The organism is Burkholderia cenocepacia, from assembly GCF_014211915.1.
Lineage (GTDB): Bacteria > Pseudomonadota > Gammaproteobacteria > Burkholderiales > Burkholderiaceae > Burkholderia > Burkholderia orbicola.
Genome location: NZ_CP060041.1, coordinates 569,215 through 684,557, shown reverse-complemented (window position 1 = coordinate 684,557; position 115,343 = coordinate 569,215). Strand labels below are relative to the sequence as shown.

The 115,343-nt window shown below is 66.1% G+C and carries 92 protein-coding genes, 2 tRNA genes, 3 rRNA genes and 5 pseudogenes (2 of these 102 only partly in view); 40 read left to right on the top strand and 62 right to left on the bottom strand.

Going from position 1 to position 115,343, the window contains the following annotated elements; genetic code table 11:
* A protein-coding gene (locus tag SY91_RS32285) for a hypothetical protein (protein ID WP_185921447.1) crosses the window boundary here: on the bottom strand, window positions 1-514 show its start. The gene continues 785 nt to the left of window position 1, outside the view; the window shows 514 of its 1,299 coding nt (coding positions 1-514); its start codon is at window positions 512-514; its stop codon lies beyond the left edge, outside the window.
* A gap of 351 nt (window positions 515-865) precedes the next feature.
* Here SY91_RS32285 and SY91_RS35340 point away from each other — a divergent pair, with 351 nt between their 5' ends.
* A complete protein-coding gene (locus SY91_RS35340; protein ID WP_023476935.1) occupies window positions 866-988 on the top strand; it encodes a hypothetical protein in 123 nt (40 codons plus the stop codon).
* Between the two features lie 96 nt (window positions 989-1,084).
* Here SY91_RS35340 and SY91_RS32280 read toward each other — a convergent pair whose 3' ends face one another.
* Window positions 1,085-2,413, bottom strand: coding sequence for an MFS transporter (locus SY91_RS32280; protein ID WP_023476934.1), 1,329 nt, complete (start codon window positions 2,411-2,413; stop codon window positions 1,085-1,087).
* Between the two features lie 241 nt (window positions 2,414-2,654).
* Window positions 2,655-2,978 (bottom strand): hypothetical protein, encoded by a 324-nt coding sequence (locus tag SY91_RS32275; protein WP_185921446.1) that lies wholly within the window; start codon window positions 2,976-2,978, stop codon window positions 2,655-2,657.
* 10 nt (window positions 2,979-2,988) lie between these two features.
* Between SY91_RS32275 and SY91_RS32270 the strand changes: the two genes are divergently transcribed.
* Window positions 2,989-3,933 (top strand): helix-turn-helix domain-containing protein, encoded by a 945-nt coding sequence (locus SY91_RS32270; RefSeq protein ID WP_043887960.1) that lies wholly within the window; start codon window positions 2,989-2,991, stop codon window positions 3,931-3,933.
* Between the two features lie 125 nt (window positions 3,934-4,058).
* Here SY91_RS32270 and SY91_RS35645 read toward each other — a convergent pair.
* Window positions 4,059-4,259, bottom strand: a pseudogene (locus SY91_RS35645) (RNA-guided endonuclease TnpB family protein); the annotation flags it as partial.
* Between the two features lie 92 nt (window positions 4,260-4,351).
* Between SY91_RS35645 and SY91_RS35335 the strand changes: the two are divergent.
* From SY91_RS35335 to SY91_RS32240, 5 genes are all read left to right on the top strand, one after another.
* On the top strand, window positions 4,352-5,236 hold the full coding sequence (locus tag SY91_RS35335; protein WP_260632499.1) for an APC family permease: 885 nt from the start codon (window positions 4,352-4,354) through the stop codon (window positions 5,234-5,236).
* A gap of 817 nt (window positions 5,237-6,053) precedes the next feature.
* Entirely contained in the window at window positions 6,054-7,499 is a 1,446-nt protein-coding gene (locus SY91_RS32255; protein ID WP_034175638.1) for an aldehyde dehydrogenase family protein, read from the top strand.
* A gap of 62 nt (window positions 7,500-7,561) precedes the next feature.
* Window positions 7,562-8,926 (top strand): aspartate aminotransferase family protein, encoded by a 1,365-nt coding sequence (locus tag SY91_RS32250; protein WP_023476928.1) that lies wholly within the window; start codon window positions 7,562-7,564, stop codon window positions 8,924-8,926.
* Between the two features lie 151 nt (window positions 8,927-9,077).
* Window positions 9,078-9,641 (top strand): cytochrome b, encoded by a 564-nt coding sequence (locus SY91_RS32245; protein ID WP_034175565.1) that lies wholly within the window; start codon window positions 9,078-9,080, stop codon window positions 9,639-9,641.
* A 191-nt stretch (window positions 9,642-9,832) separates the two neighbouring features.
* Window positions 9,833-10,981 (top strand): porin, encoded by a 1,149-nt coding sequence (locus tag SY91_RS32240; RefSeq protein ID WP_023476927.1) that lies wholly within the window; start codon window positions 9,833-9,835, stop codon window positions 10,979-10,981.
* Between the two features lie 31 nt (window positions 10,982-11,012).
* On the opposite strand, the gene SY91_RS32235 is transcribed toward SY91_RS32240, so the two are convergent.
* Window positions 11,013-12,068: a porin gene (locus SY91_RS32235; protein WP_034175567.1), complete on the bottom strand. Its 1,056-nt coding sequence runs from the start codon at window positions 12,066-12,068 to the stop codon at window positions 11,013-11,015.
* A gap of 311 nt (window positions 12,069-12,379) precedes the next feature.
* Here SY91_RS32235 and SY91_RS32230 point away from each other — a divergent pair, with 311 nt between their 5' ends.
* Window positions 12,380-13,108, top strand: coding sequence for an IclR family transcriptional regulator (locus SY91_RS32230; RefSeq protein WP_023476926.1), 729 nt, complete (start codon window positions 12,380-12,382; stop codon window positions 13,106-13,108).
* 54 nt (window positions 13,109-13,162) lie between these two features.
* Here SY91_RS32230 and SY91_RS32225 read toward each other — a convergent pair whose 3' ends face one another.
* The 9 genes and pseudogenes from SY91_RS32225 to SY91_RS32185 all read right to left on the bottom strand — a co-directional run bounded on the left by SY91_RS32225 (window position 13,163) and on the right by SY91_RS32185 (window position 22,238).
* The gene (locus SY91_RS32225; RefSeq protein ID WP_023476925.1) at window positions 13,163-14,614 is read right to left on the bottom strand and encodes an NAD-dependent succinate-semialdehyde dehydrogenase; all 1,452 of its coding nucleotides are present in this window, start codon (window positions 14,612-14,614) and stop codon (window positions 13,163-13,165) included.
* A gap of 85 nt (window positions 14,615-14,699) precedes the next feature.
* Window positions 14,700-15,032 (bottom strand): NIPSNAP family protein, encoded by a 333-nt coding sequence (locus tag SY91_RS32220; protein ID WP_023476924.1) that lies wholly within the window; start codon window positions 15,030-15,032, stop codon window positions 14,700-14,702.
* Window positions 15,022-16,649 (bottom strand): annotated as a pseudogene (locus SY91_RS32215) (bifunctional 3-(3-hydroxy-phenyl)propionate/3-hydroxycinnamic acid hydroxylase). Before SY91_RS32215 ends, SY91_RS32220 begins: the two are co-directional and overlap by 11 nt.
* The gene (locus SY91_RS32210) at window positions 16,646-17,533 is read right to left on the bottom strand and encodes an alpha/beta fold hydrolase (RefSeq protein WP_185921445.1); all 888 of its coding nucleotides are present in this window, start codon (window positions 17,531-17,533) and stop codon (window positions 16,646-16,648) included. The pseudogene SY91_RS32215 and the gene SY91_RS32210 overlap by 4 nt, the downstream one beginning before the upstream one ends.
* A gap of 27 nt (window positions 17,534-17,560) precedes the next feature.
* Window positions 17,561-18,166: an amino acid synthesis family protein gene (locus SY91_RS32205; RefSeq protein ID WP_023476921.1), complete on the bottom strand. Its 606-nt coding sequence runs from the start codon at window positions 18,164-18,166 to the stop codon at window positions 17,561-17,563.
* A 48-nt stretch (window positions 18,167-18,214) separates the two neighbouring features.
* Window positions 18,215-18,730, bottom strand: coding sequence for a VOC family protein (locus SY91_RS32200; RefSeq protein ID WP_023476920.1), 516 nt, complete (start codon window positions 18,728-18,730; stop codon window positions 18,215-18,217).
* A gap of 12 nt (window positions 18,731-18,742) precedes the next feature.
* Window positions 18,743-19,780 (bottom strand): WD40/YVTN/BNR-like repeat-containing protein, encoded by a 1,038-nt coding sequence (locus SY91_RS32195; RefSeq protein WP_023476919.1) that lies wholly within the window; start codon window positions 19,778-19,780, stop codon window positions 18,743-18,745.
* 15 nt (window positions 19,781-19,795) lie between these two features.
* Entirely contained in the window at window positions 19,796-20,608 is an 813-nt protein-coding gene (locus SY91_RS32190; protein WP_023476918.1) for an SDR family NAD(P)-dependent oxidoreductase, read from the bottom strand.
* 49 nt (window positions 20,609-20,657) lie between these two features.
* Window positions 20,658-22,238 carry an acetolactate synthase large subunit gene (locus tag SY91_RS32185; protein WP_043887954.1) on the bottom strand — a complete coding sequence of 527 codons (1,581 nt, stop codon included), beginning with the start codon at window positions 22,236-22,238 and terminating at the stop codon, window positions 20,658-20,660.
* Between the two features lie 969 nt (window positions 22,239-23,207).
* On the opposite strand from SY91_RS32185, the gene msrB reads away from it, so the two are divergent.
* From msrB to SY91_RS32165, 4 genes are all read left to right on the top strand, one after another.
* On the top strand, window positions 23,208-23,738 hold the full coding sequence (msrB, locus tag SY91_RS32180) for a peptide-methionine (R)-S-oxide reductase MsrB (RefSeq protein WP_023476915.1): 531 nt from the start codon (window positions 23,208-23,210) through the stop codon (window positions 23,736-23,738).
* A gap of 35 nt (window positions 23,739-23,773) precedes the next feature.
* Entirely contained in the window at window positions 23,774-25,633 is a 1,860-nt protein-coding gene (locus SY91_RS32175; protein WP_185921444.1) for a cytochrome c biogenesis protein DipZ, read from the top strand.
* 60 nt (window positions 25,634-25,693) lie between these two features.
* Window positions 25,694-26,437, top strand: coding sequence for a peptide-methionine (S)-S-oxide reductase MsrA (gene msrA / locus SY91_RS32170; protein ID WP_006481493.1), 744 nt, complete (start codon window positions 25,694-25,696; stop codon window positions 26,435-26,437).
* 235 nt (window positions 26,438-26,672) lie between these two features.
* Window positions 26,673-27,788, top strand: coding sequence for an aromatic ring-hydroxylating oxygenase subunit alpha (locus SY91_RS32165; RefSeq protein WP_023476501.1), 1,116 nt, complete (start codon window positions 26,673-26,675; stop codon window positions 27,786-27,788).
* 21 nt (window positions 27,789-27,809) lie between these two features.
* On the opposite strand, the gene SY91_RS32160 is transcribed toward SY91_RS32165, so the two are convergent.
* From SY91_RS32160 to SY91_RS32125, 8 genes are all read right to left on the bottom strand, one after another.
* Entirely contained in the window at window positions 27,810-28,199 is a 390-nt protein-coding gene (locus SY91_RS32160) for a cytidine deaminase (protein WP_006481495.1), read from the bottom strand.
* A 25-nt stretch (window positions 28,200-28,224) separates the two neighbouring features.
* Window positions 28,225-29,541, bottom strand: a complete 1,317-nt coding sequence (deoA, locus tag SY91_RS32155) for a thymidine phosphorylase (protein ID WP_006481496.1) — start codon at window positions 29,539-29,541, stop codon at window positions 28,225-28,227.
* Between the two features lie 35 nt (window positions 29,542-29,576).
* On the bottom strand, window positions 29,577-30,851 hold the full coding sequence (locus tag SY91_RS32150; protein WP_023476502.1) for a NupC/NupG family nucleoside CNT transporter: 1,275 nt from the start codon (window positions 30,849-30,851) through the stop codon (window positions 29,577-29,579).
* A gap of 246 nt (window positions 30,852-31,097) precedes the next feature.
* Entirely contained in the window at window positions 31,098-32,555 is a 1,458-nt protein-coding gene (gene hydA / locus SY91_RS32145) for a dihydropyrimidinase (protein ID WP_023476503.1), read from the bottom strand.
* A 68-nt stretch (window positions 32,556-32,623) separates the two neighbouring features.
* On the bottom strand, window positions 32,624-34,132 hold the full coding sequence (locus tag SY91_RS32140; RefSeq protein WP_023476504.1) for an NCS1 family nucleobase:cation symporter-1: 1,509 nt from the start codon (window positions 34,130-34,132) through the stop codon (window positions 32,624-32,626).
* Between the two features lie 100 nt (window positions 34,133-34,232).
* Window positions 34,233-35,546: an NAD-dependent dihydropyrimidine dehydrogenase subunit PreA gene (gene preA / locus SY91_RS32135; protein WP_023476505.1), complete on the bottom strand. Its 1,314-nt coding sequence runs from the start codon at window positions 35,544-35,546 to the stop codon at window positions 34,233-34,235.
* A gap of 55 nt (window positions 35,547-35,601) precedes the next feature.
* Window positions 35,602-36,939, bottom strand: a complete 1,338-nt coding sequence (locus SY91_RS32130) for an NAD(P)-dependent oxidoreductase (RefSeq protein WP_023476506.1) — start codon at window positions 36,937-36,939, stop codon at window positions 35,602-35,604.
* A 127-nt stretch (window positions 36,940-37,066) separates the two neighbouring features.
* Window positions 37,067-38,347: a Zn-dependent hydrolase gene (locus SY91_RS32125; RefSeq protein WP_034175573.1), complete on the bottom strand. Its 1,281-nt coding sequence runs from the start codon at window positions 38,345-38,347 to the stop codon at window positions 37,067-37,069.
* 319 nt (window positions 38,348-38,666) lie between these two features.
* On the opposite strand from SY91_RS32125, the pseudogene SY91_RS32120 reads away from it, so the two are divergent.
* A pseudogene (locus SY91_RS32120) lies at window positions 38,667-39,359 on the top strand (TetR family transcriptional regulator C-terminal domain-containing protein).
* 131 nt (window positions 39,360-39,490) lie between these two features.
* Here SY91_RS32120 and SY91_RS32115 read toward each other — a convergent pair.
* The 3 genes from SY91_RS32115 to SY91_RS32105 are packed head-to-tail and all read right to left on the bottom strand — an operon-like array spanning window position 39,491 to window position 43,148.
* A complete protein-coding gene (locus SY91_RS32115) occupies window positions 39,491-40,681 on the bottom strand; it encodes an acetyl-CoA C-acyltransferase (protein WP_006481503.1) in 1,191 nt (396 codons plus the stop codon).
* Window positions 40,682-40,699: 18 nt separating this feature from the next.
* The gene (locus SY91_RS32110) at window positions 40,700-41,467 is read right to left on the bottom strand and encodes a 3-hydroxyacyl-CoA dehydrogenase (protein ID WP_006481504.1); all 768 of its coding nucleotides are present in this window, start codon (window positions 41,465-41,467) and stop codon (window positions 40,700-40,702) included.
* Window positions 41,468-41,480: 13 nt separating this feature from the next.
* The gene (locus SY91_RS32105) at window positions 41,481-43,148 is read right to left on the bottom strand and encodes an acyl-CoA synthetase (RefSeq protein ID WP_185921443.1); all 1,668 of its coding nucleotides are present in this window, start codon (window positions 43,146-43,148) and stop codon (window positions 41,481-41,483) included.
* Between the two features lie 143 nt (window positions 43,149-43,291).
* Here SY91_RS32105 and SY91_RS32100 point away from each other — a divergent pair, with 143 nt between their 5' ends.
* The 7 genes from SY91_RS32100 (at window position 43,292) to tnpC (ending at window position 48,806) form a co-directional block, all read left to right on the top strand.
* Entirely contained in the window at window positions 43,292-44,296 is a 1,005-nt protein-coding gene (locus tag SY91_RS32100; RefSeq protein ID WP_124478061.1) for an AraC family transcriptional regulator, read from the top strand.
* A 176-nt stretch (window positions 44,297-44,472) separates the two neighbouring features.
* Window positions 44,473-45,072: a hypothetical protein gene (locus SY91_RS32095; RefSeq protein ID WP_034175574.1), complete on the top strand. Its 600-nt coding sequence runs from the start codon at window positions 44,473-44,475 to the stop codon at window positions 45,070-45,072.
* 53 nt (window positions 45,073-45,125) lie between these two features.
* Window positions 45,126-45,497, top strand: coding sequence for a nuclear transport factor 2 family protein (locus SY91_RS32090; protein ID WP_124478062.1), 372 nt, complete (start codon window positions 45,126-45,128; stop codon window positions 45,495-45,497).
* A 131-nt stretch (window positions 45,498-45,628) separates the two neighbouring features.
* Window positions 45,629-46,108, top strand: a complete 480-nt coding sequence (locus tag SY91_RS32085) for a GNAT family N-acetyltransferase (protein ID WP_124478066.1) — start codon at window positions 45,629-45,631, stop codon at window positions 46,106-46,108.
* 297 nt (window positions 46,109-46,405) lie between these two features.
* Window positions 46,406-46,885, top strand: a complete 480-nt coding sequence (gene tnpA, locus SY91_RS32080) for an IS66-like element accessory protein TnpA (protein WP_011695105.1) — start codon at window positions 46,406-46,408, stop codon at window positions 46,883-46,885.
* Window positions 46,866-47,216, top strand: coding sequence for an IS66 family insertion sequence element accessory protein TnpB (gene tnpB, locus SY91_RS32075; RefSeq protein WP_011695106.1), 351 nt, complete (start codon window positions 46,866-46,868; stop codon window positions 47,214-47,216). Before tnpA ends, tnpB begins: the two co-directional genes overlap by 20 nt.
* A 33-nt stretch (window positions 47,217-47,249) precedes the next feature.
* Complete coding sequence (gene tnpC / locus SY91_RS32070) at window positions 47,250-48,806, top strand: IS66 family transposase (protein ID WP_011695107.1); 1,557 nt, start codon at window positions 47,250-47,252, stop codon at window positions 48,804-48,806.
* Window positions 48,807-48,909: 103 nt separating this feature from the next.
* Here the strand turns inward: tnpC and rrf are convergent.
* From rrf to SY91_RS32045, 5 genes are all read right to left on the bottom strand, one after another.
* A 5S ribosomal RNA gene (gene rrf / locus SY91_RS32065) occupies window positions 48,910-49,022 on the bottom strand.
* Between the two features lie 155 nt (window positions 49,023-49,177).
* A 23S ribosomal RNA gene (locus SY91_RS32060) occupies window positions 49,178-52,058 on the bottom strand.
* A 289-nt stretch (window positions 52,059-52,347) separates the two neighbouring features.
* Window positions 52,348-52,423 (bottom strand) — tRNA-Ala (locus SY91_RS32055).
* A 41-nt stretch (window positions 52,424-52,464) separates the two neighbouring features.
* Window positions 52,465-52,541, bottom strand: a tRNA-Ile gene (locus SY91_RS32050).
* 62 nt (window positions 52,542-52,603) lie between these two features.
* Window positions 52,604-54,136 (bottom strand): 16S ribosomal RNA (locus tag SY91_RS32045).
* Together the 16S, 23S and 5S rRNA genes with 2 tRNA genes alongside form the textbook arrangement of a ribosomal RNA operon.
* 614 nt (window positions 54,137-54,750) lie before the next feature.
* On the opposite strand from SY91_RS32045, the gene SY91_RS32040 reads away from it, so the two are divergent.
* Complete coding sequence (locus SY91_RS32040; RefSeq protein ID WP_011549388.1) at window positions 54,751-55,221, top strand: hypothetical protein; 471 nt, start codon at window positions 54,751-54,753, stop codon at window positions 55,219-55,221.
* Between the two features lie 153 nt (window positions 55,222-55,374).
* Here the strand turns inward: SY91_RS32040 and SY91_RS32035 are convergent, their stop codons facing one another.
* The 7 genes from SY91_RS32035 to SY91_RS32005 all read right to left on the bottom strand — a co-directional run bounded on the left by SY91_RS32035 (window position 55,375) and on the right by SY91_RS32005 (window position 66,199).
* Window positions 55,375-56,052: a DUF429 domain-containing protein gene (locus tag SY91_RS32035; RefSeq protein ID WP_043888527.1), complete on the bottom strand. Its 678-nt coding sequence runs from the start codon at window positions 56,050-56,052 to the stop codon at window positions 55,375-55,377.
* A gap of 9 nt (window positions 56,053-56,061) precedes the next feature.
* Window positions 56,062-56,586 (bottom strand): HD domain-containing protein, encoded by a 525-nt coding sequence (locus SY91_RS32030; protein WP_006489846.1) that lies wholly within the window; start codon window positions 56,584-56,586, stop codon window positions 56,062-56,064.
* 120 nt (window positions 56,587-56,706) lie between these two features.
* Window positions 56,707-60,177, bottom strand: a complete 3,471-nt coding sequence (locus SY91_RS32025) for an ATP-binding protein (protein ID WP_185921442.1) — start codon at window positions 60,175-60,177, stop codon at window positions 56,707-56,709.
* Window positions 60,153-61,430: an exonuclease SbcCD subunit D gene (locus SY91_RS32020; RefSeq protein ID WP_185921441.1), complete on the bottom strand. Its 1,278-nt coding sequence runs from the start codon at window positions 61,428-61,430 to the stop codon at window positions 60,153-60,155. The genes SY91_RS32025 and SY91_RS32020 overlap by 25 nt, the downstream gene beginning before the upstream one ends.
* Before the next feature lie 637 nt (window positions 61,431-62,067).
* Window positions 62,068-62,610: a hypothetical protein gene (locus tag SY91_RS32015; protein WP_011549383.1), complete on the bottom strand. Its 543-nt coding sequence runs from the start codon at window positions 62,608-62,610 to the stop codon at window positions 62,068-62,070.
* A 414-nt stretch (window positions 62,611-63,024) separates the two neighbouring features.
* Window positions 63,025-65,010 (bottom strand): gamma-glutamyltransferase family protein, encoded by a 1,986-nt coding sequence (locus SY91_RS32010; RefSeq protein ID WP_034175408.1) that lies wholly within the window; start codon window positions 65,008-65,010, stop codon window positions 63,025-63,027.
* 223 nt (window positions 65,011-65,233) lie between these two features.
* The gene (locus tag SY91_RS32005) at window positions 65,234-66,199 is read right to left on the bottom strand and encodes a LysR family transcriptional regulator (protein ID WP_023477657.1); all 966 of its coding nucleotides are present in this window, start codon (window positions 66,197-66,199) and stop codon (window positions 65,234-65,236) included.
* A gap of 102 nt (window positions 66,200-66,301) precedes the next feature.
* Between SY91_RS32005 and SY91_RS32000 the strand changes: the two genes are divergently transcribed.
* The 4 genes from SY91_RS32000 (at window position 66,302) to SY91_RS31985 (ending at window position 70,647) form a co-directional block, all read left to right on the top strand.
* Window positions 66,302-67,426, top strand: coding sequence for an aryl-sulfate sulfotransferase (locus tag SY91_RS32000; protein ID WP_043888526.1), 1,125 nt, complete (start codon window positions 66,302-66,304; stop codon window positions 67,424-67,426).
* A 58-nt stretch (window positions 67,427-67,484) separates the two neighbouring features.
* Window positions 67,485-68,840, top strand: a complete 1,356-nt coding sequence (locus tag SY91_RS31995; RefSeq protein WP_023477655.1) for a uracil-xanthine permease family protein — start codon at window positions 67,485-67,487, stop codon at window positions 68,838-68,840.
* A gap of 279 nt (window positions 68,841-69,119) precedes the next feature.
* Entirely contained in the window at window positions 69,120-69,632 is a 513-nt protein-coding gene (locus SY91_RS31990; RefSeq protein WP_043888528.1) for a DUF2165 family protein, read from the top strand.
* 79 nt (window positions 69,633-69,711) lie between these two features.
* Window positions 69,712-70,647, top strand: a complete 936-nt coding sequence (locus SY91_RS31985) for a tyrosine-type recombinase/integrase (protein ID WP_043888525.1) — start codon at window positions 69,712-69,714, stop codon at window positions 70,645-70,647.
* A gap of 47 nt (window positions 70,648-70,694) precedes the next feature.
* Here SY91_RS31985 and SY91_RS31980 read toward each other — a convergent pair whose 3' ends face one another.
* The 4 genes from SY91_RS31980 to SY91_RS31965 all read right to left on the bottom strand — a co-directional run bounded on the left by SY91_RS31980 (window position 70,695) and on the right by SY91_RS31965 (window position 73,032).
* Window positions 70,695-71,174 (bottom strand): RES family NAD+ phosphorylase, encoded by a 480-nt coding sequence (locus SY91_RS31980; RefSeq protein WP_023477652.1) that lies wholly within the window; start codon window positions 71,172-71,174, stop codon window positions 70,695-70,697.
* Entirely contained in the window at window positions 71,171-71,626 is a 456-nt protein-coding gene (locus tag SY91_RS31975) for an antitoxin Xre/MbcA/ParS toxin-binding domain-containing protein (protein ID WP_023477651.1), read from the bottom strand. Before SY91_RS31975 ends, SY91_RS31980 begins: the two co-directional genes overlap by 4 nt.
* 411 nt (window positions 71,627-72,037) lie before the next feature.
* Window positions 72,038-72,220 (bottom strand): hypothetical protein, encoded by a 183-nt coding sequence (locus SY91_RS31970; RefSeq protein ID WP_023477650.1) that lies wholly within the window; start codon window positions 72,218-72,220, stop codon window positions 72,038-72,040.
* Between the two features lie 170 nt (window positions 72,221-72,390).
* Window positions 72,391-73,032, bottom strand: coding sequence for an HD domain-containing protein (locus SY91_RS31965; RefSeq protein WP_006480982.1), 642 nt, complete (start codon window positions 73,030-73,032; stop codon window positions 72,391-72,393).
* 173 nt (window positions 73,033-73,205) lie between these two features.
* On the opposite strand from SY91_RS31965, the pseudogene SY91_RS31960 reads away from it, so the two are divergent.
* The 3 genes and pseudogenes from SY91_RS31960 to SY91_RS31950 all read left to right on the top strand — a co-directional run bounded on the left by SY91_RS31960 (window position 73,206) and on the right by SY91_RS31950 (window position 75,771).
* Window positions 73,206-74,170: pseudogene (locus SY91_RS31960) on the top strand (GlxA family transcriptional regulator).
* A 288-nt stretch (window positions 74,171-74,458) separates the two neighbouring features.
* A complete protein-coding gene (locus SY91_RS31955) occupies window positions 74,459-74,770 on the top strand; it encodes a DUF4148 domain-containing protein (RefSeq protein ID WP_011549372.1) in 312 nt (103 codons plus the stop codon).
* A gap of 287 nt (window positions 74,771-75,057) precedes the next feature.
* The gene (locus SY91_RS31950) at window positions 75,058-75,771 is read left to right on the top strand and encodes a dienelactone hydrolase family protein (RefSeq protein ID WP_023477648.1); all 714 of its coding nucleotides are present in this window, start codon (window positions 75,058-75,060) and stop codon (window positions 75,769-75,771) included.
* Window positions 75,772-75,877: 106 nt separating this feature from the next.
* Here SY91_RS31950 and SY91_RS31945 read toward each other — a convergent pair whose 3' ends face one another.
* The 4 genes from SY91_RS31945 to SY91_RS31930 all read right to left on the bottom strand — a co-directional run bounded on the left by SY91_RS31945 (window position 75,878) and on the right by SY91_RS31930 (window position 82,958).
* On the bottom strand, window positions 75,878-77,404 hold the full coding sequence (locus SY91_RS31945; protein ID WP_124591838.1) for an efflux transporter outer membrane subunit: 1,527 nt from the start codon (window positions 77,402-77,404) through the stop codon (window positions 75,878-75,880).
* Window positions 77,405-77,406: 2 nt separating this feature from the next.
* Window positions 77,407-80,598 (bottom strand): efflux RND transporter permease subunit, encoded by a 3,192-nt coding sequence (locus SY91_RS31940; RefSeq protein ID WP_124462982.1) that lies wholly within the window; start codon window positions 80,596-80,598, stop codon window positions 77,407-77,409.
* A gap of 15 nt (window positions 80,599-80,613) precedes the next feature.
* Window positions 80,614-81,852 carry an efflux RND transporter periplasmic adaptor subunit gene (locus SY91_RS31935; RefSeq protein WP_185921440.1) on the bottom strand — a complete coding sequence of 413 codons (1,239 nt, stop codon included), beginning with the start codon at window positions 81,850-81,852 and terminating at the stop codon, window positions 80,614-80,616.
* A gap of 224 nt (window positions 81,853-82,076) precedes the next feature.
* Complete coding sequence (locus tag SY91_RS31930; protein WP_012337166.1) at window positions 82,077-82,958, bottom strand: LysR family transcriptional regulator; 882 nt, start codon at window positions 82,956-82,958, stop codon at window positions 82,077-82,079.
* A gap of 597 nt (window positions 82,959-83,555) precedes the next feature.
* Here SY91_RS31930 and SY91_RS31925 point away from each other — a divergent pair.
* Window positions 83,556-84,536 carry an AraC family transcriptional regulator gene (locus SY91_RS31925; protein WP_185642907.1) on the top strand — a complete coding sequence of 327 codons (981 nt, stop codon included), beginning with the start codon at window positions 83,556-83,558 and terminating at the stop codon, window positions 84,534-84,536.
* 60 nt (window positions 84,537-84,596) lie between these two features.
* Here SY91_RS31925 and SY91_RS31920 read toward each other — a convergent pair whose 3' ends face one another.
* The 3 genes from SY91_RS31920 to SY91_RS31910 all read right to left on the bottom strand — a co-directional run bounded on the left by SY91_RS31920 (window position 84,597) and on the right by SY91_RS31910 (window position 88,389).
* Window positions 84,597-85,568, bottom strand: a complete 972-nt coding sequence (locus SY91_RS31920; RefSeq protein WP_124548336.1) for a sulfonate ABC transporter substrate-binding protein — start codon at window positions 85,566-85,568, stop codon at window positions 84,597-84,599.
* Between the two features lie 272 nt (window positions 85,569-85,840).
* On the bottom strand, window positions 85,841-86,791 hold the full coding sequence (locus tag SY91_RS31915) for a LysR family transcriptional regulator (protein ID WP_006480990.1): 951 nt from the start codon (window positions 86,789-86,791) through the stop codon (window positions 85,841-85,843).
* A 299-nt stretch (window positions 86,792-87,090) separates the two neighbouring features.
* On the bottom strand, window positions 87,091-88,389 hold the full coding sequence (locus SY91_RS31910; RefSeq protein WP_105798412.1) for an adenylosuccinate synthase: 1,299 nt from the start codon (window positions 88,387-88,389) through the stop codon (window positions 87,091-87,093).
* Between the two features lie 140 nt (window positions 88,390-88,529).
* On the opposite strand from SY91_RS31910, the gene gcvA reads away from it, so the two are divergent.
* Window positions 88,530-89,420, top strand: coding sequence for a transcriptional regulator GcvA (gene gcvA, locus SY91_RS31905; RefSeq protein ID WP_006480992.1), 891 nt, complete (start codon window positions 88,530-88,532; stop codon window positions 89,418-89,420).
* A 165-nt stretch (window positions 89,421-89,585) separates the two neighbouring features.
* Here gcvA and SY91_RS31900 read toward each other — a convergent pair whose 3' ends face one another.
* A complete protein-coding gene (locus SY91_RS31900) occupies window positions 89,586-89,894 on the bottom strand; it encodes a hypothetical protein (protein ID WP_041492299.1) in 309 nt (102 codons plus the stop codon).
* 2,458 nt (window positions 89,895-92,352) lie between these two features.
* Between SY91_RS31900 and SY91_RS31895 the strand changes: the two genes are divergently transcribed.
* On the top strand, window positions 92,353-93,669 hold the full coding sequence (locus SY91_RS31895; protein ID WP_006480994.1) for a replication initiation protein: 1,317 nt from the start codon (window positions 92,353-92,355) through the stop codon (window positions 93,667-93,669).
* Window positions 93,670-93,764: 95 nt separating this feature from the next.
* Here SY91_RS31895 and SY91_RS31890 read toward each other — a convergent pair whose 3' ends face one another.
* The 4 genes from SY91_RS31890 to SY91_RS31875 form a co-directional block, all read right to left on the bottom strand.
* Window positions 93,765-94,796: a ParB/RepB/Spo0J family partition protein gene (locus tag SY91_RS31890; RefSeq protein WP_185921439.1), complete on the bottom strand. Its 1,032-nt coding sequence runs from the start codon at window positions 94,794-94,796 to the stop codon at window positions 93,765-93,767.
* Entirely contained in the window at window positions 94,789-95,484 is a 696-nt protein-coding gene (locus SY91_RS31885; protein ID WP_006480996.1) for a ParA family protein, read from the bottom strand. Before SY91_RS31885 ends, SY91_RS31890 begins: the two co-directional genes overlap by 8 nt.
* A gap of 1,755 nt (window positions 95,485-97,239) precedes the next feature.
* On the bottom strand, window positions 97,240-98,256 hold the full coding sequence (locus SY91_RS31880; RefSeq protein WP_185921438.1) for an AraC family transcriptional regulator: 1,017 nt from the start codon (window positions 98,254-98,256) through the stop codon (window positions 97,240-97,242).
* A gap of 127 nt (window positions 98,257-98,383) precedes the next feature.
* Window positions 98,384-99,508 carry an MBL fold metallo-hydrolase gene (locus SY91_RS31875; protein WP_185921437.1) on the bottom strand — a complete coding sequence of 375 codons (1,125 nt, stop codon included), beginning with the start codon at window positions 99,506-99,508 and terminating at the stop codon, window positions 98,384-98,386.
* A gap of 83 nt (window positions 99,509-99,591) precedes the next feature.
* On the opposite strand from SY91_RS31875, the gene SY91_RS31870 reads away from it, so the two are divergent.
* Window positions 99,592-100,245, top strand: a complete 654-nt coding sequence (locus SY91_RS31870; protein WP_105798409.1) for a TetR/AcrR family transcriptional regulator — start codon at window positions 99,592-99,594, stop codon at window positions 100,243-100,245.
* A gap of 203 nt (window positions 100,246-100,448) precedes the next feature.
* Window positions 100,449-100,940: a flavodoxin family protein gene (locus SY91_RS31865; RefSeq protein WP_006481000.1), complete on the top strand. Its 492-nt coding sequence runs from the start codon at window positions 100,449-100,451 to the stop codon at window positions 100,938-100,940.
* Between the two features lie 117 nt (window positions 100,941-101,057).
* Here SY91_RS31865 and SY91_RS31860 read toward each other — a convergent pair whose 3' ends face one another.
* Window positions 101,058-101,642: a DUF2889 domain-containing protein gene (locus SY91_RS31860; RefSeq protein WP_034175413.1), complete on the bottom strand. Its 585-nt coding sequence runs from the start codon at window positions 101,640-101,642 to the stop codon at window positions 101,058-101,060.
* Between the two features lie 654 nt (window positions 101,643-102,296).
* Here SY91_RS31860 and SY91_RS31855 point away from each other — a divergent pair.
* The 3 genes from SY91_RS31855 (at window position 102,297) to SY91_RS31845 (ending at window position 104,778) form a co-directional block, all read left to right on the top strand.
* A complete protein-coding gene (locus tag SY91_RS31855) occupies window positions 102,297-102,971 on the top strand; it encodes a ProQ/FinO family protein (RefSeq protein ID WP_006481002.1) in 675 nt (224 codons plus the stop codon).
* 488 nt (window positions 102,972-103,459) lie between these two features.
* Window positions 103,460-104,524 (top strand): DMT family transporter, encoded by a 1,065-nt coding sequence (locus SY91_RS31850; protein ID WP_124591834.1) that lies wholly within the window; start codon window positions 103,460-103,462, stop codon window positions 104,522-104,524.
* A gap of 23 nt (window positions 104,525-104,547) precedes the next feature.
* Complete coding sequence (locus SY91_RS31845) at window positions 104,548-104,778, top strand: hypothetical protein (protein WP_185714682.1); 231 nt, start codon at window positions 104,548-104,550, stop codon at window positions 104,776-104,778.
* Window positions 104,779-104,872: 94 nt separating this feature from the next.
* On the opposite strand, the gene SY91_RS31840 is transcribed toward SY91_RS31845, so the two are convergent.
* The 8 genes and pseudogenes from SY91_RS31840 to SY91_RS31810 form a co-directional block, all read right to left on the bottom strand.
* Window positions 104,873-105,460: a nitrogen fixation protein NifQ gene (locus SY91_RS31840; protein ID WP_124591833.1), complete on the bottom strand. Its 588-nt coding sequence runs from the start codon at window positions 105,458-105,460 to the stop codon at window positions 104,873-104,875.
* Window positions 105,461-105,535: 75 nt separating this feature from the next.
* Window positions 105,536-105,961, bottom strand: a complete 426-nt coding sequence (locus SY91_RS31835) for a molybdopterin-binding protein (protein WP_124591832.1) — start codon at window positions 105,959-105,961, stop codon at window positions 105,536-105,538.
* Window positions 105,962-106,135: 174 nt separating this feature from the next.
* Window positions 106,136-107,632 carry an efflux transporter outer membrane subunit gene (locus SY91_RS31830; protein ID WP_185921436.1) on the bottom strand — a complete coding sequence of 499 codons (1,497 nt, stop codon included), beginning with the start codon at window positions 107,630-107,632 and terminating at the stop codon, window positions 106,136-106,138.
* Entirely contained in the window at window positions 107,629-108,282 is a 654-nt protein-coding gene (locus SY91_RS31825; RefSeq protein WP_409557538.1) for an HlyD family efflux transporter periplasmic adaptor subunit, read from the bottom strand. The genes SY91_RS31830 and SY91_RS31825 overlap by 4 nt, the downstream gene beginning before the upstream one ends.
* A 95-nt stretch (window positions 108,283-108,377) precedes the next feature.
* A pseudogene (locus SY91_RS35640) lies at window positions 108,378-108,506 on the bottom strand (biotin/lipoyl-binding protein); the annotation flags it as partial.
* Between the two features lie 97 nt (window positions 108,507-108,603).
* Window positions 108,604-108,816: a DUF1656 domain-containing protein gene (locus tag SY91_RS31820; protein ID WP_006481008.1), complete on the bottom strand. Its 213-nt coding sequence runs from the start codon at window positions 108,814-108,816 to the stop codon at window positions 108,604-108,606.
* A 34-nt stretch (window positions 108,817-108,850) separates the two neighbouring features.
* A complete protein-coding gene (locus SY91_RS31815) occupies window positions 108,851-110,974 on the bottom strand; it encodes an FUSC family protein (RefSeq protein ID WP_185921435.1) in 2,124 nt (707 codons plus the stop codon).
* The gene (locus SY91_RS31810; RefSeq protein WP_043888623.1) at window positions 110,971-111,450 is read right to left on the bottom strand and encodes a MarR family winged helix-turn-helix transcriptional regulator; all 480 of its coding nucleotides are present in this window, start codon (window positions 111,448-111,450) and stop codon (window positions 110,971-110,973) included. The genes SY91_RS31815 and SY91_RS31810 overlap by 4 nt, the downstream gene beginning before the upstream one ends.
* A gap of 322 nt (window positions 111,451-111,772) precedes the next feature.
* On the opposite strand from SY91_RS31810, the gene SY91_RS31805 reads away from it, so the two are divergent.
* The 4 genes in view from SY91_RS31805 to SY91_RS31790 are tightly spaced (at most 38 nt apart) and all read left to right on the top strand, a layout consistent with a single transcriptional unit that may run on beyond the window.
* Window positions 111,773-112,633 carry a MaoC family dehydratase N-terminal domain-containing protein gene (locus SY91_RS31805; RefSeq protein WP_023477941.1) on the top strand — a complete coding sequence of 287 codons (861 nt, stop codon included), beginning with the start codon at window positions 111,773-111,775 and terminating at the stop codon, window positions 112,631-112,633.
* 38 nt (window positions 112,634-112,671) lie between these two features.
* Complete coding sequence (locus tag SY91_RS31800) at window positions 112,672-113,835, top strand: acyl-CoA dehydrogenase family protein (protein ID WP_043888624.1); 1,164 nt, start codon at window positions 112,672-112,674, stop codon at window positions 113,833-113,835.
* A gap of 12 nt (window positions 113,836-113,847) precedes the next feature.
* On the top strand, window positions 113,848-115,026 hold the full coding sequence (locus SY91_RS31795) for a CaiB/BaiF CoA transferase family protein (protein ID WP_023477943.1): 1,179 nt from the start codon (window positions 113,848-113,850) through the stop codon (window positions 115,024-115,026).
* 19 nt (window positions 115,027-115,045) lie between these two features.
* A protein-coding gene (locus tag SY91_RS31790; protein ID WP_023477944.1) for an HpcH/HpaI aldolase/citrate lyase family protein crosses the window boundary here: on the top strand, window positions 115,046-115,343 show its beginning. The gene runs 527 nt beyond the window's last position; the window shows 298 of its 825 coding nt (coding positions 1-298); its start codon is at window positions 115,046-115,048; the stop codon falls past the right edge of the window.

The following is a 115,343-nucleotide window of genomic DNA, read 5'->3' as shown; positions in this document are numbered from 1 at the left end:
GAATATGGCTGCCCGCCAGCGCACGCCAGAGATTGGTATCGAGGCGAGCGTCTCCGGCGGATGTGCTTGCGAACCAGCTCCAGCAAATCAGATTGAGCCCGACGAGAAGCATGACGCCCCCTGCGAACCACATCCTGGCGCCGCGCAGCGGGCGGCGGGGCGACGCGGCACAATCGCCTGCCTCGCCCTCGGCAGGCGGAATGACGACGAGCCGATATTCCCCGCGCGGAAGGGCCAGGCGTTCGCCATGCTCGTCCGGAGGCAGTTCCTCGAGTTTCTTTCGTAGCCGATGGACGTGCACCCTTACGGTCGCATCAGCCGCGAGATCCACGTCGATGGATTTGCCGAAGACCGTTTGCGCAATCTCGATTTCCTTCGGTGCGGCGTCGGCCAACGAGCGTTCAAGCAGCAATTCAAAAAGACGATTGATCTGCGCCGACTTTCCGAGCACGCCACTTTTTTGAATGCGTTCCCCGTGAGCAACGAGCCGCCTTGTATCTTTGTCCTCTAGCATGCTGGGCCTCCCTGGCTTGTGCGAGGACATGCCCGGACACTTGCTTTCGTCAGCCAGGCGCCCATACCCGCCAGGGCGACACGCAAGCGGCCATGCTTGCAACCGGCGCCGATGATTGCGTCGGTCATTCGTTCCGACCGACTGCATTGCGATCGCGACGAGCTGCGATGATAGGAACTCGCGCCCGAAGGCCATAGCCCAAAACGGCACCTGTAGCGGACGCTAGGGAGCCGCCTGGCTGGCTGTTGAACTTCTCAACGGTGTAACCGGGCGTTGCGGGCGTTGCGAGCGGTGCGTTTGCGATATCGTTCATGACCTTGGGCAAATAAGAATGATGCACGGAATGGACGAATGCAGGAACCGCTGTGCGCGGCGGAGAAGCTGGAAGCCTTCGTGCCGGCCGATCAACCGTTGAGGCCGCTTCGGCTGCCGGTCAACCAAGCGGTGAAGCGGCTCGATGTCACGCCGTGCTGAGCCCAGGCGTCGCGCGCCTTGATCCAGCCGGTTCGCCCGAGCCGATGGCGGCGACGCGGCAGGAGGCCGTCGGCGTCGCGGCTGCGCGGCGGCGCGCTATTCGAGGCCCTGCAACGCCGCCTGTTCGCTCAGCGTGCGGCGCGGCGGCAGTGTGCGCGGCACGAGACTCGTCACCAGCACCGAACCGACCACCAGCAGCCCCGCGGCCACCGCGAGCCCGGCATACGGCGTGCCGGTCCGCGCAAACAGCGCGCCGACCAGCCACGAACTGAACGCGCCGCCCAGCGAACCCAGCATGCTGATCACCGCGATGCCCGCCGCCGCCGCGCGGCCGGTCAGTTGGGCCGCCGGAATCGTCCAGAACACGATCGGCACGGTGAACGCGCACAGCTGCGCGATCGCAAGCAAGGCCACGGTGTTCCACACATGACCGACCGAGAAGCGCAGGAGCAGCAGGCTGCACGCGGTGACGAGCATGCACACCACCGTATGCCACCGGCGCTCGCCGAATCGGTCGGAACTCCATGCGATCGCCACGTTGCCGATCATCGTGAACACGGAAATCAGTCCGGACAACCAACCGATTCCCGAGACGCTCGACACCCCGGCCGCCTTCAGCACCGTGGGCGACCAGAACGTCACCGTCCCCATGCCGACGTAGACGCAGAAATAGATCGCCGCAAGTCCCAGCACACGACCGTTACGAACGATGTCGAGAACGCCGAACCGGCCATGGCCGACCACGGCCGAGGTCCGTTCCGCATCCAGATCGCGCAAGAGAGCCTGCCGCTCAGCTGGCGACAGCCATGTCGCCTGTTCCGGCCGGTCGCTCAGCATCAGCGGCGCAACCATCCCGAGCGCGATGGCCGGCAAACCCTCGATCAGGAACAGCCACTGCCATCCGCGCAACCCCATCGTGTCCTGCATGTGCGCCATGATCCAGCCGGACAGCGGTCCGCCGATCATCCCGGCGACCGGAACGGCGAGCAGCAGTACGCTGTTGACACGGGCGCGCACCGTATCCGGAAACCAGTAAGACAGGTACAGGATCAGGCCCGGAAAGAAGCCGGCCTCGGCGGCGCCGAGCAGAAAGCGCACCACGTATAGCGACACGCTGCCGGTCACAAACATCTGCGCTACCGTGCAGAGGCCCCACAGCACCATGATTCGCATGAGCGTGCGGCTCGCGCCGATGCGCGCCAGCACCAGATTGCTCGGCACCTCGAATGCGGCGTAACTGATGAAGAAGATGGCCGTCGCGGAGCCGAATACGGCTTCGCTCAAGCCGAGGTCCTGCAGGAACTGCAGCTTGGCGAACCCGATGTTGACGCGATCGATGAAGTTGATCACGTAGCAGACGAACAGAAACGGAATCACGCGCAGCGCGATCCGACGATACAACAAGGCAGGGGGTGACTCGGACATGGACCGCTCCCGGTATGTGGACATGCGTCACGAACAAGCGAGGCGTTGCGAGGCAATTATACAAATCCCGTATTTCGGGATTTATTGGTAGTTAACATGAGAGAAGCCTTTGTGTGTCGCCTGCGCCATGCTGCCGGCCTTCATTCGTCAGTTTTGTAATCAACCCTCGATCTTGCTCGATCGACTTGACCATGAAGCCCGCGTTACCAGATCACGCGCGACGCCATGTGTAAACCCCACCTCAAAAATAAACCAAATCCCTTATAATGAGATTCATAAAAATACGATTGCCAACAACAGTCGTTTGTCGACATAGCTGCCCCGAATTTCTTTCGGTTCGGTTACGCTCCGTCGCCTTCCGCACGGTGCTCGCTCGACAAGCACCCGCGGGCTTTTCGATCGCGTCACGCAGTGTTTTTTTCTGGATATGATCGTCGGCAGGACTGACCGTGTCGCACGCGCCTTCGGAAAGCCATCCGGGCGGCGCGCGCATGGCGCGGTCGCGCTGCCCGCGCCGGCAGCATGAGCCGGCTTCGGCCGGCATCGAATTTGAAACGGAATGCATTCGCCACGCCATGAACCTGCGCGCTGAAACACTGTGCTTCTCGGATGTGTTCCTCCATTCCCAGGCGATCGTGAACTGGTCGCAGCACTACGACCAGATCAGTCCGGGCACCGCGACGACCACGCTGCGCCAGGTCGCCGCCCAGCGCTTTCACGTCTTTCGCGAACGCATCAACCAGCGCGTGATGCAGCACGGCCTCGCGCCGCGCGACCGGCTCTGCTTCGCGCTGCCGATCGCCAGTGCGGTCGCGCCGGTGGTGCAGGGGCGCACCGTCGAGCGCCCGAGCCTGCTGACGCTGCGCGGCGGCGAGGAGTTCGTCGCCCACTTGCCGTGCGACACCGAGGTGCTCGCGTTCACGATCGACCGCACGCTCACCGCCGATCGCGAGCTGGACGAACTCGCGAACCTGCCCGCCCGCATCCTGAAGCAGCCGGTGCTGCCGATCTCGCCCGCGCGCTACCGCAGCGCATTGGACGGCCTCGAACGCGTGCTGGGCCAGGCGCTCGACAGCGGTTCGCTCACCGCGCGCGATGCGTTCGACGAACGCGTGCTCGCGCACAGTGTCGTCGGCATCCTGCTCGATCTCGTGCAGTCCGACGATCCGGATGCGGGTGCACTGCCGTCGGCATCGACGCAAAGCTACATCGTGCGCCGCAGCCAGGAAATCGCACTGGAATCCGACGACGTGCCGACGGTGATCGATCTCTGTCACCACCTGCGGATCAGCCGCCGCACGCTGCAATACAGCTTCCAGAACGTGGTCGGCACCACGCCGACCGCCTACCTCCGCTCGATCCGGCTGAACGCCGTGCGCCGCTTCCTGATGACGACGCCCGACACGATGCGGATCGGCGACGCGGCGGCGCAATTCGGCTTTTGCCACTTCGGGCGCTTCTCCGCGTACTACCAGCAGCATTTCCACGAGCTGCCGTCGCACACGCCGCGCCTGAGCTGAGTGCGCGGCAAACGCATGGCGGCGTCGCATCCGGGTAATCCCCTGCCGCTCCCGCGCATGCGGATTGCCGATTACGGACAACGCCCGTTTTTTCGGCACCGTAAATTTTTGTCGTCGGCCCGGCGCGCATGCGCGCTGCACCGCATCGAGCGGCCGTCCAGGCGCACACCCGTGTTCAGATCGAATCCCGGCGGCTACTTCTTGCTCCACTTGCGCGCGTGCTTCTGCGTGTCATTGCAGCAGTTCCGGACGTAGTTCACCGCACGGCTCTGCTTGTTGAGCAGTCCGTTGAGCGATTTCACCCGGTAGCGGCAGACAAGGATCATGCCGGTGATCCCGACCCGTGGAAGACGCTGCCTGTCAACCGCACGCCTTTCCTTCCCGCCATCAATGGCGGAGTTTCCCGGAGCAAATTCTGATGAACGAATCGTCACCCCGGTCCGAAGCGGGGCTCAGCAAGAACGCCGTCGGACTCTCACACATCGTCTTCTTCGTCGTCGCCGCGGCCGCGCCGCTCACCGCGATGGTCGGCGCGACGCCCGCCGCGTTCTCGCTCGGCAACGGCCCCGGCGTGCCCGGCGTATTCGTGCTGGCGGGCGTCATGTACCTGATCTTCAGCATCGGCTATGCCGCGATGAGCCGACACATCTCCAATGCGGGCGCGTTCTATGCATACATCGCGAACGGGCTCGGACGCCCCGCCGGCGTGGGCGGCGCGTTCGTCGCGATCGTCGCGTACAACGCGGTGCAGATCGCGATCTACTGCATGTTCGGCTTCTTCCTGAACGACAGCATCCCGCGGCACTACGGCGTCGACGTGCCGTGGTGGGCGTTCGCGCTCGCGTGCGTCGTCGCGGTGCACTTCTGCGGCGCGCGGCGCATCGAGTTCAGCGGCCGGCTGCTCGGCATGCTGATGATCGGGGAAATCGCGATCGTGATGCTGCTCGATCTCGCGATCGTCGTGCACGGCGCGAGCACCGGCGGCTTCAGCGCGAAACCGTTCAGCCCCGCGATGGTGTTCGCGCCCGGACTCGGCACCGCGCTCGTATTCGTGCTCGGCTCGTACATGGGCTTCGAGGCGACGGCGATCTTCTCCGAGGAGGCGCGCGACCCGAAGCGCACGATTCCGCGCGCCACCTACCTGGCCGTGATCCTCATCATGGCGTTCTACGCGCTGTCGTCGTGGGCGATCGTCGAGGCGTGGGCGAGCACGCGATCGCCGCGCAGGCCGCGCGCGATCCGGCCAATCTCTGGTTTGCCGTCAGCGGCCGGCTGCTCGGCGGCATCGCGACGGACGCGATGAACGTGCTGCTCGTCACGAGCCTGTTCGCGGCCATCCTGTCGTTCCACAACACGATCACGCGCTATTTCTACGCGATGGGCCGCGAACGCGTACTGTGGCGCAAGCTCGGCCATACGTGCCCCGTGCACCGTTGCCCGGACGTCGCCGGCAAGGTGCAGACGCTGATCGCGCTCGCGGCCATCGCCGGATCGGCGGCCTTTCGCCTCGACCCGTTCGCGGTCGTGTTCTCGTGGATGAGCGCGCTGGCCACGATCGGCATCATCGCGGTGCAGATCCTGGTGGCGGCCTCGGTGATCGCGTTCTTCGCGCGCGACCATCGGGACGCCGGCGTCGTGCACCGCCTGATCGCGCCGCTCGTCAGCGTGATCGCGCTCGGCGCGTGTCTCGTGCTGGTCGTGCGCAACCTGTCCGTGCTGAGCGGATCGGATTCGACCTTCGTCGCGATGTTTCCGTATTTCCTCGTCGCCGTCGGCGCGTTCGGCATCCGCGCCGCGCTGCGGCTGAAGCGCAGCGACCCCGACCTGTACCGCGAACTCGGGCGCGCCGCCCAGTAGCCGCCGCTGCCCGGACGGTGCCGCGCCGCACCGTCGTCCCGTTACGCTCTCCCCGGCATTTCCCGCTGCCGACGCGACTCGCAATGCGTCGCGCCGGCACGGGTATTCCCCATCCCGATCGCGCGACAACGATTGCCGATAGCGGACAAGGTTCGCGATTTCATCGACATACAGTGAAAGCGACGTCGCCGCAGCACGGAGGCAGCCGCCCTCGCCGCCGCCCCGTTCAGCCCGACGATTCGCCCCTGTGAAACATGGACACCATGATGAAAATTCAGAATCTGATCGGCGGCAGGCATTGCGACGCAGCGGCCGGCCGCACTTTCGAAAAGCTGGCGCCGGCAACCGGCGACTACGTCGCCGCCGTGCCCGCGTCGGCCGCCGAAGACGTCGATCGCGCGGTGCGTGCCGCGCACGCCTCGCTGCACGACGACGCGTGGGCCCGTGCCGGTGGCTCGGCCCGCGCCCGCTGGCTCCTTCGGCTCGCGGATCTGGTCGAGCGCAACGGCAATGCGCTGACGGAATTGCTGGCCGTCGAACAGGGACGCCCGCTTGCCGAGATGCGCATGATGGACCTGCCGATGTGCATCGACACGCTGCGCTACTTCGCCGGCTGGGCCGACAAGCTCGAGGGCCGCACGATTCCGACCGACGGCTTCATGGGCCGCCCGACGCTCAGCTACACGCGGCGTGCGCCGGTGGGCGTCGCCGGTCTGATCATCCCGTGGAACGCGCCGTTGATGATCGCGGTGTGGAAGCTCGCGCCGGCGCTGGCGGCCGGCTGCCCGGTGGTCATCAAGCCCTCGGAAGACACGCCGCTGGCGATCACCCGGCTCGGTGAGCTCGTCTGCGAAGCCGGCCTTCCCGCCGGGGTCGTCAACATCGTCCACGGCGTGGGCGCGGAAGTCGGCGCCGCGCTGGTCGCGCACCCGCTCGTGAACAAGATCAGCTTCACCGGCAGCACCGAAGTCGGCCGCGCGATCGCGGGCGTGGCTGCCAAGACCTTCAAGCGCGTCACGCTCGAACTGGGCGGCAAGGCCGCGCAGATCGTCTTCGCGGATGCCGATCTCGACCGTGCGATTCCGTCGCTGATGGCCGGCATGTTCGCGAACCAGGGGCAGACGTGCGCGGCCGGCTCGCGCGTGCTCGCGCACCGCTCGATCGCCCAGGCACTCGAGGAACGGCTTGCCGACGCGGCCCGGGCGATGCGCATCGGTCCGCCATCGGAGCCCGGCGTGCAGATGGGCGCGCTGATCAACCCGCGTCACCTCGCGCGCGTGCGTGCGCTCGTCGACGGCGCGCTCGCCGAAGGGGCCGTCATGCTTGCCGGCGACGAACAGGTGCCGCCGCGCGGCTGCTTCATGCGCCCGACGATTCTGGGCGGCGTCCATCCGGGCATGCGGATCGCCCGCGACGAAGTGTTCGGCCCGGTCGGCATGGTCATGCCGTTCGAGACCGAGGACGACGCCGTTCGCATCGCCAACGACACGCCGTTCGGCCTGTCCGCTTCGGTGTGGACGCAGGACGTCGGCACCGCGCACCGCGTCGCCGAGCGGCTCGACGTCGGCGCGGTCGCGATCAATGCGTGGAGCCCGATCGACGCACGCCTGCCGTGGGGCGGCACCAAGCAAAGCGGGATCGGGCGCGACCTGTCGAAGGCCGCGCTCGATTCGTACCTCGAGGAAAAGATCGTCACCGCAGCCCTGTGATCCCGCGGCGCACACCGCGCCGCCACTTGTTCAAGCACTTCGTAAGAGAGACGAGAGACACCATGGACTATCAAAAGCGTCAAAAGCGATTCTGGCATCCGATGAGCTCGGCGGCGGCCGGCCATACGACCCCCACCGTCGTCATCGCGCGCGGCGACGGCAACTACGTGTACGACGTCGACGGCCACCGCATGCTCGACGGCGTCGGCGGACTGTGGAATGTCAACGTCGGCCATAACCGGCCGGAGGTGAAAAGCGCGATCGCGCGCCAGATGGACGAGCTGTCGTACTACCAGACTTTCGACGGCGTCGCCCATCCGCGCGTCTACGACCTGGCCGACCGCCTGTGCGCGATGTTCGCGCAAGAGGATATGCAGCGGGTGATGTTCGGCAGCGGCGGGTCCGACGCGATCGAGACCGCGCTCAAGATGGCGCGTCAATACTGGGTCGCCGCGGGCGAGCCGTCGCGCACGAAATTCCTGTCGCTGCGCAACGGCTATCACGGCGTGCACATGGGCGGCACGTCGATCGGCGGCAACGGCGTCTACCATTACAATCACGGCCCGCTGCTGCCCGGCTGCGTGCTGCTCGACACGCCGTGGCTCTATCGCAACCCGTGGAACTGCGAAGACCCGCAACAACTCGTCGAGCACTGCATCCGGCAGCTCGAGGAAACGATCGCGTTCCACGGCCCGCAGACCATTGCCGCGTTCGTCGCCGAGCCGGTGCAGGGCGCGGGCGGCCTGATCGTCCCGCCAGCCGATTACTGGCCGCGCGTGCGAGCCGTATGCGACCGCAACGGCATCCTGCTGATCGCCGACGAGGTGGTCACCGGCTTCGGCCGCACCGGCAGCCTGCTCGGCAGCCGCGGCTGGGGCGTCGCCGCCGACATCCTGTGCGTCGCCAAGGGCATTTCCGCCGGCTACGTGCCGCTCGGCGCAACGTTGTACAACGGACGCATCGCCGACGCGATCGAACATGGCGCGGGCTTCTCGCACGTGGTCATGCACGGCTATACGTACAGCGGGCATCCGCTCGCCTGCGCCGCGTCGCTCGCCGTGCTCGACATCGTCGAGGCCGAGGATCTGCCGGGCAATGCGGCGCGGGTCGGCCAGCGCCTGCTCGAGCAGTTGCTGCCGCTGAAGGCCGACTTCGAGACCGTCGGCGACGTCCGCGGCAAGGGGCTGATGCTGGCGCTCGATCTGGTGACCGACAAGGCCAGCCGCACGCCGCTCGATCCGGGCCTGGGGTTCGCCGCTCGCGTGGCCGATGCCGCGCGCCGGCGTGGCGTGCTGGTGCGGGCGATCGCCAACAAGGTGGTGATGTCGCCGCCGCTGACGTTGCAGCAAGGCGAAGCCGACTTCATGGCCGTGACGCTGCGCGAGGCATTGCAGGAGTGCTGCGCGGATTCGCGGGCGATCGCCTGACCGCAGGAAGCAGCCCGGCGCACGGACTTTTCGTCGAAGGTTCGTGCGCATCGCCATCCGGCCTCGGTTCGACGAAGATCGCCACGGGACGTCGAAGTCGACGATCGGCATCCCGCCTGTCGCAATGTCGTTTCAAAGGAAGACAAGTCAAATGGACAACCAGGCCATTGCATTCCCCGCGGAGAAATACCCGCTCGCGCTTCGGCTGCTGCACTGGGTCAGGGCGGTCCTGATCGGCGCGCAGCTCTGGACCGGCTGGACGATGGTCCGGCTCGACGACAACCTGCCGGCCAAGTTCGACTGGTATTACCCGACCCACAAGGAGTTCGGCGTGCTCACGCTGCTGGTGGTCGTCACGCAACTGGCGATTCGCTCGATGAAGCCGTTGCCGCCGCTGCCTTCCACGCTGCCGACGCTCGACCGCAAGCTTGCCAAGATCGGCCACTACCTGCTGTACGCGCTGGCGATTATCGTGCCGCTGATGGGTTACTCGATGTCCAGCACGTTTACGCAGAGCGACGGCGTGCCGTTCTTCTTTTTCCGCGTACCCGAGCTGCTGCCGAAGAACGACCACTGGTTCGAGGCGTTTCAGTGGTTGCATAAGACGCTCGCCTACACGTTGCTCGCGCTCATCGTGCTGCATGTACTCGGCGCGCTGAAACACCGGTTCTTCGATCGCAATCCGGAAAACGACGTGCTGCGGCGGATGCTGTAACGCCGCCGCCACGCGGAACCTCGCGCCCGGCGAGGTTCGTCATTCGGTCCGCCGCGATCGCGGCGGGCCGATCTTCTTCGCATTTTATATTTCGTTTTACTAACGACAAGCGGACTTGCCACACGTGTCCGGTGCCGCCGCATGCCGTCGGAAACCGCGCCGCGTGGGCCGTCCCCACCTGGAGATCGACGATGAAGAAGATGATGGCGGCCGTATCGGCCGCGAGCGCCATGGGATTCGGCCTGACGGCCCATGCGCAAAGCACCGTGACGCTATACGGCCTGATCGACGAAGGCGTCAATTTCACGAGCAACGCGGGCGGCAGCAAGGCTTACCAGATGGTCAGCGGCGATACCGTGGGCAGCAACTGGGGGCTGAAAGGCACCGAGGACCTCGGCGGCGGGCTGAGAGCGCTGTTCCAGCTCGAGAACGGCTTCAACGCGAGCACCGGCGCGCTCGGCGTGACGTCGCGGATGTTCGGCAGGCAGGCCTACGTCGGGCTTGATTCCGACCGGTTCGGCACGCTCACGTTCGGCCGCCAGTACGACCCCACGCTCGACATGTGGAGTCCTTTCACGGCCACCGGCAACTGGCTCGGCGACTTCGGCGCGCACCCGTACGACAACGACAACGCCGACTGGGACTACCGCATCCAGAACAGCGTCAAGTACGTGTCGCCCACATATGGCGGCTTCAAGGGCGAAGTGCTCTACGGGCTCGCGAATCAGGCGGGCGGCTTCGCGCGAAACCGCGTTTACAGCGCCGCCGTGCAGTACCAGGCCGGCGTATTTTCCGCCGCCGTCGCGTACCTGAAGGCCAACAACGGCGGCGCAACCGCGGGCGGCGCATTGTCGAGCGACGACACGGTCTTCAGCGGCCGCTCGCAGCAGAACATCGATGCCGGCGCATCGTACAAGTTCAGCGAAAAGCTGACGCTGTCCGCCGCGTATTCTCACGTCGACGTGACCAACCCCGAGTCGAATCTCTACTTCACGAACCAGCCGGCGGCAGGCTCGCAGAACGCGTGGAGATTCGACAACTTCGAGGTCAACGGCCAGTATTTCTTCCGGCCGGATCTCTGGCTCGGCGCCGCCTATACCTACACGCATGCGCATGTCGCGACGGCGGCGGGCGATGCGTCGCCGAGCTGGCACCAGCTGTCAATGATGCTCGACTACGATCTCAGCAAGCGGACCTCGACGTACATCCAGGGCGCGTACCAGCATGCGACCGGCAACACCGGCACCGACTTCGACTACGCGCACGTGCTGGGCACGGCCGGGCAGTCGTCGGGCCGCAACCAGCTGGCGTTGCGCGTCGGGATGATGCATCGTTTCTGAATCCGGTGGAAAAACACGGGCTCGCGCGTCGTCAGAACTGATGCCGCAGCCCGAGCCGAACGGCGGTCTGCGTCGAGCCGGACGCCGCCCCGCCGAGCGCCGCTTCGACCTGCGCGCCATACGCGCTGTCGTGCCCGCGTGCGAATACCGCGTAAAGGCCGGTACGTTTCGACAGCGAATAGTCGGCGCTCAACGTGACCTGGTTGGCCGAGCCGATATCGCCGCCGCGCTGCTGGTACTGGAAACCGCCGCCCAGCTGCAACGACGGCGTGACGGCATAGGTCAACCCGGCGTCATAGGTGGTGGCCCGCAACGGCGCGGCGGCGCTGATCCGGACGTCCGACACCATCCCGAAGACACGAAACGGCCCGACGTTGTAGCCGGCGCCGCCCGAAAAGTTGCGCAGATTGCCGCCGGCGGTCACGTCATGCTGGCCGAAATACGCGAGCGCGGCGCTGAACGCGCCTTGCGTGTAGGACAGCATCGCGCTTTGCACGCTGCTGCGTGCAACCGTGCCGGGCACGTTGCCGAATCCCCACATGCCGCCGAACGCGACCCCGCCGAATGTCGGGCTCACGTACTTCACCGCATTGTTCACCTGGACGCCCCACACGCGGTTGTCGAGCGCACCGCCCGCCGACGCGTTCGCCGGCAAGCCCCACGCGAGCAGGCCGGCTGGCGTGTTCGCGCCAATCGCGAAGGCCGGCAGCAGATCGCCGACGAAATCGAACTGGCGCCCGAGCGTCACGGTCCCCCAGTCACCGCCGAGCCCGACGTACGCTTGTGAACTGAACGCGGAGCCCGGTACGGTCAGCGCGCCGTCCGACGTCTGGAACTGGCTCTCCAGCCGGAACACCGCGAAGTTGGCGCCGCCGAGATCCTCCCTGCCCGTCAGGCCCCACACGTCGTTGCGCGACACACCGGCCTGCAACGCGAGCTGACGCCCGCCACGCGGAGCGGACGCCACGTCGCTCGTATAGGTCACGCCCGTGTCCAGCGACCCATAGAGCGTCACGCTCGATTGCGCGAACGCCGGTGCGACGGCACTGCAGCCGCACCATGCCGCCATCCGGAACCACCCTTTCATCTGCTTCTCCTCATCGAATTTTCCCGGCCGATGCGCCCGTGAACCGACCGGCGCGGCAGCAACATCGATCCAGCTTGATTTCATCGCTTAAAATAGGAATCCGTATGATTTACAGTGAAGTGATCCAACCCGACACGGCCGGCCCGCTTCCCGCCCATTCGCCAATGCGGTTCCGGTTGCCGCCCGCACGACTTACGTTAGACTACGGCCTGTCGCCCGCGGCGCCGCATGCCGTGCCGCAGCCCGACGGGCCGAGCCGCGTTCGTCCTTCCCGTTCCATAGCCGTAAGCCGCCTGATCCCGGATCACGTCATGTCGAGCCTCACCAAAATGCTGTCCATCCTCGACGTCTTCTCTTCGTCCGCGACGTCGATGACCGCCGAGGAAATCGCCGAACACATGGGTTTTTCGCGCACCACGTGCTATCGCTACGTGAAGGAACTGGCTTCCGTCGGCCTGCTCGTCGGCACCAACGGCCGCTATACGCTGGGCCCGCGCATCATCCATCTCGACTACAACATGCGGCAGTCGGACCCGACGCTCACCGCCGCGAAGCCCGTGATCCAGAAGCTGGTTCAGGTCACCGGCGGCGATGCGCTCGTGTCGACGCTATTCGACGAGCAGATCATCAACGTGATGCACGAAACCGGCGCCGAGAACCTGCAGCTGGGCTTCGGCCGCGGCCGGATCATGCCGCTGTTCCAGGGCGCCTCATCGAAAGTGATCGTGGCCGCGATGTCGCGCGCGCGGCTGAAGCGCCTGCATGAGCGGCACAACGCCGAGCTGGGCGAATTCGCCGCCGACTGGACGCAGTTCTGGCGCGCCTGCCAGCAGATCGTCGAGGCCGGATACTGGATCTCACGGGGCGAGCTCGACGCCGGATTCGTCGGCATCGCCGCGCCGATTCGCACCGCCAGCAGCGGCGAGGTCAACAGCAGCCTGTCGCTGATCTTTCGCGCCGAACACTTCGCACTGTTCGACGAACACGTACTCGGCAAGCTCCTGATCGACGCCACCGCACAGATCGGCAACGCCACCTGAGCATTCGCGCGGCATCGCGAACGAGGCCGCGCCCGATCGTCTACCGGCGCCCGGTCAATTCATCTGCGTGATGAATTTGGTGACCAGATAGCCGTCGAACGTCTCCGTGCCGCCCTCGCTGCCGAAACCGCTGTCCTTCACACCGCCGAACGGGATCTCCGCCGGCCCCATGCCGAAGTGATTGATGTTGACCATGCCGGCCTCGAGCGCACGGCCGATCCGGTGCGCATTGCGCGACGACGTCGTGAACGCGTACGACGCGAGGCCGAACGGCAAGCGGTTGGCTTCGTCGAGCGCATCGTCGAGCGTATCGAACGGCACGATCCCGACGATCGGGCCGAACGGCTCGTCGTTCATCAGCCGCGTGTCGCGTGCGGGGCCCAGCACGACCGTCGGCGCGAAGTAGTGCCCCGGCCCCGCCAAGCGCGCCCCGCCCGCGGCAATCTCTGCCCCTTTTGCCTTCGCGTCGGCGACGAACGTATCGATCTCGGACACGCGTCGCGCATGTGCGAGCGGCCCCATCGTGGTCGTCGCCTCCAGCCCGTAGCCGACGTGAATCTTGCCGACCGCGTCGAGATACGCGGCGACGAACCGGTCGAACACCGGGCGTTGCACGAAGAAACGCGTCGGCGATACGCAAACCTGCCCGGCGTTGCGAAACTTGTACGCGGCCAGCATCGTCGCCGCGCGTTCGATTTCCGCGTCCGCACAGACCAGCACCGGCGCATGCCCGCCGAGCTCCATGGTCATGCGCTTCATGTGCGACGCGGCAAGCGCCGCCAGTTGCTTGCCGACCGGCACCGAACCCGTGAACGAGATCTTGCGCACCAGCGGCGACTCGATCAGTTGCCTGGACACGTCGGCCGGCACGCCCCAGACGATGTTCAGGCAGCCCGCGGGCAAGCCGGCATCGTGAAAGATGCGCGCGAGCGCGACGATCGCGCTCGGCGATTCCTCCGGCCCTTTCAGCACCAGCGTGCACCCCGACGCAAGCGCGGCCGCGATCTTGTGCATCGCCTGGCTGAACGGAAAATTCCACGGCGAGAACGCCGCGCACACGCCGATCGGCTCCCGCAGCACCGTCTGGGCAACGTCCGGGGAGCGCGACGGCACGACGCGGCCGTACGTGCGACGCCCTTCCTCCGCGTGCCATTCGAGCTGTTCGGCGGACGACACGACCTCGGCGATCGCCTCGCGAAGCGGCTTGCCCTGGTCCATCGTGATGTGGCGGCCGATCGCCTCGGCCCGCTCGCGCACCAGCGCGGCCGCGCGGCGCAGGATGTCCGAGCGAGCGAGCGGCGACTCGCGGCGCCACGTCGCGAACGCGCGATGCGCGGCGCGCACCGCTGCATCGATATCGTCCGACGTCGCATGCGGCAGGTCGCCGAGCACGCCGCCGGTGCCCGGATCGAGCACGGACTGCGTGCGCCGGCCGTCGGCCTGAAGGAACCGGCCGTCGATATACAGATGGAGCGACGCGTAATCGCGTTGCGCATCGGGCGTCATGCGGGAAGTCAGGGGCGTAAACGGGATCAAGACGGATACCTCGGTAGAGACGGCGCGATACACGATGGACAGGGCGACGGTCGCATCACGCGACCGATGGCGGTACGCGCAGCAGGCCGCCGATTTCCTGCCGGAGGATCTGGTTGTCCTGCCGGACGAGCAGATGCCGGACCTTGCCGCGAAACGTCCTGAATTCGGGATCGGCCATCAGCACCGCGCGACGCCGGGCGCGATCGTCCAGCGACTCGAACGCCCACAGATAGACGAGCTGGTTCAGTGGTCCGATCTCCGTCGCAAAACAGCCGACCATCGTGCCGAGTGCGTGCTCCTGCGGCGCGCGACCGCATTCCGCATACAGCCGCAGATACTCGGCGACGCCGCCCGGCACCAGCGTGTAGGTGCGTTGCTCAACAAACATCCGCGGTCTCCCGTTGTCGCGCTGCAAACGCCTGGAACGCCGCGGTCACGCCGGCCATGCCGGCGGCGTCCGTCTGCGCCGCCACATAGCGGTCCGGACGGACGACGACGAGCGGCGCCGCGTGCCGGTCGAACCATTCGGCCATCGCGTTGTCGACGTCCTCGACGCACACGCTGTCGTGCGCGCTCGCGATGCGCTGCTCACGGCACGTTCCGCTGCGCGACCGTACGACCTGCACGAATTTCGCGCCCAGCGCGGTCCAGAACGCGCGATCGTCGTCGCTCAGGCACGCCTGTGGATCGCATCGCCAGCCGATGATCGAAAACCACGGGCCGAGCACGTCGTCGAGCTTGCGGCGTGCACCGTCGGCCGTTTCGACGTCGGGTTGGACGATCATGCGCCCGACGGCGTCCGACGTGCCCGTGACCACGACCCCGTGCGTATAGCTGGGCATCGGCTTGAAGCGCATCTGCAGCACGTAGTCCTTCAGACCCGGCGCATACCGTGCGAGCCCGAGGAACCGATCGCGCAGGAACGCGACCAGACGGCTGGTCGGCATCAGCATCGCGCCGAACGTGTCCGCGAGATCGATCATCGCTTTCGCATGGCCGCGCCGCTCCGATTCGTACGTCGAGATCACGCGCCGGTGCAACGTGCCGTTCACGACCCCGCCAGCTTCCAGGCCAGGTTGCCCACGTCGCGCAGCCCCGCGTTCAGCCCCTGGCCGATCCACGGCGGGCTCAGGTGCGCGGCATCGCCGATGAGCGCCACCCGGCCGGCGACGAACCGTTCGGCCACACGAGAGTGATGCGTGTAGGTCCGCGCACGCACGATCTCGATGCGATCGACGTCGTCGACGTACGGCGCGATCAGCGCGCGGATCGACTCCGGTTGCGCGATCGCCTCCTCGTCCTCGTGCGGAAACACGAGAAATTCCCAGCGTCGGTAGTTGAACGGCAGATAAATGCAGACGTTCGGGCGGCGCGGATCGCAGTTCAGCGCGGTACACGGCTGGTCGAGCCGCGCGTTCTTCACGTCGACCACGACCCACTTCATCGGATGCGTCGTACCGGCCAGCCTGATGCCGAGCATCTCGCGGACGGGGCTGCGCCCGCCGTCGGCCGCCACCACGTAGTCGGCATCGAGTTCGTATTGCTGCCCGTCGGCGGCTCGTACCTGAAGCGTCACGCATTCGTCGTCCTGCTCCAGACCGACGACCTCTTCCCCCGTACGCAGCGACACGTGCGGATAGCGTGCCAGTGCATCGCGCAGCGTGCGTTCGGCCAGGTGCTGCATGAAGATGTTGCGGCGCCACCAGCCGAACTCGCGTATCGACGGACGGATGTCGGCGAAACATTCGCCGTTCGCCTTGAACATGCGCAGCGGCACGTTCTGGATGATGTCGCGGCTCAGTTCGTCGGCCAGGCCGGCCGTCTGAAACAGCCGCAGCGCCTCGTCGTCGATGCCGACCGCGCGCGGGAATTCGACGATCCGCGGCGCCCGTTCGACGACGATCGTATCGACGCCATACAGGCCGAGCAGGTTCGCCATGGCCGCGCCGTTCGGCCCCGCGCCGACGATGGCGACCGAGGTCCGGTTCCGGTTGTTCGCTTTCATTCGCCCGCGCCTCCCACGCGCCATGCAGGGTCATCGAGACGATCGAGCCAGGTGCGCAGCGCGCGATTGAACGCATCGGGCTGATCGTCGTGCACGTAATGCGTCGCGCCGGGAACGTCGATCCGTTCGATTTCCGCATAGGCGGCCGCCATTTCGGCCGCCACGCCCGCGGACAGGAAATCCGAGTCGCCGCCGCGCAACAACAGCGTGGGCACGTGCAGGTTGAGGATCAGCGGCCACAGATGGACGAGCTGCTCCGGCGTCGCGGCCAGCCGTGCCGCCGCGATCCCTTGCGCATCGTGACGCCAGACGATCCGGCCTTGCTCGCCCTCTTTCAGCGAATGCGCGAGGCGCGAATCGAGCGCGGATTCCGTGATGTTCGGCCGCTGGCGTCGCCAGAACGCGCGCGCGTCGTCCCACGACGCGAACGCGTCCGGCGTTTCCTGCAGCTCGCGCTTGATGCGCTCGGAGCCTTGCGAACCGGCCGACGCGCCCGGGCCCATGTCCTCGATCACGAGGCCGGCGAGCCGGTCCGGATTCGATGCCGCGTAGACGAACGCATTGGCGCCGCCCATCGAATGCCCGACCAGCACGAATCGTCGCAGATCGAGCGCGCGCACCAATGCGTCGAGATCGCGCACGTAGGCCGCCGCGTAATAATCCCGCCGCGGATCCCAGTCGCTCAGCCCGCGCCCGCGCTGATCGAGCGCGACGACCCGGTAGCGGTCGACCAGCGCATCGGCGACGGGCGCCCAGGTATGCGCGTAACTGCGCAAGCCGTGCAGCATCACCACGGTCGGCGCATCGTCGCGCCCCCAGCTCACGTAGTGCAGCCGCAATCCATCGTTGTCGATCCAACCATCCTTGGCGGACGCCGTGTTCATCATGTGCTCCTCGTCCAGCATGCGCGATCAGACCAGACCGTCGCGACCGACGATCTCGCTCGCCTTCAGGCCACCGAGCCGTGCATGCAGCCGGCCGCGCGTCGCGAACGCGAAGATCACCAGCACTTCGTCGTCGTTCGGCGCATCGGGAAACAGGCACGTCACCGTGTCGTAGTGCGAGCGCACGTAGAGCGCATCCTTGTGCGCGAGCGGCACGTCGATCACCGTATTGATCGGGCCGCGCTTGCCGCTCGACGGCACCCACGATTTGCCGCCGCCCAGCGCCGCGCGGATCGGCTCAGCGAAGATCGACGTGAGGAACGCGTTGCCGTGTTCGTATTCGCCGGCCGAACCGACCAGGCAGGCCTTGCCGTAGCTCTCGATCGCGCGACCGTCGGCGAGCGACTCGATGCGTCGCGCAAACTCCTTGCCGAGCGCGGGCGACGGACGCACGAGATCGTCGAGGTTTTCGCTGAATCGCCCCGCGTACGGGTTGTGAACGGCCGCGGCGATCACGATCTTGCGCAGCGGCTCGCCGTCGGCAAGCTGGCCGGTTTCGTTCGCGAGCGAATCCTCGATCTGCGTGTACCACTTGCGGATGTGAAAGCCTTCGAAATTGGCGATCTTGCTCATTTGCATTCCTATATAAGACGTCGGTGATGCGGATGGAAAGGCGGCGCCTCAGTCGAACAGCGGTTCGAGCTGGACGGGATCGCTCGGCGCGTTGTATCGATGCAGCACGCGCTTGCCTTCTTCGTCGTCCGTGACCATTTCGCAGAAGAATTCGAGCCGGTTGCCGTCCGGGTCCGTGAAATACACGCCGATCCCGACCTTGTGATCGGTGATCTTGACGATCGGCACGTCGCGGCGAATCAGCATCCCGTACAGGCGGCGCAGTTCGGTCAGCCCGCCGGCGATTTCGAGGCCGTAATGCTGCAGGCCGATCGTGCCGAGTTCCGCATCGGACGCCGCGCGAATCAGCGCGATGTCGTGGTGCTTCTGGCCGAACGACATGAACACCCACTGCTCGCCGCGCGCGGTTTCCGTCATGCCGAGCACCTCGGCGTACCAGATGCTCGAGTGGACGGGATCGCGTACGAACAGCGACAGGTGGGTGCGCTGCACGCGCGGCGTCGGCAGCGGCAGGCCGCTCGCGTTCGCGCGCTCGGCGCATTGCCGGATATCGGACGGTGTCATCGTTCGCTCCGCTTAGTGGGTCGACTGCGCGTGGGCGGTCAGCGGCGCCTCGAACGGTGTCCACGCGACCGCCGTGATCTCGCTGAAATCGCGCCATTCCTTGGTCCAGTTCCGGCCGCCGTCGCGCGAACGGAACAGGTGCCCGTACTTGGTGCCCGCATAGATGAGCGCCGGTTCGGCCGCATGCACGCCGAACGCCCAGAACGTGGAATTCGGCGGCGCGTGCAGATCCGTCTCGCGCCACGCATGGCCGCGATCGGTCGAGCGATAGATGCGGCTGCGGCTGCCCGGCGTGCCGTCGCCGATCGCCATCAGCAGGTCGCCCTCCGGCTCCGGCAGTTGCACGACAGTGCGCGTGTAGTACAGTCCGTCGAAACGGTCGCGCGACAGCTTGCCGTCCCACGTCAGGCCGTCGTCCTCGCTCACGTATACCGCGTTGACCGTCAGCAGCACCGTGGTCTTGGGCCAGCCTTGCGCGGCAGGCAGGACGGCGATCGCATGAATGTCGCTGTTGCGGATCGCGGTGCCGGGGCCGTCCACGCGCGTCCAGCTCGCGCCTGCATCGCGACTGCGCCACGCGCCGCCCTCCTCCACGCCGTACCAGACGTTACGGCTGTCGTCCGGGTCCACGCAGATCGTCAGCAGCCGCGGACGATTGACGCCCGAGCAAAACTCCGGAAACTCGGGCGCCGTTCTCTCCCAGGTCACACCGGCGTCGGTCGACTTGTAGAGCGCGGCGCGCGACGGCGCGCCGGTGCCTGCGTAGAGCACCGTCGGGTTCGCCGGATCGATCGCGATCGACCAGACCGTCTGCCCGTTCAACAGGTTGTCGGGCCGGAACCAGTGCGCGCCGCCATCCTCGCTGATGCACAGGCCCGAATCGGCGCCGGCATAGACGCGCGACGGCGTCGCGGGGCACACCGCGAGCGCGCGCACGATGCCGTCGAACTCGATCGGTTCGGCGAGTCCGAGGCGATGCCAGGTCTTGCCGTCGTCGTTCGAGCGCAGGATGCCTTGCCCGGCGGTGGCGACCAGTACGGTTGCGGTCATGAAATGCTCCTTGTGTCAGAGAAAAATGCCGCGCGTGAGCCCGCCGTCGCAGCCGATCGACTCGCCGGTGATCGAGCCCGACTTCGGCGACGCGAGAAACGCGACGATCCACCCCATTTCTTCCGGCTGCAGCACGCGACGGATCGGCGTGACCTTCACGTAGTTGGCCTCGACCTCCGCGGCCGTGAGTCCCTGCTTCTGCGCTTCCTTCTCGTAGAGCTCGTGGATATGCGGCGTCTCGACGACGCCCGGATGAATCGTGTTGACCGTGATGCCGAACGGGCCGAGCTGGTCGGACAGCGTCTTGGTGAGGTGCACGATCGCCACGTTGCGCATGCCGGACAGCTGCTTGCTGCCTCGGCCCGTCAGCCCGCCGATGTTGACGATCCGGCCGAAGCCGTTGCGCCGCATGTACGGCGCGGCCGCCTTCGCGCAACGCAGGTAGCCGACCACCTTGATGTCGATGTCCTGCAGCAGTCCCTGCGGATCGGCGTGTTCGAGTTCGGTCCGCACGAGCCCGCCCGGATGCGCGGCGCCGTTCAGCAGGATGTCGAGCCGGCCGAAGCGCTCGACGCTTGCAGCCATCGCCGCTTCGATCGACGCCATGTCGGTCGTGTCCACCGTGACCGGGAGAATCGCGCCGGCCGCGTCGCCGAGCGGCGCGAGCGCCGTGCGAATCTCGGCGGCGGCCGCTTCGAGGTGTTCGATGCGCCGCGCGGCGATCGCGACGTTGACGCCTTCGCGCGCCAGTTCGAGCGCGACCGCCTTGCCGATGCCCATGCTGCCGCCGGTGATGAACGCGGCTTTTCCGTGCAGTTGCAGATCCATGTCGATGAAAGGTGAGAGTCGGAATTGAGGAAAGGAGCGGGTTGCGCGATCAGGACAACCGCATTTCGACGAGCGTCGGCCCGTCGGTGCGCGCAAGCGCATCGTCGAGCGCTTGCACCAGCGCACGGGTGTCGCTCGCGCGTCGAGCCGGCACGCCGTAGCCGCGTGACAGCGCGAGCCAGTCGATCGGCGGGTCGTCCAGTCGGGTCAGGCGGCTGGCATGCGGCGTATCCGCCGGCAGGCCGCTGCGCGCGAGCTCGGTCTGCAGGATGCCGTAGCGCCGGTTCGAGGCGATCAGCATCACGATCGGCAAACGCTCGCGCGCCATCGTCCACAGCGACTGGATCGTGTACTGCGCGCTGCCGTCGGACTGCAGCGCGAACACGCGGCGGTCCGGGCACGCGACGGCGGCGCCCAGTGCCACCGGCAGGCCCTGGCCGATCGCCCCGCCCGTGTTCGTGAGAATGGTGTGGCGACGCGCGCGCGCCGACGCGGTCACGAACGGATAGCCGCAGGTACCGCCCTCGATCGACACGATCGCATCGTCGGGCAGCGCATTCGCGAGCACGCGGCCGACGGTTTGCGGCGTGAGCGGCCCGTCCTCCACGTGCCAGCGCTCGACGCGCACGCCAACGTCGTTCATTGCCGCGCCGATGCGATCGGCCAGCGCCACCAGCGCGTCGTCCGCCGCGTCGCCCGGTGCCGCCAGCGTCACGACGTCCTCCGGTCGCGCGAGTTCGCCGGGAATGCCCTCGTAGCCGAAGTAGGTGACGGGCGCGAGCGCGCCGGCCAGCACCACGCGCCGGCCGGCCAGCGCGGCCAGCGCCGGCTCGGGGAAATAAGGCAGGCGATCGATGTCCGGCAGGCCGCCGCCGCGCTCGGCCCGCGCGGGAAACGTCTCGCTGAAGCAGGTCGCGCCGGTCGCCGCAGCGATGCGCGCCGCCGCACGCTGCCCGCGCGCCGACAGCGCGCGGGCGCCCATCAGCAGGACGGCACGATGGCCACCGAGCAGCAGATCGGCCACCTGTTCGACGCGAGCGGCATCGAACGACACCGCGGCCGGGCGTACGACGGCGGGCCACGCCCCGCCGCGCACGCTGGCCGACTGAAGATCGACGGGCAGCACGAGGGTCGCGACGCCACGCCGCGCGCCCATCGCGGCGGAAATCGCATCAGCCGTGTCCGTCGCGAGATCCGTGTCGCGCGCCACGCTGCGATACCACACCGACACCGGACGGGCGAGCGATTCGATGTCGGACGTCAGCGGCGCGTCGTACTTCAGGTGGTCGCGCGTGTGATCGCCGACGATGTTCAGGATCGGCGTGCGGGCACGGCGCGCGTTATGCAGGTTGGCAATGCCGTTCGCGTGGCCGGGGCCGAGATGCAGCAGCGTCATCGCGGGCTTGCCGGCCATGCGGCCGTAGCCATCGGCGGCGCCCGTGCACACGCCCTCGAACAGCCCGAGGATCGAGCGCATGCCGGCCACGGTGTCGAGCGCGCCGACGAACGGCATCTCGGTCGTGCCGGGATTGGCGAAACAGACGTCGACCCCGGCGTCGCGCGCGGTCGTAAGGACGACGCTCGCGCCGCTTCTTGCTTCGGTATCGCTGTCCAACTGGGGGATGTTCATGCGGCTGCTCGGCGGGTTGGATTGGAGTGTTTTTACTATAATTCCAAATTACGGGATTTGTCAAACACACGTCATTTCTCATCGACAGCCACACAACCGCATTTTTCATTAAATTTCTTGATTCTGTGGATAGTCACCTTGCCGCAAAATCGACGCAATGTTACACATTTACCACAATTAGGGATTTATCTAAATTTGAAGGCGATGTATGCAGCGAGTCGGCGCCCGTGCCGCGCACCGTGCGACAAACCTGCTCGAGCGCGCCGACGGTCAGGGCCAGCACGCCGCTGAACTCGCTCGGGTTCGGCACGCATCGGAAAAGCGCTTGTTGGCTGTCCCGGGGATCGCTTTTGTCAGTCGGTCGAGAATCGCCTGAAGGGCGTGACGACGAGCCAGTTGCAATCGGCGCGGAGCCCGCGACTCCGGATCGTGTACCGCGTGAACCGCGGCGCATTGCTTGGCGGGCGCGGTCAAGCCATTCGACCATCCCGGACCGTCTGCGAGCGTGCGGTTCACGCGCCATTCACCTTCGGCACAGCCCCGGGACACGTCGGGCCTGGCCCGGTCTGCGTAGGTTTTGACCTTGACACGGCACACGGATTCGAGAGGACGTAGCGCTGCTCAACCCAGGGCTGTAACGCAGCCGAGATGTGCCAATCCGGCGTTCGCGCGACTCAGCGCTGCAGAAAACCTGCGATAGGCGATTGCGTCATCAGTCGTCAATGACTACGTTGCGGGGCCGCGTTCGACGATCGCCCCTGGAGACGGTTTCAAAAAGACCCCGTGCTCGGTCGATATCGTCAACTCATCCGTTCGGAGGCGCTTGCCAGTGGGGGCATCCAAGGATTCCACCGCACTCCCGCGGATCCCGCGGATGTCACGATTCATTTAACTTTCCGTGAGGACTTCGACACCGGCCGCTGCCTACGATGGGCGCATGTTTTCAGGACCTGCTTCCAGGAGCCCATCATGCCCACCCGCAGACATCTGCTGTTCGCCGGCGCCACCGGCCTCGCCGCGCTCGCGGCGCTGTCGCCCGCCGGCCGCCGCGCGCTGGTCGGCCGCGCGTTCGCCGCGCCGCCGGCCGGCTCATCGAAGGCCGCCCCGTTCGAGATCACCCTCAGCGACGCCGAATGGCATCGCCGGCTCACGCCCGCCCAATACACGGTCCTGCGCGAAGCCGGCACCGAGCGGCCGTTCACCAGCCCGCTGAACGACGAGCACCGGCACGGCACGTTCGCGTGCGCCGGCTGCGACCTCGCGCTGTTCTCGTCGGCCACCAAGTTCGACAGCCGTACGGGCTGGCCGAGCTTCTGGAAACCGCTCGATCACGCGGTCGGCACCGATACCGACGCGTCGTTCGGAATGGTCCGCACCGAAGTGCACTGCCGCCGCTGCGGCAGCCATCTCGGCCACGTGTTCGACGACGGCCCGGCGCCGACCGGCCTGCGCTACTGCATGAACGGCCTGGCGCTCGCCTTCCACCCGGCCGCCGCCTGATCCGGCCCCGCTCCCGACCGACTGGAGAACGCATCATGCTGCTCATCGTCCTTGCCTATCTCGGCGGCGTGCTCACGATCCTGAGCCCGTGCATCCTGCCCGTGCTGCCGTTCGTGTTCGCGCGCGCCGACCAGCCGTTCGTGCGCACCGGCCTGCCGCTGCTCGCCGGCATGGCGCTCACGTTCGCCGTCGTCGCGACGCTCGCCGCCGTCGGCGGCGGCTGGGTCGCGCAGGCCAACCAGGCCGGCCGCTGGATCGCGATCGTGCTGCTCGCGGTGTTCGGCCTGACGCTGCTGATGCCGCGCTTCGCGGAACACCTGACGCGTCCGCTCGTGGCCGCCGGCAACCGGCTCACCGGGTTCGCGCAACGCGACGGCCGCGCGGCCGGCCCGGCGTCGTCGCTGCTGCTCGGCGTCGCGACGGGCCTGCTGTGGGCGCCCTGCGCGGGCCCGATCCTCGGCCTCGTGCTGACCGGCGCCGCGCTGCGCGGCGCGAGCGTCGGCACGACGCTGCTGCTCGTCGCGTATGCGGCCGGCGCGGCGACGTCGCTCGGCGTCGCGCTCGTGATCGGCGGCAAGGTGTTCGCCGCGATGAAGCGCTCGCTCGGCGCCGGCGAATGGATCCGGCGCGGGATCGGCGCGGCGCTGCTGGCCGGCGTCGGCGCGATCGCACTCGGCCTCGACACGGGCGCCCTCGCGCAACTGTCGACCGTCACCACGGGCGGGCTCGAAACGAAGCTCGTCGACCGCCTCGGCGGGCGCTCGAACGGCGCGCCGGCGGCAACGGCCGCACCCGGTGCCACCGACAACGCGGCGGGAGGCGCGATGATGGCTGCGGCCGCGGATGGCGCGCAGGCCGGCGAAGGCGCGATGGCCGGCAGCGCGATGATGCGTGCGGCCGGCGCCACCGCCGCCGCGCTGCCCGTCGAAGGCACGCTGCCGTCGCTCGACGGCGCGGTGCAGTGGCTGAACTCGCCGCCGCTGACGGCAGCCGGGCTGCGCGGCAAGGTCGTGCTGGTCGATTTCTGGACGTATTCGTGCATCAACTGCCTGCGCACGCTGCCGTACACGGCTGCCTGGGCACGCAAGTACGCGCCGTACGGGCTCGTCGTGATCGGCGTACACGCGCCGGAGTTCGCGTTCGAGCGCGACATCGGCAACGTGAAGAAAGCCGTGCACGATCTCGGCATCGATTACCCGGTCGCGATCGACAACGGCTATTCGATCTGGCGCGCGTTCAACAACGAATTCTGGCCCGCGCACTACTTCATCGACGCACAGGGACGGGTCCGCCATCACCACTTCGGCGAAGGCGAATATGTGCAGTCCGAACGTGCGATCCAGTCGCTGCTCGCCGAAGCCGGTCATCCGGACGCGCTGAACGTGCCGCTCGGGCTCGCCGGCGCCCCCGCGAAGGGGGCGCTCGCGGCGGCCGACAGCGCGGACGTCCGTTCGCCCGAGACCTACGTCGGCTATGCCCGCGCGGAAAGCTTCGCGTCGCCCGGCGGCGTCGTGCGCGATGCGGCGCACCGCTACGACGCGCCGGCCCAACCGGATCTCAATGGCTGGGGCCTCGCCGGCACGTGGAGCGTCGGCGCCGAACGCGCGGCGCTCGCCGCGCCGGATGGCCGGATCGTCTACCGCTTCCATGCACGCGATCTGCATCTCGTGCTCGGCCCGGGCGCGAACGGCCGGCCCGTGCGCTTTCGCGTGACGCTCGACGGCACGGCGCCCGGCGCCGCGCATGGCGCCGACGTCGACGCGCAAGGCTACGGCACCGTCACCGGCCAGCGCCTGTACCAGCTCGTCCGCCAACCCGGCCCGATCGCCGATCGCACGTTCGCGATCGAGTTCCTCGATCCGGGCGTCGATGCGTACGCCTTCACGTTCGGCTGATCGCGCGCACCGCCGCCATCCGGGCACCGTCCTTTCCAACGCATTCCGAAGGAGCAAAACATGATCCCGATCCCGACCCGCCATGCCATCGCCCGACGGCGCGCGGTCATGCTGCGCCGCATCGGCGCCATCGCCGTCACGGCGGCGGCCGTATTCGGCTACCAGCGCATCGTCAACTCCGCCGAGCCGATGCGCATCGTGCCTGCAGCGACGCTCGACGAAACGCCCGGCGCGTCGCACGACGAAACGGCCGTGCTCGCCGGCGGCTGCTTCTGGGGCGTACAGGGCGTGTTCGAACACGTGAAGGGCGTGAAGCAGGTCACCGCCGGCTATGCGGGCGGCGCGTCCGAAACCGCGCACTACGCGCTCGTCGGCTCGGGGCTGACGGGGCATGCGGAATCGGTGCGGATCGTCTACGACCCGACGCAGATCACGTACGGCCGGCTGCTGCAGGTGTTCTTCTCGGTCGCGCACGACCCGACCCAACTGAACCGGCAAGGCCCCGACGAAGGCTCGCAGTACCGCTCCGCGATCTTCCCGATCACCGCGCAGCAGCGCGCGGTCGCGACCGCGTACATCGCCCAGCTCGGCAGCGCGCATGTGTTTCCGGCGCCCGTCGTTACGCGTGTCGAAGCCTACAAGGGCTTCTATCCGGCCGAGGCCTATCACCAGAACTACCTCGAACTGCATCCCGATGCGCCGTACATCGCGTTCAACGACCTGCCGAAGGTCGCCGGGCTGAAGCAGTACTTCCCGGCGCTGTACCGTACCGACCCGGTGCTGTGGCGCGAAGCGCGCTCGTGAGCCGCTGGCGAGCGTCCGCTCGCCGCATGACGACATACCGCCCGCCGCCCAGCCGCGCCACGGCCGCCACCCATCGGCGGCGGCCTCTTTGCGCCACGTCAACGAATCGACGGACGCGATGCCGGGGCAAACCCGCATCGCATCCGCCGGGTTCGGCAACTTCGCGTAGACTTCTCCTGATCCCCGCCGCATGATGCGGCACCCGGACCACCCGCCCAGCCAGGAGGCGTCACGCATGCGCGCAGTGCCTTTGCCTGACAGCAACACCCTCGAAGAACCGTCCACCGGCGCGGTCGTGCGCGACCTGCGCCGCGTGCCCATTCATCCGGATCACTGGTATCCGCTCGCGTGGTCGCGCGAGCTCAAGCGCGGCAAGACGCTCGGCGTGCGCTTCGCCGGCGATCCGATCGTGCTCGTGCGCACCGAATCGGGCGCCGTGTATGCGCTCGAAGATCGTTGCGCGCACCGCCAGGTGCCGCTGCACGCGGGCGTCGTCAGCGGCGAAACGCTGCGCTGCTGCTATCACGGCTGGACCTACGCGTGCGACAGCGGCCGCTGCGTCGACGTGCCCTACCTCGGCCGCGAGCGCTTGCCCAACGGTGTGCGCGCGTATCCGTGTCGCGAGGCGCACGGGCTGATCTTCGTGTTTCCGGGCGACGCCACGCTCGCCGAAACACGGCCGTTCCCCGCGCTCGAATCGGCGGACAACCCCGCGTACAAGACGCGCCGCTTCGGTCGCGAAGTCAAGTGCCACTACTCGTTCATGCACGAGAACCTGATGGACATGAACCATCAGTTCCTGCATCGCAAGCAGATGGGGCAGATGCGCGCGCGCTCGGTGGGCCGCCGCCGCGGCGACGACTGGGTCGAGGTCGACTACACGTTCGCGCGGATGGAAGGCAAGCAGCCGGTCGGCGAGGCGCTCGTGTTCGGCGCGAGCAAGAAGCCGGCCGACCAGTCCGACAAGAGCGTGATGACGGTGCGCACCGGCTACCCGTACCAGACGCTGCAGATTCGCTCGAGCGAAGGCACGCTCGTGATGGACCTGTGGATCGTCTACGTGCCGCTCGATGCCGAGCAGCGCACCAACCGCACGTTCGGGCTGCTGTCGATCCACAAGCCCGGCATCCCGTTCGCACTCGATCTCGCATGGCCGCTGCTCGTGTGGTTCACCGAGCGGATCTTCCGCGAGGATCGCTGGATCGTCGAACGCGAACAGGAAGCGCACGATCGCCAGGGCGCCGACTGGAACCACGAGGTGTTTCCGGTCATCAACGAGCTGCGCGACCTGCTGCGCCAGTGCGGCGCGCGCACCGTGATCCCGATTCGCGACGTGCGCGACAGCGCGTAACGCGCGGCGCGCCACGCACCGTTACAGCGTGAACGCGCCCGGCAGCAATGCGTGGGCCGTCGTGATCTCGACGGCCCCTTTCAGGTTCGCGAGAATCACTTCGATGTCGGGCTTGCCGATCTCGATGATCACCTGACGACATGCGCCGCACGGCGCGATCGGGCCGTCCGTGTCGCCCACCACCGCGAGCCGCGCGAAATCCCCGGGCCGATAGCCGGCGGCGATCGCCGCGAACAGCGCCGTGCGTTCCGCGCAATTGCACAGGCCGTACGACGCGTTCTCGACGTTGCAGCCGTGGAAGACCGTCCCGTCGCGCGCCAGCAGCGCCGCGCCGACCTTGAAGCGCGAATACGGCGCATATGCGCGTTCGCGCGCTGCCTTCGCCTGTTCGATCAGTTCGTCTCGTTCCATCGTGGTGAAGCCTCCGGGAGCGCGGTCAGTCGACGCGCTGGTAAAGGGTCGGCGGCGCTTCGCCGGTCTCGCCGAGCACGTAGCCGCGGCGGATCGCGTCCACCGCGTGCGCCGCGGCCGCTTCGTCGCGGGCGTGCACGAAACCCAGCGGCTCGCCGGCCTCGATGCGCTGCCCGATCTCGGCCAGCGCCGACAAGCCGACGCTGACGTCGATCGCGTCCTCGGCGCGCGTGCGGCCGCCGCCGAGCGCGACCACCGCGAGCCCGAGCGCGCGGCAATCGACCCGCTGCACCACGCCGCTCGCGGGCGCCGGAACCGGCACGATCACCGCCGCCCGCGCCAGATGCCGCTCGGGCGCGTCGAGCAGGTCGGCGGGGCCGCCGAGCGCGACGACCATGCGCGCGAAACGCTCGGCGGCCGCGCCCGAATCGAGCGCGTGCTGCAGCTTCTCGCGCGCGTGAGCGGCATCGCGCGCCAGCCCGCCGGTGACGAGCAGCTCCGCCGACAGCGCCATCGTCACGTCGTGCAAACGCGCGGGACGCGATTTGCCGGTCAGGTAATCGATCGCGCACGCCACCTCGAGCGCATTGCCCGCGCACGGCGCGAGCGACTGGTTCATGTCGGTGAGGATCGCGGTCGTCTTCATGCCGGCGCCATTGCCGACGTCGACGATGCCGCGGGCCAGTTCCGCCGATTTCTCCGCGGTCGGCATGAACGCGCCGGAGCCGACCTTGACGTCCATCACGAGCCCGTCGAGCCCCGCCGCGAGCTTCTTCGACAGGATCGACGCGGTGATCATCGCGACCGATTCGACGGTCGCCGTCACGTCGCGGATCGCATAGATGCGCTTGTCGGCCGGCGCGAGCCGCGCGGTCTGTCCGATGATCGCGACGCCGACTTCGCGCACCGTGCGGCGAAACGCATCCGTATCGGGCATCACGTCGTAACCGGGGATCGCGCTCAACTTGTCGAGCGTGCCGCCGGTATGGCCGAGCCCGCGCCCCGAGATCATCGGCACGTAGCCGCCGCACGCCGCCACCATCGGCCCGAGCATCAGCGACACGACGTCGCCGACGCCGCCCGTCGAATGCTTGTCGATCACCGGGCCGCCGAGATCGAGCGCACGCCAGTCGAGCACGTCGCCCGAATCGCGCTGCGCGAGCGTCAGCGCGACGCGCTCGTCGGTGCTCAGGTCGTTGAAATACACGGCCATCGCGAACGCGGCCACCTGGCCCTCGGTCACGCTGCCGTCGGTCACGCCGCGCACGAACGCGGCCATGCCGTCGCGATCGAGCGGCTGCCCGTCGCGCTTCCTGCGAATGAATTCCTGCGGTAGAAACATCGTTGCCTCGCTTCGATCGGAGTCGACTGCACGGTTCAATGCAGCGAAAAGAACAGGCCGGCAATCGCCGCGCTCATCAGGTTCGACAGCGTCGCGGCCGTCAGCGCGCGCAAGCCGAGCCGCGCGACGTCCGAGCGGCGCTCGGGCGCGACCGCGCTGAAGCCGCCCGCGAGAATCGCGATCGACGAGAAGTTCGCGAAACCGCACAGCGCGAACGACACGATCGCGAGCGTCTTCGGGTCGAGCACCTGCAGGCCGGCCGCCGCCGCGTGCGCGCCACCCTTCAGGTACGGTGACAGGTCGCCGTACGCGACGAATTCGTTGAAGATCAGTTTCTCGCCGATGAAGTTGCCGGCCAGCGTCGCATCGTGCCACGGCACGCCGATGATCCACGCGAGCGGCGCGAACAGGTGGCCGATGATACCGACCAGCGTCACCTGCGGAAAGCCCGCGAACGCGGCCGCGCCGCCGACGATCAGGTTCATCAGCGCGATGAGCCCGACGAACGCGATCAGCATCGCGCCGACGTTGATCGCGATGCGCAGGCCGACCGATGCGCCGGATGCGGCCGCCTCGATCACGTTGGCGGCGCGCTTGTCGTCGAAATCGAGGCCGTCGACCACCACGCGGCTCGGCTCGACGGTCGGAAACAGCAGCTTGCCGAACAGCAGCCCGCCCGGCACCGCCATGAACGACGCGGCGAGCAGGTACTCCATCTTCACGCCGAGGCCGGCGTAGCCGACCAGCACCGAGCCCGCGACCGACGCCATCCCGCTCGCCATCACCGTGAAGATCTCGGCGGTCGTCATGTTGCGCACGAACGGCTTCACGAGCGCGGGCATCTCGCTCTGCCCGAGGAAGATCGTCGCGACGGCCGAGCATGCCTCGATGCGGCTCACGCCGAGCACCTTCGCCAACCCCGCGCCGAGGATCGCGACGATCCATTTCATCACGCCGATGTAGTACAGCACCGAGATCAGCGCGGTGACGAAGATGATCATCGGCAGCACGCGCAGGCCGAACACGAACCCGCCGTCGCCGAACAACTGGAACATGCGCGCGTCGACCAGCCCGCCGAACACGAACGCGATGCCGTGATTGCCCATGTCGAGCACGCGATTGACGCCGTTCGCGGCCGCGGCCAGCGCCGCACGGCCCGACGGCACGAACAGGACGAGCGCACCGATCGCGAACTGCGTGAGCAGCGCGGCGATCATGGTCCGCGCGCTGACCGCACGACGGTTGTTCGACAGCAGATACGCGACCAGCAACAGAAACAGCATGCCGAGGAGACTGCGCAGAATATCCACCTTGTGCTCCTTTCTCACTATTTGAACTGTCCGGCGGGCGGCCCGTGCCCGCGACCCGTGCGATCGGGTTGGTGGATGTTACTCGCTCGATATGCGCGCCGGCAACGTCGCCAAAATCGCCGCGGTCAATGGCATCGATCGTTTCTTTTTTCGTGTCTCGACGACTTGATCAGTTGTTCTACCTACCCTGCGAAAACGCGCGGGGCGCGCCGTTCGAACGGACACGCCCCGCATGACTTGCGTCGTTCAACCGGCGCGTTCGACCGGATGCGGCTCGCGCAGCCGGTTCGCGATCCGCGCGGCCTCGTAGTAGCCCGCGCCCGGCGGGCGCTTCAGGTAGCGGCCCGCGCCGCGCACCGCGCGCAATTCGCCGTCGGCCCATGCGAGTGCGCCGCGCGTGAGCGTATGCGTCGCGACGCCCTGCACCGTCATCCCCTCGAACACGTTGAAGTCGACCTGCTGGTGATGGGTCTTCACCGAGATCGTCTTCGTCGCGGCCGGGTCCCACACGACGAGGTCGGCATCGGCGCCAACCTGCACGGCGCCCTTGCGCGGATACAGGTTGAAGATCTGCGCGGCATTGGTCGACGTGATCCGCACGAACTCGTTCGGCGTGATGCGGCCGTGATTCACGCCGTGATGCCACAGCACCGACATGCGATCCTCGACACCGCCGCAGCCGTTCGGGATCTTCGTGAAATCCTCGCGGCCCATCGCCTTCTGCGACGCGCAGAATACGCAGTGATCGGTCGCCGTCGTATGCAGCTGCCCCGACTGCAGCCCGCGCCACAGCGCCTCGCGATGCTCGGCCGAGCGGAACGGCGGGCTCATCACGTGAGCCGCCGCGCGCGTCCAGTCCGGATCGCGATAAACGGCCTCGTCGATCACGAGGTGGCCCGGCAGCACTTCGCCGAACACACGCAGCCCTTCGCTGCGCGCGCGGGTGATCACGTCCACCGCGTCCTTCGCCGACACGTGCACGATATACACGGGCACGCCGAGCACCTGCGCGATGCGGATCGCGCGGTTCGCCGCCTCGCCTTCCACCTCCGGCGGCCGCGACAGCGGATGCGCCTCCGGCCCCGTGATCCCGCGTGCGAGCAGCGCCTTTTGCAGCTGGAACACGAGCTCACCGTTTTCCGCGTGCACGGTCGGCAGCGCGCCGAGTTCGAGCGAACGCGTGAAGCTGTTCACGAGCACCTCGTCGTCGGCCATGATCGCGTTCTTGTACGCCATGAAGTGCTTGAAGCTCGACACGCCATGCTCGCGCACGAGCGTGCCCATGTCGCGGTGCACGCTGTCGTCCCACCACGTCACGGCCACGTGGAAACCGTAGTCGGAAGCCGCCTTCTCGGCCCAGCCGCGCCATTCGCGGAACGCCTCCATCAGCGGCTGCTTCGGGCTCGGAATCACGAAATCGATGATGCTCGTCGTGCCGCCCGACAGCCCGGCCGCGGTGCCCGAGTAGAAATCGTCGCTCGCGGTCGTGCCCATGAACGGCAGTTCCATGTGCGTGTGCGGGTCGATGCCACCCGGCATCACGTACTGGTCGTGCGCGTCGACCACGGTTGCGCCGGCCGGCGCGTCGATCTGCTCTGCAATCTGCAGGATCGTGCCGCCGTCCTGCGGGTCCGCGCAGAGCACGTCCGCACGATAGGAACGGTCCGCATCGACCACGGTGCCGCCACGAATCAGGATTGCCATTTCGTTGCCTCCTCGTTGACTGTCGGTGCCGCATGCCGCGCGCGAGCCGCATCCGGCCCGCGCGTGCGTCATGCGCTCGCGATCTGCGCGCGCTGTCCGGCGCGCCACTTCATCCAGGTGCCGTACACGCCCGACGCCAGCACGAGGCCGACGAACCACGCGTACGTGTAAAGCGTGTTGAAGAACGCCGGCACGTTCGGGAACGACACCGGAAACGCCGTATGCAGGAAGCCCGGCAGGTTCGGCAGCACGCCGACCGCGAGCGCGGCCAGCGCGGCCGGGTTCCAGCCCCGCGCGTAGCTGAAATCGCCGCGCTCGTCGAACAGTGCGCGCGTGTCGAGCTGCGTGCCGCGAATCAGGAAATAGTCGACCATCAGGATGCCCGCGACCGGCCCGAGCAGCGCCGAATAACCGACGAGCCAGGTGAAGATGTAGCCGTCCGTCGTCGCGAGGATCTTCCACGGCATCATCACGATCGCGATCGTCGCGGTGATCATCCCGCCCGTACGGTACGAGATCGCTTTCGGCCACAGGCTCGAAAAATCGTATGCAGGACCGACGAGATTCGCCGCGAGGTTGCAGCACATCGTGTCGAGCGTGAGGATCACGAGCGCGATGCCCACGCCGATGCCGGTCATCCGGCTCGTCAGGTCGATCGGATCCCAGATCGCGTTGCCGTAGATCACGACGGTCGCCGACGTCACGACGACCGACACCACCGACAGCAGCGCCATCGGCAGCGGCAGCCCGATCGACTGCCCGATCATCTGGTCGCGCTGCGAATGCGCGAAACGCGTGAAATCGGGAATGTTCAGCGCGAGCGTCGCCCAGAAGCCGACCATCGCGGTCAGGCCCGGCCAGAAGGTCGCCCAGAAGAGCCCGGCCTTCTTGCCGCCCGCCGCGAACTGCGACGGCGCCGACAGCATCGAGCCGACACCGCCCGCCTGCGACGTTGCCCACCACACGAGCGCCACGCACATCACGACCTTGATCGGCGCGGACCAGCTTTCGAGCCAGCGGATCGAATCGGTGCCGTGCCAGATGAAATACAGCTGCAGCGCCCAGAACACGAGGAAGCACGCGAGTTGCCCGAACGAGATGCCGACGACGGGCAGCGCCGCGCCGTGCAGCGCGTTGCCGGTCAGGATGTTCAGCAGCGTGTAGATCGCGCTGCCGCCGAGCCAGGTCTGGATGCCGTACCAGCCGCAGGCAACGATCGCGCGCAGCAGCGCGGGCAGCTTCGCGCCCTGCGTACCGAACGACGCGCGCACGAGCACCGCGTACGGAATCCCGTGCTTCGCGCCTGCATGGCCGATCAGCAGCATCGGCACGAGCACGATCAGGTTGCCGAGCAGCACCGTCATCACCGCCTGCCACGGCGACATGCCTTCCTGGATCAAGCCGGCCGCGAGCATGTACGACGCGATGTTCATCACCATCCCGACCCACAGCGCCGCGAAGTGGTACCACTTCCACGTGCGCTGCGCCGGCGTCGTCGGCGCGAGGTCGTCGTTGTACAGGCTGCCGCCGTGCGCCGCGGCGCTGTCGGGATCGGCGGGAATCGCTGCGTGATTCATCGAACACACTCCACGAAAACGTCGGCGCCGGCATCGTGCGATGCCGGCCCGGGGAAACGAAAAGCGGCGGCGCGGTCCATGCCGCGCCGCCGGACCTCGGTCAGGCCGCCTTCGCGTGCTTCTCGGGCGCCGCCGCCGGGCCACTCGCACCAGCCTCCGCGCTCGCCGGATTGTTCGGATGCGTGGTCCAGTTCGCGTAGTCGCCCGAATCGACGCGCTCCATCGTGATGCATTGCTCGACCGGACACACATGCATGCAAAGATTGCACCCGACGCATTCCGAATCGATCACTTCGAAGTGCCGCACGCCGTCCTTCGTCGCCGTGATCGCCTGATGCGACGTGTCCTCGCACGCGATATGGCACAGCCCGCACTGGATGCAGCGATCCTGGTCGATGCGCGCCTTGATGTCGTACTTCAGGTTCAGGTATTTCCAGTCGGTCACGTTCGGCACCGCGCGGCCGCGAATGTCGTCGAGCGTTGCGTAGCCCTTCTCGTCCATCCAGTTCGACAGGCCGTCGGCGAGATCCGACACGATCCGGAATCCGTAATGCATCGCGGCGGTGCACACCTGCACGCTGCCGGCGCCAAGCACCATGAACTCGGCCGCATCGCGCCACGACGAGATGCCGCCGATGCCCGAGATCGGCAGGTCCGGCGTTTCCGGGTCGCGGGCGATCTCCGCGACCATGTTCAGCGCGATCGGCTTGACCGCCGGCCCGCAATAGCCGCCGTGCGTGCCCTTGCCGTCGACGGTCGGCATCGGCGCCATCTGGTCGAGATCGACCGCGACGATCGAGTTGATCGTGTTGATCAGCGACACGCCGTCCGCGCCGCCCTTGTACGCGGCGCGCGAGCCCATCCGGATATCGCTGATGTTCGGCGTGAGCTTCACGAGGCACGGCAGCTTCGTGCCTTCCTTCACCCAGCGCGTGACCATCTCGACGTATTCGGGCACCTGCCCGACCGCCGCGCCCATCCCGCGCTCGCTCATCCCGTGCGGGCAGCCGAAGTTGAGTTCGACCGCGTCGGCCCCGGTGTCCTCGACGAGCGGCAGGATCCATTTCCAGTCGCGCTCGTTGCACGGCACCATCAGCGACACGATCAGCGCGCGGTCCGGCCAGTCGCGTTTCACCTGCGCGATCTCTCTCAGGTTCACGTCGAGCGGACGGTCGGTGATCAGCTCGATGTTGTTCAGCCCCGCGATGCGCTGGCCGTTCCACTGCACCGCGCCGTAACGCGAACTGACGTTGACGACGTGCGGATCGAGCCCGAGCGTCTTCCAGACGACGCCACCCCAGCCCGCCTCGAAGGCGCGATTGACGTTGTAGGCCTTGTCGGTGGGCGGCGCGGACGCCAGCCAGAAGGGATTCGGCGAAGTGATGCCTGCGATGGTGCAGCGAAGGTCGGCCATGTTCGGCTCCGTGAGAATGGGGTCGTGTTCGGTGTGCGTGCGGTGCGTCGCGCGGTCAGGCCGCCTTCGCGTCGCGCGCGGCAAGCGTGGCGTCGATCGACGCGGCCGCGCGCTTGCCGTCCTGCACGGCCTGCACCGTGAGGTCGACGCCCTCCGTCGCCGCGCAGTCGCCACCGGCCCATACGTCCGGCAGCGCCGTGCGTCCGTCCGCATCCACCGCGATGCGTGTGCCGTCCGCAGTCAGCAGCGCGGCTTCGACACCGTCCGGCACCAGCGTCTGGCCGATCGCCTTCAGCACCATGTCCGCGTCGACGGTGAAGCGCTCGCCCGATGCGCCTTCGAATTCGACGCCCGTCACCTGCCCGTCCGTGCCCGCGATGCGCGTCGGCTTCGCGTGCGTGACGAGCGTGACGCCGCTCTTCTGCGCGAACTCGCGTTCGGCCCACGTCGCGCTCATCGCGTCCACGCCGCGCCGATACACCATCGTCACGCGCTCCGCACCGAGCTTGCGGCTCTGCACCGCCGCATCGATCGCCGTATTGCCGCCGCCGATCACGACCACGCGTCGCCCGACCGGCACGTTCTCCAGTCCGTCCGCCTGCCGCACCTGCTCGATGAAATCGACCGCGTTCATCACGCCGCCCAGTTGCTCGCCGTCGATCGCAAGCGCACGCACGCCGCCGAGGCCCATCGCAAGGAATACCGCGTCGTGTTGCTCGCGCAGCGTGTCGAGCGTCACGTCGCGGCCAAGCGCCATACCCGTTTCCAGCGTGATGCCGCCCACCGAAAGCAACCACTCGACTTCGCGTTGCGCGAAATCGTCGACGGTCTTGTACGCGGCAATCCCGTATTCGTTGAGGCCGCCGGCCTTCGGGCGCGCGTCGAACAGCGTGACACGATGCCCGGCGAGCGCGAGCCGGTGCGCGCATGCGAGCCCGGCCGGCCCCGCGCCGACCACCGCCACATGGCGACCCGTCTCGGGCGCGCGCCGGAACTGCACCGCGCCGGTCTGCATCGCCCAGTCGGTCGCGTGCCGCTGCAGCGCGCCGATCGCGACGGGTTGTGCATCCTGATGGTTGCGCACGCATGCGCCTTCGCACAGGATCTCCGTCGGGCACACGCGAGCGCACATCCCGCCGAGCGGATTCGCGGACAGGATGTCGGTCGCCGCGCCTTTCAGGTTGCCGTTGCCGATCTTGCGGATGAAGCTCGGGATGTCGATCTGCGTCGGGCACGCATGCACGCACGGCGCGTCGTAGCAGTAGTGACAGCGGCTTGCGGCGGCCGCCGCGGCAGTCGGATCGAGCAGCGGCGCGATATCGGCGAATTCGCACGAGAGTTGCGTGGACGACAGGCGATGCGCGGCGATATCGCCGATTGGCTGGGTGGTCATACGCGTTCCTTCGACTGGGTGGAGACAAAGCCGTCCCCGCCGGCTGCGCATGCACAGTCGGGGCGGTCATGCTTAGGAATGCAAATATCTGACGTGACGCAGCCTCACGGCCGCTACGGTCGATCCATCACGAGGCCGGCTCGCATGCGCGCGACAGCATCGCGTGCAGCAGCACGTTCGCGCCGGCCTCGATCCATGCGGGCGTCGCGTCCTCGATCTCGTTGTGGCTGATGCCGTCGATGCAGGGCACGAACACCATCGACGTCGGCGCGACCTGCGCCAGATAGCACGCGTCGTGGCCCGCACCCGACACGATGTCGCGATGCGAGTAGCCGAAGCGGTCGGCCGCGCCGCGCACGGCCGCCACGCACTCAGGATCGAACGCGACCGGCTTGTAGTAGAAAATCTGCTCGAGTTCGGTGTCGAGCCCGATGTCGGCCGCGATGCGTGCGACGCCGTCGCGCAGCGCCGCATCCATCTTCGCGAGCACGGCGTCGTCCGGATGACGGAAATCGACGGTGAAGAACACGCGGCCGGGAATCACGTTGCGCGAGTTCGGGTGGACCTGCATCATGCCGACCGTCGCGCAGCCGAACGGGGCATGATCGAGGCCGATCCGGTTGACGAGGTCGACCACGCGCGACGCGCCGAGCAGCGCGTCACGGCGGCGCGGCATCGGCGTCGGCCCCGCGTGCGCCTCCTGGCCGGTAAACGTGATCTCGTACCAGCGCTGCCCCTGCGCGTCGGTCACGACACCGATCGTCTTGCATTCCGCTTCGAGAATCGGCCCTTGCTCGATATGCAGCTCGAACGCCGCGTGCAGCTTGCGCCCGCCGCACGGCACGTCGCCCGCATAGCCGATGCGCGCGAGCTCCTCGCCGATCGTCTTGCCGTCCACGTCCTTGCGCGACAGCCCGTATTCGAGCGGAAACACACCCGCGAACACGCCCGACGCGACCATCGCGGGCGCGAAGCGCGAGCCCTCCTCGTTGGTCCAGATCACGACCTCGACCGGATGCTCGGTCTCGATGCCGTGATCGTTCAGACTGCGAATCACCTCGAGGCCGCCGAGCACGCCGTAGATACCGTCGAAGCGCCCGCCGGTCGGCTGCGAATCCGCGTGCGAACCCGTGACGACCGGCGCCGCGTCGGCCACGCGGCCCGCGCGACGCATGAACACGTTGCCCATCGTATCGACCGTCACCGTGCAGCCGGCGGCCTTCGCCCAGCCGACGATCAGGTCGCGGCCGGCCTTGTCGAGATCGGTGAGCGCGAGGCGGCACACGCCGCCCTTCGGCGTCGCGCCGATCTTCGCGACTTCCATCAGGCTGTCCCACAACCGCTTGCCGTCGACCCTGATCGACGTGTCGAAAGCTGCCCGCTTCACTGTTTCCGATACCGCGCTCATTCGTATCGCTCCTGGGGGGTCGGTGATGTCGCCAGCCCGGTCTGTGCCGGTGCGTGCGAGGCCTGTTTCGGGGCACGCCGCACGGATGCGGTGCATGTCCGTCGATGCAGGCAACGCGTTAAATCCTGTCCGATTGGACAGGTTTTAGACGATCAAAATGGCCAGCGCAACGTCTTTCTTGCGTGACGCGACAGAGCGAGAAACGTGCCATCGCAACGCAGCATCGTCGTGACTGCAGCGCCGCCACATCCGTGCGCGCGACGCGAATCAGCGGCTAGAATGAAGCCCAACGCGGCATGGCCGCCGCGCGAGGGAAACGATGAGACATGACGAGGCGGCAATCGCAGCCACCGACCGTGACGAAACGCCGGCGCCTTTGCGGCGACGCAAGGCGCATATTCGCGAGTCCAACGAAGCGCATCTGCTCGCGTGCGCGGAAACCGTATTCGCGGAACGTGGGCTCGCCGGCGCCAGCACCGCGATGATCGCAGAGCGCGCCGGCTTGCCGAAGGCGAACTAGCACTACTACTTCCCGACCAAGCTCGCGCTGTACCGCCGCGTGCTCGACGACCTGTTCGAGGACTGGCATCGCGCGGCCGGCTCGTTCGAGGCCGACGACGATCCGGTCGAAGCGATCGGCAGCTACGTGCGCGCGAAGATGACGCTGTCGCAGCGGCGCCCGCTCGGCTCGAAGGTGTGGGCCAACGAAATCATTCACGGCGCGGAGCACATGCAGGACATCCTGTCGCAACGCGTGAAGCCGTGGTTCGACGCGCGCGTCAGGGTGATCGAAGGCTGGATCGCGCGCGGGCTGCTCGCGCCGATCGACCCGCATGCGCTGATGTACCTGATCTGGGCGACCACGCAGCACTATGCGGATTTCGATGCGCAGATTCGCGCGCTGAGCGGCAAGCGCGCGTTCACGAAGAAGGCGTTCGACGAGAAAACCGAGCAGGTCGTGCAGCTCGTGATTCGCGCGTGCGGCGCGGTGTCGCCGAACGCGAAGCCTTAACGCGACACGACGCTTTCATCGAATAAAAACGGGCGGCGCGCATCACACGGAGATGTCCCGTGCGATACGCGCCGCCCGTGATGCCGCGTTCGCGCGTGCGAACGATGCGACGCGATGCGTGATGCGACGTCTTACGCGATGCGCTCGATCGCAACGGCCGTTGCTTCGCCGCCGCCGATACACAGCGATGCGACGCCGCGCGTCAGGCCATACGTTTCGAGCGCGGCCAGCAGCGTCACCATCACGCGCGCACCCGATGCGCCGATCGGATGCCCGAGCGCGCACGCGCCGCCGTGCACGTTCACCTTCTCGTGCGGCAGATCGAGGTCGCGCATCGCGGCCATCGGCACCACCGCGAACGCTTCGTTGATCTCGAACAGGTCGACGTCGCGCAGGTTCCAGCCGGTTTTCTCCGACAGCTTGCGCAGCGCGCCGATCGGTGCGGTCGCGAACAGGCCGGGCTTGTCCGCATGAGTCGCATGCCCGACGATCACGGCCTTCGGCGTGAGGCCGAGGCGCTCGGCTTCCGAGCGGCGCATCATCACCAGCGCGGCCGCACCGTCCGAGATCGACGATGCGTTCGCGGCCGTCACCGTGCCGCCGTCGCGAAACGCCGGCTTCAGCGTCGGGATCTTGTCGAGTTTCGCCTTGCCGGGCTGCTCGTCGATCGACACGACGCTTTCCGTCTTGCCGGCCTTCACGGTCACCGGCGCGATTTCCGACACGAACCGCCCTTCCGCGATCGCGCGCTGCGCCCGCGTCAGCGACGCAATCGCGAACGCATCCTGCGCTTCGCGGGTGAACTGGTACGCCTGCGCGCAATCCTCGGCGAAGGTGCCCATCAGGCGGCCCTTTTCATACGCGTCCTCGAGCCCGTCGAGGAACATGTGATCGAGCACCTGTCCGTGACCCATGCGCATGCCCGCGCGCGCCTTCGGCAGCAGATACGGCGCATTCGTCATGCTCTCCATCCCGCCCGCCACGGCCACGCGCGCCGAACCCGCCAGCAGCAGGTCGTGCGCGAACATCGCCGCCTTCATCCCCGAACCGCACATCTTGTTGACCGTGGTCGCGCCCGCCGCGAGCGGCAGCCCGGCCTTCAGCGCGGCCTGTCGCGCGGGCGCCTGGCCCTGGCCGGCCGGCAGCACGCAGCCGAACACGATTTCCTCGATGCGTTCGGCCGGCACGTTCGCGCGCTCGAGCGCGGCGCGAATCGCCACCGCGCCAAGGTCGCTCGCGCTCGCCGCCGCCAGGTCGCCCTGAAAACCACCCATCGGCGTGCGCGCCGCACCCACGATTACGATCGGATCCTGAGTCGTCATGATTCGTTTCCTCCAGTGTCAGCGCGGTGCCATGCGCAACGCGCCATCGAGACGGATGACTTCGCCGTTCAGCATCGTGTTCTCGGCGATGTGGCGCACCAGCGCCGCAAATTCTTCCGGGCGGCCGAGCCGCGGCGGGAACGGCACGCTCTTGCCGAGCGCGTCCTGCACGTCCTGCGGCATGCCGGCCATCATCGGCGTCGCGAAGATGCCGGGCGCGACCGTCACGACGCGAATGCCGAAGCGCGCGAGTTCGCGCGCGATCGGCAGCGTCATGCCCACCACGCCGCTCTTCGACGCCGCATACGCGGCCTGTCCGATCTGTCCGTCGAACGCCGCGACCGACGCGGTGTTGATGATCACGCCGCGCTCGCCTTCCGCATCGGCCTCCTGCTTCGACATCGCTTCGGCAGCCAGCCGAATCATGTTGAACGTGCCGACGAGGTTGATCGACACCGCCCGCGCGAAGCGGTCGAGCGAGTGTGGGCCATCGCGGCCGACGACCTTCTCGCCCGGCGCGACGCCCGCGCAGTTGACGAGCGCATCGACGCGGCCGAACGCGTCGCGCGCGGCCGCGACGGCCGCCTGACCGTCGGCTTCGCTCGTCACGTCGGTCTTCACGAACCGTGCGGCCGCGCCGAGTTCATTCGCGAGACCCGCGCCCGCCTCGTCATTGACGTCCAGCAGCATGGCCTTGCCGCCTTGCGCGACGACCATGCGCGCCACCGCGGCGCCGAGGCCGGAGCCGGCGCCCGTAATCAGAAAAACGCGATCCTTGATATTCATTGGCAGTCCGTATTCAGGGTTGAGCGACCTTCTCGGCTTCCATCTTGCGCAACACGAAGCGCTGGATCTTGCCGCTCGGGGTTTTCGGCAGCGCGTTGACGAAGTCGATCGCGCGCGGATAAGCGTGAGCGGACAGCCGCCGCTTCACGTGCTGACTCAATTCCTCGGCCAGTTCGGGCGTACCGTCGAAGCCTTTCGACAGGACGACGAACGCCTTCACGATCTCCGTGCGCTCCGGGTCGGGCACGCCGATCACGGCGGCCTCGCTGACGGCCGGATGCTCGATCAGCGCGCTCTCCACGTCGAACGGGCCGATCCGGTAGCCGGACGACGTGATCACGTCGTCCGCGCGGCCGATGAAGCTCACGGCGCCGTCCGGCTCCAGCTCCACGTTGTCGCCGGTCCGGTAATAGCCGCCCGCGATCGCCGGCGTGTCCTGCTGCCAGTAGCCGCGGAACCACAGCAGCGGCGAGCGCGCGATGTCGATCGCGAGGTTGCCGGGCTCGCCGGGACCGAGTTCGCGGCCCGCTTCGTCGAGCACCGCGACACGGTAGCCCGGCATCGCGAAGCCGGCCGAACCGACGTGCACCACGTGCGTGAGGCCGTGATGGTTGTTCACGACCATGCCCAGCTCGGTCTGGCCGTAGTGATCGTGGATCGGCGCCCCGAGCGCCGCGTGGAACCAGCGCACGACCTCCGGGTTCAACGGTTCGCCCGCGCTGCTCACCACGCGCAGCCGGCCCTTCACGCGCGCGGCCGCTTCCGTCCCGGCCGCCATCAGCATCCGGAATGCGGTCGGCGAACCCGCGAGGCTCGTGATGCCGAGCCGGTCGATCACATCGTACGTGCTGTCGACCGTGAAGCTGCCCTCGTACAGCGTCGTCGCATGACCGAGCAGCAGCGGGCCCGTGATCGCGTAATAGAGGCCGTACGCCCAGCCCGGATCGGCGATGTTCCAGAACCGGTCGCCGGCACGCAGGTCGACCGCTTCGCGCATATACGCGCCGAACGCGAGCAGCGCGTACAGCGGCACCGGCACGCCCTTCGGCAAGCCCGTCGTGCCCGACGTCGACATCATCATGAACAGGTCGGATCCCTTGCGCAGCACGGGTTCGAACGTATCGGAGTGCGCGTCGAGCGCCGTGCGGAAATCGATGTCGCGCACCGGCAGCGCCTCGCCTGCTTCGCGTACCGTCGCGACCAGCGGGCAATCGGCGATTTCGTCGAGCTTCGCGCGATTCGCGACGTTGGTCACGACGAGCCGCGCATCGCTCATGCGCAGCCGGTGCTCGATCGCCTTCGGGCCGAACGCGGTAAACAGCGGCTGGTACACGGCGCCCGCGCGCCACGTGCCGAGGATCGTCGCGACGAGCTCCGGCGTGCGCGGCAGCAGGCCGGCCACCACGTCGCCCGGCTTCACGCCCTGCGCGACGAGCAGGTTCGCGACCCGGGCCGACAACGCCTGCATTTGCGCGAACGTAAAGCGGTGGTGCTGCCCGCCGGCGTCGATCCAGTCGAGCGCGATCGCGTCCGCCTTCGCGTGCCGGTCGCAGCATTCGACACACGCGTTCAGGCCGCGCTCCAGGTCGCCGTCCAGTTGCGCGGCGGCGGTCTCGATACTGAAACGGGCCACGGCGTCGGCGTAGGCCGGCGCCGCCCGGGCGGTAGCTCCTTCAGGCATGCGTGTCTCCTGTGCGTTATAGCCGCCGACGCGCCAGAGGCGCGACGGGGATACATCGATAGTAGACAGCCCCAACATTGCAATCAATGACAAACGGAATCTAGAATCGTGATCGCTTTTGCCATGTCGGGAGGACGCAGAAAATGGGGCCGCAGATGATTTCGCCGGATTTCGTCGACGATGCGCTCGCGTGCCTGCGCCGGCGCGACCTGCCGACCGCGCCCGTGCTGCGTGCCGCCGGGCTGCCGGCCGCCGTGCACGAACCCGTCACGCCGCAGCAGTACGGCCGGCTGTGGCTCGCGATCGCCGGTGCGCTCGACGACGAATTCTTCGGGCTGGCCGCGCGCCCGATGCGGCGCGGCAGCTTCACGCTGCTGTGTCACGCGGTGCTGCACGCCGGCACGCTCGACAAGGCGCTGCGGCGCGCGCTGAAGTTCCTGCGTGTGGTGCTCGACGAGCCGCACGGCGAACTCGTGGTGGCCGACGGGCAGGCGCAGATCGTGCTGGCGCAATCGGGCGCGCCGTATCCGGCATTCGCGTACCGGACGTTCTGGCTGATCCTGCTCGGCGTCGCGTGCTGGCTGATCGGCCGGCGCATCCCGCTGCAGCGCATCGATTTCGCGTGCCCGAGCCTCGGCCAGCGCAGCGACTATCACCAGTTCTTCGGCGTCCCGGTGCATTTCGACCGGCCCGACAGTCGGCTCGCGTTCAACGCCGCGTACCTCGCGCTGCCGACGATCCGCTCGGAGCAGACACTGCGGACCTTCCTGCGCGGCGCACCCGGCAATCTCCTCGTGCGCTACCGGCACGACACAGGCTGGGTCGCGAAGACGCGCGCGCACCTGAAAGCGCTGCCGGCCGCCGAATGGCCCGACTTCGACACGCTGGCCGTGCGCCTCGACACGACGCCCGCGACGCTGCGGCGGCGTTTGCGCAGCGAAGGGCAAAGTTTCGCGGCGATCAAGGACGAATTACGCGGCGCGCTGGCCCAGTCGCTGCTGCGCGGGCACGCGCTCAGCGTCGCGGAGATCGCGGTCGAGCTCGGCTTCACCGAGCCGAGCGCGTTTCATCGCGCGTTCCGGAAATGGACAGGCACGAGCCCCGGTGCGTTTCGGCGCGACGTGCATGCGGCGAAGGCGGAGTCTTGACTGGCTAGGTGGATGCGGAGCGTCTCGTCATGTGCGGTCGATACGCGCCAGTCCTGTTTCTTCCGCATTCCGGTGCGAATCTGCGCGGCGTTCACCGCACCGCGGAGCCGACACGACGTTGCGCCGCGATCCGTCAGACCACATACTGGTCGGCCAGTCCGGACGAGGTTGCGTCGATGGTGAATGTCGATCAGGGCGCCGCTTCGATCTTCGGCGCGATCGGAACGGCCGTGTCGTTGCTGGCGGCGATTCCTTATGCGTTCGCGATCTATCGGCGCACCGTGCGCCCGCATCTGTTCACGTGGCTCGTGTGGTCGGTCGTCACGGCGATCGCGGCCGCCGGCCAGTTCGTCGCGGGCGCGGGCCCGTCCGCATGGTGCACGGCGGCGATTGCCGTCACGTGCTTTCTGACGCTGATCGCCAGCCTGTTTCGCGGCGAGCACGGCTGGACGGGCCTCGACTGGCTGTTCCTGTGTGCAGCACTGTCAGCCATTCCGCTGTGGATGCTGACCGACGATCCGACGGTGTCGATCTGCCTGGTCACGCTGATCGAGCTGGCCGGCCTCGGCCCGACCGTGCGCAAGACGCTCCGCGACCCGTGGAGCGAGAGCCTCGTCTATTTCGCGCTGTGCGTGCTCAAGTACGCGCTGGCGTTGCTGGCACTGAGCACGTGGAGTGTCGCGGTCGCGTTCTATCCGACCGTCAACCTGATCGCGTCGATCGGCATCTGCATGGTGATGCTGGTCCGGCGTCAGTCGCTGTCGAATGCGCGATAGGCCGAATTTGTCGCCCCGTGCCGCTTTCCCTCCGAAATGATGCGAGGCCTGACATGGATGCAATCCGTACCGTTATCGAACCCAGCGAAACCACGCTCCGCGCGGCGATGCTGGCCAACGACGTCGAAGCGCTCGACGCGCTGCTGGACGACGATCTGGTGTTCACAGTCCCGACCGGCCAGGTCATCTCGAAAGAGGACGACCTGGCCGCGCATCGCGTGAAGCTTTTGCGTCTCGACACACTCGACGTCATCGAAATGCGCGCATCCGCGGTCGACGAGATGATCCTCACCACGACGCGAGCGGCTCTTGCCGGCCGTTTCGACGGCGCGGCATTCACCGGCACGTTTGCCTATACACGCCTCTGGCGTCGATCGGGCGCCCACTGGCGCGTCGTCGCCGGACATGCGTCGCAGGTCATATAGCCGCGCCGGGCGTGTGCATTTGAATGGCATCGCGCAACGCTGTGGTGAGCGGGTCGGCTGTCGATCGGGCGATGAGACCGTACGATCCGGATGATGCACTCATGAAAACGCCGACCAAGGGGGTGTCCGCCATGACGAGAGCCGAAATGCACAAGCTATTTATCGTGCGTGCTGCGCGTGCCGCGGACGCGGACGAACTCACACGACTGGCACGCCTTTCGAAGGCGCACTGGGGCTATCCGAAGGAATGGCTGGACGTGTGGCAAGACGATCTCACGATCTCGCCGGAGACGATCGAAGGGGCGATCGGTTACGTCGCGGAATCAGGCGAGTCGATCATCGGATTCTGGATCCGAGCATCGTTGAATTCGGATCGGCCAACGCCCGGATGGCTGTTCGTTCATCCCGATCACATGGGTCAGGGCGTCGCCCGTGCGCTGTGGAAATCGGTTCGGACCGAGGCCGCCGCGAGAGGAATCAAGAGCTTTGTGATCGAAGCGGATCCCAATGCCGCGCCGTTCTATCTGACACTGGGGGCCGAAAAGATCGGCGAAAAGGAATCGAGCGCCATCCCGGGCAGATTTTTTCCGATCTTGCGGATCATGGTCTGATGGGTGAGGAGATCGCAGCAAGATGACTCCCTGCGTACAGTTGATCAGATTGGGCTACCGACCGAGGTAAGAGAGGTTGCGACAGGGAAATACGAGGTTCGATCAGTCCGGGAGCAGGTCTGATTTCTGAGATTTCAGCGGCCCGCTGCTTAGATGTGCTGCCGTGTAGCTATTCAGCACGAGGCGTGATCTACGTCGGGAATTTCCGCCGTTGAAAGTAAGCGCGCAGAAATGGGCGTCTAGCACTCAGCGATCTGAGCGTGCAGGCTATGTCCACTGATTTTCAGTGGACACCTTATGACAGAACAACATTCAGAAACGTCGGGCCTGAAGGTCGTCAGCGTTGGCATAGACGGTAAGCGTCGATTCGATCGGCATACCAAACGCCGACTCGTCGAGGCTTGCCTGGAGCCGGGAGCATCAGTCGCAGGACTCGCACTGCAGCACGGCGTTAATGCGAATCTCCTGCGCAAATGGATCAAGCTGCATCAGCAACGGCTCTCTGAGGATTCGACGCAGTCGTCGACCGCAGAGTCGGCATTCGTGCCGGTCGTTATGGTTAGCAGTGAACAGGCGCTCGTCGAGCACAATTCCGTCAGGTCTTCATCGTTGGCCGCGACCGCTAGTTCGCCAGCAAATGCAGCGGCCGCGTCGACGCTGACGGCGCAGATGCCCAACGGCATCACGCTTAAGCTCGAATGCGGCAAGAACGACGCAGCGCTTCTATCAGTGATGATCGAAACACTGGGACGGTGTGATGTTCCGGCTAAGCGATGAGCTGAAGGTCTATGTGCACCGGGACGCCGTTGACTTCCGTAAGAGCATCAACGGTCTTGCAGCCATAGTCGAGCAGTCGATGAAGCTCGATCCATTCGAGCAGGCCGTGTACGTATTCAGCAATCAGCGCCGCGATCGCATCAAGATGCTGCTGTGGGACCGTAACGGCTTCTGGCTGTTGATGAAGCGGCTCGAGCAGGATCGTTTCGTTTGGCCGCGTAAGGAAGCGGTGCTCAAGCTCAGAACCGAGCAACTGCATTGGCTGCTCGACGGCATCGATATTGAAGCGATGCGGGCGCACCCGACACGCTATTATCAGCGCGTGACGTGAAACGCGAGCCAGCATCGCTGGTCTAATCCGGCGATGCTGCCATCATCCTCATCTCCCACCGACGAACTGCAGGCGCTGCGCGCAGAACTCGCTGCCATGAAGAGCGAGTTGCGTGTGGTGACGGTCGAACGCGACTTGCTGCGCGAGAAGCTCAAGGCCTTTCAGCGGCAGTTGTTTGCCGCCAAGAGCGAAGTGCGCGGCGCCGAGCAACGCGACCTCTTCCTGAACGAAGCAGAGGCGGGCGCAACGGGATCTGAACCGGCGCAAGAGGCGCAAACGGAACAGAGCATCGAGGTTGGCGCACACGAGCGCAAGAAGCGTGGACGCAAACCGCTAGATCCGATGCTGCCTCGCGAGGTTGTGCGTCATGAATTGCCGGAATCAGAACGCGTTTGTGCACACGACGGGCATGCGCTCGTCGAGATCGGCGCCGAGATCAGTGAGCAGCTCGATATCGTGCCGCAGCAGGTTCGCGTCATTCAGCACCAACGAATCAAATACGCGTGTCCTTGCTGCGACCTCGGCATCAAGGTGACGCCGGCGCCGGCTCGCATCATTCCGAAGGGGTTACTCACTGAATCGGCGCTTGCATGGGTAGTCGTGAGCAAGTTCGCTGACGCTCTGCCGCTGTATCGAATCGCCGCGTTGCTACACCGTTTCGGCGGCGATCTCTCGCGTGGCACGCTGGCAGCCAGCGTGGTGCGCGTCGGTACCGCAGTGCAGCCGCTCATCAACTTGATGCGCGATCACTTGCTTGAGGCCGACATCGTCTACGGCGATGAGACAACGGTGCAGGTGCTGAAAGAGCCAGGCCGTGCCGCACAACGCAAGAGCTACATGTGGGCACAGATGAGCGGCACCGGCCCACCGGTTCGATTGTTCAGTTACAGCTCGACGCGCAGCGCGGCACAAGCCGCGGCGCTCTATGCTGGCATCAAGCCCGGCGCGGTGTTGATGACGGACGGCTATGAGCCGTACAACGATGTCGCCGACACTAACCAACTGGTGCATCTTGGCTGTTGGGCGCACGCACGTCGCTACATGATCGAGGCCGAGGAGAATCTCCCAAAGGCGCAACGTGGTCGCGACCATCCCGTCAGCGAATTCATTCGACTGATCGGGCAATTGTTTGCGATCGAATCGCGCTGCGAAGGGCTGACGCCAGAGAAACGGTTGCTGACGAGGCAACGCGACAGTCGTGCGATCCTTGGGCAAATCGAGGAACTGCTTCTGCGTCAGTTGCATGCAGTGTTGCCGCAAAGCGCCTTTGGCAAAGCGCTTCACTACATGCAGGGTCAATGGCCGAAGCTCATTCGCTATGTCGAGAACGGCGCTTGGCCGCTCTCGAACAACGCCTGCGAGAACGCGATCCGGCCATTCACCGTCGGGCGAAAAAACTGGCTCTTCTACGACACTGTCGCTGGAGCGAATGCTGCTGCCAACCTGTATTCGCTAATCGAAACGTGCAAGGCGAACGGCGTCGAACCGTACGGCTATCTCGTCGCGCTGTTCAAGGCACTGCCTCTCGCAAACACCGGCGACGACTACGAGGCGCTATTGCCTTGGCGCCTCATCCCCTCCGCAGACTGACGCACAGCCGGTCGCTGAGAGCAAGCCACGTGGCTTATTGCGCGCTTACCGTTGAAATGCAAAAACCCCCGCCTTGTCGGGCGGGGGTTTCTGGCTTGAGGGAGCCTGACGATTACCTACTTTCACACGGGAATCCGCACTATCATCGGCGTAGAGTCGTTTCACGGTCCTGTTCGGGATGGGAAGGGGTGGGACCGACTCGCTATGGTCATCAGGCAAAGGGGGTTGTTCTGCTGGCGTGGCCAACAGAACCAATCTTGGAAGAAGTAGTAATTAGGTTGTGTGTATCACACACGAGAATCCAACATGTCGCTCTGGATCTTGCGGCCAGTGCTTTCACACGGCGCCGATCTACAAGGCAGACTTGTTATAGGATCAAGCCTTACGGGCAATTAGTATCAGTTAGCTGAACGCATTACTGCGCTTACACACCTGACCTATCAACGTCCTGGTCTCGAACGACCCTTCAAGGGGATCTAGTCCCCAGGGATATCTCATCTTAAGGCGAGTTTCCCGCTTAGATGCTTTCAGCGGTTATCTCTTCCGAACATAGCTACCCGGCGATGCCACTGGCGTGACAACCGGTACACCAGAGGTTCGTCCACTCCGGTCCTCTCGTACTAGGAGCAGCCCCCTTCAAATATCCAACGCCCACGGCAGATAGGGACCAAACTGTCTCACGACGTTTTAAACCCAGCTCACGTACCTCTTTAAATGGCGAACAGCCATACCCTTGGGACCGGCTACAGCCCCAGGATGAGATGAGCCGACATCGAGGTGCCAAACACCGCCGTCGATATGAACTCTTGGGCGGTATCAGCCTGTTATCCCCAGAGTACCTTTTATCCGTTGAGCGATGGCCCTTCCATACAGAACCACCGGATCACTATGACCTGCTTTCGCACCTGCTCGACTTGTCGGTCTCGCAGTTAAGCACGCTTATGCCATTGCACTATCAGCACGATTTCCGACCGTACCTAGCGTACCTTCGTACTCCTCCGTTACGCTTTGGGAGGAGACCGCCCCAGTCAAACTGCCTACCATGCACTGTCCCCGACCCGGATCACGGGCCAAGGTTAGAACCTCAAACAAACCAGGGTGGTATTTCAAGGACGGCTCCACCGAAACTAGCGTTCCGGTTTCATAGCCTCCCACCTATCCTACACAGATCGGTTCAAAGTCCAATGCAAAGCTACAGTAAAGGTTCATGGGGTCTTTCCGTCTAGCCGCGGGTAGATTGCATCATCACAAACACTTCAACTTCGCTGAGTCTCGGGAGGAGACAGTGTGGCCATCGTTACGCCATTCGTGCAGGTCGGAACTTACCCGACAAGGAATTTCGCTACCTTAGGACCGTTATAGTTACGGCCGCCGTTTACCGGGACTTCAATCAAGAGCTTGCACCCCATCATTTAATCTTCCGGCACCGGGCAGGCGTCACACCCTATACGTCCACTTTCGTGTTTGCAGAGTGCTGTGTTTTTATTAAACAGTCGCAGCCACCAGTTTATTGCAACCCCTTCACCCTCCTGGCGCAGGCCAGTCAAGCTACAAGGGCGTACCTTATCCCGAAGTTACGGTACCAATTTGCCGAGTTCCTTCTCCCGAGTTCTCTCAAGCGCCTTAGAATACTCATCTCGCCCACCTGTGTCGGTTTGCGGTACGGTCATCGTTAGACTGAAGCTTAGAGGCTTTTCTTGGAACCACTTCCAATTGCTTCGCTCCCGAAGGAGCTCGCGCCACACCCTTGAATTGCGCGCCCGGATTTGCCTAAGCGCCTTCTCCAATGCAGCGACCGGGACTTCCAACACCCGGACAACCTTCCGCGATCCGTCCCCCCATCGCATCTAACAATGGTGCAGGAATATTGACCTGCTTCCCATCAGCTACGCATTTCTGCCTCGCCTTAGGGGCCGACTCACCCTACGCCGATGAACGTTGCGTAGGAAACCTTGGGCTTACGGCGAGGGGGCCTTTCACCCCCTTTATCGCTACTCATGTCAGCATTCGCACTTCCGATACCTCCAGCACCCTTTACAAGGCACCTTCGCAGGCTTACGGAACGCTCTCCTACCATGCGAGCAAGCTCGCATCCGCAGCTTCGGTATATAGCTTAGCCCCGTTACATCTTCCGCGCAGGACGACTCGATCAGTGAGCTATTACGCTTTCTTTAAAGGGTGGCTGCTTCTAAGCCAACCTCCTGACTGTTTTAGCCTTCCCACTTCGTTTCCCACTTAGCTATATTTGGGGACCTTAGCTGGCGGTCTGGGTTGTTTCCCTCTTGACACCGGACGTTAGCACCCGATGTCTGTCTCCCGTGATTGCACTCTTCGGTATTCGGAGTTTGCTATGGCGGGGTAATCTGCAATAGACCCCCCAACCATGACAGTGCTCTACCCCCGAAGGTGAGACACGAGGCACTACCTAAATAGTTTTCGGAGAGAACCAGCTATTTCCAGGTTTGTTTAGCCTTTCACCCCTATCCACAGCTCATCCCCTAACTTTTCAACGTTAGTGGGTTCGGACCTCCAGTACGTGTTACCGCACCTTCATCCTGGCCATGGATAGATCACCTGGTTTCGGGTCTACGCCCAGCAACTGAACGCCCTATTCGGACTCGCTTTCGCTACGCCTGCCCTATACGGTTAAGCTTGCTACTGAACGTAAGTCGCTGACCCATTATACAAAAGGTACGCCGTCACCCCTTGCGAGGCTCCGACTGTTTGTATGCATGCGGTTTCAGGATCTATTTCACTCCCCTCCCGGGGTTCTTTTCGCCTTTCCCTCACGGTACTGGTTCACTATCGGTCGATCACGAGTATTTAGCCTTGGAGGATGGTCCCCCCATCTTCAGACAGGATTTCACGTGTCCCGCCCTACTTGTCGCACACCTAGTTCTTTCATACTGTTTTCGCCTACAGGGCTATCACCTGCTATGGCCGCACTTTCCAGAGCGTTCGGCTAACAATACAAATAAAGAGTGCAAGGCTCATCCCATTTCGCTCGCCACTACTTTGGGAATCTCGGTTGATTTCTTTTCCTGCGGTTACTTAGATGTTTCAGTTCACCGCGTTCGCTTCACTAGACCTATGTATTCAGTCTAGGATGACCCAAAAGGGCCGGGTTTCCCCATTCGGACATCTACGGATCAAAGCTCGTTTGCCAGCTCCCCGTAGCTTTTCGCAGGCTACCGCGTCCTTCATCGCCTGTGATCGCCAAGGCATCCACCACATGCACTTGTTCGCTTGACCCTATAACGAGTCTGTCTCATCGACAGTCGCTACAGGTTGAGTTCTCGCGTTGTGCCGTATTCCAATTTAAGTCGAACATAGAGTTCGAATCATCTTGAGATACATCGATACAATCACAACCCGGATAACTTCCACGTCCATCTCGAGACGCTTCCGCTATCCAAATTACTTACTTCTTCCAGATTGTTAAAGAACGACAGCCGATATCTGTTGATATCCTCTGACTGGCTCAATCGCCAATGCAAAATTCTCGGTTCAGTGTCTGAACCAAGCCCTTAGCGTTGGTGATTGGTGGAGGCAGACGGGATCGAACCGACGACCCCCTGCTTGCAAAGCAGGTGCTCTCCCAGCTGAGCTATGCCCCCATGTACAGAATTCCTCAGGTGTGTACCGCCACACAAGACGGTGGTGGGTCTGGTTGGATTCGAACCAACGACCCCCGCCTTATCAAGACGGTGCTCTAACCGACTGAGCTACAGACCCCTGAGTCTGTCTTTAATTTACAGCCGATAAGCGTGAGCGCTCAACTTTGCGAGAAGCTCTGGAAAGGAGGTGATCCAGCCGCACCTTCCGATACGGCTACCTTGTTACGACTTCACCCCAGTCATGAATCCTACCGTGGTGACCGTCCTCCTTGCGGTTAGACTAGCCACTTCTGGTAAAACCCACTCCCATGGTGTGACGGGCGGTGTGTACAAGACCCGGGAACGTATTCACCGCGGCATGCTGATCCGCGATTACTAGCGATTCCAGCTTCATGCACTCGAGTTGCAGAGTGCAATCCGGACTACGATCGGTTTTCTGGGATTAGCTCCCCCTCGCGGGTTGGCAACCCTCTGTTCCGACCATTGTATGACGTGTGAAGCCCTACCCATAAGGGCCATGAGGACTTGACGTCATCCCCACCTTCCTCCGGTTTGTCACCGGCAGTCTCCTTAGAGTGCTCTTGCGTAGCAACTAAGGACAAGGGTTGCGCTCGTTGCGGGACTTAACCCAACATCTCACGACACGAGCTGACGACAGCCATGCAGCACCTGTGCGCCGGTTCTCTTTCGAGCACTCCCACCTCTCAGCAGGATTCCGACCATGTCAAGGGTAGGTAAGGTTTTTCGCGTTGCATCGAATTAATCCACATCATCCACCGCTTGTGCGGGTCCCCGTCAATTCCTTTGAGTTTTAATCTTGCGACCGTACTCCCCAGGCGGTCAACTTCACGCGTTAGCTACGTTACTAAGGAAATGAATCCCCAACAACTAGTTGACATCGTTTAGGGCGTGGACTACCAGGGTATCTAATCCTGTTTGCTCCCCACGCTTTCGTGCATGAGCGTCAGTATTGGCCCAGGGGGCTGCCTTCGCCATCGGTATTCCTCCACATCTCTACGCATTTCACTGCTACACGTGGAATTCTACCCCCCTCTGCCATACTCTAGCCTGCCAGTCACCAATGCAGTTCCCAGGTTGAGCCCGGGGATTTCACATCGGTCTTAGCAAACCGCCTGCGCACGCTTTACGCCCAGTAATTCCGATTAACGCTCGCACCCTACGTATTACCGCGGCTGCTGGCACGTAGTTAGCCGGTGCTTATTCTTCCGGTACCGTCATCCCCCGACTGTATTAGAGCCAAGGATTTCTTTCCGGACAAAAGTGCTTTACAACCCGAAGGCCTTCTTCACACACGCGGCATTGCTGGATCAGGCTTTCGCCCATTGTCCAAAATTCCCCACTGCTGCCTCCCGTAGGAGTCTGGGCCGTGTCTCAGTCCCAGTGTGGCTGGTCGTCCTCTCAGACCAGCTACTGATCGTCGCCTTGGTAGGCCTTTACCCCACCAACTAGCTAATCAGCCATCGGCCAACCCTATAGCGCGAGGCCCGAAGGTCCCCCGCTTTCATCCGTAGATCGTATGCGGTATTAATCCGGCTTTCGCCGGGCTATCCCCCACTACAGGACATGTTCCGATGTATTACTCACCCGTTCGCCACTCGCCACCAGGTGCAAGCACCCGTGCTGCCGTTCGACTTGCATGTGTAAGGCATGCCGCCAGCGTTCAATCTGAGCCAGGATCAAACTCTTCAGTTCAAACCTGTTACTGTTTTCGGTTCAGTTAAGAACCGGTCGCTCACTCAAAGCTGACAGGAATATGAATCACTTCATAAACCTGACTTACTTTAGTGTGAGACTCTTGATACTTTCGCTATCTGATCCGAGGATCAGCTCGCTGCCATCAAGCGCCCACACTTATCGGCTGTTAATTTTTAAAGAGCGTTTCTGCGAGGAATCTCGAACCCCTCAGCAGCGCTGCGTTTTCAGCAGCAGAGAAGCGAGATTATGAACCGTGTTTCGCAGCTCGTCAACAACTTTCTGAACGACTTCGTTGCGACCGCGGGGCTCAACTTCCGTACCGCCGAGGCTCGCTACCGCCGAGGCTCAACAGCACTGCTTCCCTTCCTTCCGCGCTGCGTTTCCGTTAGCGCGAAAGAGGCGTGATTCTAAGCACCCGCCCCCATCCATGCAAGCGCTTTGTGAAGAAAGTTTGAAAAGGCCTCCGTGCGCTGCCGCGCACGGAAGTTTTGCGCTCGACGGGCGGTAAAACGCAACACGCGCCGCCCTCCAAAGATATGACGAACACGTCTCTTCCCTCCCATATATAGGAGGGCGCGGAACCGGCAAGGAACCCGGCGCGGTCGAGTATCATGCCGCGACCGAACCACGCACTCATATCGATGATGGACAGCACGACTCAACCCGGCGACGCCGACCTTCGCGACGAATATGCCGCACTGCGCGAGCGCGCAATCCTGCTGGAACAACAGGTGCCGCCGCTTCTGCAACGCATCTCGGACATGTTGCCGCGCATCAGCGGCGAATCCGAACTGGCGGACACGCATCGCGAGCGGCTCGTCGGCGCACGCAATGCGGCGCTGGTCTCGATCGAAAACTATCAGCAAGCAATTCCATTCCTGCAGACGGCCGACTCGATCATCGAGCAACTGGACAAGACGCCCGAGCGCGACGAAGACATCGAGTGGCGGGAATCGCTGCTGCAACGGCTGGACGAGTTGATCGACGTCGCGGTCGTGATGATCGACGATGCGGACAGCTACTTCGAGCAAGCACAAGCCTGCGACCTGTCCAGCGTGCCGACATCCATCCTCGAGGATTGAACCGGCTCGACCGGAACCGCGCGGTGCACCGGACTCACGTCGTGCCCGCCGACAACCGTTAGCTGCTTCCCCTGCATCGCCGGGCCTGCCGCCGGTTCCCGCACGAAGCGACCACCGTGCGACCGTCACCCCGCGCGGAGCCGCACGTCGCCGCTACGACGCATCCAGCACGATCGTCTCGCGCATCATCGGCACGCGGATGTATCCGCCCGCCGCATCGCCGTACGCATGCGCGTTCCCGTCGATTACGTATTGCGCCGTCAATGCGCACAGGGTCGCATCGCGCGCATCGACGGAGCGCAGCGTCGATACGTCGATGCCCAGCCGCTCCAGCAGTTGCCGGCGCTGGTTGCGCTTCTGCTTCGCCGACGCCACGGCCTTGCCCAGCATCGCGCAGGTAATCGCATAAGGATAGGTTTCGAAACTCGCCCGCCCACCCGCGTAGTGCGCGTCGGTCAATAACGGATAAGCGTCCGCGAGCGCGCGGTAGACGCGCTCCCCCATGAACATCCAGTCGAAGAAGCCCGACGTGCTCGCGACGGCCTGCTCCCGCGACGGGGTCGGGAAGCACGAGATCCGTTCGCGCGCGAGCGCCTGCTCGGCCGCGCGGCGGCCGCTCCCGGTCCACCACAGGCTCGGTGCGTCGACGCCGACGGCGACGACATCATGGGAGAGACACAGTGCGGGCAGCGACTCGGGCGCGATCCGCGCTTCCCGGCAGACGACCGTCGAGCCACGCAGGATCACGAGATCGCACAGCTTCCTGTCGCCGCCGACGTCGACACCCGCCACGGCAGCGGGTTGTCGTGCGGCGAATCGGGCCGAGCACATGCGCGTGCGTCAGTCCGCCGGCCGCGCGGCGTACGCGGTGTCGAAGATCGCCTCGAGACCGGGATGGACGCCGCGCATCGGGTCGACGACCGACTTCGCCCAGTCGAAGTACGCCTGCTTGCGTTCGAGCGGCCAGTCCGCGGGCGGATGCCGGGCGATGTCGCGCAGGTTGCAAATCTTGTCGGCCAGCTTCACGAGCTTCGCGCGCCGGCTGATGGTGGCCGCGTGCTCGACCTGCAGACGCTTGCGCTCCTCCTTCGGCAGCGACTTGTCGTCGGTGACTTCCATCACGATGTCCGCCACGTCCTTGCCGAACAGCCGCAGCAACTCCTGCTCGGTCGTCTCCGTATCCTCGACCGTGTCGTGCAACACGGCCGCGACGATCACGCGTTCGTCCTCGACGCCGGCCTCGTTGGCCAGCACGTCGGCGAGCGCGATCGGATGATTGATGTACGGCGACGCCTCTTCATCCTTGCGCCGCTGATTGCGATGCTTGTCCGCCGCGAACGCAATCGCGGCTACCAGCTTCTTCATATTCCCCCCTCGTGTGGCCAGACCCGCGGCCATGGAACCGGCCGCGTGCGTTTCGGAACTGCTCATACTACCTGTACGCGATGACCCTTCCCGTGCGCCGGCATCCCGGCGTACCCCGTGTCACGCGCCGGCCGGCGCGCGCTGCAACTCGACCACGTTGACCCGCGCGCCGAATACATCCCTCACGAGCGGCAGCAGGTGGTCGTGGTGCGTCAGGAACAGCACCTGCGTGCGCGTCGACAGATCGCGCAACGCATCGAGCCCGGCCTTCGCGCGCGCATCGTCGAAATTGATGAACAGGTCGTCGGCGACGAACGGCAGCGCCGTGCGGCTGCCGAGCTGCAACTCCAGCGCCGCGATCCGCAGCGCGAGGAACAGCTGATCGCGGGTCCCTTCGCTGAGCCCCGCGACCTCGACCGACTTTCCCCTCGTGCGCCGCGCATACAGCGCGGGCGGCGTCCGTTCGGTGTCGACGGTCAGCTTCGCGAATTCGCCCAGCGTGAGCCCGGCGAAAATCTCGCCCGCGCGCCGCAGCATCGGCCCCTGCTTCTGGTCGCGGTAGCGATCCGTCGCCCACTTCAGCAAGCGGCTCGCGGTGGCCGCCTCCAGATACTGCTCGGCCGCGTCGCCCATCGCCGCCAGCGCCTCCTGCCGTTTCGCCTCGGCGACGGCCGCGTTCGCCTGGCCGTCGATCGCGCCGAACGCCTGGTCGGCCACGACCTGCTGCTGCGACAGCTCGTTCAGCCGCTTGCCGATATCGGCGAGCGACTGCTTCACCGCTTCGAGCTGCGCCGGCACGTCGGCGATGTCCTGTTCCGCCACCTCGGCCTCGACGGCGGACCGGGACAGCCCGTCGCCGTCGCGCACCAGCGCCTCGTGCGCGGCGTCGACCGCCTGTCGAAGCTGGCGCTGCCGATCCGAGCGCTCGGCCAGCGGCAGCGCCGCGTCGATCGACGCGACGCCGGCCAGTTGCAGCAGCGGCTGGATGCGCGCGTCGGCGCCGGCCACTGCGGCAGCCGCGTCCGCGACCTTGCCGTCGGCGTGCCGCACGGCCTCGTCGGCACGATCGATCGCTCGGGCGATTTCCCGGGCGGCCGCGAGACGCATCGTCAGCCGGCGCGCCACGTCCAGCCAGTCGCCGCTCGCCAGCCATTCCGGCGCGAGCGCTTCGGCAAGCCGCCGCGCGCCGGCCTCGAGCGCGTTCAGCTCCGCGCGGATCGTCGCAATCCGGTTGCGTGGCGCGTCGGCCTCGGCCAGTTCGGCCGTCACCGTATTCGCAAGCCCGAGCGCGCCTTCCGCCGCGGCCAGCGTCGTCGCGCTCGCGGGCAGTTTCGCGTCGGCCAGCGCGTCGCGCCATTGCGCTTGCCACGCGTCGTAAGCCGTTTGCGCATGATCGGCCCGCGACTGCGCGGTCGCGCAGCCGCGTTCGGCTTCGCGAGCACGATCGTCGAGACTGTCCTTCTGTGCGGCCGCTTTCTCGGCCGACTGGACAAACGTCTCGGCGACGGCGACGAGCGCGGCCAACCCGTCCGCCTCGCCGCCTCGCGATACCGTCAGCAGCGCCGCCCGCAACGCGGCTTCCGCGCCGGCCCGCGTAGCCCGCATCGTGTCGAATTCGCGGCGCAGACGATCGAGATCGGCCTGCGCGGCGAACACCGTGTCGCGCTTCGCGAGCCAGTCGCCCATCGCCGCCAGCGGCATGCCGGGCACCGCGGCCGCCGTCGCGAGCGCAGCCCACGCGTCGCGATGGGCGGCGAGCTCGCGCTCGCGTTCGTCCAGCGCGGCTTGTCGGCGCGTCACGCCTGCACGCGCGGATTCGACCTGTTGACGCAGCGATTGCAGCGTCGCCGCGGCCTGGGTCGCGCCGAGCTGCGCATCGACGAGTTCGTCGGCGAGGCGAATCGCGTCGTCGAGCGCCGGTGCGCCCGTGGCGAGATCGACGGCGCCGCTGCGAATCTCGCCCCACGCGCCGTCGCGCCGCGCACGCGCCGCCAGCACGTCGGCGGTCGTGACGACCTTGTGGTTCTCCGCGAAATGCTTCTCCTGCAGTTCGAGCCGCTCGAGCTCTTCGAGTGCGCCATCCCGCGCGTCGCGCGCGGCAGCGGCCGCGCTGGCACGCTCGCTGTCTTCCTTGAGCAGCGCACCGAGCCGCGCGGCCGACGGCACGTCGAGCGCACGCAGCGCATCGACCGGCATGCGCCACTGGCCGAGCGCGTCGAGCGCGCCGGACAGCGTGCGTTCGGCCGCCGCGATTTCGTGCGCCAGCGCCTGCTCGCGCGCGCCGCTGTTGCGAAAGCCTTGCGCATCGGCCAGCGCCGCGCGCAACGCTTCCGGCACGTCGACGGTCGACAGGCGCGCCTGTTGTTCGCGGACCTGCGCCAGCTCGCGCGTGCGCTCGTCGAGCGATTCGCGTGCGCCGGCAAGCGCCTGGTGCAGCAGGCCGTGCTCACGCAGCAGGTTCGCGACCGTCTTCAACGACAGCGCCGTCGGCAACACGGCGCGCAGCGACGCTTCGTCCGTCGGCCAGCCGAGCTGCGCGGCCGCCGACGACGCGGCTACCAGGTGCCGCTCGACGTCCGCGCCGAGCAGCAGCAGATCCTGCGCGTGATTCATGCATGCGCCGCGCAGCCGATCGAGCGCTTCGATATCGGCTTCAAGCGCCAGCGTGTCGGCGTCCGCGGCGATCGCATCGCGCGCCTGCCGCTTCGCGAACAGATCGGCACGCCGCTCCTCGAGCACCTTCTGTTCGGCCGCGAGATCGCCCTGCGCCTTCAGCAGATCCGCGTACGCGGTCGGCGGCAACTCGACGACCGCGCCCAGTTCGGCCAGCGCCGCGTCCTTGACCGTCAGTTCCTTCAGGTACGGCGCAAGCCGCCGCACGCGTTCGAGCTTCGAGCGCAGCGCTTCGAGCCGGCGCTGTTCCGCGCGCGCCTGCTCGATCTGCTGCTCGACCGCTTCGCGCGCGTCCTTGCGATCGACCCAGTCGCGCGTACGCACCTGGACCGTCTTCAGTTCGGTGACGGCTTCGTTGAATGCCGTTTCGGCCAGCGCGAACGCGCTGCCGCTGCGACGCGGCGCCCACAATTCGAGCGCGCGCGCGTCGAGTTCCTCGCGCACCGGCCCCAGGCTGCCGACCCCGGCAGCCGATTCGAACAGCACCTGGCCGAGCTTGTCCGATGCGTCGAGAATGCTGCGGCCGCCATCGACCAGCCGCCCGTGATCGAGCCCGAACATCTGCTCGAAGAACTCGCGCGTCGCGCCGTCGAGGATGGTTGCCAGATAGTCGTCGGGCAGCTTGTCGTCGGCGGGCGTGCGCAACGGGCTGCGCCCGCGCGCACGGTGGAACGCGAGTTCGCCCGTGCCGCTCTCCAGCACGCCGCCGATCCGCAACTCGGGCGTGCTGTGCAGGAAATCGAGCGGCGTCTGCAGCTTCATCCCGAACAGCAATTCGGACACGGCCGTGCGGATCGTCGACTTGCCGGCCTCGTTCGGCCCGACGATCACATGAAAATCCTCGCTGGCCGACGGGAACCGCAGCGTCTCGTCGGTGAACTTGCCGTACTTGATCAGATCGAGCTGACTGATGCGCATCGCTTACTCCCCCTCGCCAGCCGCGCGAGCAGCGCGGGCCCGACCTGCTCGACCAGCGCGGTCAGCTCGCCGGCGCGGGCCATCGTCAGCAACGGCACCTCCTCCTTCACGTCGCTGCGGACCTTGCCGACGAACGGCTTCAGGTCGCGTTCGAGCAGCGCGAGGAAATCCGGATCGTGTGCGGCGTCGGCCAGGATCTGCTTCAGGTCCTCCAGCGCTTCAAGTTGCTCGCTCTCACCCTGCTGATGATCGGCCGCGGACGTCGCGAGCCGGACCTTCTCGAGCCACAGCCGCTCATTGCCGATGATGCCGATCTGGTTCAGCACCTCCGCACGCAACTGCGGCGCGCGGCCGAAAAAGAGGCCGTGCGCGGGGGTGCGCCCGGTAACGGTGACGCGCACCGCGCGCGGCACGTGGCCGTCGACGGTCAACAGCGCCTCCAGCGACTGGCCGATCTTTCTCGACAGATCGGCCACCGACACGCAATCGGACGCGTCGACCGACACGGCTTCCCAGCGCAGCACGTCGAGATACAGGCGCTCGACCTGCGTCTTGCCTTGCTCGACCGTCACGAGCACCGCGCCGCGCCGGCCCGTCTCGCGGATATGGCGTCCCTGCAGATTGCCGGGAAACACGACGGTGGACGGGCCTGTCCATTGCTGGAATTCATGCACGTGGCCGAGCGCCCAGTAGTCGTAGCCTTTCGCATGCAGTTCGGCCAGCGTGCACGGTGCATAGTTCGCATGCGCCGCATACCCTTCGAGCGCCGTATGCAGCACGCCGATGTTGTAGTACCCGGGCACCGGGTCCGGATAGCCGATCGCGAGGTTGTCGACGACGGCCTTGTCCTTGAAGCTCTGCCCGTGCAGCGCGACGTCGAATTCCGGCAGGCGGACGGTCTCCGGCTTGCGGTGGCCGAACACGGTGACGTTGTCGGGCAGCGTCAGCTTCTTCGTCATCTCGCTTTCGGCATCGTGGTTGCCGCCGAGCACGAACGCACGGATGCCGGCCCGGCGCAACCGCCCCATCTGCTGGCCGAAGAAGATGCCCGTGTTGTGATCCTTCCAGTCGCCGTCGTACAGGTCGCCCGCGATCACGAGGAACGCGACTTCCTCTTCGATCGCACGATCCACGAGTTGCCGCAGCGCCTCGCGCGACGCGTTGCGCAACTGCGCGGCCGGCGCGTCGGGATACGCGCTCAGGCCGTGCAACGGGCTGTCAAGGTGAATGTCTGCCGCGTGGATGAACTTCACGAAGGTTCCTCTGTTTCATGGCGAAGGGACGACGCCGCTCGCACGGGCCCGTGCCGTCAAGTGTCGTTCCGACCGCCGCCGGACTTGCCGCGGCACGCGCGGCGCGTGCCGAACCGGATCGCGCCGCCGGTTGCAAGCGGGTCGGGATGGTACCTGAAAGCGGATAACGACATGCGTTCTGCGTCGGTCCGGACGGTGGGGAAGCACGCGATACCGATGCGAATCGCCATTGTGCCGCAGTGCGATCGCGAGACAACGAAACCGCGCCACTGAAGAACGAGCGGTTCACGAAACGACGGCCAGCAATCGCTCGATATGGCGGTTGGGTTCGAAATCCGGTTTCGAGCGCAACGAAGGAAGCCGGCAAGGCGTTGAACGGGATTCAGGAAAACACGCCCGATCACCCCGCGTGCGTCGCACCACACGCAGGCATCCGGCTACCTGCTGTCACGCGCCGCGTCACGGTATCGATCGGACATGCTGACCCATGCCGGCCGGCCCCGTCATCGTGGCGGCCGGTGGTCGGAACCCCTGCTATTTAAGCATGACGCGCGAGCAATGGGCAGTGGCCGCGCGCCGATAAAAAAGCCCGGCCCGCATCGAAGCAGGCCGGGCCGTGACGGAATGGTGCCGCTTGTTACAGCGCGCCGCCTTGCGCCGACGCCGAACCCTTCACGCCGACCGATGCGCCGCCCTGCACCGAGTTCGTCGCGCCTTCGAGCGCTTCACCGGCCTTCGCCTTCGCACCGCCCGCGACGTCGCCTGCCGTCGACACCGCGCCTTGCGCATGGCTCTTCGTCGAGCTTGCGACGTGCTTCACGTGCGACTTCGTCGCGTGCACGGTCGATGCCGCCGCATCCTTCGTCGCACCGGCCGCCGAACCGACTGCCTGCGTCGCGCCGCCCACCGCCGTGCCGGCTGCCGAGCCCACGCCGCCGACCGTCTTGCCGACACCGCTCAGCGCGCCGCCGACTACATTGCCCGCACCCGCACCCGAGCCTGCCGCATTCGCGCCAGCGCCGGCCTGCACGCCCACGCCGCCGCCGAGCAGCGGCGTCTGAACCTGGGCGCCAACCCCTGCGGAACCCTGCGCGCCGGTCTGGGCCGTCTGTGCAAATGCAGCCGACGTCGCCATCGCCGTCAGAGCGGCACCCAGCAGAATCGTATGGATCTTGTTCATGGTCATTCTCCCCAAAGACGTTGTTGCTGCGGGCCGCCTTCGAGCGGCTTGTCGCATGCCTCACCGCGACATGCGGCAGGTGAAGCTAATGTAGCGGCGCCGCCGGGCAAAACGATTGAATTGCGGGGACTGTTACTTCCGTTGCAAATGCTGACGATTGACTCACACTGTTTGACAATCGGGGGCTTGCGGCGGGGTGAACGCCGTATTTGACAACGGGCATGCATGAACCGTGAGCTGGTACGGCAGACGGCTTCACGCCGACGATTCGTCCGATCGTCGTGTATCGGGGAAATCGGTCGTCTTTGTTTGCATTCCGAAGGGATAAGGCTTGCTCGGCCGTCGATGCGGCCTCGTCATGATGCACGGCCCCCGCCGCCGACAAGCGACCGGAGCCGTGCGCATGCTGCCCGGTTACGGTCGGAACGTATCGCCGAGCACGACGCCTTCGCGACGCGGATCGGTGCCGCCCTGCAACGCCGGCGACTGGCCGACCGTCACGCGTATCACCGTGTTGACGCCGCTCGCCTGCGCGGACGTCGACACCTTGTGCCCGAGCGCGAGCAGCCCCGTGATCAGCGGATCGTTCGCGCCGTTGTTCGCCGCGTTGACGTTCGGATGCTCGCCGCCGATCGTGGTGGTCGGGCTGTTGCTCGCGCCGAAGTCGACGAGGCCCGCCGACTGCTGCGCGTCGAGCCCCCAGTCGAGCGCGCCGACCAGCGTCTTGACCACGTATTGCGGAATCGTGCCGCCGCCCGGCGAACCGGTCGCCATCACGAAGTCGCCGCGCGAACCGTCGGCGGCCTGCCCGAACACGATCGTCGGCGCCATCGAGCTGCGCGGCCGCTTGCCCGGCTGCAGCCGGTTGGCCACCGGATTGCCGGACGTGTCGAGCGGATTCGCGGAGAAGTCGGTCAACTGGTTGTTCAGCAGGAAGCCGTTGGTCATGTGGAAGGAGCCCATGCTCGACTCGACCGTCGTCGTCGCGCTCAGCACGTTGCCGTCGCCGTCCACGATCGTGAACTGGTTCGTGCCGTGCTCGATCAGCGTCGTGTCGACGCCGAGCGGCACCGCGCCGAGATTGCCGGGCTGCGCGGTGCCCATGCTCTTGGTCGTGTCGATCAGCGCCGCGCGCGATTTCAGGTACGGCTTGTTCAGCAACGTGTCCCACGTGCCGCCCGGCAGCGGCACGAAGTCGGTATCGGCCACGTACTTGTCGCGGTCGGCATACGCGAGCCGTTCGGCCTCGGTGACGAGGTGAACGCCCGCGACGGTCGGCTTGCCGCCTTCGAGATCGATCGCCGTCGGCTTCAGCGACTTCAGGTCGAAGTTCTCGAGAATGCCGAGCGCCGACGCGACCGCGATACCGCCCGACGACGGCGGCGGCATCCCGCACACCCAGTAGCTGCGATAGGTCGTGCACACCGGTTCGCGGCGCTTCGCCTGATACGCGGCGAGATCGGCGACGGTCGTCTTGCCCGGCGTGAGCGTCGAGCCGTCCGCGCCCTTGGTCGCCGCGATCTTCGCGACGATGTCCTGCGCGATCTGCCCGGTGTACAGCGCATTCGCGCCCGACTGCGCCATCAGCGACAGCGTGCGTGCGTAGGCGGGATTCTTCAGTACGGTGCCGAGCGTCTTCGGCGACCCGTCGGCGTTCAGGAAATACGCGGCGGCTTCGGGGTCGCGCTTCAGGTTCGCGGCGTTCGCCGCGATCGCGTCGGCCAGCCGGCCGCCGATCGGGAAACCGTTGGTCGCCAGCGTGATCGCGTCGCCGAACAGGCTCTGCCACGGCAGGCGACCGTGATCCTGTTGCAGCGCCTCGATGAGCCGCGGCACGCCGATCGTGCCGATCGAGCGGCCGCTCGCGCGCGCGTTCGGCAGCGGCGCCGAATGATCGGTGGCGTCGTCGACGTAGCGCAGGTAGTTCTCGGTGGCGGCGGCTGGCGCGGTTTCGCGCCCGTCGTATGCCTGCACCGTCTTGCCGCGCGCATCGTAGTAGAGCAGCACGCCGCCCGACCCGAGACCCGTCGCCTCGGGGACGGTCAGGCCGAGCACGGCCTGCACGGCGACCGCCGCGTCGGCGGCCGTGCCGCCCTTCTTCAGCACCGCGCAACCGGCCGCGCTCGCGTACGCGTTCGACGTGGCCACCAGGTACGTTTTCGCATAGACGGGCTTCATCCCGGTGCGATAGCCCGACGACGCTTCCGGCAGCGACGGGTCGCCCGGCTGGTTCGAGCCCACCACGACCGTCGCGCCGCTGTTGTCGACCGCGAGGCAGCTCGCATCGGTGGACGGTGCGGTCGTGCGGGCCGCCTCGTTTTCGACGTCGCCGCCGCAGGCGGTCAACAGGGCAGCCGCGAGCAACGCGGACGCATACGGAAAAATCGCTGTTCTGTTCATTGTCTGCCGATGTTCTTGTCGATCGTTGCGATGGACATCCCGTTGCCTGCAACCCCCTCGGTGCACGGGCAACGCGTTCGATAGTCCCATGAACAAAATTTTTCCCGCAATAAGGAAATGACGGCATGCCGGCGGACGCCCGGTGCGCGACGTCACCGAACCGGCATGCGGGTTTGCCTGCTGCATTGCAGCGCATCCCGAGACGCCCATGCGGCTCGCATCGTCACGTCGTTGCCTTTTTCGCCCGGCGACGCGTGCCGCTCGCCGGGCCGCCGCGTGCGAAACCGTGCTCCATCGCGTCGATCGCCTCCGAAAAGAGCGCGAGAAACATCGTCATCGCGACCGTCGCGCTCATGTCCGCCCGCTGGTAGATGCAACTGAACGAGCGCGCGCCCGCATCGGCCAGCGGCGTCCACGCGAGCCGGCCGGCGGCCACGTCGTCCGCGACGTTTTCCGCGATCAGGAAACCAACGCCGGCGCCTTCGGCCGCGAGACGCCGCACCATCGACACCGACCCGGTTTCGACCATCGGCCGCACGCCGCGCGGCTGCCGCGCATCGATCTGGTCGAACATTGCGCGCAGCTCCGTGTCGGGCGTCATCAGGATCAGCGGATGCGCGAAGCAGTCGCGCATGCGCACCTTGCCGCCCGTCGACGCCAGTGGATGGCCGGGCGTCGTGACGACACCCAGCGGCTGCGCGAACGCGCGCACCTCGACGACGCCCGGCGCGGTGCGCCGGCGCAGCGCGTAACCGATGTCCACCTCGCCCGTCTCGACCCAGCGCACGATGCTCTCGCCGTTTCCCGAGCGCACGCTGTACGTGACGCCGGGGTAGCGCTGCATCGCGGCGAGGATCGCGTCGGGCACGAGCTTTTCGGCCGTCGATGCCGGTACCGCGAGATTCACGTGACCGCGCCGCAGCGCGCGCAGGTCCTGGACCTGCGTCAGCGCGTTGTCGAAATCGCGCTGGCCGCGCCGCACGGCCGCGATCACGATCTCACCGGCGAGCGTCAACTGCATGCCGCGCGGCAGCCGGTCGAACAGCGGCACGCCGACCTGCTCCTCGAGATTGCGGATCTGCTGGTGCACCGCCGCGGCGGTGAGATGCAGCGCGTCGGCCGCCTTGCGAATCGAGCCGCGTCGCGCGACCTCGTCGAAACAGCGGAATGTCTGCGATATCGAACGCATGGAGGGGCCGTTAGATTTTTTCGAACAGGGCGTCAAGAATAATCCGATTTTACTGACCGGACGAATCGTCTAGATTCCGCTGCATCCCCGTATCCGATTCGAATGGAGACCGCAGTGACGACCGTCGACCAGATTACCCAGCGGCGCCGCGGCGTCGGCCTCATCGCCCACGATCCCGCGCTGTCCGCGGGCGGCTATACGCTCATCGCGCCGCAAACGGCCGACGGCAACGTCTATCTCGTCGGCATCGACGGCGAGGTCGTCCACCAGTGGAAGATGCCCGTGCGCCCCGGGCGCCACGCGGTCATCCTCGCGAACGGCAACCTCGGCTACAACGGCAATCATCCGCGTTCCGATTCGCGCTACGCGCCGTGGTCGATGTGGCATGGCGGCGACTTCTACGAGGTCACGCCGCAGGGCGAAACGGTGTGGCGCTACGAGGACCCCGCGCATCACCACGACGCGCAGTGGCTGCCGAACGGCAACCTGCTGTATGCCGCGTGCGAACCGGTCGACGCGGCGTTCGCGCGGCGCGTGCCGGGCGGCACCGCGCACGGCGACGACGAGGTGATGTATGCGGACGTGATCCGCGAAGTGAACCGCGCCGGCCAGATCGTCTGGGAATGGCATGCGCGCGAGCATCTGCGGCCGGAGGATTTCCCGATCGCGGCAGGCTTCGGCCGCTATCACTGGCCGCTCGTCAACGGTCTCGCGGTCGATGCGAACGGCCGCGTGCTGATGAGCCTGCGCACGACGTCGGGGATCATCGGCGTGAACCGCGCAACTGGCCGCGTCGACCTGCACATCGGGCCCGACGTCGTGTCGCACCAGCATGCGCCGGTGCCGCTCCCGAACGGCCACATCCTCGCGTTCGACAACGGCAATTTCCGTCACGGTGCGCACGTCGTGCTCTCGCGCATCGTGGAAATCGATCCGGCGACGCAGCGCGTCGTATGGTCGTATGCGGACGACGTCGTGAACCTGTTCTACACGCCGTTCATGGGCAACGCGCAGCGCTTGCCGAACGGCAACACGCACATCACCGAATCATCGACGGGCCGGCTGTTCGAAGTGACGCCGGCGGCCGAAGTCGTCTGGGAATACGTGATCCCGTGGTTCGCCGAATACCCGGACGAAGCGGCGCGCAAGACCGGCCCCGGCCAGTTGAACAGCGTATTCCAGACGTTCCGCTACAGCGCCGCCCAGTTGCCCTGGCTACGGACCTGAGCGTCCGTTCATCGCCGGTTTCCGGCCATCGTCGCCGTTCGCTTCCGAGGGGCCTGCCGTGTCGCACGATCCGATTTCCCCGCCCGTCGATGCCCGGCTGCCCGCGTGGCAGCTCGCGCTGTTCGGGCTGCAGCACGTGCTGTCGATGGCCGCGTCGCCGATCACGGCCGTCTTCCTGATCGCGAAGGTGCTCGCGCTGCCGGCCGACCTGACGGTCCAGCTGATCGGCGCGACCTTCTTCGCATGCGGCATCGGCACGCTGCTGCAATCGCTCGGCGCCGGCCCGATCGGCGCGCGCATGCCGTTCGTGATGGTGCCCGGCGGCGCACCGACGATGTTGTTCGCGGGCATCGCCGCGCAATCGGGCCTGCCGACCGCGGCCGGGGCGGCGCTGCTCGCCAGCGCGTTCTACTGGGTGCTGCTGCCCGTCTTCACGCGCTGCCTGCGGCTCTTTCCGCGTATCGTCGTCGGCGCGATGCTGTTGCTGGTGTCGATCAACCTGATCCGGATCTACGCGACGATCGTCGTCGGTCAGTCCGGCTCGGCCGACTTCGCGCAGCCGCGCGCGCTCGGTCTCGCGCTCGCGACGATCGTCGCCACCGTCGTCGTTGCGGGCGCGTTCCGCGGCACGGCCGGGCGCCTCGCGGTGCTGGTCGGGCTGATGGCCGGCGCGACGCTCGGCTGGGCGCTCGGCGCGATGCCGGCGCTCGCCGACGTGTGGCACGGGCCGCTCTTCACGCATCCGGTGTGGCTGCCGTTCGGCATGCCACGCTTCGACGTGCTGGCTGCGCTGCCGCTGCTGATTTTCACCGCGATCTCGATGGCCGAGGCCACCGCGCAGACGGTCGCCGTCGGCGAAATGTGCGGCAAGTCGATTTCGCTGCCGCGCGACGTGCCGAAGACGATACGCGGCGATGCGCTCGCGTCGCTGGCCGGCGCGCTGTTCGGCACGCCGCTGATCGTGACGAGCGCCGAGAACATCGGCGTCGTGCAGACGACCGGCGTACGATCGCGCTACGTGACGGCCGCCGCCGGCGCGATCCTGATCGTCATCGCGCTGTTCGCGCCGCTCGCGCGGCTCGCGTATGCGATTCCGGCCGCGGTGGTCGGCGGCACCGCGCTGGTCGTGTTCGCGATGATCGGCGTGATGGGCATCCGGCTGCTCGCGGGCGTCGACCTGCATGCGCGCGCAAACCAGTACACGCTCGCGGCCGCACTGGTGGTCGGCCTCGCGCCGATCCTGGTGCCGAACCTGTATCGCCATTTCGGCGCACCCGTGCAGATCGTGCTCGGCAACGGCATGGCGGGCGGCACGCTCGCGGCCATCGCGACGCAACTCGCATTCGCCGCGCTCGCGCGGCTGGGCGGTCAAGCGCATGCGGGCGCAACTGCGGCGCCTTCGCGCGACGCATAAAGGCAGCGGCACGCCCACGCGGCCGCCGCTTGACGACGCCTGCGGTTCGACCGACAATCGCCGCTCCCTTCTGGCGCGGGCACTCGATCCAGCCGGCGCGCGCGTCTCCTCGACGCCGCCCCGGCTTCAGGTTTTCCAGTCCCGATCTCCGCGCCGCCGTGCATGCGCACGCCATTCGACCGGCCTCGCCGGACACACTTGACGCAGGTACCGCCCCTGAACGCCAGCTCATTGCCGCGCGATCACGCTCGTGCCTGCCCGTTCATTTCGGAGTCCATGATGATCATTCGCCTTTCCAAGGCAGCCATGGTGCTGGCCATGGCCTTTTTCGCGTTGCTCGTCGCGTTCGGCAACATCACCGACTACGCGACGAATCTCGCGTTCGTGCACCACGTGTTCCTGATGGACACCACCTTCCCCGGCAACGGAATCATGTATCGCGCGATCGGCACGACTTGGGTTCATCACGCCGGTTACATCGGCATCATTTCGATGGAAACGCTGACGGCCGTGCTGTGCTGGATCGGCGGTGCCCGGCTGCTGCGCGCGCGGCGCGCCGGCGATGCGGGATTCCGTGCGGCGAAGGGCCATGCGGTCGCCGGCCTGACGCTCGGCTTCCTGACGTGGCAGGTCGCGTTCATGTCGGTCGGCGGCGAATGGTTCGGGATGTGGATGTCGAAGCAATGGAACGGCGTGCCGGACGCGTTCCGGTTCTTCATCACGCTGCTGCTCGTGCTCGTCTACCTGACGATGAACAACGACGGCGTCGACGACACGCATACCGCGCACTGACGAGCTAGCTTCGTTGCGCGCCGACCGACCGGACATCGGGACGATTGCCGGCGTCGCTGCGTCCGGCTATAAAGCGGAGATGGACACGGCTCGCTGGATTCACGACCCCGTCGGTGCGTTTCGCGCCTGGCAGGAAACCGCCGCGACCGGCGCCGGCCGCCGGCCGTTCGCGCCGCGCTCGGTCGTGCAGCACGTCGCGATGTTCGAGCGATTCCTGCGCCACCTGAGCGCGCAGCGCGTATCGCTCGCCACGTTCGGGCCCGACCACGTCGCGGCCTTCCTCGCGGAACTCGACCGCACCTGCACGCCCGGCACGTCGACGCGCGTGCGCTATGCGAAGCTGATCGACCGGCTCGGCCGGCATCTGGTCGACGCCGGCGTGCGGACGATCCATCCGGCCGGCCGATCGACGCGCGATCTCGCCTGGCCAGACGGCGAGCCCGAGCCGTGCTACCTGCCGCCCGATGCCGACGCGGCGCTGCAGCGCCATGTGCAGCCGCGAACGGACGATACGCCGGCCGACTGCCGGAATCGCGCGATCGTCGCGCTGCTGCTCGCGAGCGGTATCACGTCGGCCGAAATTCGCGCGGCGACCGCCGATGCCGCCGAGCTCGACGCGCGACCGCCGGTGTTGTCCGTGCCGCGCGATCGCGCGCGGCCGGCGCGCCGGATCGAGCTCGCCACGTTCGCGATAGCGCCGCTCGCCGCATGGCGTGCGCGCTCGACCCACGTGCCGCCGTCGGCGCTGCTGTTTCCCGCGCCGCGCGGAGGCGCAATGAACGACATGTTCCTGCTGCTCGTGGTACGTGACGCGCTGAACGCGATCGGCTTTCGCGCAGCGGACATGAGCCCGCGCGTACTGCGCAATACGTATGCGCGCCGCCAGTTGCTCGCCGGCCACGCGCATGCCGACGTCACGGCGATGCTCGGCCTGGCCAGCATGCGGACGATCACGCGCATTCGGCAGACACTGCCGCCCGACGCGGCCGCCGATCGCGCTGCCCACGAGCATTGATCGCGCGTCGCGCGCCGCCCTGCGCGCATCGTGCTCGTTCCGGTTCGTTACTCGCCCGGCTTCGACTGAACCAGCCGCAAGATCCGCGTGTCGTACGGCGATTGCATCACTTCCGCGATGTGGATCTCGGACGCGGCCGGATGCAGCGGATTCAACAGGAAGTTGTGCGCGTGCGGCACGACGACGCTCGGCACGCGCAGCAGCGCGCTCGGCTGCGTGTGCAGCCACTCGGTGCCGGCGCTGCGGGTCCAGTCGACGTTCGTGCGCCAGTCGTCCGGCGCATCGCCTTCCGCGATTTCGGCGACATCCACCGACTCGGGCACCTCGATACGCAGCAACTGATATCCGCTCGGCAATTGCGCGACGGTGGCGATTTCGAAATGCACGAGCGTCTCGAGCAACGCGAGCGCCGGATGCTCGGCGAGATACACGACGGGCTGCCCGGCGAAATGCCAGCGCCCGCCGGCCCGCAACCCGCCGATGCCTCTCAGATCGGCGTAATTGCTGATCCGCCACAGCGTCGTCAAGCGAAGTACCCCTCGTCGATCTGCGTAAGGGCTTCTTCGACGAGCCGCGCGCCATGCTCGGTGCTCGCCATGTCGAGCGACGTGCGGCCGCCGAAGCGCTGGAGCCCGTTGCGCAGCCACGCCATCGCCTCGTCCTGATCGCCGAAGGTGGCCGTGGCCTGCGCGACGATGCGGGCGAGGCGAATCGCCTTGTCCGACTCTTCCGGCGACAGGCGTTCGTGCGCCTGGCGGCGATGGCTCAGCGTGCGGCGTGGAATGATGAAGGCCAGCTCGTCCGATTTCAGCCCGCGCTCCGACAGCCGGTCGATCACCGACACGTCGACGCGCGCGCTCGCCAGCTCGGCAAGATCGGCGCCCGACCGGACGCGAACCGCCAGCAGCTGCTCGAGAATCGTGAATTCGGCCTGACGCGGATGGGCGACGCCCGAAGGATGAAAAGCGATGGTGCTCATGACCTCTCTCCGGCAATTTGCCCAATCATTATAGGCGTTTTGCCGGAAGCATGCGGGTCGTTGAGCGGGGGGTTGCCGATCGGGGCTGGGAGACGGTATGCGGGGGTACGCGAATCGGAGATTCGCCTCGGTGAGGGGGTGTAATAATTCAGTATATAAAGTCCTCATCCGCGATGATGTGAAGTTGTCACGTAACAAATTTCCAACGGTAATACGCGAATTGGTGGAATCGCCTCTTTTCCCTGTCCAATTCCTCATCGTCCCCGGCAACACGCAGGGTTCTACGGATTACCCTTCGACCGCTCCAGCAAGCCGAACCAGTCGACTCACCCTCGTCGCGCGTGACGAATCGCTCCCGTGCCCGCTCCAACCGCTTCCGTACATTCGAAATCGCGCCTCGCACCGGACGGCCTACTTACTGTTCGACACAACCGGCGTCAGCGCACTAGCCAACAGCGCGCTGAACTTCGCGGGCGCGGTGATGATGGACACGGCGATCGGCTCGAGCACGATGAAATCCCCGCCCGATATCGGCTTGCGCTGGAACGCAACCGGAGCATCAACGCCGACGCGCGCGGCAACTGGCTCAACCATCGTGCCGATGGTACGGCCGGCGCGGCGAGATTCGCGGGCTCGGAAGTCTTCGGCAAGACGATCACCGCGCTCAGCGGCTGCGCAAAGGCCCAAGCGTGACGTCGGCGCCCAACCTGCTGCACCTCGGGCAACCGATCGACGTAGGCTGATGCGCGGCCGCCCGCCCGCGCTCAGCCGGCCCACGCGGACGACCGGATCACGCTGCAGAAATTGCCCGCATGGAAACGCGGATCCTTGTCCGCGAGCACGTCGGCCTTCACGTTGCCGAACGTCGTGCCGGGCTTGTGCTTGATGCCGTCGTAGAACGCCTGGATGATGTCCTCCTTGAAATGCGGCGTGCGCGGATGCGCGCGCACGACCGCTTCCCGCTCGACGTCGCTGTATTCCGGGTAAGCGAGCCCCAGCACGTCCATCTCGACGCCCGCGGTGACCAACGCGACGACCGGCTGCATGTGTTGCGGAATACCGGGCGTGGTGTGCAGTGCGATCGAGGTCCACACGACATCGATGTCCTGTTGCGAAATCCCCTTGCCCTTCAGAAAATCGCGCGCGGCGTTCGCGCCGTCCACTTCGAAGCGTTCGCATGCGCTGCTGTGCCGGTGCGTGAGCCCCATGTCATGGAACATGCAGCCGCAATAGAGCAGCTCCGGGTCGTACTCGAGCCCGCGGCGCCGGCCCGCCAGCGCCGCGAAATAGAACACGCGGCTCGAGTGGTGGAACAGCAGCTCGGACTCGGTATCGCGCACGAGCTCGGTGATCTCGCGCGTCAGACGCGTATCGGGAAGGGTGATGCCGGCAACGTTCACAGTCATGATCGACCTCCATGGAAGACAGCTTCGATTCTCCGGAGTCCGACAGATGTCTCCAATGGACGTGTTACGACGAATCCTGCCATTTCGCGCGACGAACGGACACGGTGCCTGCGCGGCCAAGCCAGCGCCCCTATACTGCTGCGCATCAGGTTCGATACGACACGCAATCGATCATGCCGAAGGTCGTGGGTATTTTCGCCGTTCCGGGTGTGCAACTGCTCGACGTCTCCGCGCCGCTCGACGTGTTCGCGCAAGCGAACGTCGAATGCGGGAAGCCGTTCTATACGCCGCGGATCATCGCGAGCGGGCCCGGGCCGGTCCGCAGTTCGTCCGGCGCACGGCTGCTGCCCGACTGGATCGCGCCCGACATCCCGAGCGCATCGACACGCTGCTGGTCGCCGGCGCGCCGCACGCCGGCCAGATCTTGCTGCGCACCGACGTCCTCGCATGGCTGCGCTCGGCGGCCGTGCAAAGCAGGCGCTACGGCTCGATCTGCACCGGCGCGTTCATCCTTGCGGCCACCGGCCTGCTGAAAGGGCGTCACCTGACCACGCACTGGGCCGCAGCCGATGCATTCGCGCAAGCGTATCCGTCCGTCGCCGTCGACGCCGACGCGCTGTACGTGCGCGACGGCAAGCTGCGCACCGGCGCCGGCGTCACGGCCGGGCTCGATCTCGCGCTCGCGCTGGTCGAGGAGGATCTCGGCCGCGAGATCGCACGACGCGTCGCCGCGCAACTGGTGATGTTCTTCAAGCGCCCGGGCGGGCAGCTCCAGTTCAGCCGCAAGGGCGAGGCGCGCCCCGCCGGGCGTTCGGTGCTGCAGGAAGTCCAGCGCTGGATCGCGGCGCATCCGGAACTCGAGCATTCGGTGGCCGACATGGCGAAGCATGCGGGCATGAGCCCGCGCCACTTCGCACGGCTGTTTCGCGCGGAAGTCGGCATGACGCCGGCCGCATGGGTGGAGGCGACGCGCATCTCGGTTGCCCGCCAGCTACTCGAGGACGGCCGCGACACGCCGAAGCAGGTCGCCGCGAAATGCGGCTTCGCGAACGTCGATACGCTCAGGCGGGCGTTCACCCGGCATGTCGGCATCACCCCCGCCGAATACCGGAAACGGCAGGTGACGCTGGCTGCGTGATGTGGAACGAGCGACACCGGCGGCCTCACAAAAAATAATTCGGAATCCGACTCAACTGTCCCTCCCGCTGCTGCTGCGCCGATCGCCCCTGTCGCCCACGGAAAGCCACGCTCCTGCTCCGGCCCGCGGCAATCTTCGGATGAAATTGCGTGCCGCGCGAATCGTTTACTCCGTTGCAATAATGATTCGCCGCAACGCGTATTTCCGGCCGGTAACGCGATCGTTACGATGCAATCACCCGCTGAACGCAACGTGCGAAGCGCGAAATCAACAGAACCGGAGGTCACCATGAAATCGTTCATCACCGCTGTCGTCGCCGCAACTGCGCTCTGCGCGTCGTACGGCGCATTCGCCCAGTCGAACCCGTCCGGCCAGTTGACGCGCGCGCAGGTGCGTGCGGAACTCGTCCAGCTCGAACAGGCCGGCTATAAGCCCGAAGTCTCCGACCAGTACTACCCGCGTGCGCTGCAGACGGCGCAGGCCCGCGTGACGAATGCCGAGGAAGCCGGCTACGGCGCGCAAGCGGCCGCCGGCACGCGTGCCGGCCGCGCGATCGCGGTCAAACAGGAAGGCCGCGACTCCGTCTATTTCGGCCAGTAAGCCTGATACGCGCCGGCGTATTCCCGGCACATTCCCGGCGCATTCCGATCCGCACGGCGTACCCGCGACACCCCGCCTCCGTTCATCGGGGCGGGGTGTTTGCTTTCCGGTCGTCCGCTCCCTTCGCCGGTCGCGCGCCGCGCGGCACCGTTCACGCAAGCGTCCGGTGTTTGCGCATAGAATGGCCGCGTGGTCGGTGCCGGCCAGAACGAACGCGAGCGGTATCACGACGCCCGCGGGCCGGCCCGATGTCGCACTCGGCGTATTTTTCGAAAAGGAGCGGTTTCATGTCTCAAACATCCGGTTCCACGATCACGTTTCGCCGCCCCGACGGCCAGGAGCTGCAGGGCTATCTCGCCACGCCGGCACGAACCGAAGGCGCGCCCGCGGTCGTCGTCATCCAGGAATGGTGGGGGCTGAACGACCAGATCCGCGGCGTCGCGGATCGCCTCGCGCGCTGCGGCTACTTCGCGCTCGTGCCCGACCTGTATCGCGGCAAGTCGACGGTCGAGGAAGAGGAAGCACACCACCTGATGACGGGCCTCGATTTCGGCGACGCCGCGTCGCAGGACATTCCCGGCGCGGTCGCGTACCTCAAGACGCTGGCGCCGCGGGTCGCGGTGACGGGCTACTGCATGGGCGGCGCCCTCACGCTGCTGTCGCTGCAGTACGCCGAGGCGGACGCCGGCGTCACGTGGTACGGCCTGCCGCCGCTCGACTATATCGATCCGGCCAAGCTCAAGGTGCCGCTGATGGGACACTGGGCGACGCAGGATGCGTTCTTCAAGATCGACCAGGTCGACGCACTGGAAAAGAAGTTGACCGATGCGAAGGTCGGTTTCGAATTCCATCGCTATCTCGCGCACCATGCGTTCGCGAACGAAACGGCCGTCGGCTCCGGCCGCATCGCCGGCACGCAGTTCGATCCGGTGTGGTCGGAAACGGCGTGGGACCGCACGCTCACGTTCTTCGGCCGGACGCTCTGGACGAAGCAGGCCTGACGTAACGCCGCTCGCCGCGCGGGCGACGGTACAAAAGAAAACGCCACGGATTTATCGTCCGTGGCGTTTTCGTTTTCACATCCCTTCGGACGTGCTGACAGGCGGCTTACCCGTTCGCGGCCGACGCAGGCGCCGGTGCTGCCGCCTTGCCGTAGTCGACCGGTGCATCCGGCGCGCGCGGCGCTTCACCGGCGTGCTGGATCCAGCCGCCGCCGAGCGCGCGGTACAGGTCGACCAGGTTCGTCCAGCGTGCCAGGCGTGCGCTGATCAGCGACTGCTGCGCGGAGTACAGATCCGTCTGCGCGGTCAGCACCGACAGGTAGCTGTCGACACCGTTCTTGTAACGCAGGTCCGACAGGTCGAAGCGACGTTGCTGCGCGTGCTCGTTGCGCTCCAGCGCCGCGATCTGCTGGTCGTACGTGCCGCGTGCGGCGAGGCCATCCGACACTTCGCGGAACGCCGACTGGATCGCCTTCTCGTAGTTCGCGATCTCGATGCGCTTCTGCACGTTCGCGAGATCGAGGTTCGCGATGTTCTGCCCGCCCTCGAAGATCGGCAGCGCGATGTTCGGCGCGAACGACCACGCCGCCGTGCCGGCCTTGAACAGGCCGCCGAGCGTCGGGCTCGCGGTACCGAACGCCGCTGTCAGCGAGATACGCGGGAAGAACGCCGCGCGCGCCGCGCCGATGTTCGCGTTCGCGGCCAGCAGCGTCTGCTCGGCCTGCATCACGTCCGGACGACGCGTGAGCAGATCCGACGGCAGGCCAGCCGGCACGTCCGTCAGCAGGTTCTGCGCATCGAGCGGCATGCCCGCCGGCAGGTCGTCCGGCAGCGGCTCGCCGATCAGCAGCACCAGCGCGTTCAACGCCTGCGCTCGGGCACGGGCCTGCGCCTGCTGGTTCGCGAGCGCCGTCTCGACGACCGTCTGCGCCTGACGCAGCTCAAGCTCCGAGCCCGTACCGTTGTCGAACTGCAGCTTGGTCAGGTCGTAAGACGCCTGCGCGGTCTTCAGCGTGTCCTCCGTGACCTTCAGCAGGTCATCGGTCGACAGCAGCGTCAGGTATTGATCGGCCACCTGCGACACCAGCGAGATTTCCGACGCCTGCCGTGCATACGCGGTCGACAGATATTGCGCGAGCGCCTGATCCTTCAGGCTCTGCACGCGGCCGAACAGGTCGAGCTCCCAAGATGCGGACAGCCCGACGTTGTAGACGCGCGAAATATAGGCCTGGTTGGTCGGCGAGACACCTTGCGGATAGCGCTGGATGTTGCCCGTGCCTGTACCGTCGAGCGTCGGGAACAGCCCCGCGCGCGTGATCTGGTACTGCGCACGCGCCGCCTCGATATTCAGCACCGACACGCGCAGGTCGCGGTTGTTTTTCAGCGCGATCTCGATCAGCCGCTGCAGGCGCGGATCGACGAAGAACTCGCGCCAGCCGATGGCAGTCGCCGCCTGGCCGTTCGCACTGTGCGCGCCGGCCGCACCCGGCTGCGTCGCGTAGACGCCGCCGGCCGGGTACGCCTGCGCGACGGGTGCGTCGGGCCGCTTGTAGTGCGGCGCCATCGTGCATCCCGTGGCAAACAGCGCGGCAGCCAGTGCGACCGCGGTTGCAGTCAAAGCATGTTTTTGCATCGTTACTGCCCCTTCGAATCGTGTGCGTCGTCGTGACCGCGCTGCAGGTCGCCCTGCACGAGACGCCATGCGTCGTCGACGTTTTCCGTCTCGCCGCTGAAGATCGCGCGAACCCGCACGAAGAACATCGGGATCATGAAAATGGCGAGGAACGTCGCCGTGATCATCCCGCCGATCACGCCCGTACCGATCGCATGCTGGCTGGCCGAGCCCGCGCCGTTACTGATCGCGAGCGGCAGCACGCCCAGCATGAACGCGAGCGACGTCATCAGGATCGGACGCAGCCGCAGGCGCGCCGCCTCGATCGCCGCACGCACCGGCCCCATGTTCCCGCCCGCCTGCAGCTCGCGCGCGAACTCGACGATCAGGATCGCGTTCTTTGCAGACAAGCCGACGGTGGTCAGCAGGCCGACCTGGAAGAACACGTCGTTCTCGAGACCGCGCAGCATCGTCGCGAGCAACGCGCCGACCACGCCGAGCGGCACGACCATGATCACCGAGAACGGAATCGACCAGCTTTCATACAGCGCCGCGAGACACAGGAACACGACGAGAATCGAGATCGCGTACAGGATCGGCGCCTGCGAGCCGGACTGGATTTCCTGGAACGACAGGCCCGTCCACGAATAGCCGATGCCTTCCGGCAGCTTGCTCGCGAGCGCTTCCATCGCGGCCATCGCCTGGCCGGTCGACTTGCCTTCCGCGGCCTGCCCCTGGATCTCGATCGACGACACGCCGTTGTAACGCTCGAGCTTCGGCGACCCGTAGATCCAGTGGCCGGTCGAGAACGCGCTGAACGGCACCATCCCGCCCGCGCTGTTGCGCACGTACCAGATGTTCATGTCCTCCGGCGTCATCCGGAACGGCGCGTCCGACTGTACGTACACCTTCTTGATCCGGCCGTCGGTATCGAGGAAGTTGTTCACGTACTGCGACGCCCATGCGATCGAGAACGTCTGGTCGATCGCCGCGGCCGTCACGCCGAGCGCGTTCGCCTTCTCACGATCGATGTCGACCTTGTACTGCGGCGTGTCGTTCAGGCCGTTCGGGCGCACCAGCGCCAGCGCCGGATCCTTCGCGGCCAGCCCGAGCAACTGGCCGCGCGCGGCCATCAGCGCTTCGTGACCGAGGCCGGCGTTGTCCGTCAGCTCGAAGTCGAAACCGGCAGCCGTGCCGAGTTCGGGAATCGACGGCGGATTGAACGGAATCACCATCCCGTCCTTGTACGTCGAATAATGCGCGAAGGTCCGGCCGATCAGCGCCTGCACCTTCTGGTCCGAACGCTGGCGCTGCTCGTACGGTTTCAGCTTCACGAACACGAGGCCCGCATTCTGACCACGGCCCGCGAAGCTGAAGCCGTTGACCGTGAACACCGAGTCGACCACGTCCTTCTCGGCGGTGGTCAGGTACGTGTTGATGTTGTCGAGCGTCTTGCCGGTCGTTTCCTGCGTGGAGCCGGAGGGCGTCTGCACGATCATGAACATGTAGCCCTGGTCTTCATCGGGCAGGAACGACTTCGGCAGCCGCGCGAACATCACGCCGACCGCGAGGAACACGGCGAGATAGATCACGAGCCAGCGGCCCGAGCGCTTGATCACGTGGTTCACGCCGCTCGTGTAGCGATCGCGGCTGCGATCGAACGTCCGGTTGAACCAGCCGAAGAAACCCTTCTTCTCTTCGTGATGACCCTTCTCGATCGGCTTCAGGATCGTCGCGCACAGTGCCGGCGTCAGAATCAACGCGACCAGCACCGACAGCACCATCGCCGACACGATCGTCAGCGAGAACTGACGATAGATCGCACCGACCGAGCCGCCGGAGAACGCCACCGGCACGAACACCGCCGACAGCACGAGCGCCACGCCGACGAGCGCGCCGGTGATCTGGCTCATCGCCTTGCGGGTCGCCTCCTTCGGCGACAGCCCCTCCTCCGCCATCACGCGTTCGACGTTCTCCACCACCACGATCGCATCGTCGACCAGCAGGCCGATCGCGAGCACGAGGCCGAACATCGACAGCGTGTTGATCGAGAACCCGGCGAGGCCCATGATCGCGAACGTACCGAGCAGCACGACCGGCACCGCGATCGTCGGGATGATCGTCGCGCGCAGGTTCTGCAGGAACAGGTACATCACGAGGAACACGAGCACGATGCCCTCGATCAGCGTCTTGACCACTTCCTCGATCGACAGGCGCACGAACGGCGTCGTGTCGTACGGGTAGTGCACGACGAGACCGTGCGGGAAGTACTTCGACAGCTCGTCGATCTTGGCCCGCAGCGCGTTGGCGGTCGCCAGCGCGTTCGCACCGGTCGCGAGCTGGATACCGAGGCCGGCTGTCGGCTGTCCCATGTACTTCGTGTCGAACGTGTAGTTCTCCGAACCCAGCGCCGCGCGGCCGACGTCCTTCAGGCGAACCTGCGAGCCGTCCTGGTTGACCTTCAGCAGGATGTTGCCGAATTGCTCCGGCGTGCGCAGCAGCGTCGATTCGGTGATCGTCGCCTGCAGCACGGTGCCCGGCTTCGCCGGCGTGCCGCCGATCTGGCCGCCCGCGATCTGCACGTTCTGCTGCGTGATCGCGGCCGTCACGTCGGTCGGCGTGAGGCTGTAGTTGGTCAGCTTGATCGGGTCGAGCCAGATCCGCATCGAGAACTGCGAACCGAGCAGCAGCGTCTGGCCGACGCCGTTCACGCGGCTCAGCGGATCGAGCACGTGCGAGGCCACGTAGTTCGTCAGGTCCTCCTTCGACATCCGGCCGTCCTCGGAGTTGAACGCGAACCACATCAGCCAGTTGCTGCTCGACTTCGTGACCTGCATGCCGAGCTGCTGCACGACCTGCGGCAGGTTCGGCGTCGCGAGCGACAGCTTGTTCTGCACCTGGACCTGCGCGACATCCGGATTCGTACCCGGCGAGAAGGTCAGCGTGATCGTCGCGTTGCCCGAATCGTCGCTCGTCGACGACATGTACAGGAAGTTGTCGAGCCCGCTCATCTGCTGCTCGATCACCTGCGTCACCGTGTCTTCCACCGTCTTCGCGGAAGCGCCCGGATAGTTCGCCTGGATCTGGATCGTCGGCGGTGCGATCGTCGGATACTGCGCGATCGGCATCTTGAAGATCGATGCAACGCCGGCCAGCATCAGCACGATCGCGATCACCCACGCGAAGATCGGGCGATCGATAAAGAACTTGGCCATGAAAAGGACTCCCTGTTATTGCGCGCTCGACGCGGCGGCCGAACTCGCTGCGGCACTCGTCGCGATACTCGCCGGCGCGGCGCCTGCCGATGTGGCGGATGCGGCGTCCGGCGCCGGGGCGAGTTGCGCGGCGACGGTCTTCACGGTCGCGCCCGGGCGCACCTTGTCGACGCCTTGTACGATCACGTGATCGCCCGCCTGCAGACCGCCTTCGACGATCCAGTTCTGGCCGTACGTGCCGGTCGTCGTCAACGGACGCATCTCGACCTTGTTGGCCGCGGTCACGACGAGTGCGATCGCCTGGCCCTTCTGGTCATGCGTGACGCCGATCTGCGGCACCAGGAACGCGTTCTCGTTCACGCCCTCCTCGATCCGTGCACGCACGAACATCCCCGGCAGCAGCACGCGGCCCGGGTTCGGGAACACCGCGCGGATCGTCACCGAGCCGGTGGTCTGGTCGACCGTCACGTCCGAGAACTGCAGCTTGCCCGGCTCCGAGTAGGTCTTGCCGTCTTCCAGGATCAGCGACACCTTGGCCGCGCCCGGGCCGCTCGTCTTCAGACGGCCGCTCTGCACGTCCTGACGCAGCTTCAGCCCTTCGAGGCTCGACTGCGTGAGGTCGACGTACACCGGATCGAGCTGCTGCACGGTCGACATCAGCGTCGCCTGGCTCGCCTGCACGTATGCGCCCGGCGTCACTTGCGAAATGCCGACGCGGCCGCTGATCGGCGACACGACGTCCGTATAGCCGAGGTTGATCTGCGCGGTATCGACCGCCGCCTTGCCGGCCGCGACGTCCGCCGCGGCCTGGCCTTGCGTGGCGACCGCGTTGTCGTAGTCCTGCTTGCTGACCGCGTTCGCGGCCACCAGCACCTTGTAGCGCGCGACCAGCGCGTTCTGCGTGACGAGGTTCGCCTGCGCCCTCGCGAGCGTCGCCTTCGCGCTGTTCAGGGCCGCGATGTACGGCGCCGGATCGATCTTGTAGAGGCGCTGACCGGCCTTGACGTCGGTGCCTTCGGTGAATTCACGGCGCAGCACGATGCCGTCGACCCGCGCGCGCACTTGCGCGACCAGGAACGCGCTGGTGCGGCCCGGCAGTTCGGTCACCGCCGGCACGGCTTGCGGCTGCACGGTGACGACGCCGACTTCCGGCGTTTGCGGCGGCGGTGCCGATTCTTTTTTCCCGCACGCGGCCAGGAAAACGGCAGCCGTTGCGGCAGTGATTAAGCGGTATGGAACCCGTTCGACGCGCATGGAGCGACCTCTCACAATTAGACGACCTTCAATGGGAATCACCAGATCTCCTCATGGCCCTGACGCGCGGCGGACCTGCAATGTCCTGTCCGCCGCGGATGCGGACGCGTGTTGCGGGTGTGCGTTGCACCCTGCGGAGCGTTCGTTTGCCGAACTGCTTCCGAAAAAGAACGGCGGGCCCGCGGGCCTTGGCGGGCGCGCGGTGCCGGGGTTCGGCCAGACTGCTAGCGCGCGGGCCGGAATGCGGCGCCGGCGAATTCGATGAACGCGCGCGCGGCGGCCGGCAAACGCGCGGCACGCGCATGCGCGAGCTTCAGCGTGACGGGCGCGAGCGGGTGCAGTGGGGCCACGCGCACCAGCGTGCCGGCTGCCAGATCGGCATCGACGAGATATGCGGGCAGCACCGCGGCGCCCATGCCGGCCACGGCCAGCCGCCGCGCCATCTCGAGATGGCCGACGCCCGCATTACTGGTTGCCGCACCGGATCGCATCCCGGCCATGGGATCGTCGTCGGCCGCCGGCAGCTCCAGCCGCACGGCCGCGATGTCCGGCCAGTCGCCCGATGCCGCGGCGCCGCCGTGCGCGGCGACATAATCGGGCGCCGCGACCCGCACGGATTCGTACGCGGCCAGCGTATGCAGCGCGTGTGCGCCGGACACCGGCATGCCGTCCGTCAGGAACGCGACGTCGATGTCCTCGGCAGTCAGGTCGACGTGGGCATCGGTCAGCGTCACGGTCGGCCGCACGTCCGGAAACCGGTGCACGAAACGATCGAGCAGCGCGCTCAACTGGCTGAGCCCGAACGCGACCGGCGCGGCCACGCGCAGTACGCCTTCCGGCTTGCTGCCCATCGCGACGAAACGACCGTCGATCTCGTCGATCGCACCGAGAATCCGCTCGACGCGCGCGAGATACAGCTCGCCGATTTCCGTCAGCGACTGATGGCTCGTACTGCGTTGAAGCAGGCGCGCGCCGAGGCGCGTCTCGAGCGCGTCGACCAGCCGGCTCGCCATCGCGGTCGACACGCGCAACCGCGTCGCCGCCCGGCGAAACCCACCTTCCCTTGCCACCGTCACGAATGCCCGAATCGATTGAAGTTGGTCCATTTGTCCGGATTCCCCTGCGCGGACGACTGCCCGTCTACCTGCACCCGACGCCGCGCCGCAGCCGGCCCGCATCGGCCCGGCCAATGCAGCGGCCCCGCCACCGGCTCAGCCGGGTCGGTCGGCACGCTCGCGACGGGCACGCGCCGGCTTGCAACGGGCGCAAACCGGCCTCGGCAAGCCCGATGCACGATCGTTCAGTAGCAGTCCTGAGTCTTTTCCGGCGATTCGCGGCGGCGACGCACGCGGCAAGGCCGGCAGCGTCCGCGCATCACGCGGACGGTGTGGCCCGCATCATCCGGGCGAGCTGAATCGCATTTCCTTCAGCAGGTGCAATGGTAGGGAAACCGCAGGAAAATGGCTTGCCCGATCCTGCGATTGTTTTGCCTTAATTTCCGAATTTGTGCGCTGCACACCCTGCACCGACGGGCGACGCGGCCGCCGACCATGCAGGTCCGGATGATCGGGCTAATTTCGGACAGGTTTAGGCAATCCCGCGCGCTCGACTCGCCGTACGATGTGAGCGCCGTGCCATGCGCCTCGACAGGGGATCGCGGCCGCACGCATTGCATCGCTCACTCCGCCAACCGCTCGCCCAACATGGAAATCGACGCCAGAACGCCGCCGCCACCGCGCACCCCGCCGGATCACGATGCCCGGTGGCCCGCCCGGTCACCCACGGCCCGGCTCGCGGCGCTGATCGCCACGTACGCGCCGCACGACGGCATGTTCGACCTTCCGCTGCGCGGCATGCGCATCGCGCGCGCTTCCGCACCGTCGCCGCAGTGGAACCACGGTGTGCACCACGCGTGCCTGAGCCTCGTCGGGCAAGGCGCGAAATCGATGCGGGTCGGCGACGCTACCTACGGGATCGACGAATCGCGGATGCTGGTCGCCACCGCCGACCTGCCCGTGACCGGACGCGTGACGCGCGCGAACCCGGCCGAGCCGTTCCTTTACGCGCAACTCGAACTCGATCCGCGCCGCATCGCGGCGCTCACGCCGGTCGTCTTTCCGCACGGACTGCCGAAGGCGGTCGACTACGGCGCGCTCGACACGCTCGATGCGACGCCCGAAATCGTCGACGCCGTCGCGCGGCTGATGCAACTGATCGCACAACCGGACGACCTCGACCTGCTCGCACCGCTGATCGTCGACGAAATCCTCATCCGGCTGCTGCGCGGCCCGTCGGGCGCGCGCGTCGCGCAGATCGGCGACGCCGGTTCGACGACCCAGCGCATCTCGCGCGCCGTCGCATGGATTCGCGACCACTACCTCGATCCGATGGCGGTCGACGCGCTCGCGCGACAGGTGGAGATGAGCCCGTCGACCTTCCACCATCACTTCCGTGCGGTCACGTCGATGAGTCCGTTGCAATGCCAGAAGGTGCTGCGGCTGCAGGAGGCGCGCCGCCTGATGTGCCTGTCGGCGATGGATGCGCGGCAGGCGTGCCGAAGCGTCGGCTACGTGAGTGCGTCGCAGTTCAGCCGCGAATACGCCCGGCTGTTCGGCGACGCACCGGGCCGCGACGTCGCAAGGCTGCGCGGCGAAGCAGTGCCGCTGTCGCGGGTCGCGCCATGACCGGATTTCGCAAGCGAGGAAGTTGCTCGCCGCGCCCCGACCGTCGGGCCGGCTACACGTTCACGCGAGCGAGGGCGGCGCAGCGAGGCTGACGTCGACGCGTTTCGGCAGGATGCCGGCCTGATAGAACACGTCCGCGATGCGCTGCTGGTACGCGAGCGTATCGCGGGTGACGGGCTCGACGCCGAAGCGCGCGCGGCGAAACGCGAGCGCCACGGCCGGCTCCGGAATGCCCCACAGCTTCGAGAATTCGGCCGCGCCCTGCGCGCGGTTCGCGTCGAGCCAGCGCTGGACCGTCGCCAGTTCCGACACGACCGCATCGAGCACGTCGGCATTGCGCTGCGCGTACGTGCGCGATGCAAAGTAGTAGCTGCGGTTCTCGACGAGCCCCGTGCCATCCGCGACGATGCGCGCGCCGAATGCCTGCTGGACCACCGCGAGAAACGGATCCCAGATGATCCACGCATCGACCGAGCGGTTCTCGAACGCCGCTCGCGCATCGGACGGCGACAGCCAGACCGGCGTGACGTCGGTATAGCCGAGCTTCGCGGCCTGCAGCAGCCTGACCAGCAGGAAGTGCGTATTCGATCCCTTCACCAGCGCGATGCGCTTGCCGCGCAGGTCGGCAAAGGTCTTGACCGGCGAATCCTTCGCGACGACCACGGCTTCGGCTGCCGGACCGGCCGGCGTCTGCGCGTAGTAGACGAGCGGCGCACCGGCCGCGAGTGCGAAGATCGGCGGCGCTTCGCCGACGTCGCCAAAATCGATCGATCCCGCGTTCAGCGCCTCGAGTTGCGGCGGGCCCGACGGAAACTCGGTCCACGTGACGTTCACGCCGAGCGTCGCGAGCTTGCCCTGCAGCGTGCCGCGCGCCTTCAGCAGGCTGAGCGGCCCTTTCTGATATCCGATGCGCAACGTCCGCGCGCCGGCCGCGCTGGCCAGCGCAAGGCCCGGGTGGGCGGCGGCGCCTGCCGCGATCGCCAGGCCGGCATGAATGAGCCGGCGGCGGATGCTGGAGTGTCGATCTGCCATGTCGTTTCGGGTTCGATGAAGTGGGCGCGCACGGAGCGCGCATGCGATGAAGCAGATCGAACCGATTCTAAAAGGCGCCTACCGCTGGCCGAACCAACGATGTTCGATATCGAAAGCGGGCGTTTTCATAAAGGCATGCCGATGGCACGGGCATCGTTGACCGGAACGGTCCGCACACATTCCAGCGCCACTCGCTTTTAACAAAGGAGTGCAAACTATTTCCGTCAAGCCGTAAGACCGTGCGCGGCATTCACGCACCGACCCTGCCTGACTCAGGAATGATGGGAGGCGCAACAAGCGTTCAACGCAGCCTCGTCGGCGGCCAGCATCTCCGGCACGCATTCCCGCAGGAAATCGACGAACGTGCGGATCTTCGCATCGAGATACTGACGCGACGCATACAACGTGTAGACCGTCAGCTTCTGCAGCCGGTAATCGGGCAGCACACGCACCAGCGCGCCGCTCGCGAGCGCGGGCAACGCCGCCGACATCGGCAGGGAGCCGATCCCGAGCCCCGCGCGCAGCGCGGTGCCGAGCGCATCGGCGATATTCACCTGGAAATCCGGCAGCGGCAGTTCGACCGTTTCGCGGCCGTTCGGGCCGTCGAGGTGCCAGCGGTCGCGCGGAAACAGCGGCGTGACGAGCCGCAGGCACGCATGCCCGGCGAGATCGCTCACCGTGCGCGGCGTGCCGCGCGCCTTCAGATAGGCAGGCGACGCGCACAGCACGCTGCCCACGTCACCGAGCCGCTGCGACACCAGCCCGGAATCGGGCAGCTCCGTCGTGCTCAGCTGCAGCGACACGTCGTAGCCTTCGTCGATGATGTCGGGCACGTGCTGCGACAGCGTCAGCTCGACCGCGACCGACGGATAGCGTTCGCGGTAGCGCACGACCGCGGGCATCACGTAGGACTGGCCGAAACTCGTCGTCGCGTGAACGTGCAGCCGTCCGGACGGCTTCGCCTGTGCATCGGCCGCCTCGGCTTCCGCTTCGTCGATATAGCCGAGGATGCGCTGGCAGCGGTCGAGATAGCGTTGCCCGGCGTCGGTCAGCGCGATACGGCGCGTGCTGCGGTTGAGCAGGCGCGTGCGCAGATGCGTTTCCAGTTGCGCGACCGAGCGCGACGCGTAGGCCGTCGTGATGTCCAGGCGCTGGGCCGCGCTCGTGAAGCTGCCCTCCTCCGCGACCCGGACGAAAATGCGCATCATCTGTAACGTATCCATCGACCTGCCCCCGGGATTGTCACGTCGCACCGCCGTGCGGCCAGGGGCCGGCGGCGCCGGCACGAGCCGGTCTGGCGCGAATTGTGCGGAACAGTACAGCAGCGTTGCAGGCGTGTCCAGTTCGCCGTATGCGCCACGATCCGGATGCCGAATCGCGCTGCCGAGCCGTTCGTCGCGCGTCATCCGGGCCGGTCGTCCATCCGTACCGAGTGGGTCGACGAACCAACGGGAACGGTCGGCAAAAACGACCGGCCGACCACGATACCGCGCGTCGATCGACGCTCTTCGCGTCTCGCGCGTTACGCGGCGGCGGCCGCATCGAACGGATTGCGCAACACGATCGTGTCGTCGCGCTCCGCGCCGGTCGTGATCATCGAAACCGGCGCGCCCGCCACGGCTTCGATGCGCGCAATGAAATCCTGCGCGGCGCGAGGCAGCGCCGCCCGCTCGCGCACGCCCTTCACGGAGCCTTGCCAGCCTTCGAACCGTTCGTAGAGCGGCTTCGCGCGCGACTGCGCATCGAGGCTCGCGGGCAGATGATCGACGCGCGCGCCGTCGAATTCGTAACCGACGCACAGCGCGATCGACTCGAAGCCGTCGAGCACGTCGAGCTTGGTGAGCGCCAGCGAATCGATGCCGGAGATCCTGACGGCCTGGCGCAGTTGCGCGGCGTCGAGCCATCCGCAGCGTCGCGGCCGGCCGGTATTCACGCCGAACTCCTGTCCGCGCGCACGCAGCGTTTCGCCGGTGGCGTCGGTCAGCTCGGTGAGGAACGGGCCGCCGCCGACCCGCGTCGCATACGCCTTCGTGACACCCAGCACGTGGCCGAGCTTCGCCGCACCGAGCCCGGTGCCGGCCGCCGCGGCCGAGGCCACGGTGCCCGACGACGTCACGAACGGGTACGTGCCCCAGTCGATGTCCAGCATCACGGCCTGCGAGCCCTCGAACAGAATGCGCGCGCCGCGATCGGTCGCGTCGTTGAGGTCGGCCCAGACCGGACGCACGAACGGCAGGATCTTCGGTGCAAGCGCGACCAGCGTCGCCAGCATCGCGTCGCGATCGTACTCGTCGAGCCCCAGGCCGCGGAACCACGCGTTGTGATGGTCGACCAGCACGTCGAGTTTGGCGGCGAGTCCGTCCGGTTCCGCGAGATCACCGACGCGCAGCCCGCGACGCCCGACCTTGTCCTCGTAGGCCGGCCCGATCCCGCGCAGCGTGGTGCCGATCGGTTCGCGGCGCAAACGCTCCTGCGCCTCATCGATCGCACGGTGAATCGGCAGCACCAGCGTCGCGTTCTCGGCGACCGACAGGTTGTCCGGCGTCACCGACAGCCCGAGCTCGGCCATCCGCCCGATTTCCGCGAGCAGCGCTTCGGGGTCGAGCGCCACGCCGTTGCCGATCACGCCACGCTTGCCGCGCACGATGCCGCTCGGCAGCAGCGCGAGCTTGTACGTGTTGCCGCCGACGACCAGCGTGTGGCCCGCGTTGTGGCCGCCGTTGTAGCGTGCGACGAGATCGGCCTGCGCCGCCAGCCAGTCCACGACGCGCCCCTTGCCTTCGTCGCCCCATTGGGCGCCCACTACCACCACGTTCGGCATGCTCCGTACTCCATGTGAGAAATTCAGACACTCGTTCGGCCAGGTCGGCCGTTTGTGTGCCATATTGGCGGAGCCGGATCACCCGATCAAACGATTAAACCTGAACCATCGTGTGAGTAAATTTCACGCGAAACGATGCAATGGCCCGACGACTCCCTCCGTTGAATTCGCTGCGCGCATTCGAAGCCGCCGCGCGGCTCGGCAGCTTCACGCTGGCCGCGGACGAGCTGTGCGTGACGCACGGCGCGATCAGCCGGCATGTGCAGCAACTGGAAGCATGGCTTGGCCGGCCGCTGTTCGAACGCCACAACCGGCGCGTCGAACTGACCGCGGCCGGCCGCGCGTACCTCGCCGAGGTCGGCGCTTCGTTCGACCGGATCGCGCTCGCCACCGCACAGCATTTCGGCCACGCACAGCAGCGCGTGCTGCGCGTCAGCGCGCCCGCGACGTTCTCGCTGCGCTGGCTCGTCCCGAAGCTGTCGTCGTTCCAGGTCGCGCATCCGGCCATCGAGGTGCGGCTGTCGACGTCGAACGAGCCGATCGACAAGTTGCGCGACAAGGTCGACCTGATCGTTCGCGGCGGCCCGCAGGCCATCGACGGGTACGTCGCGGAGGAATTCCTGTCCGAAGTCCGGCTGCCGGTGTGTGCGCCGAAGTTGCTGGAGGGCCGGTCGCTGGATACACCCGCCGATCTCGCCGGCTTCACGCTGCTGCACGCGGCAACCTATCCGGGCATGTGGCCGGAGTGGCTCGCGGCGGCCGGGCATCCGAACCTCGTGCCGCGGCACTCGCTCACCCTCGAGCATTTCTACCTGACGCTGCAAGGCGCGCTCGACGGGCTCGGCGTCGCGATGGGGCCGATCGCGCTCGTCGCCGACGACATCGCCGAAGGCCGGCTCGTGCAGCCGTTCAGCGAACCGGCGCTGCCGCCATGGCGCTACTTCACGTATGTGGCGTCCGCACGGGCGGACGATGACGCCGTACGCGCGTTCAAGGACTGGCTGAAGGCAACGGGAAGGGCGACTGTGTAGGGTGGGTGGCGCTCGCCCCTGCCTGCGTGTCGTACATTTTCAAGATGAGCAGGACTCCAAATCAAATTGGATAAACCTGCGGAACGTGTTTGCCTTCGTGCATCGCATGATCGCGACGCACGCGGCAAGCCGCGGATGAGGCCGTGGCTTGCCGCCGGACAACGCTTACTGGCTGGCTGCGCCGGCCTTCTTCTCCGCGTTCTGCAGGTTCTGCGGATAGTTCGGATCATTGGCCGCCGGCTTGTAACCGGCGTCTTCGAGTTTCTTCAGCTCGGCGGTGTTCTTCGCACGCGCGGCCTTGTGTTCGGCCTTGCGTTTGGCCCTGGCCGCCTTGCGCGCTTCGCTCTTCGCGGCCTTGGCGTCCTGTGCAGCCGGTGCGCTGGCGGTTTCCTGCGCAAAAGCCGGAACAGCCGAGCCGAACAGGAAAGCGGCTGCGGTAGCAGCCAGCGTGAGTTTTCTGATCTGGATTCGCATCGCTGAACTCTCTTTTTTGATGACCATCACGGTTTGAAAAACCATCGAGATACCGCCCCTGCCCTGATCGGTCGTCATGTCGCGATCAGGACCTGTGCATCATAACCGTGTCGCAAGAATTGTGGCGTCAACGTGCTGACGGAATTGGGGATATACGTATGGGAGACAACGTGGGTCCTGCGCTCGATGACGGGAATCGCGGTACGCGATACGGCGCGAGGCCCCGATGGCTGTTTCACGGGTGGTGATACCGATACGCTGATACACGATGTGAGTATCGTCGTGCTTGCGCGATCACCGCAACGGCAGTCTGTCCACACGTCACGTCATCGTTCGATGCGGCTCGAGCGACGGTTCCTCCCATAAACGACCACGATTCGCTTCGTCGACGAGCAAGACGATTACGTTGCGTCATTGCGTCATTGCGTCATTGCGTCGTTTCGGCGTGCGGCGATTCGTCCGGCAACCGTTACCGCCTCGTGATGCAAAAGGTCACCTGTGGAGACAAGGCTCTCTGTCGATGGACAGGTCTGACGAAAAAGCCGGCTAGTGCGAGCGGTGAAGACGTCGGCTCGATTGGTTGCACGCATGCGCTGCAACCCGACATGAGCGATCAGCGCGCGTCCGGAGGTACATATGGCGCGAAGGCTTGTCCGTCGATGCGGCCATGCTTGCCGACGCGTCGGGCGTCACGTATCGATGCCGATCGTTTCTTGTTTGCTCTCATCGATGGTGCCTTATGTGGACGGAGCGGCGATCTGCACAGCTTGCTTATACCTGTGCTTTATCCGATCGGTGAGCTTTTCCGGGATGCCGCTTCGGGGGCAAGGTGAGCAGGTTCGGGAGCATCGTGGAAATCGGTTGCGGTGAGCTTCAGCACCGACGGCACCTTCACGTTCGCTGGCAACGATGTCGATGAACTCCGTCGAGTCGTCCCAAGGGACACACTGTGCGACGGCATTTTGGTATCCGGTCTGCTTTTCGGGTCGTGGTATGAGTCCCTCGTTGCCTGTGGCGGGCACAGCAAAACTTCCCGGCCGTGGTTTCAAAGGTAGAAAAACGGTCACGGCGTGGGGATGAAAAACAGCCCGGGGCGGATTCCTCCGGGCACAGTCCACAGGCTAAATTTGGCGAGCAGCGTCACAGGCGATCGACAATAATTTGTCCGTAGACGAGGCCGTGCGAGTACAAAAAACCATTCGCGGGCAGTCCTGGATGATTTCGAACTGCTGTGAAGGAAAACGACCGATCCGTTCGGCTGGTCGATCACAGGCTGCACGAGGGTCGCGCGGCCCGTTTTCGGGTCCCATAAACGGGAACCTCTACGTCGAATCCAGGGATTTCCTCCCATAAGTTTCTACGTTTCGGTGCTTGTGAGTGGGTACTCACCTCCTCGGGATGCCTTGCCAGGCCTGAAGCCTTTCAGGAACGGCGGGTCAAACAGGGCCAAAGGGGGCGTGGATGGGGAGATCTGGGCGGTTGGCTTCCCATAGATGACTCCCATTGGTAGCGGTTTATGGGGTTCGTCTTTCTGTGCAAGCACACGTGTGTTTACATCTTTGGTAAACCACGTTTACTTCTTTAACTACTTTTAGACGGCTCAGAGCCTTGCCTGGCATGGGTTTGAGCGGTGTTCGGTACCCATTTATGGGGGCACAGGTGGAAGGGTTTGGGGCTTCAGGTCTGTGGATTTGGGGTTTGGGGTACCGGGTTGTGGGAAATCAGGGTTGTGGATATGGGGCGAACGTATCCGGTTATGGGAAATCGACCGTCAATCGCGTGAGGTAGTCGTCTATGGGAACGCATGGAGGTAGCCTTTTATGGGGCGCTTTTTTTGCGTCGATAGTCGAATCGATGCACAGAGATTTTCTTCGGGTAGCCAGTTATGGGGCGTTTTAAAGGTACCCATGTATGGGAGCCGGTTTCAATCGATTCGCTGTCCTTCGCTCAACAGTCCTATAAAGCTTTCCCATAGACAGGAGCGGGGCTGCGGACAGGTTACCTTCTATGGGGAAATCGGAAGGTTGCCTTTTATGGGAGCGATTTCTCCCTTCGGCCGGAAAACGATGCGGTTGACGACGCTGACAGGTACCCTCGTATGGGAACCGACAAAGGTAGCAAGTTATGGGAGAAATCGCGGCCGTATTGCAGGGCACCACGAATCCCTCCGGCGATCTCTATTCCATTCGTTTGCCCCCATGGATGGGTACCTTCGTCGTGGCAAATCTTGTGCCGGGTTTCGCGATGCTGACGGGAAAGGTAGCGGCTTCTGGGAGGAATTTTGGTCAAAAGGTAGACGGATATGGGGCTCTACGCAAATCGTTGAATCCGGGTTTTTCCTTCCATATCTGTTACTTAGACAAGATAGTGAAAGTGATGCTAGAGCAAGGACGTTGCCCCGTGCCGCGAAAAGGTATAAAGTCCGCTCTCAATAAGGCAACCTTACCCGGACACCACGATGCCGCGCAAGCCCGCAAGCAAAGGCTCAGACAAACAGGTTTCGCTGTTTCAGACCCCCGAGCCGCCCGACTTGCTGCGCAAGGCGGTCCAGGCGATTCATATCGCGCCGAAGTCCGGCAAGATCGGTCTGCAGCAGCGCAAGATGTTCAGCTCGCTGATCAAGAATGCGCTTCGGCAGGAGGCGTTCGAACCGGGCCGAACGAGCTTCTCGATTTCGATCGCGTCGCTGTCGCACGAGAGCGGGCTGAACAGCAACAACACGAAGTACGTGAAGGATACGGTCAACTCGTTGATCAGTACCGTCGTCAACTGGGACTACCTGGCCGCGGACCGTTCGACGGTCTGGAAAGCGTCGGGCCTGCTCGCCGGCGCGGAGCTCGAGCAATCGGTGCTGAAGTACAGCTTCTCCGACCAGATTCGCAGCGAACTGCTCAATCCCGAAATCTACGCACTGATCGATATGCGGATCGCCCGCGAGTTCCGGCGGTCGCATTCGCTCGCGCTGTGGGAAAACACGGTGCGTTACGAGGGGATCGGCATCACCGCGAAGATTCCGCTGCCGAAATTTCGTGACCTCATTCTCGGCCAGGACAAGGCATCGCAGTCGTACAAGGAATACAAGCTGTTCAAGAGCAAGGTCCTGGTGCCGTGCATCCAGGAGGTGAACGAAGTATCGGACCACACGCTCGAGCTGATCGAACACAAATCCGGCCGCAGCGTGGAAGCCGTGCAGTTCAAGGTGACGCGCAAGCAGAGCACCGATACGGTCGAAGACGGCGACGTCAAGAACGAAGCGCTGGTCGAGGAGGTCGCGAAGTTCGGCATTCCGCGCTCGGAAGCGCGCCGGTTGATCACGCAATACGGCGTGCAGCGCATCAAGGCGGCGATCGCCTATACGCTCAATCGGACTACGAAGAAGAATGCGACGCCGGTCGACAACGTCGCCGCGTACTTCCGCAAGGCGCTGACGCACGGCTACACGCTGGCCGATGGGCAGGGAACCGAAGCGGCCGCACCGGCGAAGGAATCCGCGCAGAGCAAGCAGGAACAGATTCGCGACAAGTATCTGGCGGCGAAGGTCGAGGAGGCCGGCGCGTATTTCCGCGAACTGGAGATCGACGACCAGACCAAGCTGATCGAGCGTTACAACGAGACGGTGGCGGGTTCGAAGGACCTGACGCTGTCGCCGAAGAAGAAGGCGAGCAAGCTGGCGCAAACCAGTTTCTTCCGGTGGCTGGCGCTCGATACGTGGGGTGAGCCGACCTCGGACGACCTGCTGGAATTCCTGCTCAAGAGCAGTCTCGCAGGCAACTGAACGAGGCCTCGCCGTCGTGCGCACCATGCGCCGGACCATGTCGCGGTCGGGCTTGACGACGCAGCGCGAAGGCGAGGCCTTTTGCCGCTAGCGCGTTACTTCGACGGGGCCGTGGCCAGCTCCGCGACGTACGCGTCGATGACGGTCTTGAGCTTGTCGGCAAGCGCTTCCTGGTGGGATGCGTCGACGCCCTTGAGCTGCAGGTCCAGACGTCCGTCCGGATACGTCTTCAACTGGCCGATCGCGCGCGATTCGAGCGCGAAATCATGACGAACGCTGTAGCGCGTACGCCCGGCCTTCTTGGTGCCGTCACTCTGCGCACGCAGGAAATTCTCTAGATCGCGGACGGATTTTTTCCGGTCGATCACGGCCGTCAGCAGCCGATCGGCCGTCGCCTCGCCGAGGCGTTCGAAGATCAGTTTCAGGAAGTACGCAGCCTGCAGACCGACCACGTCGTTCGCACTGGCCATCCGCTCCAGCAGCGTGTTCGGCAGCGCGTTGAGCGACAGCGTCTTGCTGATCGAGGCCTTGTCCTTGCCGATTTTCTCCGCCAGCGTGTTCTGGTCGGAAAAGACCTTCTCGTCCAGGAGACGTTTCCACGCGATCGCATCATCGAAGATCGTCTGGCGTTCGTGGTCGTGGTTTGCCCGATACGCGATCGTGTAGAGCTGCTCGGGCGTGTGATCGGTGCGGAACGTCGCATTGATCGTCTCGTCGCCGTTGATGCTCGTCGCGCGCAGCCGGCGTTGTCCGTCGATCACGACGAGCTTGCCGGGGAACTCGGGAAGCCGCGTGACCTTGATCGGCTCGATCTGCCCTTCTCGCTTCAACGTCAGCGCGAGCTCGTGCAGGCTCGATTCCGAGTAAAACACGCGCGGGTTGAACGGGTTCGGGATGCAGTCCTTGACCAGCACCTTCTGCGGCGCGCCAAGCTCGGGCGTACCGGCGGGCGCGGTTGCGGCCGGGCCACTGGCAGGCGCCGCGTCGACGACGGCGGCCGCTGCGGCCGCCGGCTCGGGCAGCCGCGTTTCGAGCGCCGCATTTTCCTGCGCGAGTCCGCGCAACAGGCCGGCTGCGAGATGGAGGTTGCCGGTCGGTTTCTTGTCTTTCGAGGTGTCCTTAGCCATGGGCGGTTCCGGTAACGCGCGTCGACGCGATGTATTGGGCCATTTCCGTGACCAGCTTTTCGATTTCCGCGCGGGCTTCCTTCAGGCCCTTCAGGTATCGATTGTGGTGATGGATCGTGGTGCCGAGCGCGAACGTCTGACGATAGACCTCGCGTTGCGCGATCTGGCTGTCGAGCAGATGCTCCCCTATTTCTTCAGCCCGTAGAATTTTTAAAATTTCTTCACGCATTTTAGTTTTTCCATTGACACTATTCAGCATTAATGCGGAAGAAAGTTGAGGATTTCGAACGGCGCGCATCGACTCGATCATGCGGATCATCGCGACCGTGCTGTACAGATCGGCCGGCGATGGCGAAAGCGGCACCAGGCAGAAGTCCGCCACTTCCAGGACGGATGCGATACGTGGGTCCTCGAGGTTGCCGGGGCAGTCGACGACGATCACGTCAAAGTTTGCGTCCTGCTTCTTGATCTCGCCCCCGATGCCGCGGCCGGCGGGAGCCAGCGAAAGGACCGTCATCGGCAGCGTGTTCTCGCCGCTTGTGACCCACCGGACGGAAGTGCCCTGAGGGTCGGCATCGATCAACGCGACTTTGTTGCCGCCGGCTTCGAACGCAGCCGCGATGTTGACGGAGATGGTCGTCTTTCCCGTCCCACCTTTTTGATTACTGACGGCGATCTTGAAAGCCATTAAATCTCTCCAAGGAGTTTTGCGTAATATATTCAGTTATTACCGAAATGTCCAGAAAAGTGTTCGATGTAGTGAATGTCTTTTAATCTCCGCGGTTGTTACGTGACAAATAGGCCGAACGGCCAAGGCGTCATTTATGCGTATTGACTAAAAAAAATACAAAATAACCCATCACGGCTGCACGAACGCGGGCAAATTCAACTGTGGTTGACATCGACGATGAAACCGTTGCGTGGAGAATTGATGTCTCGTCGCACTTGGTCTCATACGGAATTCGATAAGAACCGAGACGACTGTGTTGCGCGGTCTCGAAGAAGAAGCCGATTGTCACGTGACAAGTCTCCAGACATTGATTGCTTCGAGGCCCGGCCACATCGAGCGAAAGTTCTCGATGCGATTGCGACGTGGGCTGCGGAAGAATCGCTTCATCTCAATTACAGAGGTGCTTCACATAATCCTGACGTACGTCTATCCGGCGGTGAGACGGGTTGTCACGTGACAAACACATTCAAGCGCGCCCCAGGAGCAACTTTCCGATCGTCAAGACGTAGTCGCGGTTGCCGATGCTGCGTAGCTGGCACGTTGCTCAGGAAGAAAGCCGGTGGGGATATTTCTGGTCCCACCGGCTCGTCGGTGAATCGCCAAGGGAGTTGTCACGTGACAACGGGAGCGGGCGCCTGAAAGCTCGGGCAACGGGTGGGTATATGGGAGCGGAGTATCCGGGGGAGGCGTTGCAAGGCGCGTTTGGGGTGGCGCGGTACGAACTGCGTAGTCAGCAACTTGATTCCCTTATCTTCGTGTGTACGCTCGGGGTGCTGGTGCAACGCGCTGTGCGATTGCTGCGCATGTTCGTGTGGGATATAGCGGCTATGATATGTCCCTATTTATAGAGGATACGAAATCCTGCATTGCCGCTCGCATGGGCCAATAGGGCAGGGGCTGGTTTCGTAACGAATATCAGATCCTCGCGCTGGAGGGCCCCGATATGCAGGAGATTCATGCAATCCGGGTCACTATTGGCGTCGAATCCATGTGTTGGCGACGTGTAGCAACGCGAGCGGGTCGGTTCGTGAAACATTTTCCGAAAATCGACGCTTGCCAGAAATCCTTGTGTGGCAATGGTTTGCGCCATATTCTTCATGCTGTTTCACGCCAAATGAGCTTAGTGATGCCCGGAATTGGGGCGTATGGGTTTTGGCGTGTGGGCAACGAAAATTGGCGGGACTCCACCGAAATTCGTCGTGATAAATACGTAATTCGTAGTTTTTAGTACGTTTCGCGGTGGGGCAACTGTCGCGGGTGTCGAAGCGCGGGGATTAGTGCATCACTGGATCGCGGCGCCCAGTGCTGGGCGCTCTGATATTTAGCGCCAGTTGTCACGTGACAACGCATGCGTCGGCCTCCCTATTAACGGAGTCGCGAAGCATTGCGAGACGATGCTGACATTGGGGATTTATAGGCGGCCGGTCCGACGTAGCCTTTGGGAGGGGCGGGGGGCGGTCCGCCGAAATCGTCGGCTCCGGGCGGTTCGTCTGTAGCCAAAGGAGAGGTGAAAGTGTGGGCCCGGCCGCACGATACACGTCGGCGATGTTTGACGATAAGCAGGAAGGGAGACGCCGAGCAATTCATCCGAGTTGGAAACATATCGGCGTTGGGCGCTTCATTTCAGTCTGAGCCCGCTCGACCCCGCATGCGAGGCGCCAGTCCTGCGCCGTTCACCTGTAATAGCCGACACATCCCGCCACCGTGCCGCCATCAGTAACTCGCGACGATCGACAAGGCGACATCCCCGCCACCTCGCAGGCTATCGATATCCCTTCGCGGAGAGTTGCCGAACAGCCGGCTATATTCCCGGTTGAACTGGGTCGGGCTCGCATACCCGACCCTGAACGCCGCCGACGCGGCGTCGAGCCGCTCCGCCAGCATCAGCCGACGTGCCTCGTTGAGCCGTATCCATTTCTGGTACTGCAGAGGACTCATGCCGGTGAGTTGGCGGAAGTGGTGATGGAAGGTCGAGCTGCTCATCTGAACCTGCGCCGCAAGATCATCGACACGCAATGACTCGTCGTAGTGAGCGCGCAACCACCGGATCGCGCGTGACACGCGGTTGCACTGACTGCCGGCGGACGCAATCTGACGCAGGCGGCCGCCCTGATCGCTCGTCAGCAGCCGATAGTAAATCTCCCGCTCGACATACGGTGCGAGAACGGCAATCGCGTTCGGGTCGTCCAGCAGCGCGAGTAACCGGTTCAGCGCGTCGTACAGAGGCTCGGTCATGTCGCCGACGACGAGCCCGCGGCCGGCCGGCGCATCGTCGTGATCCGGCGCGACTTGCATCATCAATTCGGCCATGACGCGAAAATCGAGCTTGAGGCCGAGCCCGAGAAACGGTTTGTCGGGGCTGGCCTCGATGATCTGCGTCGAACCGGGCAGGTCGAGTGACGTGATCAGAAAGCGGTCCGTGTCATAGATGTAGGCGTCGCCGCTCTGCATGACCCGCTTCGCGCCTTGAACGACGAGACCGAAGCTCGGCTCGACCATGCATTCCATCGGCTGCGTTGGCGCTTCCCTTCGATGAAAGCTCAGGTTGGGAATGGCCGTGTCGAGATGATCGACTCCTTCGGTCCATCTCGCGACGCGCTCCGCGAGCGTCTGTCGTAGCTCGTTCTCGCGGCTGCGACCGGTCGAACGGTCGCTCGCCTGGTCGAATGCCGCGATGGCGACGTCATCGTTTCGTTGGCCGGATATGTATCGGAGGGATGCCGGATGCATGACTTCTCTACTCTAGTAATCGGGTCGACAGGCAGGCCGTCGACGTGCAGGGGAAGCCGGCAACGAATGCACCACCCGGCGCCGCTGCACGGCCATCCTCCCGGAAGGCGCGTGCGGCGATTGCGGACTATTTCGTCGCCTGCGATGCGCACAGCTGCCAGCGTCGCGATTTCGCCGCCGGCGTTGCCGCGCGCTCGTCGACCGTGCGCCACCAGCGCTCGCCGCGATGCGGCGCGTCGAGATCGAGGCGTTCGCCCATTCGGGGCGTCGACAGTTCGATACCGCGCACGAGCGCCAGCGCCGTGACCCGCTCGAACGGCTCCTGCCAGCGATGCATCGCGAGGTCGAACGTACCGTTGTGGATCGGCATCAACCAGCGCCCGCGCAAATCGATGTGCGCCTGCACGGTTTCTTCCGGCTGCATGTGAACGTACGGCCATTGCGCATCATAGGCGCCCGTTTCGATCAGCGTGACGTCGAACGGCCCGAGGCGCTCGCCGATCTTCCTGAAGCCGTCGAAATAACCCGTATCGCCGCTGAAGAACACGCGCAGGTCGTCGTCGACGATCACCCACGACGCCCACAGCGTACTGTTGCCGTCGAACAAGCTGCGCCCGGAGAAGTGCTGGGCTGGCGTCGCCGTCAGCGTCAGCCCGGCCACATCGATGCTTTGCCACCAGTCGAGCTGGCGGACCTTGTTCGCGTCGATACCCCATTCGATCAGCCGATCGCCGACGCCCAACGTCGTCACGAACACGTCGGTGGTGGCGGCCAGCGCGAGCACCGTGTCGCGATCGAGGTGATCGTAATGATCGTGCGACAGGATCACGCCGCGCAGCGGCGGAAGATCTTCCAGCGCGATCGGCGGCGCATGAAAGCGCTTGGGGCCGATACGCCGAAACGGCGACGCGCGCTCCGCAAACACCGGATCGGTCAGCCAGAATTCGCCACGCAGCTTCAGCAACAGCGTCGAATGGCCGAGCCGATACAGGCTGCGATCGGGTGCCGCGTCGAGTTCCGCGCGGGTCAGCGAATCGACGGGCAACGCGCCGGCGGGCACGGTATGACGCGGCTTGTTGACCAGCATGTTCCAGGCGATTCCCAGCGTCTTGCCCAATCCTTCGGCGGGGCGCGGCGCGACATTGGCAAAGCGCTCGCCGTTGTGCTGCGGCGAACTGCCGGAGAGCGTCCGGCCGCGTCGGGCGGCCGCGAAACCCAGAATGCGATGAATCAAAACGAGAGGCGATGCCATGTCGGTTCGTCCGGAGAATAAAGTACACTAAACAGTGTAGTTTATTTTTGGGATAAGTAAACTGCCCGGTGTAAAATTTCTGTATGGATACCAGTACTTCCCCTCAGCGTCTGACCGACCGAAAGCGCGCGGCCATCGTCGATGCGGCGATCGAGGAATTTCTCGCCGCGGGCTACGATGCGACGAGCATGGATCGTATCGCTGCGCGCGCGGACGTGTCGAAGCGCACCGTCTATAACCACTTCCCCGGTAAGGAGACGCTGTTCGCCGCGATCCTGAACAAGTTGTGGGATGCGACTCGCACCGGCAGTTCGCCCACCTATCGCGCCGACGTGCCGCTGCGCGAGCAACTGCTCGCGTTGCTCGACCGCAAATTGCGGTTGATGAACGACGAGGCCTTTCTCGCGCTGGCGCGTGTCGCAATCGGCGCGGCCATCCATTCGCCGGAACGGGCGCGCGACATGGTCGAGCGTCTCGGCGAGCGCGAGGAAGATGTCACGGTCTGGGTGCGTGCGGCCGCGGCGGCCGGTCGCCTGACAGTCACCGATCCGGTGTTCGCCGCGCATCAGTTGCATGGCGCGGTGAAGGCATTCGCGTTCTGGCCGCAGATCACGATGGGCCAGCCGCCGCTGACGGCGCAGGAGCAGCAGAAGGTCGCGGAATCGGCTGCCGATATGTTCCTTGCGTACTACGCGCGACCCGACGACGGCGCTGCACGGCATCGCCGGCAAGACTGAACGCGGTCCCGGACACATCCGGAAGCATCCGGCTCCCCGGGCAGATCGAAACCATTGCGATGCGCGCGCTGTTGGCGAGCAGGCAAACCGGTCGATCCGGGGAAAAACGAACGTCAAATGACGCCCATCCGTGCCGGCCGGCCAGTTGACCTGGGCTCAACGATACTGCCGACGCACTCGAAGCCGAACGCGAGCACCGACCCATGAAAACGCTGTTGATCGTCTATCACACGATGACCGGAGGCACGCAACAGATGGCCGAAGCGGCTGCCGGTGCAGCTCGCGAGCAGCCTGGCGTCGACGTCAGGTTGCAGCGTGCGGACGCGACGAGCGCCGACGACGTGCTGGCCGCCGACGCATACCTGTTCGCGACGCCGGAGAACCTTGCGGCGATGTCCGGGCTGATGAAGGATTTCTTCGATCGCTGCTACTACGCGGCGCTCGATCGCGTGAACGGCCGCCCGTATGCGGCGATGATCTGCGCGGGAAGCGACGGGCAGAACGCGTTGCGCCAGATCGACCGGATCGCGACCGGATGGCGGCTGAAGAGCGTGGCGCCCGGCCTGATCGTCTGCACGCATGCGCAGACGCCGGAGCGTATTCTCGCAACGAAGACGATCGACAGCGACGCGCTCGCGCGCTGCGCCGAACTCGGCGCGGGTCTTGCTGCAGGGCTGGCACTGGGCGTGTTCTGATCACGACTGCGGCGGCTCCGATCTGCCGGATCGACACCGGCACGGCCCGCAGCCGTCCGCGCACTGGCGGTTTCGCAAATTTCCGCAAACAGCGCCGAACCGCCGAGCGTCGGAACTTCAACTGCCCTTCGTCGGTGCCGAAGGCTGGTGGTACTCGGGCCAAAGACGTTTCACGAGATCACGCGATGCACCGTAGGCGTAGCAACTGTCGATCTTGAGCGGCTTCCCTTCGCTGTCGCGGTAATCGAGCGACGATCGCCGCATGCCGACCATCGTCTGATAAGCCGTCGTCGCAATCGGGCCGAGCAGTTCCTTCAAGTGCGTGCACGTATCGCAGGACCGCAGGCGCTTGCGAACCTCGCTGTTCCAGCCGGCGCCGATGTTCAATCCGACGAGCGCCTGCAGCGAGTTGCCGCCGCCCGAACACTGCGCATACGGATGCGAACGCATGAACGTGGAGACGGCGCGAACGACCATGTCGACGTCGAACACCAGCGTGACGCCGAGATCGTGGAGCGGTGTCAGTGCCGCGACCGTTCGCGCGCCTCCGGGCGGCGTGAAATCGCTGGTCTTGCGGTCCGCGAGGCAGGCCGTCACTTCGAACAGGCCATCGCTGCGCCGATAGCCGCGCATGTCGATCTGCCGATGGTGAATCTCCTCGCGCGTGAGGCCGTCATGCGGGGTGTCGTCTTGGGAAACCATGCTTGCGCTCCATCTCGTGTAACCAGGTCGTTTCGCAGGCAACGGAATCGCGCCCGGTCGATCGGGCGCGCGGAGAAAAGCAGGCGGGGACATGCTGCCAACGAAGTCGATTCGGCCATACTACGCACTTTCCGAGATCTTCGTTCGCGACGCGATCGATGCGCACGCAACGAGTCGCGTATCGCGGCCGGCGCAAACGGGTGTCGAGCGGGCGGGTCGTGCGAGGTCGGCGGCTACGCCACGCGTGGCGGTTGCGACACGACACCGTTCGACGTCCGTCGCGCGGAAGATCGCACTTTGCGCCTTGCGCGTCGGCCCGGCCCGGCGCAGTTTTCCAGCAGGGGCCGCGAATGGCGTGACATCCGGAAGCGTATCCATATAATGCGCAACACGACCGCGCGGACGCATTTCCGGCACCCCGGATCGCGCAAATGCAGACCGGCGAGTCAACCGGCTGTCGCGCGTACCGGTATACTTCCACTCCTGCCTTGTCCGGCATCGAGGCCGGGTGCCTGAAAACAGAGTGGCGTGCGCGATGCGGCCCCGTAGTGTTCCGCACCGGCGGCAGGCCGGCCGCACGCATGGCGGCGAAGCTGTTGTGCCGCGCGGCATGGCCGCACGAACCACACCTTATATTCCTGGTGGATTGAATTTATGGGTTTTGAACAACTTGCCGAATTGCGGGCGCAGCTCGCGGCGAAGGCCAAGCAGGAGCGCAACGCAAAGCGGCCGGCAGCGCCGACGGACGCCGGCGCGAAGCCGAAGTCCGGCGACCAGCCGTCGCGTGGCGCCAAGCCGGGTGCCGGCGCGAAGACGCAGCATCGGGCGAAGCCTGCTTCGGCGAAGCCGGCGGCGCCGGTCGATCCGGTCATCGTCGCGATCGGCAAACTGCAGCGGAAGTTTCCGCGCGCGTTCCCGAAGAATCCGGCCCCCAAAGTACCGCTCAAGGTCGGTATCTGGGACGATCTCGCACGCGAAGCGCAGGCCGTCGGCCTCAACGAAGCCGAACTGCGCGAAGCGATGTCGACGTGGTGCCGCGGCAATCGCTACTGGTCCTGCCTCGTCGAAGACGCGGTGCGCGTCGACCTGCAGGGCAACGAAGCCGGGCGCGTGACGCACGACGATGCGGCGCGTGCGCGCCGCCTGAAGGCCCGCCGCCCGGGCAAGGGCGCGGCACAACAGGCCAAGGGCGCGCCGCAGCAGCCGAAGGCCGAGCAGCAGGCCGAGGCCGCTGCTGCCGCGCCGCAACCGGCGCAGGCCGAAGCGGAAGCGCCGGTGCAGACCGACGCCGCGCCGCAGGTCGAGCAGCAATCGGCCGGTAACGAGTAATCCGCACCGCACTGCCGTCCATCGAGCCGCGCGTAGCCGCATGCAAGCCGCGTGCGGTGCATGACACCCCAGACCGACTTGCCTCGCCAGAGGCAGGTCGGGACTGCCTCCACCGGCGCTGAACCTGCTGGTACATCCCCTCCCTCGTCGAACAGACAACGCGACCGGACGACCCACATTCGTCGATCGGCCTCGATGCGCATGATGTTTCGATCGTGCTGATCGAGCATCAATAATATGCAGGACATGTTCATGAAAACATGTCGACCAGATAATTCGTTTTCCGAAATGACGAGACGGAAATCGTCGATCGACGTGCGCGCGATCCCGTCTGCCCGCCCCGACAAAACGGCGCGCGATAATCACGACGGGATCGTCAGGCCGCAGGCAAGTCGGGCACCACGATACAGCCAGCCTTTCGAAAAGTAAGGCGCCCGCCTCGACCCAAAGCCACGCCCAGTTTCATCAACTTCAATTCGACCCGGACCATGAACTCGAGACACTCCGCGATTTTCGTCGCGCTCGCCGCCGCCGCCCTGTTCGGCGCCGCGACACCGCTCGCCAAGGCGCTGATCGGTGCAATGTCGCCGTTCATGGTTGCCGGCCTCTTCTATTTCGGCAGCGGCGTCGGGCTCGGCATCGGGATTCTGCTGCGCGGTTGGCACAGCCGTCGCGCATCCGCCGCGGACGCCGCGCCGTTGCAGCGTGCCGGTCTGCCGTGGCTGGCCGGTGCGATCGCGGCGGGCGGCGTGGCCGGCCCCGCTTTGCTGATGCTCGGGCTGTCGAGTACGCCGGCGGCGACGAGCGCGTTGCTGCTCAATCTCGAAGGCGTGTTGACGGCGGTGATCGCGTGGGTCGTGTTTCGCGAGAACGTGGATACGCAGGTGTTCCTCGGCATGGTGGCGATCGTCGCTGGCGGCACGCTGTTGTCGTGGACGCCAGGCAGCCGGGCCGGCGTGCCGGTCGGCGCGCTGCTGATCGTCGGTGCGTGCCTGTGCTGGGCGGTCGACAACAACCTGACCCGCAAGGTGGCCGCGAACGACGCGATGGTGATCGCATGCATGAAAGGGCTGATCGCGGGGCCGGTGAACATCGGCATCGCGCTGGCGGCCGGCGCGACGCTGCCTGCGCTACCGGTCGCGGCCGCGGCGATGCTGACGGGGCTCGGCGGCTACGGGATCAGCCTCGTGTTGTTCGTGGTCGCGCTGCGTCATCTCGGCAGCGCGCGCACCGGCGCATATTTTTCGGTCGCCCCGCTATTCGGAGTCGCACTGTCGCTGCTGATCTGGCCCGCGCTGCCGCCCGCGACGTTCTGGATCGCGGCCGCGCTGATGGCGCTCGGCCTCTGGCTGCACGTGCGCGAACGGCACGAACACACGCACGTGCACGAGCGGCTCGAGCATACGCATCGGCATCGGCACGACGACCATCACCAGCACGCGCACGACTTTCCGTATGACGGCGCCGAACCGCACACGCATCCGCATGTGCATCTGCCGATCACGCACAGCCACGCGCATTTTCCGGACATTCATCACCGGCATCGGCATTGACGGTGTCGTGAGCGACGCGTGTCTTGCATCGCAAGGTGACCGTTTATGGGAGGCGGGAAAAGCCGGTCATCGGTTCGGCAATGTGGGTTGCCGGCATTCGCGTGCCGGAAGCCGCGCGCTGCCGATCGGGTGGAGGAGCGCAACGCGTGCCGGCAACCGGTCTGCGGTTTGACGATCGTGCAACCGTTGTTGATCGGATGGACATCATCCGCGGCTTTTTCGTGGAAGCCGAATGTGGCGTCGAAGTCGCGTAACGGCGGGTGCGCGCTCGCCATGCCGGTCAACGCGGCTTTTCCGGCCGGCGATGCGACGAAACGGATATCGGCCCGCCCGTTGCCGCGACACCCGTCACGCACGAGGAAAGCAGAAGCCGAAATCCTCGCAGCCCGGACATCCGGGTGCGGGCCCGGGCGGCACGCCGAGCGATGCGGCCACTTCCTGCGCGAGGAATTTCTTCCAGCGCAGATGAGCGACGTTGCGCGCGGCGAGCGTGGGGAAAAAGCGCGCGAGCATCGCGGTCACCGCGTCGCGTCCGTCGAGCCCGAGGTCGCGCCACAGATGATCGGGGCGCAGACACGCATGCGCGATGATCGCGGCGAGGCAGTCGGCATCGTCGCGGGCGACGGCGGGATTCGCTTCGTCCATCAGCCGCGCATGCAGCGTCGCGACGAATGCCGAGTGCGTGGCCGGCAACGGTAGCGGTGCGACCGCCGACGTGAGTGCAACGGTATCGACGGATCGCAGATGCGGAAACTGTCGGGCCAGCAGGCCGGTGAACTGATCGGGAGACAAGCCCAGCAGCGAGAGTTCGTTGCGCCCGGCGCGTGCCGTAACGAGTGTGCCGAACAGCTGCGCATCGGGCACGTCTGCGTTGGCCGCCGCGAAATGCAGCGACTGCAACGCCTCTTCATACGTGTGATCGGTCGAAGCGGTCATCGCCAGTCTCCGGACGAGAACGAGACCGCACGCATGCGAGGGGCACAACGAATCTCCATCGCGATCGTCACGCGATCACTCGACGCCGACGATCACGCTCGATGCCTTGAAGATCGCGGAGGCAGCGGTGCCGCTTGCGAGACCGAGACGTTCGACGCTGTCGTTGGTGACGATCGCGACGATTTCCGCGCCGCCCGCGGCCTTGATCACCACTTCCGAATTGACCGTGCCCTTCGCGATCGACGCGACGGTGCCCGCGACGCAGTTGCGGGCCGACACCTTGCTGCTGTCGACGTCGACCATCACGATGACCGACGATGCCTTGACGAGCGCGAACGCCTTCGTACCGGCCGCGAGGCCCAGCGATGCCGCGCTGCCGTGGGTGATCACCGCGACGATCTCGAGGCCGTCCTGCGTGCGCAGCGTGATTTCGTCATTGACGGCACCGGGTTTGACGGCGCCGATCTGGCCGGCGAATTGGTTGCGGGCGCTGGTTCGCATGATGACTCTCCGGGTGGATGCCGCGGCCGGGCCGGCCGCGGCAGCAGATGAATGGAAATGCATCGGCCAGTGTACCGTCAACGCAGGCCGTGCGAATGCGATGGCGCGAATCGGTAAAACGCGTCGCCACAGGGCGTGCCGTCACGCGGACGTCATATCCCGACCGCGACGGCGCTACGGCGTCGACTGGCCGGCCGCGGGCGCCGTGGCCGCGGAGCCGGCGTCCGCGGCGGCTGCCGCACCGTCGCCGTCCCATCCACCGCCGAGCGCGAGAAAGAGCCGCACCTGGTCGGCCGCGACCTGACCTTCGGCCGCCGCGACCTGCGCCCGCACACTCGTCAACGTGCGCGTTGCGTCGAGATCGGAAATGAACGATTCGCGGCCGGCCGCATAGAGACGATGGGTTTCGTCGGCGGAATTGCGGGCCGATTCGTACGCGGTGCGCAGCGCGTCCGTGCGCTGCACGTCGGCCGCGTAGGTCGCGAGGCTCGACTGCGTTTCGCGCAGCGCATTCAGCACGACGCCGTCGAAGTGTGCGAGTGCGCCGCCCGTCGCGGCTTCGGCTTCGCGCACGCGCGCACGCTGGCCGTTGACCGGGAACGACCAGCTGATCAGCGGACCGAACGACCAGCGATTCGTGGTGGACGAGAACAGGTCGGCGGCGACGCCGACCGAGCCGGCCGACGCACCGATGCTGACCGACGGGTACAGCGCGGCGGTCGCCACGCCGATCCGCGCGGTCGCGGCGGCGAGCTGCCGCTCGGCCTCGCGCACGTCGGGGCGGCGGCGCAGCAGCGCGGCGCCGTCGCCGATCGGAATCGGCTGACGCAGCTTCGGCAGGCGTTCGCATTCGGCGGCGGCTTTCGGCAGGTCGGCCGGCGCGCGCGCGAGCAGCGCGGCGAGCTGGTACTGCGCGACCTTGCGGCGGCCTTCGAAGCGCGGAATGTCGGCGGAGAGCGTGCGCACCTGCGTGACGCCGCGGGTCACGTCGGTCTGGTTGCCGCGTCCGGCATCGCGCAGTCGTTGCGACAGTTTCACGCGCTGCTGCTGCAGCGCGAGCGACTGCTTCGCGATCGCCAGTTCGTCGCCGGCCGAGCACGCTTCGACGTACGCGCGCACGACGTCGGCCACGACGGTGATGCGTGCCAGGTCGCCGGCCGCCTTGACGGCCTCGCTGTCCGCGCGCGCGGCTTCGACGCCGCGCCGCAGCTTGCCGAACAGGTCGAGCTCGTACGACACGTTGATGCCGACCGTGCCTTCGTTGACGACCGGCAGCTTGTTATCGAGCAGGTATTGCTCGGCCGATTCCTGCGCGCGCTGCACGGCCGCTTCCGCGCTGCCCGAGAAGCCGCCCTGTTCGTTCGCGACGACCAGCGCCGCGCGCGAGCGGGCGAGGTTGGCCGCGGCGACGCGCAGGTCGGTGTTCGACTTCAGCGCATCGCGCACGAGCCCGTCGAGTACCGGGTCGTCGTACAGCTGCCACCAGTTGCCGGGCACCGCGTCGCGCGACACCAGCGCGCCGTTCGCGTCGTCGAGCGCATGGTTCGCCAGCGGCGCATTGACGTACGCGTGCTGCGGCAACTTGTAGTCGGGGCCGACCGACTTGCACGCACCGAGTGCGAGTGCAAGCGGAGCGAGCGTCGCCGCGATGCGCAGACCGTGCCGCTTCATTGCGATGCTCCCGCAGCGCTCGCGGCCGTACCGGACGCAGCGCGAACCGGCGCGGCCGCCGATGCGGTGCTGGCGCCAGCCGGCTTCGCGTCGTTGCGGCGCGCGTCGGCGCCGCGCATCGACACGGTCGCGGTGCGGCCCGCGATCATCCGGAAATCGTCGGGCACCTCGTCGAGCACGACGCGCACCGGCACGCGCTGCGCGAGCCGCACCCAGCTGAACGCCGGGTTCACGTTCGGCAGCAGGTTCGCGCCCTGCGTGCGGTCGCGATCCTCGATCGCGGCGACGATGCTCTGCACGTGGCCGCGCAACGCATGCGGCTCGCCCATCACGATGATGTCGACCGGCTGCCCGATATGGATGCCGCGCAGCTTGGTTTCCTCGAAGTAGCCGTCGACGCGGAACGAGTTGCGGTCGACCACCGACAGCACCGCGCGGCCGGCCGGCACGTATTCGCCGGCGCGGGGGCGCGGTCGTTCAGGTAGCCGTCCACGGGGCTGACGATCGTCGTGCGCTGCAGGTTCAGCTTCGCGGTGTCGAGCGACACCTGCGCATCGGCGACGCTGGCTTCGCCCTGCTCGACGCGCGTGCGGCTTTCCTCGACCTGTTCGCTCGCGACCAGGTTGCCGAGCTGCAGGTTGCGCGCGTATTCGCGCTTCGCCTGCGCCAGCGTCGCGCGACGCTGCGCGAGCGCCGCTTCGGCGAGCCGCTCCGCGAGCGTGTAGCGCGCCTGGTCGATCACGAACAGCACCTGGCCGCGCTTGACCTCCTGGTTGTCGGCCACCTGCACCGACGTGATGAGGCCCGACACGTCCGGCGCGACCTGGATCACGTCGGCGCGTACGTGCCCGTCGCGCGTCCACGGCGAGAACATGTAGTAGTTGATGATGCGCCACAGCACGAGGCCGGCCACGATGACGACGATCAGGGTGAGCAGGACTTGCCCTGCCGAGAGCCAGGTTTTTTTCACGTTAGGTAGCCACGAGTTGGTGGGACACGATCACGACGGCGGCCAGCACGAATACATAGATGCCGAGGTCGAAGATCGAACGGTGCCAGACGAGGCGGTAGAAGCCGACGCGCTCGAGCACCGCGCGCACGACGATGTTGATCAGGTATGCGATCAGCATCAGCACGAGCGGGGCCGGCACGAACACGCCGAAGATATCGATTTCGCCGATCATGGTCGCGGTCGGAATGACAAGGTGGAAAGCCGGCTCATGCGCGCGCTCCGTCCGGCGCCTGCGGCGCTTGCGCGGCCGCGGCCGGATACAGCGACAGGCGCAGGCCGACGAGCGCATGCAGCGTGTCGCGCAGCCGGCGATGCGTGGCCGGCACCGCGGGCGCGGCCGCGCCGTCGGCCTGCGCGGCGGCCGGCAGGTTGCGGCCGGCCACGCGCCGCAGCGCGTCGTCGATCGTCGCGAGCAGCGCGGGCGGCACGGGCTGGCGCGCGTTCGCGGCCGCGCAGCGGGTGTAGTGATCGGTGACGCCGGCCAGCACGCGATCGATCGCGTCGGGCACGTCGCCCGACAGCCGGCGCCGCGAGCGGCGCAGGTCGAGCGCATTCAGCGCGATGCGCAGGTCGCGAAAGCTTTCGATCGACGGGTGGCGGTGGTCGTCGGACGCGCCGAGGCGCGGCAGCAGTTGCGTGACGCGATCGAGCATCCGCGATGCGTGGTTGCGCTGATCGTCGAGCGGCTGCGTCGATGCGGAGCGCGCGACGTCCTCCCAGCCCGAGCGCAGCAGGCGCCGCACCGCGAGTTCGGCGCCGAACGGTCGCGTCGCGCGCGTCCACACGTATGCGAACAGCAGCCCGGCGACGCCCGCGAGGTTGCTGTTCAGGAACACGAAGAAATCGGCCTCGTACGCACTCTGGATGCTGATGAAGGTGGCCGTGTTCACCGCGACGAGCATGGTCACCATGTTGAACTGCGGGCGCGGCAGCAGCGTGCCGATCAGGATGAACGGGCCCGCGAACATCAGCACGAGCATCGCGAAATCGTGCACGTGCGGCAGCACGACGAACAGGTACAGGCCCGCGAACACGACGCTTGCGGTGGTCGACAGGAAGAACTTGAACACCAGCGGCGCGGGCTCGTCGAGCGCGGCGAAGAAGCTGCACGACACGGCCACGAGCGTGACGGCGGCCGCGCCGTCGTGCCAGCCGGACGAGATCCACAGCCAGCACGCGAACACGATCGCGAACACGACGGTCAGCGTCGAGAACAGCATCATCCCGCGATCGAAGAAGCGTTCGGTGCCGCCGAGCCGCCAGTGCCGGTAGCGCGGCTGCCACACGCCCGACTCGTTCGCGATCAATGCGCGCAGCGAACGGCAGTCCTGCCAGATGTCGATGACCTGGCGCAGCCGCCACAGCGCATTCGACAGCAGCGCGCCGTCCCAGCTCGCCAGTGCGCTGTCGGGCGGCTGCAGCGCGGCGATGCGCTCGCGCAGGTCGTCCGCGACCGGATCGTGCGCCATGTCACCGTCGGTGCCGGTCTTCACCGCCGGCAGCGGCGCGTCGAACCACTTCGCGGCGTCGGCCAGCAGCGCGTCGAGCGCGGGCGGGCGCACGTGCAGGTCGCGCATCAGCGCGATCAGCGGGTCGGCGAGCGACGACATCAGCGGCAGGAACAGCTGCATCCGGCCCGCGAGCGCCTGCGCGCGGGCCAGCACGCGCGGATGCGCATGGTCGTAGCCCAGCTGGCTCAGCAGGAACTCAAGGCCGGTGATGGTCGCGGCGAGCCGCTGCCGGCATGCGGACAGCGCCTTGCCGGCCAGGTGCCCGGACAGCGTTTCGCGGCCGTAGAACGCGGCGTCCTTGAACCACGCGTCGGTGCGCTCGATCAGCGTCGGCGCGAGCCGGTTCGGGAACACGGCGCTGCCGACCACGCTCGCGCACACGATGCCGAGCACGATTTCCTCGGTGCGCGCGATCGCGACGTCGAAGATGGTGGACGGATCGGTGACGGTGGGCAGCGCGACCAGCGGCATCGTATAGCCGGCGAGCATGAAGACGTAGCTGCGCGCGGTGCGGTCGGAGATCGCGAGGTACAGCAGCGTGCCGCACCAGGTCGCGACGATGATGCTGAACAGGAGCGGCGTCTCGACGAACGGCGGCACGAAGAAGATCGCGGCGGCCGCCCCGAGCGCGGTACCGAGCGCGCGGTACAGCGCCTTCGAGCGCGTCGCGCCGACGAACGGGTTCGACACGATGTAGACGCTCGCCATCGCCCAGTACGGGCGCGGCAACTGGAAATACAGGCCGAGGTACAGCGCCAGCATCGACGCGGCGAACGTCTTGCCCGAGAACAGCCAGTCGCGGAGGCTCGGATAGGTCATGACGCGGAATCGGCGGAGTGGGGCGGGCGCGACGCCGGCGGATGCGGGTCGGCTGTGTTGAACGCGTTCAGCACGCGCAGCGTGGCTTCGAGATCGGCGCGCGACACACCCTTGAGTACCTGGGCGCGCAGCGCGCGCAGGTCGTCCTCCATCTGCGCGGTGACCGCGCGGCCGGCAACTGTCAGCGAGATTGTCTTCGCGCGGCGATCGTGCGGGTCCTCGTCGCGGCGTGCGAGGCCGGCCGCGCACAATTGATCGAGCAGGCGCACGAGCGACGGCCCTTCGATGCCGACGTGCTCGGCGAGCGTGCCTTGCCGCACGCCTTCACCGAGGCGCCCGGCGATCAGCAGCGGCGTCGCGCAGGCCTCGGACACGTTGTACGCGGTCAGTACGCCGTCGCTGGTGCGGCGCCACTTGCGCGCGGTGAGCACGAGCAGGCTGCTGACGGCGAGGCGGAGGTCGTGCAGATTGGTCATGGGCGAGATGATAGGGGCAAAAACATTCGATAGCAAACTATCGTTTTTGTCACCCGAATGACACGTCGCATGCGGCCCGGCCGGCCCGTCTGAAGCAATTTAGGTGGCGTGTCGTCCGGGGTCAAGCGGCAAGGCCGGCGACCGCGAGCCGCGCACGTTCGGCGGGCCGACTATATTGAATAGTCAGACGAGAACCGTCCGGCAGCACGGCACATGCCCGCGCGCGTTAAGCAAATTCGAAGCCCCGGTTCGGGAAAGCCGACTTCGCGAAGCCGCGCGTGGCGTGCATATTCAGGGTCATTGCAGCGCACCGGAGACCGACGTGCCGACCTCATCCCCGCAGCCTGCCGCCCCCGCGTCGCTCGACGCGTGGCTCGGCAAGACCGAAACGCTTGGCGACGACATCACCGCGTTCCCGCTGAACGCGCTGGCCGCCACGCTCGACCGCCCGTCGCCCGGCGACGTCGTGCCGCCGATGTGGCACTGGCTCTACTTTCTGCCGGTCGCGCCGCTGGCCGAGGTCGGCCCCGACGGCCACCCGAAGCGCGGCGGCTTCCTGCCGCCGGTGCCGCTGCCGCGCCGCATGTGGGCCGGCGGCCGGCTGACGTTCCATGCGCCGCTGCGCGCCGGCCAGCGTGCGACACGCGAATCGACGATCGCGAACATCGAGGACAAGACTGGTCGCAGCGGCCGGCTCGTGTTCGTGACGGTGCAGCACCGGATCGAAGCCGGCGGCGCGCTGTGCGTCGAGGAGGAGCACGACATCGTTTATCGCGACGCGCCGCAGCCGGGTGCGCCCGCACCGAAGCCGGTCGCGCCGCCTGCCGGCGAAGCGTGGTCGCGCACGGTCACGGCCGACGCGGTGATGCTGTTCCGCTATTCGGCGCTGACCTTCAACGGCCATCGCATTCACTACGACCGCAGCTACGTGACGCAGGAAGAAGGCTATCCGGGGCTCGTCGTGCACGGCCCGCTGATCGCGACGCTGCTCGTCGATCTCGTGCACCGCGAACGGCCGGACGCGACGCTCGCGAGCTTTGCGTTTCGCGCGGTGCGCCCGACCTTCGACGGGCAGCCGTTCACGCTGTGCGGCAAGCCGTCGGACGACGGCCGCACGATCGAGCTGTGGGCGAAGGACCGCGACGGCTGGTTGACGATGCAGGCCACCGCGGCCCTCGCATGACGCGCTCCCTTTCCTTTCTTCCTTCATCGACGACGGACATGCAGACGACGCAACACGACCCGTACCAGGACATCCGCGAAGCGGTGCGCGACCTGTGCAGCCAGTTTCCCGGCGAGTATTTCCGCCAGATCGACGACGCGCGCGGCTATCCCGACGCGTTCGTCGACGCGCTGACCAAGGCCGGCTGGCTCGCCGCGCTGATTCCGCAGGAATACGGCGGCTCGGGGCTCGGCCTCACCGAGGCGTCGATCATCATGGAGGAGATCAACCGCGCGGGCGGCAACTCCGGCGCGTGCCACGGGCAGATGTACAACATGGGCACGCTGTTGCGCCACGGTTCGGCCGAACAGAAGCGCGCGTACCTGCCGAAGATCGCGAGCGGCGAGCTGCGCCTGCAGTCGATGGCCGTGACCGAGCCGACCACTGGCACCGACACGACGAAGATCAAGACGACCGCCGAGCGGCGCGGCGATCGTTACGTGATCAACGGGCAGAAGGTATGGATCTCGCGCGTGCAGCATTCGGACCTGATGATCCTGCTCGCGCGCACGACGCCGCTCGCCGACGTGAAGAAAAAGTCCGAAGGGATGTCGATCTTCGTCGTCGACCTGCACGACGCCATCGGTCACGGGCTGACGGTGCGGCTGATTCCGAACATGGTCAATCACGAGACCAACGAGCTGTTCTTCGACAACCTCGAGATTCCGGCCGAGAACCTGATCGGCGAGGAGGGGCAAGGCTTCAAGTACATCCTCGACGGGCTGAACGCGGAGCGCACGCTGATCGCGGCCGAATGCATCGGCGACGGCTACTGGTTCATCGACAAGGTGTCGCAGTACGTGAAGGAGCGCGTCGTGTTCGGTCGCCCGATCGGGCAGAACCAGGGCGTGCAGTTTCCGATCGCGCGCGCGTTCGTGAACGTCGAGGCCGCGAGCCTGATGCGTTTCGACGCCGCGCGCCGGTTCGATGCGCACGCGCCGTGTGGCGCGCAGGCGAACATGGCGAAGCTGCTCGCGGCCGACGCGTCGTGGGAGGCCGCGAACGCATGCCTGCAATTCCACGGCGGCTTCGGCTTCGCATGCGAATACGACGTCGAGCGCAAGTTTCGCGAGACGCGGCTGTACCAGGTCGCGCCGATCTCGACCAACCTGATCCTGGCCTACGTCGCGGAGCACATCCTCGACCTGCCGCGCTCGTTCTGACGGAGGCCGACGATGCGACCCCTCGACGGCATCAAGGTGATCACCCTCGAACATGCGATCGCGGCGCCGTTCTGCACGCGCCAGCTCGCCGATCTCGGCGCGCGCGTGATCAAGATCGAACGGCCCGGCAGCGGCGATTTCGCGCGCGGCTACGACGAACGCGTGCACGGGCTGTCGTCGCACTTCGTGTGGGTGAACCGCTCGAAGGAGAGCCTGACGCTCGACGTCAAGCAACCCGATGCGGCCGCCGTGCTCGACGCGCTGCTCGCGGATGCCGACGTGCTCGTGCAGAATCTCGCGCCCGGTGCGGCCGAGCGGCTCGGCCTCGGCTACGACGCGTTGAAGCACACGCATCCGCGCCTGATCGTCTGCGACATCTCGGGTTACGGCGGCGACGGCCCGTATCGCGACCGCAAGGCCTACGACCTGCTGATCCAGAGCGAAGCCGGGTTCCTGTCGATCACGGGTTCGGCCGGGCAACCGGCGAAGGCCGGCTGCTCGATCGCGGACATCGCGGCCGGCATGTACGCGTACACCAGCATCCTGAGCGCGCTGCTGATGCGCGGCCGCACCGGTGAAGGTTGCCGGATCGACGTGTCGATGCTGGAGAGCATGGTCGAGTGGATGGGCTACCCGCTCTACTACGCGATCGACGGCCAAAGCCCGCCCGCGCCATCGGGCGCGTCGCACGCGACGATCTGCCCGTACGGGCCATTCCCGGCCGGGGACGGCAAGACCGTGATGCTCGGGCTGCAGAACGAGCGCGAATGGAAACTGTTCTGCGCGCAGGTGCTGCGGCAGCCGGCGCTGGCCGACGATCCGCGTTTCAATGCGAATTCGAAACGGCATGCGGCGCGCGACGTGGTGGATGCGCTGATCGTCGATGCATTTGCGACGCTGACGGCCGCCGACGTGATGCAGCGGCTCGACGCGGCCGGCATCGCGAACGCACGGATGAACACGCTCGACGACGTATGGCGGCACCCGCAATTGCAGGCGCGGGTGCGCTGGCGCAGCGTCGACACGGCCGCGGGCCCGGTGCCCGCGCTATTGCCGCCCGGGTTGCCCGCCGGCGTCGAGCCGCGCATGGATGCGGTGCCGGCGCTCGGCCAGCATACCGACGCGATCCTCACGGAACTCGGCTACGACCGCGCGCGGATCGATGCGCTGCGCGCGAACGGCACGATCTGATTGCGCTTTCACGACGACGATGACCAACACGATTCCCGCCACTGCCTCCGCCTGCGCCCGTTCGTGGCTCTTCGTTCCCGGCAATCGGCCGGAGCGTTTCGAGAAGGCGCGCGCGGCCGGCGCCGACGCGGTGATCGTGGATCTCGAGGACGCGGTGCCGCCGGACGGCAAGCCGGCGGCGCGCGACGCGGTCGTCGCGCGGCTCGATGCCGCGCGGCCCGTGTGGGTGCGTGTGAATGCGGTCGATACCGCGTGGTTCGCCGACGACCTCGCTGCGATCGCCGAGCATCCGGGTGTAGCTGGCGTGATGCTGCCGA

Bases quoted from the DNA above. Each gene is read 5' to 3' on its own strand.
- gcvA (WP_006480992.1), top strand. From the start codon at position 88,530: ATGGCCCGACGACTCCCTCCGTTGAATTCGCTGCGCGCATTCGAAGCC.
- SY91_RS32190 (WP_023476918.1), bottom strand. From the start codon at position 20,608: ATGGATCTGCAACTGCACGGAAAAGCCGCGTTCATCACCGGCGGCAGC.
- SY91_RS31950 (WP_023477648.1), top strand. From the start codon at position 75,058: ATGTCTCAAACATCCGGTTCCACGATCACGTTTCGCCGCCCCGACGGC.
- SY91_RS32165 (WP_023476501.1), top strand. From the start codon at position 26,673: ATGCGCGCAGTGCCTTTGCCTGACAGCAACACCCTCGAAGAACCGTCC.
- SY91_RS31920 (WP_124548336.1), bottom strand. From the start codon at position 85,568: ATGGCAGATCGACACTCCAGCATCCGCCGCCGGCTCATTCATGCCGGC.
- SY91_RS31850 (WP_124591834.1), top strand. From the start codon at position 103,460: ATGAACTCGAGACACTCCGCGATTTTCGTCGCGCTCGCCGCCGCCGCC.
- SY91_RS32185 (WP_043887954.1), bottom strand. From the start codon at position 22,238: ATGAACATCCCCCAGTTGGACAGCGATACCGAAGCAAGAAGCGGCGCG.
- SY91_RS32085 (WP_124478066.1), top strand. From the start codon at position 45,629: ATGACGAGAGCCGAAATGCACAAGCTATTTATCGTGCGTGCTGCGCGT.
- tnpC (WP_011695107.1), top strand. From the start codon at position 47,250: ATGCTGCCATCATCCTCATCTCCCACCGACGAACTGCAGGCGCTGCGC.
- SY91_RS32125 (WP_034175573.1), bottom strand. From the start codon at position 38,347: ATGAGCGCGGTATCGGAAACAGTGAAGCGGGCAGCTTTCGACACGTCG.
- SY91_RS32250 (WP_023476928.1), top strand. From the start codon at position 7,562: ATGGACTATCAAAAGCGTCAAAAGCGATTCTGGCATCCGATGAGCTCG.
- SY91_RS31840 (WP_124591833.1), bottom strand. From the start codon at position 105,460: ATGACCGCTTCGACCGATCACACGTATGAAGAGGCGTTGCAGTCGCTG.
- SY91_RS31940 (WP_124462982.1), bottom strand. From the start codon at position 80,598: ATGGCCAAGTTCTTTATCGATCGCCCGATCTTCGCGTGGGTGATCGCG.
- SY91_RS32240 (WP_023476927.1), top strand. From the start codon at position 9,833: ATGAAGAAGATGATGGCGGCCGTATCGGCCGCGAGCGCCATGGGATTC.
- SY91_RS31870 (WP_105798409.1), top strand. From the start codon at position 99,592: ATGGATACCAGTACTTCCCCTCAGCGTCTGACCGACCGAAAGCGCGCG.
- SY91_RS32235 (WP_034175567.1), bottom strand. From the start codon at position 12,068: ATGAAAGGGTGGTTCCGGATGGCGGCATGGTGCGGCTGCAGTGCCGTC.
- SY91_RS31965 (WP_006480982.1), bottom strand. From the start codon at position 73,032: ATGACTGTGAACGTTGCCGGCATCACCCTTCCCGATACGCGTCTGACG.
- SY91_RS32095 (WP_034175574.1), top strand. From the start codon at position 44,473: ATGGTGAATGTCGATCAGGGCGCCGCTTCGATCTTCGGCGCGATCGGA.
- SY91_RS31835 (WP_124591832.1), bottom strand. From the start codon at position 105,961: ATGCGAACCAGCGCCCGCAACCAATTCGCCGGCCAGATCGGCGCCGTC.
- SY91_RS31810 (WP_043888623.1), bottom strand. From the start codon at position 111,450: ATGACCAATCTGCACGACCTCCGCCTCGCCGTCAGCAGCCTGCTCGTG.
- SY91_RS31985 (WP_043888525.1), top strand. From the start codon at position 69,712: ATGGACACGGCTCGCTGGATTCACGACCCCGTCGGTGCGTTTCGCGCC.
- SY91_RS32225 (WP_023476925.1), bottom strand. From the start codon at position 14,614: ATGACGCCCGATGCGCAACGCGATTACGCGTCGCTCCATCTGTATATC.
- SY91_RS31890 (WP_185921439.1), bottom strand. From the start codon at position 94,796: ATGGCTAAGGACACCTCGAAAGACAAGAAACCGACCGGCAACCTCCAT.
- SY91_RS32275 (WP_185921446.1), bottom strand. From the start codon at position 2,978: ATGCATTCCGTTTCAAATTCGATGCCGGCCGAAGCCGGCTCATGCTGC.
- SY91_RS32195 (WP_023476919.1), bottom strand. From the start codon at position 19,780: ATGACCGCAACCGTACTGGTCGCCACCGCCGGGCAAGGCATCCTGCGC.
- tnpA (WP_011695105.1), top strand. From the start codon at position 46,406: ATGACAGAACAACATTCAGAAACGTCGGGCCTGAAGGTCGTCAGCGTT.
- SY91_RS32105 (WP_185921443.1), bottom strand. From the start codon at position 43,148: ATGCCTGAAGGAGCTACCGCCCGGGCGGCGCCGGCCTACGCCGACGCC.
- SY91_RS32175 (WP_185921444.1), top strand. From the start codon at position 23,774: ATGCTGCTCATCGTCCTTGCCTATCTCGGCGGCGTGCTCACGATCCTG.
- SY91_RS31800 (WP_043888624.1), top strand. From the start codon at position 112,672: ATGCAGACGACGCAACACGACCCGTACCAGGACATCCGCGAAGCGGTG.
- SY91_RS32270 (WP_043887960.1), top strand. From the start codon at position 2,989: ATGAACCTGCGCGCTGAAACACTGTGCTTCTCGGATGTGTTCCTCCAT.
- SY91_RS32015 (WP_011549383.1), bottom strand. From the start codon at position 62,610: ATGAACAAGATCCATACGATTCTGCTGGGTGCCGCTCTGACGGCGATG.
- SY91_RS31880 (WP_185921438.1), bottom strand. From the start codon at position 98,256: ATGCATCCGGCATCCCTCCGATACATATCCGGCCAACGAAACGATGAC.
- SY91_RS32030 (WP_006489846.1), bottom strand. From the start codon at position 56,586: ATGAAGAAGCTGGTAGCCGCGATTGCGTTCGCGGCGGACAAGCATCGC.
- SY91_RS31990 (WP_043888528.1), top strand. From the start codon at position 69,120: ATGATCATTCGCCTTTCCAAGGCAGCCATGGTGCTGGCCATGGCCTTT.
- SY91_RS32110 (WP_006481504.1), bottom strand. From the start codon at position 41,467: ATGAATATCAAGGATCGCGTTTTTCTGATTACGGGCGCCGGCTCCGGC.
- SY91_RS32205 (WP_023476921.1), bottom strand. From the start codon at position 18,166: ATGAGCAAGATCGCCAATTTCGAAGGCTTTCACATCCGCAAGTGGTAC.
- SY91_RS31910 (WP_105798412.1), bottom strand. From the start codon at position 88,389: ATGCCGAACGTGGTGGTAGTGGGCGCCCAATGGGGCGACGAAGGCAAG.
- SY91_RS31955 (WP_011549372.1), top strand. From the start codon at position 74,459: ATGAAATCGTTCATCACCGCTGTCGTCGCCGCAACTGCGCTCTGCGCG.
- SY91_RS32230 (WP_023476926.1), top strand. From the start codon at position 12,380: ATGTCGAGCCTCACCAAAATGCTGTCCATCCTCGACGTCTTCTCTTCG.
- SY91_RS32130 (WP_023476506.1), bottom strand. From the start codon at position 36,939: ATGACCACCCAGCCAATCGGCGATATCGCCGCGCATCGCCTGTCGTCC.
- msrB (WP_023476915.1), top strand. From the start codon at position 23,208: ATGCCCACCCGCAGACATCTGCTGTTCGCCGGCGCCACCGGCCTCGCC.
- SY91_RS31895 (WP_006480994.1), top strand. From the start codon at position 92,353: ATGCCGCGCAAGCCCGCAAGCAAAGGCTCAGACAAACAGGTTTCGCTG.
- SY91_RS31970 (WP_023477650.1), bottom strand. From the start codon at position 72,220: ATGGTTGAGCCAGTTGCCGCGCGCGTCGGCGTTGATGCTCCGGTTGCG.
- SY91_RS31865 (WP_006481000.1), top strand. From the start codon at position 100,449: ATGAAAACGCTGTTGATCGTCTATCACACGATGACCGGAGGCACGCAA.
- SY91_RS32005 (WP_023477657.1), bottom strand. From the start codon at position 66,199: ATGCGTTCGATATCGCAGACATTCCGCTGTTTCGACGAGGTCGCGCGA.
- SY91_RS32100 (WP_124478061.1), top strand. From the start codon at position 43,292: ATGGGGCCGCAGATGATTTCGCCGGATTTCGTCGACGATGCGCTCGCG.
- SY91_RS31795 (WP_023477943.1), top strand. From the start codon at position 113,848: ATGCGACCCCTCGACGGCATCAAGGTGATCACCCTCGAACATGCGATC.
- SY91_RS32210 (WP_185921445.1), bottom strand. From the start codon at position 17,533: ATGAACACGGCGTCCGCCAAGGATGGTTGGATCGACAACGATGGATTG.
- SY91_RS31820 (WP_006481008.1), bottom strand. From the start codon at position 108,816: ATGATCGGCGAAATCGATATCTTCGGCGTGTTCGTGCCGGCCCCGCTC.
- msrA (WP_006481493.1), top strand. From the start codon at position 25,694: ATGATCCCGATCCCGACCCGCCATGCCATCGCCCGACGGCGCGCGGTC.
- SY91_RS31915 (WP_006480990.1), bottom strand. From the start codon at position 86,791: ATGGATACGTTACAGATGATGCGCATTTTCGTCCGGGTCGCGGAGGAG.
- SY91_RS35335 (WP_260632499.1), top strand. From the start codon at position 4,352: ATGAACGAATCGTCACCCCGGTCCGAAGCGGGGCTCAGCAAGAACGCC.
- SY91_RS32115 (WP_006481503.1), bottom strand. From the start codon at position 40,681: ATGACGACTCAGGATCCGATCGTAATCGTGGGTGCGGCGCGCACGCCG.
- tnpB (WP_011695106.1), top strand. From the start codon at position 46,866: ATGTTCCGGCTAAGCGATGAGCTGAAGGTCTATGTGCACCGGGACGCC.
- SY91_RS32220 (WP_023476924.1), bottom strand. From the start codon at position 15,032: ATGTTTGTTGAGCAACGCACCTACACGCTGGTGCCGGGCGGCGTCGCC.
- SY91_RS32200 (WP_023476920.1), bottom strand. From the start codon at position 18,730: ATGACACCGTCCGATATCCGGCAATGCGCCGAGCGCGCGAACGCGAGC.
- SY91_RS31975 (WP_023477651.1), bottom strand. From the start codon at position 71,626: ATGAGCACCATCGCTTTTCATCCTTCGGGCGTCGCCCATCCGCGTCAG.
- SY91_RS31885 (WP_006480996.1), bottom strand. From the start codon at position 95,484: ATGGCTTTCAAGATCGCCGTCAGTAATCAAAAAGGTGGGACGGGAAAG.
- SY91_RS32090 (WP_124478062.1), top strand. From the start codon at position 45,126: ATGGATGCAATCCGTACCGTTATCGAACCCAGCGAAACCACGCTCCGC.
- SY91_RS31830 (WP_185921436.1), bottom strand. From the start codon at position 107,632: ATGAAGCGGCACGGTCTGCGCATCGCGGCGACGCTCGCTCCGCTTGCA.
- SY91_RS32040 (WP_011549388.1), top strand. From the start codon at position 54,751: ATGCCGCGACCGAACCACGCACTCATATCGATGATGGACAGCACGACT.
- SY91_RS31875 (WP_185921437.1), bottom strand. From the start codon at position 99,508: ATGGCATCGCCTCTCGTTTTGATTCATCGCATTCTGGGTTTCGCGGCC.
- SY91_RS32010 (WP_034175408.1), bottom strand. From the start codon at position 65,010: ATGAACAGAACAGCGATTTTTCCGTATGCGTCCGCGTTGCTCGCGGCT.
- SY91_RS32025 (WP_185921442.1), bottom strand. From the start codon at position 60,177: ATGCGCATCAGTCAGCTCGATCTGATCAAGTACGGCAAGTTCACCGAC.
- deoA (WP_006481496.1), bottom strand. From the start codon at position 29,541: ATGTTTCTACCGCAGGAATTCATTCGCAGGAAGCGCGACGGGCAGCCG.
- SY91_RS31815 (WP_185921435.1), bottom strand. From the start codon at position 110,974: ATGACCTATCCGAGCCTCCGCGACTGGCTGTTCTCGGGCAAGACGTTC.
- SY91_RS31935 (WP_185921440.1), bottom strand. From the start codon at position 81,852: ATGCGCGTCGAACGGGTTCCATACCGCTTAATCACTGCCGCAACGGCT.
- hydA (WP_023476503.1), bottom strand. From the start codon at position 32,555: ATGGCAATCCTGATTCGTGGCGGCACCGTGGTCGATGCGGACCGTTCC.
- preA (WP_023476505.1), bottom strand. From the start codon at position 35,546: ATGGCCGACCTTCGCTGCACCATCGCAGGCATCACTTCGCCGAATCCC.
- SY91_RS32035 (WP_043888527.1), bottom strand. From the start codon at position 56,052: ATGTGCTCGGCCCGATTCGCCGCACGACAACCCGCTGCCGTGGCGGGT.
- SY91_RS31900 (WP_041492299.1), bottom strand. From the start codon at position 89,894: ATGCGAATCCAGATCAGAAAACTCACGCTGGCTGCTACCGCAGCCGCT.
- SY91_RS31855 (WP_006481002.1), top strand. From the start codon at position 102,297: ATGGGTTTTGAACAACTTGCCGAATTGCGGGCGCAGCTCGCGGCGAAG.
- SY91_RS35340 (WP_023476935.1), top strand. From the start codon at position 866: ATGCAGGAACCGCTGTGCGCGGCGGAGAAGCTGGAAGCCTTCGTGCCG.
- SY91_RS31930 (WP_012337166.1), bottom strand. From the start codon at position 82,958: ATGGACCAACTTCAATCGATTCGGGCATTCGTGACGGTGGCAAGGGAA.
- SY91_RS32280 (WP_023476934.1), bottom strand. From the start codon at position 2,413: ATGTCCGAGTCACCCCCTGCCTTGTTGTATCGTCGGATCGCGCTGCGC.
- SY91_RS32160 (WP_006481495.1), bottom strand. From the start codon at position 28,199: ATGGAACGAGACGAACTGATCGAACAGGCGAAGGCAGCGCGCGAACGC.
- SY91_RS32000 (WP_043888526.1), top strand. From the start codon at position 66,302: ATGGAGACCGCAGTGACGACCGTCGACCAGATTACCCAGCGGCGCCGC.
- SY91_RS32245 (WP_034175565.1), top strand. From the start codon at position 9,078: ATGGACAACCAGGCCATTGCATTCCCCGCGGAGAAATACCCGCTCGCG.
- SY91_RS31925 (WP_185642907.1), top strand. From the start codon at position 83,556: ATGGAAATCGACGCCAGAACGCCGCCGCCACCGCGCACCCCGCCGGAT.
- SY91_RS31945 (WP_124591838.1), bottom strand. From the start codon at position 77,404: ATGCAAAAACATGCTTTGACTGCAACCGCGGTCGCACTGGCTGCCGCG.
- SY91_RS32140 (WP_023476504.1), bottom strand. From the start codon at position 34,132: ATGAATCACGCAGCGATTCCCGCCGATCCCGACAGCGCCGCGGCGCAC.
- SY91_RS32255 (WP_034175638.1), top strand. From the start codon at position 6,054: ATGATGAAAATTCAGAATCTGATCGGCGGCAGGCATTGCGACGCAGCG.
- SY91_RS31860 (WP_034175413.1), bottom strand. From the start codon at position 101,642: ATGGTTTCCCAAGACGACACCCCGCATGACGGCCTCACGCGCGAGGAG.